Source organism: Myxosarcina sp. GI1 (genome assembly GCF_000756305.1).
Lineage (GTDB): Bacteria > Cyanobacteriota > Cyanobacteriia > Cyanobacteriales > Xenococcaceae > Myxosarcina.
In genome coordinates, this window is the sequence record NZ_JRFE01000024.1 from 173,015 (window position 1) to 288,357 (window position 115,343).

Here is a 115,343-nt window from a genome sequence, read left to right on the forward strand (position 1 = left end):
ACGACGGAAGGGAATATCGGCTCTAACAACACCTTCAGAATCAGTTAACACTACAGGGAAAGTTTCAAAGAAATTAGGTATCCGACGTACGGTTAACTCTCTTCCTTCTCTGTCAGTAAATACTGGATGTCCCAGCCACTGTTGGGCAACTCCATCACCGCTATTCATCGCGCCAGTACGGAACAAACCACCTTTAGCAGGGTTATTACCGACATAGTCGTAAAAAGCTAATTTTTCGGGAATTTTCAACCACGCTTCCGAACGAGAAGCCCCATCTGCCATATCGGCTCCGACTCGACGCTGAATTTCTTGATTGAAATAGCCTTGATCCCACTGATAGCGGGTTGGTCCGAACAACTCTATAGGAGTAGTCGCACTGCCGTACCACATAGTTCCAGTTACCACGAAAGCCGCAAAAAATACGGCAGCAATACTGCTAGAAAGTACGGTTTCGATGTTACCCATCCGCAGAGCGCGATACAGTCTTTCGGGAGGTCGAACGCTGAGGTGAAACAAGCCAGCGATAATACCGACAATTCCTGCGGCGATATGGTGGGCTACTACTCCTCCTGGATTAAACGGATTGAAACCCGCAGGTCCCCACTCTGGGGCGACAGCTTCTACGTGTCCCGTCAAGCCATAGGGATCTGATACCCACATTCCAGGTCCCCAAAGACCAGTAAGATGGAAAGCACCAAAGCCGAAGCAGAGTATGCCGGATAACAGTAAGTGAATGCCGAACATTTTTGGTAAATCTAAAGCTGGTTGACCCGTACGTTCGTCAACAAATAGCTCTAAATCCCAATATACCCAGTGCCATACGGCAGCTAAAAACAGTAAACCAGATAAAACGATGTGAGCGATCGCTACACCTTCAAAAGACCAAAAGCCAGGGTTCACGCCAGTTTCTCCTGTAACGCTCCACCCGCCCCAAGATCCTTCTACACCCAAACGTGCCATAAAAGGTAGTACGTACATACCTTGCCGCCACATAGGGTTGAGTACGGGATCGCTGGGATCGAAAACTGCTAGCTCGAAAAGAGCCATCGAACCTGCCCATCCTGCTACTAAAGCGGTGTGCATTAAGTGTACTGATATTAGTCGTCCAGGATCGTTCAAGACGACTGTATGAACTCGATACCAAGGTAGTCCCATTGACTACGCTCCTCCTTGTGAAATAATAATTTGTCAGTTACGACTGTTATTTTTTATTTGTATTTATTGTCTCAATTTCTCGTCCCGATGGAAAAATATTTGACAGTAACAATTACTAAATAAGGATGATTCGAGGTATGTCTCGAAATTCCTATTTATTTAAAGAAGTGTAACTATTGTTAGAACCCATTGCAAGAGTTAGAAACTTCATGACAGCCTAAAGTCAAGTTTTGTTACAAAATATTAATTTTTATTGAGTTTAGATTGGGAGTTAAAAACTAATTCAGAGCGGGTCAAAATTTCAATTACCTGTTCGGCACCAATCAAACGTTTTAAAACTACCTGCCCAATGTTTGAATTTCCAGCTTCGTTTAAAGGACAAACTTCAATCGTGATTACGGCATCTTCAACCTGATAGAGCCACAGAGACTCTTGTCGTTCTAAAATGCCACAGTTAAGACGCTCGATTTGCGGTTTGCGTCTCCAGCTAGAGCGATCCCAAAGTCCGCCAAACTCCCAGACTCGCCTATAAGTCCAACCATCTGATAGAAAAAAATATTTCACTGCTTGAATTTACTGCCAACTAACTTTTAGACGGTAAACAGGATATTGAAGCAAGAAAATCGCTTTAAATATTTACCAGTCCCACATTACAGGATTGTCGTCCAGATAATCTGTTACCTGTCTGCCAATTTGGTCAATTTCTCGAAGATCTGCTTCACTAAGCTCTACTTCAGCCGCTTTAGCATTGTCTGTAGCTTGACTGGCATGACGCGCACCAGCGATCGCATTAGTTTGAGGTTGGGCAATTAACCATGCTAAAGATAACTGAGCTAGTGTGCAGTTATAGCGCTCGGCAATGGGCTGAAGTTGCTGTAGTGCAGTTTGAGCGTGTTGATAGTTATCGCCTTGAAAGAGGGTATTGTCGGCGCGATGATCTCCTTCAGCGAACTTATGGTCTTTGCCAAATTTACCAGTAAGTAAACCTTGTGCCAGGGAAGAATATGCCAGGATTGAAATATCGTTTTCAATACAGTATGGTACGGCATCCTGTTCGACTTTACGCCAGAAAAGAGAATAAGGCGGTTGCAAGCTATCAATTCTGCCGTATTGCGAGGCTTCTTCTAATTGAACGCGAGAGAAATTAGATACGCCGATCGCTCTAATTTTCCCCTCTTCCTTAAGCTGGTTTAAAGCCTTCATAGTTTCTTCTATAGGTACGTCTTCCGTATTAAAAGCACCACTGGGCCAGTGTATTTGATATAAATCGATATAGTCTGTAGCGAGATTTTTTAAAGAGCGATCGCAAGCAGCAATAACTTCATCGTATTTGAGATGACTGGCAAAAACTTTAGAGGCATAAACCAGTTTATCTCTTACATCGCCTACAGCTTTAGCGATAATTTGTTCTGAATGTCCGTTGCCATATACTTCTGCCGTATCGATAGTGGTTATTCCTGCTTCATAGGCAGCGCGAATAGTTTTGATGCTATCTTCGTCTTCGATGCCCGCCCACATTCTTTTTCCTGCCTGCCAAGTACCCATTAAAATTGGGGTGATTTTAACGTCTGAGCGCCCGAGCGATCGCATTTCCATAATTAAATTAATATTACTTTTTAAAACTCAATGGGTCGCCCGAAGTGAATTCGGGTGCGTGCCGTTGAGCGGTACTCAATTTCGATTTTAGGACAAATTGTTTAAGCGAATTTTATCTTGTGATACTAAAAGGCGATCGCGCTTTACATATTCAATTGAGAAAACGAACTAAATAATTAGTTTATTGTCTTTAATTTCTATATTGCTACTTGCTACTCAAAACCAGTTGACAAACAACGTAGTCCCTTAACTTATCACCAACGGGCATTGCCTTATCCCTACGGGGTGTTTTATTCTATCCAATTTTTAGCTCGCTCTACTGCTTTAGACCACATGGCAAAATTAGCTTGTGCCTGTTCCTGTCCTTCTCCTGGTTCAAACACGCGCTCTATTTGGCGATTATCGATTAAACTTTGGTAATCATCGTAAAAACCAACGGCTAAACCCGCACCAAAAGCTGCACCTTGAGCGGTAGCATCGAGAATAACGGGACGTTCTACAGGAACGCCTAAAGCATCGGCTTGAAACTGCATTAAAAAGTTATTTTTAGTCGCGCCACCATCTACTTTTAGTAGAGAAATTGGTTTGTCGCTATCTTTATTGGCTGCATCCACAACTTCTTTTACCTGATAGGCGATCGCTTCTAAAACTGCCCTAACCATGTGTTCGCGCTTAACTCCCCCCGTAATACCAAAAAAAGCACCGCGAGCGTTCATATCCCAATGAGGCGCACCCAAGCCACTTAAGGCAGGAACGAAGTAAACTCCGTCGGTATCGGCAACTTGTAAAGACATAGGTTCGGTATCGGCAGCAGAGTCGATTAACTTTAAGCCGTCGCGCAACCACTGGATAGAAGCACCCGTAGTAAAAATTGCCCCTTCCAAAGCGTAGTTAGTCTGTTTGTCCGTACTCCAGGCAACGGTAGAAAGAAGCCGTTCGTGCGATCGCGTTACTTCCGTTCCCGTTTGCGCTACCAAGAAGCAGCCCGTACCGTAGGTACATTTAAGTAAACCTGGGCGATCGCAACCATGAGCGAATAAAGATGCCTGTTGATCGCCAAATATCCCTGCAATAGGAATTTCCGCTCCCAAAACTTCGCGATCGCTGTTGCCAAATACTCCCATACTCGGCATAATTTCGGGCATGATGTTACGAGGAATATTAAAAAGATCGAGTAGAGAATCATCCCAGTTTCCCGTTGCTAAATTCATTAACATCGTGCGACTGGCATTACTGATATCGGTCGCGTGAACCTGTCTGCCAGTAAGATTCCATAAAGCCCAACTGTCTATTGTACCCGCTAAAACATTGTCCCAATTAGTATCGGGTTGGTCTTGTTTGACTTTATCGATTAACCAGGCGATTTTAGTAGCAGAAAAATAAGCATCCAATACTAAACCCGTCTTCTGCTGGATTTCCTCGGCTTTTCCCATATCTCGCAGCTTATTACACATCGCAGCAGTGCGACGATCTTGCCAGACAATAGCCTTATGTAAAGGTTCTCCTGTAGTTTTATCCCACAGCACACAGGTTTCTCTTTGAACCGTCAAACCAATAGCGGCAATCTCTGCAACCTTAGCTTGCTGCTCGTCTATAACTTTTTGTATACAGCTATGAGTATCTCGCCAAATTTCAGCGGCATCGTGTTCTAACCATCCAGGCTGAGGATAATGTTGGGTTAATTCTTTATAAACCTGACCGACTATATTTCCCTGTTTGTCGAATAAAATTGCTCGATTTCCTGTAGTGCCTAGATCTAGGGCTAGGATGTATTTATAGTCAGCCATAGTTTATAGATATCCAAATTTTTCTTAATAAGGTAGATTTACCAGAAAAGCTGTAGCTTTTGAATACTTGCTAACTTTTATTAAGCGTTTGGAAGACAATTATAAAATTGCTGTCTCTTAAAGCGCGATCGCCTAAACCAAGTTTTGTTGGCGATCGTAATTGACCTTTCAAATGCAATAGCCCGACCTTGTAATATAGAGTCAGGCTCGTTATCCAACACCAATCATGAAAGCGCAACGCACCCGATCTCAGGAGCGAATTATTAACATCCTGCAAAATCTAAAACGCTCTATTTCGGCTCAAGACCTCTATATCGAATTACGCAATCGCAAACAGAATATGGGACTGGCTACGGTCTACCGTTCACTTGAAGCTCTCAAACTACAGGGAGAAGTTCAGGTGCGTACTCTATCTAATGGCGAATCGGTTTATAGCCCTGTAAGGAGCGATCGCCACCATCTTACCTGTGTCAACTGCGGGGTTTCAGTTCCTATTGATGAATGTCCCGTACACGAATTAGAAGATCGTCTAGAAGCATCCCATCAGTTTAAGGTTTACTATCACACTTTAGAATTCTTTGGTTTGTGCGATCGCTGTCACTAGTATCGCTACGCGGAAATCAAAAGTTAAAAATTAAAAGTAATTTAGGGAACGGGTAACGGGTAACGGGTAACGGGTAACAGGCAAGAGGCAAGAGGCAAGAGTAGAAACTTGTTACTCGCTACTTGCTACTTGCTACTTTCGCGTAGCGGTACTAGGTGGAATACCTTCTATATTGATAATACTTTCAATGACCGAGCCGACAATGGGAGCGGCGACGGTAGAACCAAAAGTATATTCGCCTTGAGGCTCATCTACGACTGCTAAAACTGCATAACGAGGAGATTCGGCGGGAAAAGTTGCTACAAAGCTTGTTATTTTCGCGCTTTCATCATAACCACCCTCAGTATTGGCTTTTTGCGATGTTCCTGTTTTACCTGCAATGCGATAACCAGGAATTTTAGCAGCATAACCGCTACCTTTTTCAACTACCTGTTCCATCATCTGCAAAACAGCACGAGCGGTTTTAGGAGTAAAAACTGGTTCGCTATGAGTAGGCAGAGAATAATGTAAAAAGCCATTATAGTCGGCTAACCCTCTAACTACATGAGGAATGACCAATTTTCCCTGATTTGCCAGCGCGGCATGTAGCTGAATTAACTTTAAAGGAGTTAGGGAAAAACCCTGACCGAAAGCCGCCGTTGCGGGTTCGATCGCTCTAACGGTAAATTCTACTTCATCTTTGAGTCTGCCTGGAGTGTAGCCTGGAATATCAAACTCTAAATTGTCTTCAATACCGAGCTTTTGCAATAGATGATAATACTTGGCAGGATTGAGACGACTCATCACTTTAATCATGCCCACGTTGCTAGAGTGCTGCAAAATTTCCGCTAGGCTGATGTTGCCCCTGGCTCCGTCTGTAGCATAGTCGTGATTACTAACGGTTGCATCTTTAATTTTTATTTTGCCAGTATCATCTACAGTATCGTGGGGTGTAACTACCCCTGCATCTAATGCCAAAGCGAGGTTAATTGGTTTGAATGTAGAACCTGGTTCGTAAAGATCGGTAATTGCCCAGTTTTTAAATAGTCCGAGGTCGTAATTTTCAAAATATTTATTAGGATCGTAAGTCGGTTCTGATACCAGGGCAGAAATCGCACCGTTTCTAACATCCATGACGATTACCGCGCCTCTTTTTGCTTTATATTTCTCCATTTGCTGCTTTAAGGCATGTCGAGCCATCTGCTGTAAACGGAGATCGATAGTTAGCTGAAGTCTGAGATCGTCAAAATTAAATAACTTTTGGGTTCGCCCCAAATCCCCTGGATGAAACACCAGTTCGTTATTGCTATAGCTGCGCTTCATCTGCCACTGAACTGGAGGTCGTTCTAACAACTGTTGTTGAGTAAATTCTACTCCTGCCTGGGGACTACGGGTACTATCGCGATTGACATAGCCTGTTACTTCGGCAGCCATTTCCTGATGGGGATAAAAACGAGAATACTGCTGTCTCAAATCCAAGCCGTCAATTTGTAGAGCAATAATTTTAGCTTTCTTGGTTTCGGGCAAATTCTCTGCTAGTTGAATTCCCCATTTTTGTTTGCTAAAGATTTTTTCTAGTTCGGCGGGTGTTCGATCTTCTAAAATGGCAGCTAATTCCTTGGCGATTTCTGTTGCTGGTACGTCGATAGAATTCCTTTTAAATAGATAGGGATGAACGTAAAGAGTATAGGTAAGGCTGTCGGTAGCTAAAACATTGTTGGCGCGATCGACAATTTGGCGACGCGGAATATATACATCTAGTTTCGTTGTCTGCTGATCGTTAGCAATTTGAGTCAGAGATTTACCATCTGGTGCTTGTTCGTAAGTAATCACGGGATCGACAACTTGCAGATAAAATAGCCTTGCTGCTAGTGCCAAGGTTCCTAAAACTAAAATTCCCCAAACTAAAATCGCTCGAAAAACATAATTGCCAGATTTGGTAGTAAATCGCTGTCGATTTGAAGCTTGAAGTCGCTCCGTTCTGAGGTTTCTCATCGCTAAGTTAATAAAAATAGAGCTAACAACATTCGATCGCGCCTAGCTTGTCTTATGACCGCCCGATCTATTCTCTTTACTAGAAAATGCAGACAACCTGCCTTTCAATCGCATCTATCATCGGTACGGTCAACAGACGGCATCTATTTTCTAAATTTTAATAGCCAGGAGCGGCATATTTAAAAGCAACTTCTTGACGGCGATCGCGACTGGAACTTTTTATAGGTTTTGGCTTTACTTCCGCAGGAGTGACAAAAACCGCACTATCTTCTTCAAACGTAGTTATGCCGCTGTTGTTGCGTTCGGCTTGTCTTGCCATTTGATATTTAAGAGTTTCGTTGATTTCGGTCAACTGTCGCTCTTGACGCTGCAAAGTCTCTAAATACTGGTATTCCTGACTCCAAACCTGGGGAATACTTACAGTTGCCAAATACAGTCCTACACTACTTGCCATTGATGCGAGAGCTAGTCCAAAAGAACCTTGTTGGATTTTCATTAGTAGCCTAAGCCTGGCAGGTTTTGCCTCGATTAATTTAGTAGTAGGGGTAGTTGCCGTTTTCCGATCGCGGTTGACAAATGTTTGCCGATACTGAGTTGCTCGACGATGGGGAAATGATTCGACGGGAGGTTTTGGCTGAGGAAGTGCAGACATAATTGAATTTCTCAATTTTTTTAAGCAGGTTCTGGCGAATTCTAGCTTAATTGTTAGAAAAATGATAAGAGTTGACAAATTTTATTTATATTTGCTTACCAGAATTAGTTTCTGTCTTTAATATATTTGTATTAATTCAAAAAAAGCTTATATAGCACTTCTCGGTCACATGAGGTACTCCTTGTATTAGTGAGGCTTTAGGCTCTAAGCTCTAGGCTTTAAGAATTGAACGATCTGTTTTAAGTCTAGATTTTGACCTCACGAGTATGAGAATTGCTATATACCATTCAGGCTTTGTTTATTCACGATCGAGCCTAGAAAAATCCTCTTTTGTCAACAAATAATAATTTAATTTAAAGATATTTTAATTTAAGTACTTAAATCAAAATATTATTCTCAATATATATCGCTCCAAGTGTTTTTATTAACCATTATCTAGATCTGTGAGCGACTTTTGCGTCCGATCGCCCGCTGAATAATTTCTTTTAAAAATTAAAATGACAAACAATATTGGTTTCTCGTTAGAGCCACAGTCAACCCAAATTAGTCTCAGATTGCGCTCGATTTCGGTAATGTTGTCAATTCTAGTTATTTGTTTGGGCGGTGTGGTTATCTTTGGTTGGTGCTTTGAGATAGCAGCACTAACAAGTATTTTTCCAGGACAGGTAACTATGAAAATAAGTACCGCTCTTGGCTTTATTTTGGCAGGAATGACTCTGCTGCTGTGGCATTATCGCCAAACCAAAGCGACGCATCAAAATCTACGTCGAATTTGCCTATTAGTCACTTATTGCTTGTATCTTTTACCGATTCTGGTTATTTTATTTACTTGTTTGACTCTGATCGAATATGGCTTTCAGCTAGATTTGGGTACGGATTTGCTTTCCTTCAGGGTAGATGCCAATGCAGTAGATGCAGTTGTCCGAGGGCGAATGTCTCCAAATACAGCTTTATGTTTTTTTTGGTTTAATGGGGCGATTTTATTTTTAACTTTACAAAACTATCTTACCGCTCAGTTTTTGGCAGTAGCGATCGCGGCGATTTCTCTGACTGCCATCCTAGGTCACATATACGATCTTACTTTTTTTTATGGCGTTAATTCTGGTACGGGAATGGCGATTCACACCGCTTTAGGCTTTATTTTATCAGCCTTGGCTTTATTAGGAACTCGTGCCGATAAGGGCTGGATGAGCGTTATCTCTGAAAATAGCGCCGGGGGCATGGTAGCGCGTTGGCTAATGCCATTAGTGATGATAATACCCCTACTTTTAGCCTGGTTTTTCGGGTGGGCTTTGAAAGGCAATGTTATCGCTCTAGAACAAAGAATTGTCCTAAGAATAATACTAGAAATTGCGATTTTGAGTATTTTAGTGTGGAAACTCGCTTGGAAATTAAATGCGATCGATAAGCAGCGACAACTGTTATCTCAAGAACTCAAAGAAAACGAAGAACGGTTACGTTGGGCTTTTGAATTTGCTGCGATTGGCAAGGCTTTAGTGACTACAAAAGGACGATTTTTTAAAGTCAATCCCGCTCTATGCAAACTTATTGGTTATAGTGAAGCCGAACTGATACAGCTAAAGTTTCAGGATATTACTCATCCAGAAGATCTTGACATTGATTTAGAATTTGTCCGACAAGTATTGGCAAATGAAATTAACAGCTATCAACTGGAGAAGCGCTATATTCACAAATCGGGTCGGGCAGTTTGGATTTTGCTCGATGTCGCTTTAGCCAAAGATGAGGTGGGAAATCCAAAATATTTTATCGCTCAGATGCAGGACATTACCAGCCGCAAACATGCAGAAAAACAGTTGCGTCAAAGCGAAGAACGCTATCGCTTGGTCGTAGAAGATCAAACCGAACTAATTGTTAGATTTGAACGCAATGGAGTAATAACTTTTGTCAATCAGGCTTATTGCCACTATTTTCAACGCCAGAAAGAAGAAGTTGTCGGTAAGGTAGCGCAGAGTGTTGCTTTACCTGAAGACGAATCCAAAGTCGAACGAGTTTTGCAATCTTTAACTCCTCAAAATCCTGTAGGCAAGGTAGAATTTAGAACCGCGACTGACGAAGAAATACGTTGGATGCAGTGGGTTTATCGCGCTATATTCAACGAGCGCAACGAGTTAGCTGAAATTCAATCTGTAGGCAGAGACATTAGCGATCTTGTCAAAACTCAGGAAGCATTGCGGCAAAGCGAAGAACTGTTTAGAATTACGCTCAAAAACTCGCCAATTGCCGTTTACACTCAAGATACCAAACTGCGCTATACCTGGATGTACAATGCTTTTGCCAAATATCAGAGCGAGCAATTGATAGGCAAGTCAGAAACAGAAGCTTTTTCAATCGAAAACGCTCGCACTCTGGCAACTATTAAGAAAAAAGTTTTAGACGCTAAAGTCGGTACTAGAAAAGAAATATTTCTGGTTATTGACGATCGAACATTTCACTACGATTTAGCTGTCGAACCATTGTGGAATAAAGAGCAAAATTTAGTAGGTCTTACTTGCGTGGCTTTAGACATTAGCGATCGCAAACAGGCGGAAAGAGAGGTGCGACAATATGATTCAATTATTCGCAGCTTTTATAATAGCAATAGCTCCGCTATGGGAGTCGTAGAGTTAATCGGTAACAATAAAGATCTAATACACATTTCAGGTAATACTGCTGCAGCACACTTTTTTGGTTTGGAACGACAGAAATTTATTGGTAGTTCGTTGAGGAAGCATATAGCCGATGCAGAAATAGTCGATCGCTGGCTAGATAGCTGTTATCGAAGCCAACGTGAAAACAAACCGATTTATTTTGAATATATTCATTCAGTAGAGCAAGAGAGTAAGTATATTTCAGTCAATATTTCTCCCATTAATTTTAACAACGAGCAGTTTAATAACGCTACAGCTTCTAATTTTGCCAATTTTTCTTATATAGTAGAAGATATTACAGAGCGTAAAATAGCTGCACGTTTAAAACAGAAACAGCTTCGCATTCAAGAAATACATCATCGGGTAAAAAACAACTTACAAATTATTAGCAGTTTAATAAATCTTCAAACCCATGTGCTTAAAGAATCTTCCGCCGTCACTCATTTAAATGAACTCAAAAATAAAATTCAAGCGATTGCCTTGATTCATGAAAAACTCTATCAATCGGAAAATGTTACTCAAATTAATTTTTCTGATTATTTAAAAGCTCTAATTAGTACCATATTTCCCTCGTATTTATTAGTAAAAAAAGATATTTTTTTAAACACAGAAATTAGGCATGACTTTTTGTTAGATATTGATACAGCAGTTCCCTGTGGTTTAATTATCAATGAGTTAATTACTAATGCTCTCAAGCATGCTTTTGCACCAAACTATAGAGGCGAAATTAAAGTTATAGTTGCAGTTAACGAGAACGATAACCTCGTATTAACCATTGCCGATAATGGTAAAGGTCTTCCAACAGATTTTAACCTTAATAATAACCAAACATTAGGATTGAAACTGGTTAAAAGTTTAATTGCCCAACTTCGAGGTACAGTTGAAGTAACTACCGATGGCGGAACGAAGTATAAAATAACTTTGTCCAACACCTGATAATTATTCAAAATTTAATCTAAAGAGCAAATTTTGACCAAAATAAGCTAAGATTTTTCCAACAACCGCTTATATTAGTTTTATATGATCGATACTTTGTTAGTGGTAGAAGATGAAGCTATTGTCGCTCAAGATTTACAGGTAATTCTCGAAGCTTTAGGATATAACGTTCCCGATACAGCTGACTCTGGCGAGTTAGCTATTGCTAAAGCAGCGCAGATCCGTCCAAATTTAATCTTGATGGATATTAGATTAATTGGAGACATGGATGGAGTCGCAGCAGCTAACATAATTTCACAACAATTAGATATTCCTGTAGTGTACATTACCGCTCATGCCGATACTAACACTCTGAAAAGAGCTAAAAAAAGCCGACCCTACGGATATATTCTCAAACCTTTTCAGGAACAAGAAATAAAAATTACGATTGAAATTGCTCTTTACAAACACGAACGGGACAAACAGGTGAGAAAAAGTCAAAAGTGGCTGTCTACAGTACTCGATAGTATTGGCGATGGGGTAATTACTACCGACTTAGATAGTCAAATCACTTCTCTAAATGCTGCGGCAGAAAGTATTTTAGGATGGACATTGCAGCAAGCACAAGGCAAAAAATTAATCGAAGTTTTTAAATTAATTGATGAAGCCAGCCGTCAACCTATTAGCAGTTCTATCGAATCTACTTTAAATTCTGGTGAGAGCTTTCACTTATCAAAAAATACTTTATTAGTAAATAAAGATGGTCGTGAAATTCCTATAGAAAATACTATTACTCCTATTGAAGACAATCAAAACTGTCTGGGCTTGGTGATAGTGTTTCGCGATGTTAGCGAACAAAAAATATTCGCTCAAAAATTGCATCGTCAGGCATATTACGACTCTCTTACTCATCTCGCCAATCGAGTTTGGTTTGGCGAACGTCTTACCGATGCAGTAGAACGAGTAAAAAGAAATCCAGATTATTTATTTGGAGTATTATTATTAGACCTCGATCGCTTTAAAGTAGTCAATGATAGTCTCGGTCATTTAACTGGCGATCGTCTATTGGCTGCCGTAGCATCTAGATTGGTGACTTCGGTGCGTCCCAATGACACGGTAGCTCGTCTGGGTGGTGACGAATTTGCAATTTTGTTAGAGAGTCTGCAAGGTGAAAGTGAAGCTTTAAAAGTCGCTTGCAGAATTCATCAGCAGTTAAACATTCCTTTTAATATCGAAGGACGAGAAATATTTACAGGCACCAGCATTGGCATCGTGTTAAGCTCAATTGGCTATCAGCGTAACGAAGAGATTATGCGCGATGCCGATATGGCGATGTATCGGGCTAAAGCTAAAGGTAGAAACTGTTATGAAATTTTCGATCCCATTACCCGTAACAAAATCTTAGCGGCTTCGCAGCTAGAGAGTGAGCTAAGAGGCGCGATCGAGCGTAACGAATTAACTATTTACTATCAACCAATTGTCTCCTTAGTTACACAAAACATTGTTGGTTTTGAAGCTTTGGTACGCTGGCATCATCCCCAACGAGGAAGCGTATCTCCTGCCGAATTTATTCCTATTGCCGAAGAAAGCGGCTTGATTTTTTCCATTGACTGGTGGGKATTAGAACAAGCCTGTTATCAAATGAAAGCCTGGCAAACTAGCCAACAGGTTTCGCTAACGGCATCAATTAGCGTCAATCTCTCTAGCAAGCTATTTTTGCAGTCCGATCTTATTGCCAGGATTAAAGAAATTATTAAAGTAACTGGTTTGCCGCCTCATAACTTAAGACTAGAAATTACTGAAACCGTAATGATGATCGATCCCGATTTGGCTGCAACTTTTTTGGTTGAGTTACGGGAGTTTGGCATCAACGTTTCTTTAGATGATTTTGGTACGGGTTATTCTTCTCTCAGTTATTTGCATCGCTTTCCCGTAAGCTTAATTAAAATCGATCGCTCTTTTATTAGCAAAATCGATTGTGAGTCTGAAAGCCTGGAGATTGTAAGGGCAATTGTCGATTTGGGCAAAAACCTGGGATTAGATGTAGTGGCAGAAGGAATCGAGACTTTAAATCAACTGTCTTTACTACAAAATTTGGAGTGTCAATACGGACAAGGATTTTTGTTTTCTTCAACTGTCCTCTAGCACTTATAGCAATTCTCGCTTAAGTGAAGTACACCTTTCTTTATGAAGTTAGAGAATAGGGAACAGGAGAAAATTAATCGATCTGTAGTCAATTTAATGAGCAATTATTAATGAGTAATAAGCAATGAATTTTAACTATTGAGTTAAAGGCTAGTAAATGAAAAATTGTTCGCTGTTCATTAATGAATATTTACGAGTAGATAAATTAACTCGTTCTAACCAATTCACGTACTGCTTTACTGGCGATCGCAACCGATTTACTAAATATTTATATTTCAATTGTAATTAAATTACAGTTTTAGGGAATTCTTATATTAAAGCAATTTTAAAAAGCTTTATAAAAAATTATTTTAAAACTGTGAAAAATTTATTTAAATTACTATTATTATCTTTGATTTTTAATTGTTCTTCTACTACAGCCAATGCTCAAGAGTCTGCTTGCTTTATGCAGGATGCCAGCGGCAAGCCGTTGGATTTAAGTCATCTGTGTAGAAATGGTAAATCTCCCAACCGCAGGCAAACTAACTCGGCAACAGTTTACGAACCGAGAGTATACACCATACCAATTATTAGAAGAAATGCTGGCATTCCCGTAATCGAAGTCCAATTTAACGAGCGATATGTGTTTGAAATGATGCTGGATACGGGAGCTAGTATGACTGTTTTGACTCCACAAATGGCACGGGCTTTAAATTTTGAACCTTTAGGAAGCTTACCAGTTCAAACACCCAGTCACGAACTTGTCTATCTTCCTCTAGGTCAGGTAAAATCCATCGCCGCAGCAGGTTCAGTCGCCAGAAATGTTCCTGTTGTAGTATCTTCTTCATTGACAGTAGGTCTTTTAGGACAAAACTTTTTTGGCAATTTTGATGTCACTATTAAATATGATGTAATTGAATTTCGAGAGCGATAAAGCCCAAAAAAAATCAGAATTCTTCGTAAAGAATTCTGATTTTTCTAGCTAAATAAAAACTAAAATTTCTAGTTTAGAAAGTAAAGGTAGTTCTCAATACGCCGATAATAGCATCGTCTTCATCACTGTCGCCGTTGGGAGAAAGAATGTAAATTACCCCAGGAGTTACCGAAATGTTGTCATTAAGCTGATATTTGTAAAAACCTTCGAGGTGAAGGGGAATGTCATCAGTTTCACCATAAGGTTCGGCACCAGCAAAAATGGCAGCCAAGTTACCTTCTTTACCAAAGTCTGGGAAAGCAACACCAGCACCATAAGACCAAATATCTGCTTCGTCATCGGTACCTAGTTCGCTAGCGTCGGTATAGACACCAAAAGCATTAAAGGCAATGCGATCGTTAAATTGGAATGCCGCTTCAACACCATACGAATTAGTGGCGGTAGCAGCGTCGAAGGGATTGATACCAGCAGTAGTACCAACACCTAAATCGAAGATAGTGGGGTTTTCATCGGTAAAGTAACCTCTGGCGTATGTACCAGCGACCTGTAACTTATCGTCGAGTAAACTAACAGTTACCTGTCCTAATGCCGAGTATCCGCCATTAGCTAGACCATTGCCATCAGTTGGATCGAAAGAGGTATCGGAGAAATATCCGCCGCTGACGGTTATAAATTCTGTGGGAGTAAAGTTTATACCCAAACCGCCGCCAGAACCCAAACCAATTTTGTAAATCGGGCTAGATTCGGCAAAGCTGGAGAGAGAACCAGTCGCACCTGTAAAAGAATCGAGATAGGGACTGAGAGAGGGAACAAAGTCTACCCACAAAGGATATGCCGCAGGTAAATAGACATCAATTTTATCACCGATGGGAAAGTAGTAAGCCAACCAGCCCAGAACGACATCGTTACCGCTATCGGAAGTTTGATAGGTTAAAGCTCCAGTATCGATACCGTCAAAAGTACCTGCATTAGATGCGTCTATACGAGTATAGAGTGCGTCTTCACCTGTGAAACTAGAGACAAAAGCTAAACGAACCCGATCTTGAAAGACAGTTTGGTTATCGAAGTTAAATTCATGAGCAACACCAAATGCAACTTCAGCTTCGAGTTTGGTGGTAGTAGAAAACTGATTATCTTCTAAGAAAGCAGTGCGGCTTTCGATGTTATCGATACGTCCGCCCAAAGTAGCGAGTTCGGCTTCAAATTCTTGAGCCAGACGACTCATAGTATCTAAATCTTCTCTGGTAACAGCTTCTGAAGAAGCAATCAAACGCTCGATTTGATTCAAGCAAGAGTTTAAACCAGCAGCAAATTCGTAGCGAGTCAGAGCTTGACTACCGCGATAGGTTTGGTTGGGATAGCCAGCAATACATCCGTAGCGATCTACCAAACTGCGTAAAGCTTCATAAGCCCAGTCTGTAGGCTGTACGTCGCGAAGTTGATTGACGTTGGTTACTTGATTGACAGAATCTACGCTACCTTCTTGACTATAGCGATTTACACCATCGAGAATTTGACTATCGTTAGCTGTAGTTTGCGCTGAAGCCGAAGCCTGCAAGCCAAGAGCGATACCAGCGATCGCGGGACTGACTAGCAATAAGTTACGTAATAGTTTGAACATTTTTCCTCACACCTGATAAAATAAGCCGCTCGATCTATTTACTGTAATCCTACGTAGTATAGACTTGGCGACATTTAGAATAAAATTAGCAGACTTCTTTCTAATTTTTTTGTATTTTGGTATACATTTTGGGGTAGTTATTAAACCCAAAATAGACAAAGCTATGACAAAAGGGAAACAATAGTTTCCCCTCCAGCTTTGCATAAAAACCTAACTAGTAACCCAGTTAACCAAAGTTCTTACAGGAAAACCAGTCGCGCCTTTATTGTCGATGCCGTCTGGCTTGTCCGACCACACGGGACCAGCAATATCTAAATGCGCCCAAGGTGTGTCTTTAATAAACTGTTTGAGAAATAAAGCCGCAGTAATCGAACCACCAGCACGAGGTCCAGTATTTTTCATATCTGCGATCTGTGACTTTAAGCCTTCAAAATATTTTTCTTCCATCGGCAACTGCCAGAATTTTTCTCCTGCCGACTCGGCTGCGGTTTTGATTTGCTCTGCTAAAGAATCATCGGTACTCCACAAACCAGCAATATTGTTACCCAAAGCCACAATACAGGCACCAGTAAGAGTAGCAAGATCGACGATCGCATCGACTTCTAGTTTCTCAGCAAAGACCAAAGCATCGGCAAGAGTCAAGCGACCTTCAGCATCGGTATTATTTACCTCGATAGTCTTACCGTTAGAAGCTTTGAGAATATCGCCTGGATGCATAGCGTGACCGCTAATCATATTTTCGGCTGCGGCACAGATAAAGTGAACTTCTACATCTGGCTTTAGTTGAGCGATCGCTTTTGCCGCTCCCAAAGTAGCCGCACCGCCACCCATATCCATTTTCATGGTTTCGATCCCGCTACCGCTTACTTTGAGATTTAAACCGCCAGAATCGAAGGTTACGCTTTTACCGACGATGGCAAGTTTCTTTTTAGGAGTTCCGTCTGGTTTATAGGTAAGGTGAATAAACTTGGGTGGCAAGTCGGAAGCTTGAGCAACGCCTAAATAAGCTCCCATACCCTGCTCGAATTGTTCGCAAGCATCTCTTTCTAAAATTTCAATTGCCAAACCGCATTCTTCGGCAAGCTTTTGAGCGGTTTCTGCCATAGCTACGGGGTCGATCGCATTTGCAGGAGCATTTACCAGTTCTCTGGCTAAAATTACCCCAGAGGCGATGGTTTCGCCTTTAGCCACTGCCCCATCTTGACCGTTTAAGCCAATTAAGTCTACAGTTTCTAATTTGGTTTGCTTGTCTTCTGGCTCGGATTTAAAGCGATTATCTTGATGTAGTGCCAAAACAATTGCTTCTGCCATTGCTTGAGCGATCTTATCTGCTGCCTCCGAACCTACTGGCAGACTGATGCCAAGAGATTTTTCTTTAGCTGCCAGACGAGCGATCGCGGCTGCGGCACTGCGCCAACTATCTAGCTTTAAATCTTCTAATTTGCCCAGACCTACTAAGGCAATTTTGCGTACGGGGTTTTTATTGCCCACGCGACTCGTTATCGTACTTCCCGCCTTGCCTTCAAATTCTTCTTCGGCAATTAATTCTTTAACGATACCTGCTAATTTATCGTCTAATTTTGCCAGATCTCCTGCAAGTTCGGTTTCGCCCTCAAAAATTCCTACGGCGAGGAGATCGCCAGTCCAATCTAATAATGATGTTGTGGTTGCTTTAATCTGCATCCTGTATTCGTCTTTATCTGATGAAATAACAACTATATATAGTTTAAGTTTTCTATTACGGAATTACTCGATCGCCTAAGTTACTTCTCGTTTTTGTAAGGCAAGAGGCAAAAGACAAAAGGCAAAAGTTAAAAGGCAAAAAGCAAAAGCGCACCGCCTGCGCTGGTTGCGAAGCAAGTCGTTAGACTCGGTTTCCTCAGCGCGAACTGGAGTTCGCCGACATCGCTTCGCGATGGCGAGTCGCTCCAGCGACTGACGGAGCAAGAAGTTAAAACTAAAATGCCTAACCTTTCTACAATGAGCAGTTAACGATGAACAATTCTTGATTCAAAGCGCGATCGGCTCTGCCGCCGAGCTTCGCCCAATCGCGCTTGTAGTTAAACTTGACTGCTTACTGTTCCCTGTTCCCTGCTATATATTGTCCGAGCGACTCTGACTAAATAACTCGGAGATTAGATCTGGCTAAATTTTCTTTCACGACGAGCGGTTATAGAAAATCGCTAACATAAATTTTAGTGAGATTCGAGCCAAGTAAGAGAGCAAGCTAATGATGGCAAAACTACCTCCAGGTCCCAATCGTTCCTTTGTATTTCCGCTACCGCAACTGCGACTGCTAAGATTTATCGTTCGTCCGTTGCAAATGCTGGAAATGTTTGCCAGCCAGTATGAAGATTGTTTTACTCTCCCTCAGAAAAATTCACCACCTACGGTGTATTTTTATCATCCAGAAGCAATTAAGGAAATTTTTACCGCACCTCCAGAAGTATTTGATTCTAGCGATCGCAATAAACTTTTACAGCCTTTAGTAGGAGAAAATTCTTTATTGTTATTAAGGGGCGATCGCCACCAGAGACAACGCAAGCTATTGATGCCTCCTTTTCACGGTGCGCGGATGCAAACCTACGGAGAAACTATCGTTAAAATTGCTCGGCAGGTAACAAATAAATGGCAGGTCGGTCAACCTTTTGCGGTTCGCGCGGCAATGCAGGAAATTTCTTTAAAAGTAATTCTCTGTACGGTATTTGGCATTGATTCGGGCGATCGTTATCTGAAACTACAACAGTTGTTAACTTCGATGCTCGAATCAATTGGTTCTCCTGCTAGTTCTACACTACTGTTTTTCCCTTTATTACAAAAAGATTGGGGCGCTAAAAGTCCCTGGGGACATTTTTTGCGTCAGAAACAAGAAATAGATCGCATCTTGCTAAACGAAATTGCCCAGCGACGCAGCGAACCTGAAACCAGAGGCGACGACATTCTTTCACTGCTACTGGCAGCTAGAGATGAGGCAGGACAACCGATGAGCGATGATGAGTTAAAAGACGAACTGATAACTTTATTGTTTGCAGGTCACGAAACTACGGCATCGGCGATCGCCTGGGCAATATACTGGATCGAACGTTCTCCCGATATTAGAGACAAACTTTTGGCAGAACTAAACACCATCTCTGTCGAAGAAGATCCTCTAGCAGTATCGCGACTTCCCTATTTAACAGCAATTTGCCAGGAAACACTGCGAATTTATCCTATAGCTGTAAATACTTTTCCCCGTCGCGTTACACAGCCAATAGAAATATTTGGCTATCACTTTGAACCAGGTACTTTGCTGATACCTTCAATTTATCTAACCCACCATCGCCAAGAAATTTATCCCGAACCCAAACGCTTTAAACCAGAACGCTTCTTAGAGCGAACCTTCTCGGCTTATGAATATTTGCCTTTTGGCGGTGGTAGCAGTTTGTGTATCGGCTATGCCTTTGCTCAGTTTGAAATGAAACTGGTACTGGCAACTATTTTCTCCCGACTAGAGTTAAAGCTAGCCACCGATCGACCCGTTAAGCCGACTCGTCGGGGACTAACCCTAGCTCCTTCCAGCAATTTGCAGATGGTCGTAACTTAGAGGGAAATGGAAGATCTTAATAATGACTTCCAGACTTACGATGTTGAATGGCGGTGATGCCATTGGGTTCTAATACTTCACCGCGATCGACTGTGGCATAAACCAAAGTGCGATCGCCAGATTCGATCCGATTTTGAACTGTACATTCTAAATAAGCTAAGGCTTCTTCAATGATTAAACAACCGTTACTAGCGGTTTTAGTAGTTAAGTCGTTGAAGGAATTACTCTGGCGATCGCTAAAGTTTCTTCGGACATTTTTTGCTTCATTAAGGATATTTAGCACCAATTTATCCCCAGGATTTTGTGTCGAATCAATAGCTGGTTCTGGGGAGGCAATCATAATCCCAGGAGGATTAAAAGTTGCTTGAGATACCCAGGAAGTTAGCACACCGCTGTGTTCGTCGCCCTCGCAGCTAGTCAGTACGCAGAGAGAACCGACAATTCTGCCTACTGCTTGTTCGGTGCGATCGATCTGAGTTTCTGTTATTCCTTGACGTGGAGTCCGCAGGCGTTTGTTTTTTTTCAATTTTCGCGCAAATTCTTCACCTGCTTGAATACAATCTTTCAGATCTAAAGTAGTAGGACTAAAACGTACGCGGATTGGTTCAAACCCTAAGCTGTAATGAGCATCCCGTAGTTTATTTTCCAACACATCGATCGCTTCGCCACTCCAACCATAGGAACCAAATACTCCCGCTAACTTGGTTTTGGCTGCGTTAGCCAGAATAATTCCCAGTGCGGTTTGAATTTGCGTTGGCGCATGACCCCCTAAAGTCGGCGAACCAATAATAAAACCATCACAAGCTCGAACAGCCTGAGTAATTTCTTCTGGTGTGGCAAGTTCGCAGTTAATCGATTCTACCGCTACACCAGACTGAAGCGCACCATGGGCGATCGCATTGGCAAGATTGGCAGTGTTACCATAGGCAGAAGCGTATAGCAGAGCCACCTTAAATTCTTGACTAGTTTGTTGCTGACACCACTGCTGATAGTCGTAGCTAAAGCGACTGAGGCTATATTTAATTAAAGAGCCATGAGCGGGTGCATAAATTTTACTGGTAAGGGGTGCGAATTTAGCTAAAGCCGACTCTAATTGTTTGGTCTGAGTAGCGTGAAGACAGTCGAAATAAAAACGGCGGTCGGAATCTAATTGTTTCCAGTTCTCATCAAAGATAGCTTTATCGCAGATATGCGAGCCAAAGAATTTATCGCTGTAAAGAATTTTGGTTTGGGGATCGTAGGTACACAAACCATCAACCCAACGGGGGGTAGGAACGCTAATAAATTGTAGTCGGTGTCCTTGTCCCAAATCTAGAGTGTCGTTTTCTCTAACTACTCGTATTCGAGTCTGACGTTCGGGAAATATTAAAGCAGCTTTGAGGGCATTAACTGCGGGTTTGGAACAAATTATTTGCGCCTGCGGTGCTTTGCCTGCAAGCAACTGTAGTGTTGCTAAGCGATTGGGATTGACGTGCTGTAGGATAATGTAATCTAATTTTTGCCAATCGAGATACCGATCTAAAGTTTCTAGATAAATGTGTGTAAAAGATTGTCCTGGCGGATCGATTAAGGCAGTTTTATCGGCTTCAATGAGATAAGAATTAGAAGTCGTGCCTTTTTGACGAGAATATTCCACTTCAAACTTCAGTCTTTCCCAAGTACGCGATCGCAATACCTGAGTGTTCGTACCAATATTTGCAACTTGGACATCTCTTGGTCTAGCGGGTATCGTTTTAAAATTTGTTTGTAACATGATTTTTTGGAGATTTGGTTTATACGGGTTTGGAGGTGTAAAAAAGTTAAAAGTTAAAAGTCAAAAGTTAAAAGACAAAACTAAAATGTCTAACCTTTTGGCAATTGGCAATGAGCAGTTATCATTTAACATTTAACATTCATCATTAAGCATTTATCGTCTGTATTATTCACTGTTCATTGTTCATTGTTCACTGTTTACTGTTCACTGCTTGTTTTTTATGTCGTTCGGATACTTTTTGTTCGGGATCTATGCCTTCAAATGTAGGAGGTAGCCAAACTCGGACTACTAGCAAAACAGCTAAAACCAGTAAAAAAGAACAAGTAGCCAAAACTTGACTCCAAGGAGTTTCTAAAATTCCTTTGACGATGATTTCTCTTAAAACCGAAACGATAGAGACTTCGACAGCAACACCAATAGAAATGCGGCGTTCTTGCAAATAAATGATTAAAAGGCGAAACAGTTCTACTAAAATCAGCAAAAACAATATGTCAGCCGTGACCATAGGAAAATTGAGCGGCGGTAGTAGAGAAACAAACAACTCTCGTAACTGAATTGCCATGAAGCTAAATAGACCGATACAGAGCGAGATAATAATTAAATCTTGAATAAACTCCAAAATTTGAATCACGCTACTGCTGTTTAGCAATTTGTACCAAGGAGTTGGGGAAGTGTCGGCAAATTTGTGCATCATATTTAATTGTTGATTGTTAGCTCTTTTCATTGAGCATTTATCATTGACCATTTATCAAATGCTCAATGTTTAATGTTCAACGTTTAATGTTTAATAATGATTTCCTACCTTGCGATGATGAACGGCGGTTAAAACATCTAGCTTGGCTACTCTGCCGGCTTTTACGGTGCTATAAACAATCCAGTGGTCGCTGCATTCCAAGCGGTTGCTTACTTCACATTCGATATATGCTAGAGATTCGGCAATAATCGGCGAACCATTAGTCGCAGGTACGATTTCGATCCCTTCAAAGCGATCTGCACCAGGGGGAAAACGTTTGAGAAAATGTTTGATTAAATGCTGATAATTATCTTCTTCTAAAACATTCAACACAAAACTATCGCCAATGTGCAAGAAAGATTCAATCGCCCGATCTTTAGCTACGGCGATCGCAATTCCTAAAGGTTTTAAACTAGCTTGCGTTACCCACGATGCCACCATTGCGCTGGAAATATCGCCTTTGCGAGCGGTGATAATATACAAACCATTGCTGATTCTACCCAAGGCTCTTTCTAGACTATTATCGATCGCTTTCATTTTTTTAATAGTGCGATCGCGGGTCAACCACTGTCCCAAATCCGTACCAGCTTCATCGCAAATTTGCTCGATTGCCCGATCTGGGGCTTGTTTGATTAAAATTGGCGGAAAAGCTTCGCTCAAGCCGATTTCTTGAAATTTATTGCGTAAGGGATAAATTGGTTCGTCTTCGCCACCACCAACTTCAAATAAGGCGATCGCCTGTTTGTGGTGTGCGGCTGCTAGAACGGTACTGAGTATCGCCTGGGCTTCTGTGTTCGACTGGGCTGGCATTCCCAATACCAATCCTGCCGCTTGCGCTACCAACTCTCTAACTTCTTGCGGTTCGGTATCGTTCCAATCGATTAATTCTACTGCTACTCCAGTTTTGGTGATTCCCTGGGCGATCGCTCTGGCAAGCTCGTCACTATAACCATATTCAGAATAGAACAGTACGACCAAGGTATCGGTTTTGGCTTGTGCTTGACTCCATTGCTGATAGCGATCTACTAATTCGCGGCGATGGTATTGTAACAATGGACCGTGTCCCGTAGCGATGGTTTCTAGCTCTAATTTTCTCATCCGCTTGATGGCGGCTAAAACCGAACGGGCATTAGGCTTCATTAAACAGTCGTAGTAATATTCAAAGTCTGCCTCAATTAGTTCTAAATCTTCATCAAAAGTCGGTTCGTCGCAATAGTGCATCCCAAAGGCATCGCAAGTATAAAGAACTTGAGTTTTGTAATCGAAGGTAAAAATGGTATCGGGCCAGTGTAAGTTGGGAGCAGAAACAAATTCTAATTGGTGTCCGTTGCCCAAATCTAAGCGATCGCCATTTTTAACTATTTGATACTCAAACGGCTGATGTACCATATTTCCTAAAAATTGAATCGCTACCTTGGCACCAATTACCGTAACCTGGGGTGCTAACGCCAAGACATCTTTCACCAAACCACTATGGTCGGGTTCGGTATGACTGATAATTAAATAATCGAGTTGCTTGGGATTTATTAAACCTGTCAATAACTCCAGATATAGATGTCGAAACTTAGCGTGAGTAGTATCCACTAACGCTAGCTTGTCGCCTCGAATTATAAAAGAATTGTAGGTAGTGCCGTTTTGTAAGCCAAATTCGATATCAAAGCGATCGCGATCCCAATCGAGACACCGAATAGCGGTAGTTTCTGAGGCAATTTCGCTAGTTTGTAGAGTTAGTCTTTCAGTATTAGCTCTAGTCGTTTGGTTAGTTTGTGTGAGTGCAACCATCAGTTACTCCTAGTTAAATGCTCTAAATTTTTATCGAGCGGCTTTTTTTATCCGTATTTTTTTCGCTCTATTGTCAAAAACAACTGCAATATTTTGCTGACTTCATTGCTGTAATGTTTCTTCTTTTATATTTACGTTTTACACACTAATTTGTAAAATGTTTATTTTTAAATATACCGATTAACTATGCTTATCAATTTAGTTAGATCGAGCTAAAACCAAATGGTTTGACAAGATAATTACCTATAGTATTTTTTCGAACCAAACGAGTAAATCCCAGCGATTTATTACTTTACAGCAGTTTTAACTTAGTTTTTTGCCTTACAAAACCTATAGATAGCATTCTTTTTCAGATTTTATGCAATTTAACTCAAAGCCAATTTTATTTGATATTTTCAAACTATTTTTAGACTTTTGTTGGAATTTATAAACTATTGGGTTTTACTATTTTTTTGCTGCGAGCAGAAATAAATACACTTGTATTTGCACAAATCGATATAGCTTTTGTTATGTTCGTTTGTGTTTTAAACTATTAGCCTATAACTACAATTTAGTTTTATCAATATTAGATTCATTCCTTGTTCTTTAACAAAATGTAACTCTAAATAAAAAGCAATATATACGATTAAAAAATATCGATACTAAAGCCGAAAACTGCCCAAAATAGGTAAGTCAACTATGAGTTAAAAAAAAATTATCATTCAAATCAATTTTTTTAGCATAGAAAAAAACAAATGTTTTTTTATTTTATGATAGTCTTATACTTATTCTCTTAGAATAGATTAAAACAAATTAAGAATTACCTAAAAAACAATAGATTTTGCCTTTGATATTTGTTTAGAGCCGATGTATTCGTTTATATATCGAATATCAAAAAATTTTGCTAACAATTTTTCCAGACTTTATTAAATTAAACTGTCCGCTCGAAAACATGGATAGTTAGGAGGTTTTATGTCCAATTATTCGCGATTTTCTCGACGTAGATTTTTAACCACCGCTGCTGCTTCTGGAATAGGTGCCGTGTTTCTCAAAGGATGTTTGGGTAATCCACCCGAACCAGTAGGAACAGCCGTTACAGAACAAGTAGAAGCAGCCGAGATTAGTCCAGAAATGATGCCAGAGACGACCAAGGTTGTTTTGGGTTACATTCCCATTGTGGAAGCTGCACCGCTAATTGTTGCCAAAGAAAAAGGCTTTTTTGCCAAATATGGCATGACCGATGTGGAAATATCCAAGCAGGCAAACTGGGCATCAGCGAGGGATAACGTCACCATTGGTTCGGAAGGTGGCGGCATCGATGGTGGTCAGTGGCAAATGCCCATGCCCCATCTAATTAGTGAAGGAATTATTACTAACGGTAACAAAGTGCCGATGTATCTATTGGCGCAATTAATCACTCAAGGCAATGGAATTGCGATCGCTGGTAAAAACCAGGGCAAGGGATTGGGTTTAGATATTTCAAACGCCGCCGAATTTGTTAAAAACTATGCCAAAACTGAAGGCAGAAAATTTAAAGCTGCTCATACTTTTCCCAATGTCAATCAAGATTTTTGGATTCGCTATTGGTTTGCTGCGGGTGGTGTCGATCCAGATAAAGATATTGATTTATTAGCCGTACCTCCTCCCGAAACCGTACAGGGGATGCGTAACGGCACGATGGATGCGTTTAGTACGGGCGATCCTTGGCCCTATCGCATTATTGCTGAAGATATCGGGTTTATGGCAGCTTTGACTGCGGAAATTTGGAAGTTTCACCCCGAAGAATATTTGGCAATTCGGGCAGATTGGGTAGATAAAAATCCCAAAGCAACTAAAGCTTTACTTAAAGGATTGATGGAAGCGCAGCAGTGGATCGATGGAGTCAATAATACCGAAGCAGTTGTCAGCATTGTAGCTGGGCGTAATTACTTTAACGTACCAGAAGATATTTTAGTACCTCCTTACAAAGGGGATTACAAGATGGGGGATGGCAAAGCAGAAATTAAGGATAAAATGATGGGTCCTTTGTATTGGAAAGATGGTATTGGTAATGTTTCCTATCCCTATAAAAGTCACGACCTATGGTTTTTAACCGAAAGTATGCGTTGGGGTTTCCATAAAGATGCCATTTCCGATATCGATACAGCCAAACAGATAATCGATCGCGTCAACCGCGAAGACTTGTGGAAAGAAGCAGCAACAGAAGCAGGATTTACCGCCGATATACCCGCTAGTACCTCAAGAGGCGTGGAGAAGTTTTTTGATGGTAAAACATTTGACCCCCAAAATCCAGAAGCATATCTAAATAGCCTGGAAATTAAAAATGTTTAACAGTAGGGACGTGTCTTGGTGCGCGTTTCCTAGCAGACTCCGCCAGGAGCAAATCGCCCGATAGTTTACCAAAGAAATATTTTAAGAAGGAGCAATAATAATCATGGCTGTCAGTACACCGAGAATGCGTAGAAATAGCGCGAGGAGTAACAAGTTCGCCTCGTTATGGCAAAAAAACAAAGACAATATTTTGCCGCCTCTAATTGGGATTCTTGGCTTTTTAATTCTTTGGGAACTCTTTGCCATGCTGCCAGGGATGAGATTGCCAGGACCTACCAGCTTATGGACGGATGAGAGAACCAGAATTTTATTACTCTATCCTTTTTACGATCGCGGTGGTTTGGATAAGGGTTTATTTTGGCAGACGATGGCAAGTTTGGGTAGAGTGGCACAGGGCTATTCTCTAGCCGCTTTGATTGGCATCGGCACTGGTATTTTAGTGGGAACGCAGCCCTTAATCAATAAAGCTTTAGATCCAATTTTCCAATTCTTACGCATGGTTGCACCTCTGGCTTGGGTTCCCATCGCTTTGGTTGCCCTACAACAAAATCAACCTGCGGCGATTTTCGTAATCTTTATCACCTCAGTTTGGCCCATTCTAATTAATACTACCGAGGGCGTTCGCCAAATTCCTCAAGACTATCTCAACGTACGCCGAGTTTTAAAACTTTCCAATCATAAGTTCTTTTTCAAAATTCTCTTGCCTTCTGCCCTGCCCTATATCTTTACTGGTTTGAGAATTGGTATCGGTTTGGCTTGGTTGGCAATTATCGCCGCCGAAATTGTGATGTCGGGTATTGTTGGCATCGGCTTTTTTATCTGGGATGCCTATCAGCAAAACTACATCAGCGAGATTATTTTGGCGGTTATCTATATAGGTGCGGTGGGTTTAATTTTAGATCGGGCGATCGCCTATTTGCACAAGTTAATTGCCCCCCAATCTTAGAAAAGTCAAAAGGTCTTAGGTTTCGGATTCTAGGTTTAAAGATTCAAATTATTTATTTATCCGCTACCTACTCCCTATTCTCTGTTCCCTATTCCCTATTTCCTGAAAAATCATGAGCGTATTTGTTGCAGTAGATCGACTTGAAAAAGTTTTTCCTCTCAGCGGGGGCGGTGAATATATTGCCCTCAAAGGTATCGACTTACAAATTAAAAAAGGTGAATTTATTTCTTTAATCGGTCACTCTGGTTGTGGTAAATCGACGCTGTTAAACACGATTGCGGGGTTAGATTTACCTACCGACGGGATAGTCACTCTAGAAGGACAGAAAATTAAAGAACCAGGACCCGATCGCATGGTAGTGTTTCAAAACTACTCTTTGCTACCCTGGTTGACAGTGCGGCAAAATATTGCCCTGGCTGTAGATGAGGTAATGGGCAATGCCGCCAAAGCCGAACGCAGATCGGTAGTAGAAGAACATATTAATTTGGTAGGGTTGCGTCATGCAGTCGATAAATACCCCAATCAGCTATCGGGAGGAATGAAACAAAGGGTGGCGATCGCCCGTGCCTTGGCAATTCGTCCCAAACTCCTCCTCTTAGACGAACCTTTTGGGGCGTTAGATGCCTTGACTCGTGGTAATTTGCAGGAGCAATTGATGCGAATATGCGAACAGTATCACGTTACTTCGGTGATGGTAACTCACGATGTCGATGAAGCAGTGTTATTGAGTGATCGAATAGTGATGCTTACCAATGGTCCCGCATCCAAAATTGGCGGCATTTTAGAGGTAGATATACCCCGTCCCCGCAAGCGCATGGAAGTTGTCAACCATCCCAGTTACTACAGCTTACGCAGCGAAATTATCTACTTCCTCAACCAGCAAAAGCGGATTAAAAAAATACGAGCAAAGAAAACTGCTGTAGTTGCCCGTCATGGTTTGGAAAAAGTAAATTTAGAAATTGGCTTCGTTCCCCTAACCGCTTGTGCCCCATTAGCTATCGCCAAGGAAAAGGGCTTTTTTAGCAAACACGGTTTGGATGAAATTAGTCTCGCCAGAGAAACTAGTTGGCGCGGTATTGTCGATGGTATTATCGGAGGCTATCTCGATGCGGCACAGATGCCCGCAGGGATGCCTACTTGGTTGACCGCAGGAGGAAACCAGGATCGTCCTTTACCCATCGTTACTGCTTTGACCATGACTCGTAATGGTAACGGTATTACTCTGGCACAGAAATTTTACGAGCGAGGGATAATTACTGCTGCCAAATACAAACAAAAGCTACTTGCCCTGGATGGCGAAAAGCATACCCTGGGAATGGTACATCCCTCCTCAATGCACAACATTTTATTGCGCTACTGGTTGGCAGCAGGAGGCATCGATCCCGATAAAGATGTAGAACTCAAAACTATTCCCCCCGCCCAAATGGTAGCCGACCTTAAAGCAGGAACTATTGACGGTTATTGTGTGGGTGAACCTTGGAATCTCCGCGCCGCGATGGAAGGACACGGTTTTACCGTCGCTACCGATATGGAAATTTGGCAGGGGCATCCAGGTAAAGTTTTGGGAGTTAGAGAAGATTGGGCAAATCGCTATCCCAACACTCATGTTGCTCTGGTAAAAGCCCTGTTAGAAGCTGGTCATTATTGTGCTGATGAAGCCAATCATCAAGAAATTAGAGAGATTTTGGCTAGTCGTCAGTATTTAGCTACCAAAGAAGAATATATTCAACTAGGTACGCCGACAAACTATAGCTGTAATTTAGACGAACATGTTGAATACGCCCACCACATGTTCTTTGGCGATGGTTTAAACCGTCCCAGTCGCACCGAACATCTTTGGATGATGACCCAGATGGCGCGTTGGGGACATATTCCCTTCCCCCGTAACTGGGTAGAAATTCTCGAACGTGTTTGTCGGGTAAGTACTTTTAGTACCGCTACCAGGGAACTGGAATTGGGAGATCTTAAATATCGTCGCAGTCCTATTAAGCTATTCGACGGCGTTGTTTTTGATGCCGAAGATCCTATCGGTTATCTCAATCACTTGGATATCGAACGCAACTTCACTATTGCTGAAGTGCATTTTGAATCTCCAACGCCTATTGCTGCGTAATTTTAATTACGAATGATGAGTGATGAACTTTCTATTTTTTTCATCGTTCATCTTTAACTTTTGCCTTTTAACTTTTGACTTTTAACTTTTTTACCCATGCAAGCTTCTAACAGAAAATTAGTAGAATTACAGTTTCAACGTTCGACGCAAAATTCTTCCTTTGTTGAAATTAAAAACGTCTCCAAAGTTTATCCTACTCTTACTGGTTCTTACACCGTTTTAGAAAACGTTAATTTGACAGTAGATGAAGGGGAATTTATTTGCGTTATCGGTCACTCTGGTTGTGGTAAGTCTACCCTTTTGAATATGGTTTCTGGTTTTACCCGACCGACTACAGGCATGGTAACGGTGGCGGGAAAAACCATTACCGAACCAGGACCCGATCGCATGGTAGTATTTCAAAACTATGCCTTATTACCCTGGCTATCGGTGTTTGATAATGTTTATCTGGCGGTAGATTCGGTTCATCAGAAAAAATCCGAACGAGAAAAGCGTGCCATCGTTCGCGAACATCTCAATATGGTAGGCTTGAGCGAAGCAGCAGAGAAAAAACCCACCCAAATTTCTGGGGGGATGAAACAACGGGTTTCTATTGCCCGTGCCCTGGCTATTCGTCCCGAAGTTTTAATCTTAGACGAACCCTTTGGGGCATTGGATGCGATTACTAAAGAAGAACTACAGGAAGAACTGCTCAAAATTTGGAACGAACATCGCTGTACGGTGTTGATGATTACTCACGATATCGATGAGGCTTTGTTTCTAGCAGACCGTTTGGTAATGATGACTAATGGTCCTGCTGCTGGTATTGGCGAAATTCTCAAGATCGATTTTCCCCGTCCTAGAGATCGCGATCGCATTATGGAACAGCCCGAATATTACGACCTGCGTAATTATGCCCTGGATTTTCTTTACAATCGCTTTGCTCACGACGAAGATGCTGCTTGATATAGCAGTACGCTTTGAGGTTATACCATTTCTCGAAACTAGCTAGATAGATGAGATTAAAAATGTAGGTTGGGTTTCGTGCCTCAACCTACTACTTACGCTAAGTTTCGATAGCGCAAGTAGTAAGTTTGTAGAGTTAGTCTTTCAATAGTAGATCTAGCAATAGTAAATCTAGTCGCTTGGTTAGTATGTGAGAGTGCAACCATAAGTTAATCCTGGTTTCTAATGAGAGCGGGAAATGGTTAACACTTTAAATTTGTCATAAGACTTGCCAATAAAGCAACCTATCTAAACAACAAGTGTTCGCTATAATGTGCTCTCATTAGTAAATGCTCTAAGTTTTTCGACCGACAAAACGCTAAAAAATTCAAAATTCTCAAATTTTGGTTTGATTACCAGCAATAAGGCGTAATATCTTCTCCGCAGGTGTCGGCAAGAAAGCAGAGTGCGCGAAACCGCAATCCCATCAATTGCTCGTATAAAGGATTTAATTTGCACAAAGCTGGAATCCGAAAAATAACTCTACCGAAAACCCGTACGTCTCTGGCAAAGGGGCATTGACTGGGAATTAATTTAACAATGCGTCGTGCTGTTTGTGCTTCTTGTATTTCTAAGCCTTCAAGCCACTTTTGAAGTGGTTGCCAAAGATTTATAGATTTCTGGTGAAAATTTTGAATTGGAGCTGTCATTTTTAATTTGTGCTTAACTTTCGTTTCTCTTTTAATAAGTTAACAAAATTATTAAGTATTTTTAATATAAAAATATTTTATCTTTAATTGACAAAACTTATCTTTTGAGCGCTGCATTTTTTGATGTTAGCGGCAGATATTTTGTCTATCTGATTATTCATGCACCTAAACTCTCAAAATTTAAGAATTAGAGGAGGCTTTAGTTAAGTTAACAATCTCATCAAAGTCATAGTTGCGCGTCATGGCGGTAATCGCCTGGGCAATATGCTGATGACTGGCTGGAATAGATTCGATTAACTGTGTAATTTGTTCGGCATCTACAGCGATCGCAGCTTGATGTAGCTCTCTTAATAATTCTGCTGGTAAGGTTTTGAGTTCGTCAACATCGACCGATTCGTTTGCGGGTTCCGTCCTCGAAACGATAACTTCATCAGATTCATAAACGAATTTTACGCCTAAATACTGCGTCAATTTATCAAAAATAACTCGTTCGGAAAATGGTTTGCGGACAAAATCATCGCATCCAGCCTGTAATACTTTGCCTTTTTGTTCTTCAAAGGCAGAAGCAGTAATAGCTACAATTGTTACTTCTTTACCATTAGCTTTTCTAATTTGCTCCGTAGCTTTGTAGCCATCCATAACTGGCATTCGCATATCCATCCAAATAAAATGAGGCTGCCACTGTTGCCATAGCTCGATCGCTTCAACACCATTACTAGCAGTGCGCACTTCAAACCCCACTGACTGTAATAACTCAACCAGTACCTGGCGATTGGTTTGTTTGTCGTCTACTACGGCAATGCGATATTGGGTTTGTCCTGGTGCGATTTTTTTCACACGCTCATAGGCATTTTCTTGTTGGGGAGGCTCTACTGGCTGTACTATCAGAGCGAAACCAAAAGTAGAACCCGCTCCTAAAGTACTTTCAACCCAAATTTTACCACCCATCAATTCAACGAATTGACGACAAATTGCCAATCCCAAACCCGTACCTTCTTCTGCTTGAGAGCCGCTGAGAGTTTGTACGAAGGGATTGAATAAACTGTCTAATTCTTTGGAGGCAATTCCCGTTCCCGTATCCGATATTTCAAAGCAGAGTTTGGCTTGCTTGCTTATTAGTTTAGTCTGGTCAAAATTGCCAACAGTAGCCAAAAGTGTTACTCCTCCAGATTCAGTAAATTTAACGGCATTACTCAAAAGATTGATTAATAGTTGGCGTAGTTTGCGCGGATCGCTAATTACATACTGTGGTAGATTGGGTGCGAGGACAAATTCAAACCAAAGCTGCTTGGCGGCGGCTCTAATTTGAAACATATCGCGAATAGTTTGCAAAAGTAGATGCAGATCGAAGGTTTCGAGATTCAGGGTAGTTTTTCCCGCTTCAATCTTAGACATTTCCAAAATGTCATTAATCAGATTTAGTAAATGTTCGCCACTACGATTGATAATATCTAAATATTCTTTTTGCGTAGCAGAGATAGTAGTATTGTCTCTTGCTAACAGTTGAGAAAAACCCAGAATTGCGTTGAGGGGTGTTCGCAACTCATGACTCATATTAGCCAAAAATAGACTCTTAGCCCGATTGGCAGATTCTGCTTCTCTGGCTTTAATTTGTAATTGCCGACTCGATCTTTCTAACTCCTGACGGGAAAGATTTAGCTGGTGCGATAGCCAATTGACTCCTACTAGCAGTCCCAATACAGATATCAGTCCTACCAGAATAATCGCGCTAGCAAGCTGACGTGCGGGATAGAAGGCTTCTGCCTGATCGATTTCAACTAGCAAAGCGATATCCTGTTCGTTAAGCCAGCGATAAACTCCTAATACTGAAGATTTTTGATAGTTGCGATAGAGTCCATAACCGCTCATGCCACTCATGGCCGCATCAATACCAGCACTGCTAATACCGCCTGACAAAGTCGATATAGGCTCAGAAGATTTTCCAGCAATAAAAGAGTTTTTACTAATCAAAGAACCAACTAAATAAGCTTCACCACTCGTTCCCAAACCAGTTTTTTCGCGCACAATGCGATCTATACGTTCGAGATCTAGATCTACTAAAATCATTCCCTGACGATCTTTTAAAGGTTTGGCTAAGGTAATAGCTGGTTTTCTGGTTATTGGGGAAACATAAAATATGGGCGCAAAGTCAGTTCCCGTCTCGACTTTTTCAACATAGGTAATATTGGCGAGAATTTCATAGTTTCCCTCGCGCTGTTTATCGGTTGAAAGTACGATTTTGTTGCTGCGATCGAGAACAAATACTTCTCTTAGGCTAGGTTTGATTTGTTTTACTTGTTTTAAGTAGCGAGTCAGTACCTCATATGCGGTTTTTTTTTCTGTTTCGCTATTCGAATCGAGCAGTACATTGAGATTGGCTGCAACATCTGGCATTTGGGTAAAAAGTAGAAAATCGCGCTGTTGGTCTTCAAACCAGCGAGTAATTTCTTCTTCTTTTAAAGTTGCAGCTACACTGAGGCGATCGAATGCAGCCTGCTGTAGAGCTTTTCTAGCTCGAAAATATGCCACTCCCCCTACTACTCCTACAGTTATCAACGCCAACAGCAAAAAATAATTGGCGATCTTGGTTGTAAGGGATAACTGCGGTAACTTCATTGGCGACACTGCCAGCGTTCATTAATTATTAATTATTTTGCTCGATCGCGCTTTGATTTATTTCTAGTAATTATCTTATATAAAGTATGTTTGCGTAGAGGTCAAATACTCGATTTTATTTACAATTAAATCTCTCCAAGGTAACAAAACCAGCTATTTCCATTCTTGAAAAATTTGTTCGATTCTAGCAATAGCTTCATCAGCAGCTTGTTGGGGAGATATATTAGCAATAATTATTCGATTTAAAGCTTTGCCCCAGATGTTTTCTTCCAGCACCTGGCTATAAGCGGGATTATCGACGACGTAAAATAAGCGAGTCGGACTTTGGTTTAAAATTTTAGTTGCAGTAGCTAGATAAGGATCGCTAGTTTGCTGCCAGAGAGGATTTGCCCAAACTTGTTTTTGTACTGGTTGATTTCGATTACCCGAATTTTGAAGATATTTGGCTGTAATCTCAGGCTGAATCAGATATTGCAAAAACTCTTTAGCTAGAGATACATGAGGAGAATTGCGAAAAATAACTGCCTGACGGACGCTAATGATATAGCGCATTGGTTCGCCGTTGGGTTTGTGGGGAAATTCTGAAATTCTCAATTTATTGTAGTAAGTGTCTGAATCCTGGCGAATTGCAGCAGGTATGGAAAGAGTGACGTTGGGAGTCATTAGTACGATTCGGTTGAGTAGATTGAGATTATTGTCGGTATTCAACCAATTGACCGTATCTGGGGGAACAAACCCCTGTTTGTATAGTTGGGTGTACCAGTCTAACGCTTTTATAATTCCCTGACGTACTTTAGGGCGATTTACTAAGAGTTCTCCTTGTGAATTAATCAGAGTAACATTAAAGGCTTCTAAAATATGCTCGAAAAAGAAGTAAAGATCTTCAGTCCCTCTGTTGGCAAAAGTCAACCCCAATCCATAAATGGTTCGATCTTGTCGCGTTTTTAACTTTAATTGTGCTTGTTGCCAAAATTGCCAGAAATCATCCCAATCTTGAGGCAGATTTTGCTGGTATAAACCAACTGAAGCTAATAACTGTTGCCAGTAAAAAATAAATATCGTACTTTGATGGACGGGTACGCCATAATAACTAGTCCGATCTAAGGTGCTATTGTAGTAAGTAGCTGCCTTTAAAATATTTTCTGAATAAGAATCTCTAACTGGCTCGATAATATCTGAGACATCTTCTAGTTTTCCCTGCCATGCCAAACGAGGATATAAAGTTCGATCTGCTGTTTGACTCATCATCAAGCATGGGGTGTTATTCGCTCGAACCGCTCTTTTAACTTTTGTGGCTAATTCGCTAGCTGTAAAAAAAGACAGATTAACTTGGTTGCCAGTTAACTTTTCCCAATCATCTACAACAGTTTGTAACGCTTCATCTTCCTCCAAATTAAAACCTTTTTCCCACCAGATATTTAGAGTAGGGATTTGGTCAGCCGTTTCTACAGCAGAAGTTTGTGTTGATTTTAAGTTATTAGAACAGGAAATAACTATTAAGCAACAAGCGATCGCCAGATAAATGCAGCACTTTTTCAAACTACAACCCAACGATTTCCTCATATTTTCAGCAAGCGATCGCAATTTATCCTCCAAAGTTGCCCTTAAAAATACACTTTAATCGGGAAGAACTAGAGAATTTTTACAATTTTTTTTCATTGGTGGCAACTTCGAGCAAGCGATCGCTTTCAACCTCTGACTTATTATCAATGAACAGAGAAAAATAAACAATAATGACTGATAATTGCTCATTGCTCATTGCTCATTGCTCATTGCTCATTGCTCAAAGCGAGCGCATAGCTACTAAATTTAGAATTAATTATTCAGTTTGAAAAATCGATCGCGAAATCCAGATATGATTTTTTTATAACCAGCGCGTGAGGCTCTATGTAACCGATGAATATTACCTACAAAGGAACCAGGCTACTAGTTTGTGATTATCAGGCTTGTCTCGATTTCTATCAAAAAATACTGGAATTTGACTTAATTTACGAAGGCGATACTAGAGAAGAAGCCGATTTAAGGCTGGGAAATACGATGCTAAACTTAATTAAACGTCAGTCAATGGCAAAAATTATTGGTTCTCGCTCGGAATCTTTACCTGTAGAGCGGCAAGATAATTTAGCCTTAATTTTTACTACGCCCAATCTCGAAGACACTTGCAGCAGCCTCAAAGAAAAAGGCGTGAGTTTTGAAACTCAACCCATGTATCGTCCTGACTGGGGAATTAAAACAATTTACCTACGCGATCCCGACCGCAATTTAATCGGTATTTACGAACTAACTGGCTAATATAGCGAAAATCATTTGTTAGCTTGAGGCGATTGGCTCTCGCGATTGTCGAAGGCAGCGCGCAGAGAGCGATCGCGCTACATCGCCAAGTGGTGCGATCCGTCCTTTAACTAGCTAACTTTTTTGGCAAACTTTTTTTAAGATCGAAGTAACACCAAATGTAGATCTTAAATGGTAGTCAGTCAATCTTCAAAAGCTAGTTCTAAAACTCACCTGTGGTTGCCAGAACAAGTATTAATTACTCCTGCGGCAAGAGAAGAAGCCTGGGGACAACAGATTTTAGAGCGGGTACGAAAGTTTAATCTGCCAGTAACGGAGTTAAAATCCAATCGTATAACTGGTTTGCGGGGTGAAAACGAACGGGAAACCTATAGCGTTGCCAAACGTACTTTGGCTATAGTCAACGCACCTCCCAGTCAACTCAAACTAAAGCCTATTCCTCCTTCTGCCGACTGGCAGTTTCACTTAGCACAGGGTTGCCCCGCACACTGTCAGTATTGTTACTTAGCAGGAAGTCTTTCAGGTCCTCCCGTAGTGAAAGTTTATGCCAATTTGCCGCAAATTTTGGCTAATTTGAGTAATTACGAACGACAAAATCGAGAAACCAGTTTTGAAGTTAGTTGCTATACCGATCCTTTGGGGATCGAACATCTTACTGGTAGTTTAGCCGAATGTATCCGCTATTTTGGCACTCGCAAACGTGCCACACTACGCTGGGTGTCTAAATTTGATGCCGTAGACGAATTATTAGATTTACCGCATAACAATCGTACTCGTTGCCGCTTTAGTATTAATGCTGCTCCTGTAAATCGCTATCTTGAAGGCGGTACGGCTAGTGTTGACGAGCGGTTGCAAGCACTACGCAGGTTGGCTTTACCTAAAGAACGCGGTGGTGGCGGCTATCGGGTAGGTTTGGTTATCGCACCAATTATGGCGATCGACAATTGGCAGCATCATTATACAGAGTTATGCGATCGCCTGAGTAAAGCTTTAGATTTTGATTGCGATTTAACTTTTGAATTAATTACTCACCGTTTCACTCCCAAATCAAAAGAGGTGTTGCAAAGCTGGTATCCTAACAGCAAATTGAATTTAAACGAGTCCGAACGCAGCCAGAAACGCAACAAGTTTGGTGGAGTAAAATACGTTTACGAAAAAGAAACGATGGAACAGTTACGCAGCTTTATCGCAGAGCAAATTACTACTAGATTTCCTCAAGCAAAAATTCTTTATTGGACGTAGCTTATATATCATTACGTTAGTAAATTAAGGACATTACTTGGTTTCGTTATTCAGGGAAAAAAGGTAAAAGAGAAATGGAGACAGGAAGATGGGTAGAAATCTCTAGTAGAGAGAACCTTTAGTTTTCCCATCGCCTCCTCCCTAAGTTCGCCTAAACCATCTCGTGATGATGCAACGCCCATCTTCAATAGTTCGTAACTATTACTTCAGGAATTTTACCTCGCTTACTAGCTTTAGAATTAATCGCTCGACTGGCATAGACCAATTCAATTTTAAACTCTCGATAGAGATCGAGTATTAATGGTGCATGAGAGTTAGAAACCATAAATCTCACGCCCCGACTATCTAAACGCCGACATAGATTTCTCAGGTTTAACTGCATTTGGCGATCAAACCCTTTCATACTGTATTCTGTAAAATTAGACGTAGCGTTTAACGGTGCATAGGGAGGATCGAAATAGACAAAATCGTTATTAGTAACTAGTTCTTCAATCTCAAAAAACGAACCAGTAATGATTTTTACTGTTTGAAGTGCTTGACTACAGGCTTTTAAATTGATTTCATCAACAATTTTGGGATTTTTGTACCTGCCCATAGGAGTATTAAATTCTCCTCTAGAGTTGACGCGATACAATCCATTAAAACAGGTTTTATTTAAATAAATTAATCGGCTGGCTCGTCGCACGTCAGACCAGGTTTTATATTCTTCAGTGCGATCGACATTGCGAATTTGATAGTAATATTCTTTTCGGTCGATCGCAAGGCAGTACTTTGCTCGTACTCTCTGAAGCTCGGCAATTAGTTCATCGGTTCGATTCTTAATTACTTTATAAGCGTTAGTCAGTTCTTTATTGATATCGACTAAAATGGCTTGTTCTGGTTGCAAAAAAAAAACAATGCTCCACCGCCAACAAAAGGTTCAAAATAGTTAGCAAAATCTTGAGGTATACGCGATGACAATTCTGGCAATAATTGGGTTTTGCCTCCCACCCATTTGATAAAAGGTTTGGGTTTAGTATTTGTACCGCGTTTTGGAATATTTGTTTGAGGCGATCGCATTTCTATGTATGATTTACCAAAAATTGTAAATAGTTTTTTCCGCTCGTCCAGAGTAACATTATTGCTATTAATGGCGTTGGTAAGTATGTAATGCTTTTGATAGAAGCAGGTATAGTTTTGAACTTTAGATAAAATAGCAATAAGCTAATGGAAGACTCCAGCATATCCACAGACTTAGAGTAGCAGAAGGTCTTACGCTATAATCTAGGAATCGAAGTATTCCGTTTAATTACATCTCTCAAATTGCGCCAACGCTTAACAATATTCTCCTCGCTGCATAATTAACTTGGCTACTAAAGCTGTCCAGCCTGTTTGATGGGATGCACCCAAACCCGCACCGTTGTCACCATGATAGTATTCATTGAACAGTATTAAATCGCGCCAGTAGGGATCTGATTGAAATTTAGCAAAGTCGCCATAAATTGGTCTGCATCCCGACTCATTGCGTAAAAACATACTAATCAATCTTTTTTCTAACTCTAAAGCGACTTCCCACAGAGTCAACATCTTACCCGAACCCGTAGGGCATTCGATTTTAAAATCTTCCCCGTAATAAAAATCGAATTTTTGCAAAGCTTCAATTAATAAATAATTAATCGGAAACCAAATGGGACCACGCCAGTTGGAGTTACCGCCAAACATATAGGTGGGTGACTCGGCAGGTTCGTAGGCAACTGTATATTCATCACCGTTAGTCTTAAATGTATAGGGATGCTCTTGATGATAGCGAGATACCGAACGAATGCCATAATCGCTAAAAAACTCGGTTTCATCGAGCATTTTTTGTAATAACAGGCGCAATCTCTCTCGATCGACTATTGCCAGCAGTCGACGTGAGTGGTTATCGCAACCTTCCATACAGGCAAGATTGCTACTGAGTTGAGGACGATTATTGACAAACCAATCTACTCTACCGCTAAATCCCTTGAGTTTTTCCATAGTTTCTTGTTCTATGGTGGTAACTGCAAGTAGGGGAATCAAACCGACGAGCGATCGCACTTTTAAATCTATGCTTTTACCGTTAGGTAAATTTAATACGTCGTAGTAAAAACCATCTTCTTCGTTCCATAAATCCGAGCCTTCCGTGCCAAAATGGTTCATGGCATCGACAATATAAAGGAAATGCTCGAAGAATTTACTGGCAATATCTTCATATACTTCGTTGTCCCGCGCTAACTCTAAAGCAATAGTTAATAAATCCAGGCAGTACATTGCCATCCAACTCGTACCGTCGGATTGAGATAGTTCGCCTCCCGTAGGTAGTTCGCCACCACGATTGAATACGCCAATGTTGTCCAAGCCGAGAAAGCCACCCTGAAAAACATTGTTACCATCTCGATCTTGTTGATTGACCCACCAGGTAAAGTTGAGCAGTAGTTTTTGAAAAACTCGTTCTAGAAATTTCTTATCGCAACGTCCATACATTTTCCGTTCGATAGTATAAACGCGCCATGCAGCCCAGGCGTGTACTGGAGGGTTTACACCGTTAAAATCCCATTCATATGCAGGAAGTTGCCCGTTGGGGTGCATATACCACTCGCGAGTTAAATGATCTAACTGTTCTTTAGCAAAATCAGGATCGATCACTGCCATTGGAATCATGTGAAACGCCAAGTCCCATACGGCAAAATAAGGATACTCCCACTTATCGGGCATGGAAATTACATCATCGGTATGCAGATGTACCCAGTCGCTATTTTTGCCATGTTTATGCTGTTCTGGTGGATCGGGCTGGGCGAGATCTCCTTCTAACCAGGTATCGATAACGTAATGATAATATTGTTTATTCCACAATAACCCTGCAAAAGCCTGACGCTTGATATTACATAACTCCTCATTTTTTTCGTGAGGACAGATGCGCTGGTAAAGCTTATTTGCTTCCTGCAAGCGAGTCCGAAAAGTATTGTCGAAGTTGCTTCCAAAAGGTGATTCGATCTCTGGATTATCGCATAGTCTCAATTTGACAACTTTGGTATCGCCTGGATCTATTTCTAACTGATAATAGGCAGCGAATTTAGTGCCAATATTGTCTGGATTGACGGCATTTTTGTTACCTTCAACTACATAGCTATTGAAACTATCTTTAACGTATGGTGATTCGTTTTTTCTAGAAGCCAGGCGTCGATAGTTGGTATTATTTTCGGTAAATAACAGTTGCGGTTGAGAATTGCAATATAGCCATCTTTTACCCAGATCGGACTGTTCGGCTTCGATGGTACTATACTCATCGCAGCGATCGTATATTTTTAGTTTGGGTTTTTCTACTTCATAGCCCCACGACCAAGTATTACGAAACCATAGATTAGGCAATAGATGTAGCGTTTTAGTTTCGTCACTTCTGTTGATAATTTCGATTTTAATTAAAATATCTTCATCGGTTTCTTTGGCGTACTCTACTGTAATATCAAAATATTTATCTTCATCAAATATTCCTGTTTCTATTAATTCAAACTCTCGATCGTTTAATCCCCGATCTTGATTTTCTTGTAGTAATCTTTCGTAGGGAAAAGCCTGCTGGGGATATTTATAAAGAAATTTCATGTAGGCATGAGAAGGAGTATTATCCAGTTGAAAATAATATTCTTTAACATCTTCTCCATGATTGCCCTGACTGTTAGTCAAACCAAATAATCTTTCTTTTAAAAACGGATCTTCGCCGTTCCAAAAACTCAACGCAAAGCAAATTCTCTGATGGTTATCTGAAATACCTCCAATGCCATCTTCTCCCCAACGATAAGCGCGATAATGTGACTGTTCAAAACTAAAATAATCCCAAGCCTCACCATCTTTACTGTAGTCTTCTCTTACCGTTCCCCACTGGCGATCGCTCAAATACGACCCCCATCTGCGCCAGTAGGCTGTTCTTTCACGGTCTTCTTTAAGTCTAATTTCTTCTGCTGTAAGGCGGGATTCTGCTGACATCAGTAGTTAATGTTAATAAATTAATTAATTTAAAGTGAGAACTTATTAGTTTGTATATAAACTTTTGTTAAGCTGCATTTGTTAGTTATATTGAAAATAAACTTGGAGTTGCATCTGTCATTGGTCATAAATTTGACCTTTAAAAATGCAGAAGACATTCGTTTTCTTTAATGTTGAATGGAGAAAAGCTTAAATCAAATCTTTTCTGCCTTTTAATCTTTCTGCTTCTAATTGTTTGATTTCTTTTTCTAGAAAATAGTTGAGAATTGTTCTAATTGCTGCGATCGCTACTAAAATGCCAATAGAATTCCAGCTAGGAGATACCGAAGTACCGACTATATCTGCTGCAAGTAGTAATTCTAAAGCTAAAACCAGAGACAATCCCAAATCTAACCTAATCTCGCGATAAAAGTCCTCTCCCTGTCTGTGTCGATAACTACGCACGATCTTAGGAATAGTTTTAATAATTGAAAAAGCAACTAGGATCACTGCTACAGCTTCAATAATAATTTTGACTATTAAAGCTGCCTGGGTTAAGAGAAATTCAATATTAGAGATAGCTGGTGCGTAGTGTTCCAAAACTTAAACCTCAAATAAAATCGACTTTACACGATCGAGGATACAGAAAATTTGATATCGTTCTTGAGTTATTTTGCAATTCAATGCAATATAGCTTGCAATGCAATATAGCTTGCAAATATATTCGCCGCTTTAAGCAATTAAAATTTGTTTTTAATGAAAAATTTGGAATTAAATTTAAAGTGCGATCGCGCCCAAAAAAGCGTTATTGCCAGTCAATATACAGCTTATCCGTTACGTATGTCTCCAGTTCTGCGGCTAGATAACAAAAATCGTCATTGCGCTTATTTATATATGATGAACACTTCTCCAGGTTTGTTGGCGGGGGATGAGTTAAACATCAAGCTTACTATGGCAGAAAATACCAATCTCTATCTTACCGATCAAGCCGCGACAAAAGTTCATCCCATGCCCCAACTGGACACTATTGCCAGAGTTAATAATGAAATCGAACTAGCAGCCAACGCCACTTTAGAATTTATTCCCGAACCGTTGATTCTCTATCAGGATGCAGCTTTAGAACAAACAACTCGCATCAAACTTCATTCAACTGCAAGGTTATTTTTTAGCGAAATAATTTTGCCTGGTAGATTGGCTAGAGGAGAATCATATCAATTTCGTTATTATTTCAATCGCCTACAGGTTAGTTCTCTTTCGGGAGAAGTTTATTGCCAAGAGGCGGTGCGCTTAGAAGGAAAACTCAATCCGTTTAAAGAAAGTAAATTATTTGCTTCCATGCCTGTTATCGGTAGCGCGATCGTTATTCTACCGCAGACTAATTTGCAAGCATTACGCGACACTTTAGAAGATTTGCAGACGGCTGAATGTCAGAATCTTAATGTTGCCTGTTCGATCTTGCCTGACAATAAAGGCTTACTAATTCGTGCCTTAGCTAATACTACTGGTTCGATTAAAAAATATTTGCAATACGCTGCTAACTGCGTGCGTTGTAGTTGCGATCGCTCTATCTTACCCTATATCGCTAAGTAAAAAATTTAGACAAAGATACGATAAAAGTAAATTAAATTAGCGATCGCATTATCGTACATCAATAATTAATTTAGCGATCGCATTACCTGAAATTGTTTTCTGATAATATTTAAAAATAACTTGGGGGAGACTAACTTCAGACTCAGCGCACCTTGAATTGTTCGAGCAGAGCCAAGAAAGCATTACGATTTTGTTCGATCGCAAAATAAAAATAGGTTCCCATAATAGTGACGATGCACAACTTACCTAAATGATTGTAAGTGTCAATAATTTGTTGGCTGCTCCAGCCATACTGAATCAATAAATTCATATCACCCCCCGAATCGTTAAAACCTCCCCATAGTGTACCCCAAGGAATAGAGGCTCGACCGCGATCGATCTGATGCCAGAACCAAACTCGATTCCAAAAGGTGAAAGCAGCCCCCAGTACCACAGGAAAACGATAAAAATCCCAGCGCAAGTAATTAGGTAAGGCAAAGAAATAATTCACCATTAGCAATGCACACAAATAAAACTCACCTCCAATGCCACCAAATGAAAATAAAACATTAAAGGTGTCGAGAGGCATTAGCCAGGTCATCCAAAATTGTAGTAAAGCAATAACAACAGCTAACACCATTGACCAACGCCGCTTTTCTTTCCATCCCGCTCGGAACAATAGCCCCAACAAAAACAAAATCCCCAAATAAACAAAGCTCGATCGCTCGGTTTCAAAATTTGTCCAACCGAATGGTAATGGTATAGCTCTACGTCCTGATAACCAGGCAACTGTAGCGTGACCAAATTCATGAAACCATATATTAATACCCCCAAGGAGAAACCTTGTTGGGGTCATGAGGTTCAAGATAATCGCTAATATTGATAGTAAGGGAAAAACGATTGCACTACTAAACCGATTCTGAAATGACAGTAAGTCGATATCTTCTTTACTAAAGCCTTCCTGAAGTGTGGTTGTTTGTGGCATAGGTAATGACTGCTGCTCTTGCCGATCGTAAGTTTTTTTTTGAAGCTGTCTCGTAAATATTTGGTAACTATTTTTGAGAGTTTGCAGTTCTTCGGAGTTGCCAGATCGCTTGGCTCGAACTTTTAACTTGAAGTAAGCTTGACTGATGGCTTCAAGCGTTGCATCTGGTTCGAGGTTGAGTTGTCGATAGTGAGGTTCTAAATCGACTTGAGTGTCTCCGATTGGTCGATCGGTTTTTATTGTAGAAGACCTGGAACGAGCGGCAATCGTTGCTGGATTTAATAGCGTCAATGATTGTTTCCAAGCAAGACGCTCTTGACCTTGAAGTTGGGCTTGAACCTGTACCACATAAATACCAAGTGGATTGATTTTATTCAGCCATTGTTCCAGGAATGTTAGTGTTTGATGCTCTGCTAGTGTATCTAAAGTCCGAAGTTGCAGGATTAAGAGATTTTGCTCTCGTCGAGCATTTACGTCAACAGGCTGTACTGGAAAAGCTGCTTTGAGGCAGATCGCGATCGCTTGAGGATCGCCTTGCTGAGCCTGAAGTTTCGTAGATGTCATGGTCTTACAACTAGATTGTGGCTGGTAACTAGCATATTATTCCCAATAACGCTGCTACATTCTTTATCTCTAGCAATAACTTACTATTCTTGTTTTTGAAGCTCGAACGTATAAAAAGAGCAAAGATAAAACGTAAGCCCAAGGGCTATTCTTTTGTATTTATTATTCTCTTAACAAACAAGCGATCGCTATCACTGTATTTAATTACAGCTTCATATCCTTTATATTGCTATATTGCATAATTTTTTTGACTGGAGAAGACCTAAGATAATTTATAGTAGATCGCCGAGCTTCAGTCGATGAGTCAACTCGAATCAATAATCGTATCCGCAGCCCAAATGGGTCAAATAGAGAAGCAAATTTTTAAAGCAGGAATGCCAGTAGCGGCATTAATGGAAAAGGCAGCTACTCTTTGTGCGTCAAAAATAATTAGTCTCTATCCTCTCTCGTCTATAAATTCGGTAGGTATATTAGTTGGACCGGGGCATAATGGCGGAGATGCTTTGGTTATCGCTCGCGAACTGTTTTTAGCTGGCTATGAGATTAAAGTTTATCGTCCTTTGTCTAAAGCGAAAGATTTAACTAGCAAACACGCTGACTACGCGGCTAGTTTGGGTATTAAATTTTACCAAGATATTGAAGCTTTACTTTCTTGCGATTTAATTATCGATGGTTTGTTCGGCTTTGGTTTGACTCGTTCGTTACCCGAAAATATCGTTGAAGACTTAAATAAATTAAATAAGCAACCGCAACCTGTAGTTAGTATCGATCTGCCTTCAGGAATACATACCGATACGGCAGAGGTTTTAGGCGGAGCAATTCGCGCTACTCATACTCTATGTTTGGGCTTATGGAAAAAAGCTTTTTTTCAAGACGCAGCTTTAGAATACATCGGTCAACCTCACAGAATTGATTTTGGCATTCTACCCCATCATGTTTGGTCGGTTTTAACCCAACCCGCACCAATACGACAGATTACCCCTAGCCTAGTACGTCAGTTTTTACCTTTATCCCGTTCCCAAGTTACCTATAAATACAAGCAGGGACACTTGTTACTAATTTGTGGCTCTCGTCGCTATTCTGGAGGCGCAATTTTAACTGCATTAGGAGCGAGAGCTAGTGGGGTAGGTATGCTGTCTGTAGCCGTACCAGAATCTTTAAAGCCGTTGCTCGTTAGCCATCTACCAGAAGCTTTAATTATTGGCTGTCCTGAAAATCGAGAAGGCGCGATCGCTTCAGTTCCTACTGCTTTAGATAATTATGATGTAATTGCCTGTGGTCCTGGTATGACAATGGATGCCGAAGCAACTCTACAAAAAGTTTTGCAGGTAGAATGTCCCTTGATTTTGGATGCCGATGGTTTGAATTTGTTGGCGCAACAAGAAACCATTCCTACTTTAAAACAGAGAACGGCGACAACTATTCTTACTCCTCATGCAGGAGAATTTAAACGTTTGTTTCCCGATCTAGACTTAGACCGCGATCGCCTGAATGCCGTACAAATCGTTGCTAAACAAAGCCACGCAATCGTGCTGCTAAAAGGAGCAAAAACTGCGATCGCTTCACCTGAAGGTTTGATGTGGTTAATTCCTCAAAGCACGCCAGCATTAGCTAGAGGTGGTTCTGGAGACGTGTTGACTGGCTTAATTGGTGGCTTGATGGCTCAAACGATTAAAGACGAGCGAGCGTTGGTAAACGATACTGTCGCAACTGCGGCTTGGTGGCACGCTAGAGCGGGAATTATTGCCGCAGAAAAGAGAACCGAGTTAGGCGTAGATGCTTATACCCTAACCAATTATCTGGTAGCTGCGGTGAAGGAAGTTTAGAATTAAAATTCAAACTACGCCCATTCAATATTTGACTTTGTAGCGCAATCGGACATTTACTATTTTAAAACTAGCCTGAAAATGCGCTCGCTTCTATTTAACTGCAACTAGATTAAGAAAAGCGACCGCTTTATGAACTCGACTATCGATTTATGCTCAAATCTCAGCAAGATCGCCTTGTAGATCGTTTTTGGCGATTGGCTTTAGTCAATATTCTTTCAAACCTGATGGTGCCGCTTGCCAGTTTAATCGATACGGCATTTTTAGGGCATTTAGCGGATATTCGCCATTTAGGGGGTGTAGCGATCGCCTCAATTGTATTTAACTATATTTATTGGTCGTTTGGCTTCTTACGCATGGCTACAACTGGCACAACAGCCCAAGCAGCAGGAGCGAGCGATCGCGATACTGTTATTTTGACATTATTGCGAAATGGTGCGATCGCCATCTTTATAGCGTTAGTTATTTTAATTTTGCAGTACCCTTTACGGGAAGTTGGTTTTACTTTGCTCAGTGCCGCACCAGAAGTATTAGAGTCGGGACGAGATTACTACAATGTCTTAATTTGGGGCGCACCTGCGACACTGCTTAATTTTGTCTTATTAGGCTGGTTTTTGGGACGAGAATTGGCGGGCAAAGTTTTAATACTATCGATAATCGATAAAGGTGCTAATGTCGCTTTGAACTATTTATTTATCGTGCAGTTAGGCTGGGCGAGTTCGGGGGCGGCAGCAGCAACTGCAATTAGTCAATATCTCAATTTGTTAGTAGGATTGACTTTTATTTGGCGTGAATTTCCCTATTCTTCTTTACTGCAATACCGCAATCTAATTTTTAATTCTAAAACTCTCAAAGCTGCCTTTACTCTCAACAGCAATATTTTTATTCGTACCCTCGCTTTGATTTCTACTTTTGCCGTCTTTACCAATCTAAGCTCGGCACTGGGAACAACTGTTCTGGCAGTTAATACTTTGCTTTTACAAGTAGTTACTTTTGGAGCTTATTTTATTGACGGTATTGCTTTTGCTACAGAAAGTATTGCAGGTAATCTTTACGCTCAAAAAAATAACCGTCAGCTTTTATCTTTAATTAAGCTGGCAGGGGGAGCAAGTTTGATTGCAGGCTTGCTTTTCGCCTTGGTTTTCTGGTCGTTGCCTTCTTTGTTCGAGTTACTTACCAATCACGCAGAAATAATAAAAAGCCTGATGAAATATACAATCTGGCTATTTCCTGTCTTGGGTTTTGGCTCGATCGCCTATATGCTAGACGGCTATTTTCTCGGTTTGACTCAAGGCAAAATCTTACGTACTTCAACCGTTATTGCCGCAGTTGTAGGATTTGCTCTAGTGGCGATCGCTGCTTGGCAGTTGCAAAATATTCATTTACTCTGGTTGGCTTTATGTATGTTTATGATAGGCAGAGTCATAACTTTAGGCTGGAAAGTACCACAAACATTAAAGAAAAGGCTTTAGGCTTTAAGAAATTAGAAGTACATTTAAATTTTACCGTTGAATTTCTAATATAGCCGAGAGAAAAGTTTACTTAAAGCTTAGAGCCTATAGTTTAGAGCTATCCTCACCAAAAGATGCTCTCAAGCCAAACTAACGTTATATTACACTATAGGTAAAGTCACACCAGCGCTCTGATTTTGATACTTGCCGCCGCGATCGGCATAGGTAGTTTGGCAGGGTTCGCCTTCAAAAAATAGTAGCTGTACCACGCCTTCGTTAGCATAGATTTTGACATCGGCACTAGAAGCGTTAGAAAACTCTAGAGTAATACTCCGACCGTGCCACGAACTTTCGAGAGGGGTAATATTAGCAATAACTCCCACACGGGCATAAGTAGATTTACCCAAACAAATCGCCGTAACGTTGGCGGGCATTTTGATGCTTTCTAAAGAAGCACCCAATCCGTAGCTGTTAGCAGGAATAATAAAATAAGAAGAACCATCTGTATCGAAGTGGAGTTCGGCAGGTTCTAAATTTTTAGGATTAAAATTTTTAGGATCGACCACCGTTCCTGGGATATGTCTAAAAATTCTAAAATCGTGAGGCGATAGGCGAATATCGTAACCGTAGGAACTTAGCCCCCAACTAATAGTACCAACTTCCTGTTTGTCATTAAAAGCAGCTTTTCTAATCGATTTAGCTTCAAAAGGCACAATCATTCCCTGACTTGCCTGTTCGATTATCCACTTATCATTTTTGATCGTCATTTCTATTTTCTGTACCGATTACTACCAACTTAAGTTTTAAACTAGACTGCGTTCACTATGAAATCATGAAACCAGTAGTTTTGATATTTAAGATTTCAAATTTTATTGTCTGTAGCCTATCTTAAATCTCTATTCAAACTATGCCGAGGTTTATTTTTGAGCGTGGGCATAACGTTTTTCGGTTTCTGATTTGATTGCCGCCAAGCTTTTTTTTAGTCTGTCTTCATAAATACCGTAAAAAAAGCTGTTAGCAGGACTAGAAGCTGGTATGACACTTACTTGATGGGTAATGAGTACGCTATCTGGTGGCGCGCTGGGGTAAGGAGAAACTGGTTCTAGTTGCCAGCTACCGTTAAGGGTTTTAAGATCTCCTCCTATTGCCTTAAAATCAATCTGCTGGGGATAAAATTCGGTGACTGCCATCCGAACCCTGGCTTCCGTACTAAAAACAAAGGTTTTTACCGTGCTAATTTGCTCGAATACTTTGCGATCGCCCTCAGCTTTAAGTAAGCGACTGCTATCGACATCGGGCAGAAAATTTTCAAAGCGATCGTAATCTGTCAGTACTTGCCAGGCAGCATCTCTAGAAGCTTCTACCAATATCCGCGCCGTATATTTACCCTTTTCCCCTGCCAGGGTAACTTTTCCCTGGCGCAAGGCGGCTCTTTCCAAAACTGGTAATTTATCTACAGGACCATCGAACAGCTTAGCATTGGCACCAGGACTGAAAATTAGAGCCACAGCTAGAGCGATCGCGCCGAGGCAAATTAAAAATGCTGTACGGCGTTGTGGTAAGAAGAATAAAGTCAAATTATAGTGTCCCCGAATGTAAATTGCGAGCGATTCTTATTTTAACCAGACAAATTCACAAACACCTCTGGGCTTGTACGGCAACTGGAAAACCTCACTGAGTTTACGGCTTTTACCACTACATTATTTGTTTGGCAAACGATAGATTTAATAGTACATGAAGAAATATTAATAGGGAGTTTTCCAACCAGATGTTTGAATACTTCAACGAACAAGCAATTAAAAGCGTCGTCCTTTCTCAAGAAGAAGCCAGAAATACAGGTCACAATCTTGTAGGGACAGAACATCTATTATTGGGGGTGATTGGGGAGGGCACATCAGCAGCAGCAAAAAACTTAACCACTAAAAATATTACTGTCGATAGCACCAGAGCGTTAGCTACAGAAACAGTTGGCAAAGGCTCTGGTTATGTTCCAGCCAATATTCCCTTTACGCCTAAAGCTAAGAATACCCTCGAACATGCTTTTCAAGAAGCTCGCCAACTAAAAGATAACTACATTGGACCAGAGCATATCTTATTGGCGATTACCAGACAAAAAGATACTTTAGCGGCAAAACTGCTAACCCAACAAGGTATCGACCTCAGACAGTTGAGAACGGAAATTATTAAAGAGTTAGGCGAAAGAGAACCAGTAACCGCTGCCGCTCCCAAACGCTCCTCGTTTGGAATGCCCAGACAGCAACAATCTGTTGCTCTTAAAGAATTTAGTACCAATCTGACCGAATTGGCAAAGGCAGGTAAACTCGATCCCGTAGTTGGTAGAAGTGCTGAAATCGAACGAGTAGTTCAGATTTTGGGCAGACGTACTAAAAACAATCCTGTTATGGTGGGCGAACCTGGAGTTGGTAAAACAGCGATCGCCGAAGGATTAGCGCAACGTATCGTCGATGGCGATGTAACTCAACTTCTCGAAGGTAAAGAAGTTATCAGCCTCGACATGGGTTTGTTACTCGCAGGAACAAAATTTCGCGGTGAGTTTGAAGAAAGACTCAAGAGCATCGTAGACGAAGTACGTAGTGCAGGTAACATAATTTTAGTTATCGACGAAATTCACACTTTAGTTGGTGCTGGAGCGATGGGCGGTGCGATGGACGCAGCGAATATGCTTAAACCCGCTTTGGCTAGAGGTGAAATTCAATGTCTCGGTAGTACTACTCTTGACGAATATCGCCAGCATATCGAACGCGATGCCGCTTTAGAACGTCGTTTCCAAAAAGTAACGATTGGCGAACCCTCTCCCGAAGATGCGATTGAAATCCTTAGAGGTTTACGCAAAACTTACGAAGAATATCACCAAGTTAAATTTACCGATAAAGCAATTGAAGTTGCCGTTACCCTATCCGAACGCTATATTAGCGATCGCTTCTTACCAGATAAAGCGATCGATCTAATTGACGAAGCTGGTTCGCGCACTCATTTGGAACATTCTTTACATAGCAATAATAATAGTGAAGATACAGCCGAAGTAGCTACTATCGACCCACAAGCTCTAACCCCTGTAGTTGATGAAGAAAGCATTGCCAAAATCGTCGCTGCCTGGACGGGTATTCCCGTAACCAAAATGACCGAAACCGAGTCGGAAACTCTACTTCATTTAGAAGACAACTTGCACGAACGAGTTATCGGTCAGGATGAAGCCGTTAGAGCCGTATCCCGCGCTTTAAGACGTTCTCGCTCTGGTTTAGGCGATCGCAACCGTCCTATTGCCAGTTTGTTCTTCTCTGGTCCTACAGGAGTCGGTAAGACCGAACTCGCTAAAGCACTAGCCGTTCAGATGTTTGGTTCGGAAGAAGCGATCGTTCGCATTGATATGTCAGAACTAATGGAAGCTCATACCGTTTCCAAACTAATTGGTTCGCCTCCAGGATATGTCGGCTACGACGAAGGCGGTCAGTTAACCGAAGCAATACGTCGCCAACCTTATACGGTTGTGTTATTTGACGAAATAGAAAAAGCACACCCCGATGTATTTAACCTGTTGTTACAGTTACTTGATGACGGACGTTTGACCGATGCCCAAGGTCGTGTAGTTAATTTCAAAAACACGGTAATTATTATGACCTCTAACGTTGGTTCTAAAGTAATTGAAAAAGGCGGTTCGGGATTGGGCTTTAATTTTGCCGAAGACGAATCCGAAGCACAGTACAATCGCATTAAAGAGCTAGTCAACCAAGAACTAAAACAATACTTCCGTCCCGAATTTATCAATCGTCTCGACGAAATTATTGTCTTCCGTCAGCTTACCAAACCAGAAGTCAAAGAAATCTCCGAGATTTTACTGCAAGAGGTTTCTCAAAGACTCGAAGAACAAAGAGAAATCACTCTCGAAGTTACAGAAGCTTTTAAAGACAAAGTAGTCGATGAAGGATTCGACCCTAGTTACGGTGCTAGACCATTACGTCGCGCGATCGTCAGACTCTTAGAAGACAGTTTGGCAGAAGCGATTTTATCGGGTCGAGTAGATGATGGAGATACTGCTTTAGTAGATGTCGATGACGAAGAAGTAACTATTCTACCAATAGCACAACCTGCATTAGTTGAAGCAGTCAACTAATAGTTACCGCTTATTGTTCTAAATAACCTAAAGGTGGGTATTACGCCCATCTTTTTTTGTTGTTTAAGATAAAAGGCGCGATCGCTTTACTATTATGCTTTCAAATACAATAAACAAATAATTTTATCTTTACCATGCTCAAACCCATTGTACTGCTGATTATTTCTAATATTTTTATGTGTTTTGCCTGGTATGGTCATTTAAAAAATTTCAAAACTGCGCCTTTATGGATAGCTATTAGTGTAAGTTGGGCAATTGCATTATTAGAATATTGTTTTCAAGTTCCTGCCAATCGTTTGGGCAACCAATATTTCAATTTACCGCAGCTAAAAGTTTTACAAGAAGTTATTACTATGGTGGTGTTTGCAGGATTTAGCGTTAGTTATATGAAAGTTCCCGTTACTCGTAATTATTTTTTTGCTGCAATGTTACTTGCAGGTGCAGCATATCTGATTTTTAGCGAAACAAAAACGTAAATAATTAAAGGTGTTTATAATAAGTTTTTAGAACTTAAGTTTTCGGTCGGATAACAGATAAAATACCAACTACTCAATAAAGTATTATTCAAGAATTAGGTGCTAAAAAAGTATTGTAACTATAACCTAACTACTATTTGATGTCTGACAAACAAAAACTGCTAGAGCTAATCTCTCAAGTAGAAACCATCTGTCCCCAGCAGGTCGATTATTGGCAGACAATGGCGGTTATCGAATCTTTAGGCTATACCGATCGCATCATCCAAGAAGAGTTTGGTTTTGCCGACGTTAAAACAGTTGGCGAGTACATTTACCGACAGCATCAGCCAGCACCGTCACTACCTAAAAGCAAGCTACCCATTAGTAATAAACGACAGGCAATCTCCGAACTATTAACTTTTCTTCGACAATTTTTTCGCAGCTTTGTCTATGCTATTCCCCTACTTACGCTTTTACTTTTGGGCAATACCCAACCCGAACACAGCTTTAAATTTTTACTACCTCAGCTAGCAGCTTTATTTACTATCGCTACACTAGCCAGTCTGATTACCAGTGGCGGATTTGTTCAGGCGATCGCTCGTCGGGGAGAATTTTATCTCGGTTTGGGTTTTTCCGTTCAGACGCGTCAAACTTCGATATCTCTTTTAGGTTTGGGAATTACCGCAACCACCATACTAGCTCTATTAGGCTTATGGTTTGGCTTTTATCGCGGCTTATTTGCCGATGAATACTTAGTTATAGCTGCGGGTTACTATTGGCTGCTAAGTATTCTCTGGATGGAGTTAGCAATTTTAGCCGTTCAGTGGGTATGGGGTACGCCAATAACTTTAGTGAGTCTGACAGGATTGTTTTTAATCTTAAAGCTAAATGGTCTGGGAGCCTCAGAAGCTCAAGTAGTAGCAACCTTTATTATTACGATCGCTCTTTCTATTTTTCTAGCAACTTTATTTAAGCGGCAAGCGATCGCCAATCCTGCCGATCCAGAAGTTCCTTTACCTCTAATGAGTGCCACAGTCTATTTACTAGCACCTTTTTTTGGTTATGGGGTGCTATATTTTGCCTTTATTTTTTGCGATCGCCTGGTGGCTGGTTGGGCAGTTTCTCCTGCTTCGGGACTAATTTTTGCTATCGATTCAGCATATCAACGAGGTATGGATCTGGCTTTAATCAATTTTTTGCTACTCGTCCCCGCGAGCGAATATTTAGCATATAAACTAATCGTGTTTTGGTACGAACAGGCGACAGCAATAACTTATGAAACGATAAAACTTTTATCCAAGCGGTTACTACATCGATACTTTTTAGTGGTAGGAATTGCCGTGCTGTTTTTTGCAGTAGCGGTAACTATTACCGTAGGAATACCAACTCCCAGACCTTGGGCAACTGCTAATCTATGGCTGACTTCTCTCGGCTGTTTGGGCTATTTATTGCTGAGTGTGGGTTTGTTAAACGCGATCGTCTTATTTAGTCTCAATCTGCCATATTCCGTCTTTAAGTCACTGTTTCCCAGTCTGCTACTCAATTTATTCATCGGCTACATCGCTGCTAATATAATTGCGCCAGAATGGGCAGTTCTCGGCTTAATCTGCGGTTCTACTCTGTTTGTATTGCTTTCCCGTCGCCAAGTTCTTCAGGCAATTCACAACCCAGACTATGCTTACTATCTCGGTGGATATTAAACAAATAGACGCGATCGAGTTTATAACGGAGAAAAACAGGAAAGTAGCAAATAAAAATCTTAACTGTTGCTTATTGCCTCTAAAATCTATGTCTTTATTTAAATTGCGTTTATTTGGTAAGAGAAATTTAAATATATTTTTATCAGCTATTTTATTGGTTTTAATCTTATTTTATTGGCGATCGCCTGCAACTGTGACTACTCCTGTTAAAATTCTCCTTCCCCTTTATGCCTATCCTACTTGGTACGAATCCAAAACCTATATCTGGAAAGATGTTGTAGCAGCAGCCGACAAAGTACCCATTACGGCAATTATCAACCCCAATAATGGTCCCGATGGTCAACCCCCAAATGAAGACTATGCGAGAGGACTAAAAGATTTAGGACAGGCAGATATTACACTTTTAGGGTATGTATATACTAAGTATGGCGATCGCGCGATCGCAGAAGTAAAACAAGATATTAATCTCTATTATCAACACTACAATTTAGACGGTATTTTTCTTGATGAGGCTGCCAGCAGTAGCGATAAGCTGGATTATTATCAAGATATTTATAACTACATTAAAACCGAAACTAATTTAAATAGAGTCATTATTAACCCTGGCACTCATACTGACGAAAGGTATTTTTCCCAAGGTGCAACCGATACGGCAGTTATTTTCGAGCAAAATTCTCAAGCATGGACAGAATATCAGCCACAACCTTATGCCAAAAACTATCCTACCGAACATTTTGCCAGTTTAATTCATTCAGTTCCCGACGCTGCCACGATGAAAAGCCATATAAATCGTGCCGTAGAAAGGCATTTTGGCTATATCTACGTTACCGATGATAGCCTTACTACCGCTAACGGCGATCCCTGGGATAGTTTACCTCTGTATTGGAAAGAAGAAGTTGAGTATGTTCGGTCTTTGAATCTTGTAAATTAATGACTTGGCAAAGAAAATAAAAATTATAAGACTTACGCATTTTGGTTTAGATTCAAAAATCATGAAAAAGCATATAGAGTGGAAACTTTACAGAGAAGAACCTATCGATCCCGCAGATCCTCTTGGCGAAATTGTTATTACAGGCGAACGGAGAACTATAGAATTGAAGACAATTTTTTTAGATACATTTTTAGAAGCCTTAATTGAAGGGTTGAATACATTAAAAAATAAAAGCGTAGCTAAAATTGATTTGATTGATGAGCCTATTAAATTGATTTTTGTTAAAGAAAATAGCGGTATAAGTATACATTATGGCGATCTAAGCGCAACTATTTTCAATATTAAAAAGTTTGAGAATGAACTTTCTGTTGTTGTTAGTGAGTTTTTGGATATTCTCGACAAAGCTTCGGAAAGGATGAGAAAAGAAAAATATGATTTTATTGAGTTACGTGAATTTATCAAACAAACTCGAAGCAAAACAGCTTTTAGAATAAAGTACGATCGCAAGTAACAAAGCTTTTTAGTAGCAAATAAGGCTATGGTCACGGCTAAATCTAAACCCATTACTCTCAAAGAGTTTCTAGCATTGCCAGAAACTAAACCCGCCAGTGAATATAGCGACGGGAAAATTATTCAGAAACCGATGCCCAAAGGAAAACACAGTACAATTCAAGGAGAACTGATAACTACTGTAAATAGCGCACTTAAAACGCAAAAAATCGCTAGAGCCTTTCCAGAGTTAAGATGCACTTTTGGCGGACGTTCTATCGTACCTGATGTAACTGTTTTTAAATGGGATAGGATACCCCGCGATACTAATGGTGAGATAGCAGATACGTTTCCAATTGCACCTGACTGGACAATCGAAATTTTATCCCCCGACCAAGGCTATACCAGAGTCACTAAAAATATTCTGCATTGTTTGGATAACGGTACGCAATTAGGATGGTTAATCGATCCTCAAGAACAGTGTGTATTGGTTTATTTTCTCCAACAACAACCTGCGTTTCTCGAACTAGCAACAGATATTTTACCCGTACCAGATTTTGCTAGTTCTTTTCAATTAACTGTAGGGGCATTATTCGGTTGGTTATTAGAGTGAAGCGCGATTGCTTATTTTTCAGAAGTGACAGTGTGAGTAGCTTTTTCTTTGCCACCTTACAGTTGATGGTTAGTAAATCTGAAGCTTGCTAGATTAAAAGCAAAGCTGTCATAAAATATCATTTTCAATGAATTTGTATTACATACTTGGTTTAATCTCTATCCTACTAGCGATCGCCATTGCCTTTTATCTAATTACCGCTCGTCGCTATCAATCTTCTGACTCGGTAGCCAATTCTTACGACCAGTGGACAGAAGACGGTATTTTAGAGTTTTACTGGGGCGAACACATTCATTTGGGTCATTATGGTTCGCCACCGCAAAGCAAAGATTTTATTACTGCCAAAGTTGACTTCGTACATGAAATGGTCGAGTGGGGTGGTTTGGATAAGTTGCCTCGCGGTACTACTCTGTTGGATGTTGGCTGCGGAATTGGGGGAAGCAGTCGTATTTTAGCCGAAGATTACGGATTTTCGGTTACTGGCGTTACTATTAGTCCCCAACAAGTGCAGCGTGCTAAAGAATTGACTCCTGAAAAATTAGATGCCAAATTTCTCGTAGATGATGCAATGGCACTTTCCTTTCCCAATGCTAGTTTCGATGTAGTTTGGTCGATTGAAGCGGGTCCTCATATGCCAGACAAAGCCGTTTTTGCCAAAGAATTATTACGGGTATTAAAACCTGGAGGGGTGTTAGTTGTAGCTGACTGGAATCAAAGAGACGAACGCCAACAGCCACTTAATTTTTGGGAGAAACCAGTAATGCGTCAACTATTAGACCAGTGGTCGCATCCTGCTTTTGCCAGCATCGAAGGCTTTTCCGAACTTTTAGAAGCTACAGGACTAGTCGATGGAAAAGTGATAACGGCAGACTGGACGCAAGAAACGCTTCCCTCTTGGATAGATTCTATTTGGCAAGGAATAGCTCGACCACAGGGTTTGGTACGCTTTGGTTTACCTGGTTTGATTAAATCTCTACGAGAAGTACCTACTTTGCTGTTGATGCGTTTGGCATTTGGTGCTAGTCTTTGTCGGTTTGGAATGTTTCGTGCTGTAAGGGCTAATTTAACTTTAAATCTAACAAAAACTGTTGAAGACGAAAATGATAATGTTTAATTTTCAATAAAAAAGTTCATATTAATACGCAAAATGCAAATTAACTTCTAAAAACTTCTGATTATGCCAAACTATTCAAATTTTTTTTAAATTTGTACGAACCTCAATTTAGCAAGGAAATTGTTAATTATATGTTTGGTTTAGAGTTAAGTTTCAGATTGTAACTATATAAATTATTGCCATAGTTTGAACTAATAGATTAAAACAGTAAATGTTGACACTTTATTATCTATATAGTAAATGTATGGCAATTTCCAATATATCTAAAGTAGCAGTACATACAAAAATCCAACGTTTGCTGCTGCTTTTTTTATAATTAATAGAAATTGTTGTATGTATATATAGAAGGTCTTTAAATTCAAATAGTCGGTAAAACTATATAAAGTAGTTAATGTAAATGTTTTTAGTGGCTTATAAGTCACTATCACAAGAGATTATAATCGTTTTAAAACTTGCCGTGTAAAACAAATGACAACTATATTTCAAAAGTCTAAAAGCTTTTTAGACAAATTATTATTTGATTGGTTTAAATTTAATCTAACCAAGGTTCACGATCTTCGGAAACTGGAAAGAGGTGTTGATTATGCTGTAGATTTTTCAGAATTTTATAATTCTGCGGTATTATCAACTGCTTTAAATATTAAGGTAGGAGAACAAGTGATTTTAAGCGATCGCGAATTTACCTTAAGATATTGCGTTCGAGCAGTCGAATATTATTGGAATCACGATTGTATGCGTGAAGCTAAATTAGAACGAATACTACTCGAACAGTAATAACAATAAATGATACTGTTTGAGTTAAAACGAATTTAAAACAGCTTTTAATATTTAATCGTACTATCTATAACAAATAGATGTTCGCCCGAAATAGAAAAATAAAACTCGGCTTTTTCTACTTTTGAAGAGTATCTTTCTACAAATAGATTTTGGCTAACTGCTCGGTAAGAGTAACTAAAGTCGAGCTTTGACAGGGAAAAAACTGAGTTAGTTCTAAACTTTTACGAGCGGTAATCTTGTATTCTAGATAGGTGCAGTTGAGTGGTAATGATAGTAAAAAATTAATGACTAAAGCACAAGCTAATACCAAACAAAATTGCTCCGATCGTTTACCTAATATAAAACTTACCAATCTTGCGATCGCCAGAAATAATAATTCTGCCAACAAACTGAGTTCTACAAACTCAGTCAACAAAAAACTTTTTGCCCAGCTGAATTCTTCTTGAGACATTGCAGCCAATACACCCAGCACTACCCAAACAACAAAAACTGCTGTCAGTGCTAGTATGCTTTCGGCGAGCGCACTTTTTAATCTTTAAGTTTTTGTTAATCTTATTGTTGTTAACAGCCTAGCTGGCTTCGAGTTTACTTTTAATTTAACAAGGCTTTAATTTCTTATGCTCCATCGAAGCATAAGAAAAATATTTATTAGAATTATCTTACTTTAAGATCGCACAACCAATTGGATAACTTTAGAAAGTAAAAGTAGTTCTTAGAGTACCAATCACAATATCATTATTGTCTTCATTGGCATCGGGAGCGGTAATCCAAATTACGCCTGGAGTAATGGCAATATTATCGTTGACTCGATATTGATAGAAAGCTTCAACGTGCAAAGATGTATCTCGATCTTCACTGTCAAAACCAGCAATATTGACAGTAGAATCTATAACTTTGGGTTCCATTCCTACTACCACACCACCTAAGCTAGCTTCTTTAAACAGATCGGGAAAAGCTAGAGTGACTGCCCAATTCAAAATTTCACGATCGCCCCGTTCGATTCTGTTATCGAGAGTAGAAAGAACCCGTTCGTGAGTGTAACCACTCCAACCACTAAGAATAAAGCGATCGCTAATATGCCAAGAAGCACCAACACCATAAGAATTGCTAGAAACAGGAGCGGTTTCCCCTAATTCGGTAGCCGTAAAGTTACGGAAGTTGGCAAGATTAGTGCCAGTAAAAGTATCGCTATTGTTATAAGCGTTGATATAAGTCAAACCTAGCTTGAAACGATCGCTAGGTTGGAAAACCAGCTGTCCTAAAGCAGAATAGGCACCGTTAAATAATCCACTGCCATCAGTAGGTTCGGCAGCATCAGGTGCTAAATATCCCAAACTAAGTTCGACTGAACTTCCCAGGTCTGTTTTAATGCCAATTCCCGAACCAGCTACCGAATTATAAATGGGATTGCGGTTGCCGAAAAAAGATATTGCGCCACTACCACTATCATCGTAGGCATCTAAAGGATTAAGAGTATCTACAAAATCATAGACAAAACCACCGGCAGCCTCAATGGCAACTTGTGTATGACCGCCTATGGGAAAAAAATAGGCAGCAGTAAGTGCCTTCAATTGATTATCAACATCTTCGCTGTAGCCTATTTGCCCTTCAAAAGTATTAGTGACATCGCTAAAGAAAGGAAAATTCCCCGTAGAAAGAAAGGTCAACAGTAAATCTTCACCAGTAAAACTCGTGTTAAAAGATAAACGCGATCTAGAACCCAAAACTGGAACTCTGTCGATTTCTTCCCCATCGACATCATCACCTGCTAAAACACTAGCTAATCCAAAAACAGCACTTCCTGTTAGTTTAGTAGTAGTGGAAAATTGTCGGTCTTCTAAAAAGGCTGTTTTTTCCTCTAGACTACCTACTCTAACGTTTATAGTAGCTAGTTCGGCTTCAAATTCTTGAGTCAAACGACTAAGAGTATCTAGATCTTCTCTATTTAAGGTTTCAGAAGTAGCAATTAAGCGTTCGATTCGATCTAAGCAAGAATTTAAACCAGCGGCAAATTCGTAACGAGATAGAGGTTGGTTTCCTCGATAAGCTCCATCGGGAAATCCGGCAATGCAACCATAACGCTCTACCAAGCTGCGTAAAGCTTCATAAGCCCAATCCGTAGGCGCGACATCTCTTAATTGAGATACATTAGTGATTTGGTTAAAACTATCTGCACTATTTCGATTGGTTTTTAAAGCTTCTAGATTTTGAGCATTAGTAACTGCTCCAGTTCCTAAAATAGCGTCGATCGCGCCCAAAAACAGGGTTGTTGTAGTTAATTTAAGTAAGTGCTGAAATTGAACAGATGTTACTTGAAATTTCGGATATAAACATCGGAAACAAGATCGTTTGAATTTCATATTTCCTCTCAGCGAGTTAGCTTCAGGGTCAGTAAAAACCACAGCTTTATAGTTCCCACTTTTAAATTTGAAAGTAACAACGCTCGCTAAAAAATCTTGTTTGATTTTTGAAAAAATTATAGAAATCTTAGAGCTTAGTGTTTGTTTCGACAGAGATGTACTTCATCGATCTAAAAATTGCTATATGTTGTTTAAATTAAACAGTTAACTGGGCATTCTAGTTAAGAAAATATTTTCTGAAACTACAAATGCAAATTCCAACTATATTAAGAGGCGATCGCTATAGCTTGTTTGTTTGTCAAAGTTCCCAAAATTTATATCATTTGAGCATCGTAGAGGGAGAGAACATAGTTCACAGCTTTGAAGGAATTTACCCCAGTTTGCCAACTGCTATTGAAAGAGGCAAATCGATAATTAAAAATCTTAAAAATTTGCAGTAAAACGCAATTATTTATATTTAATTTTCTCTTCTTCTGATAAAATCCTGTTTTATTATATTTCTCACTAATAAACTGAGGAAAAAAAATTATGGTTAGAAGAGGAGCGAGAGCTACGGGGGGATTTTTAGCAGATTTTCGCGATTTTATTATGCGCGGAAACGTTATCGATCTAGCCGTAGCCGTTATTATTGGTGCTGCTTTTGGCAAAATCGTCGAATCTTTGGTAGCAGATATTATTACCCCGGCAATTTTAAATCCTGCTATGAACGCGGCAGGAGTAGACCAATTAAGCCAACTGAGTGCTGGCGGCATCAAATATGGTTTGTTTATTGCCGCCGTATTAAACTTTTTAGTGATTGCCTTTTGTTTATTCTTATTAATTCGTGCTTTTGAAGCTGCCAAAAAAAGAGTAATGCGCCGAGAAGAAATTGCCGAAGAAGAAGCGCCAGCACCAGAAATATTGGCGCAAGAAAGATTGACTACAGCAGTAGAAAGGTTGACTGAGACTATCGAACGCCGAAATCCTGGTTCGGGTCTGGGTTCAGATCCAGGTCTGGGTTTGTAGCTATCTTGTCTAAGACATCATCGTAGTAAAAAAATCAATAGTCTCCTGCAATGCCACGACAAAAGCATCAATTTCAGCGCGAGTGTTATAAAAATACAGGCTGGCTCTAGCACTGCCAGAAGCACCAAAAATACGATGCAAAGGTTGAGTACAGTGATGCCCAGAGCGAATAGCAACTCCTTCTCTATCTAATAAAGTTGCCAAATCGCTGCCGTGTATTCCTTCAACATTAAATGCTACTAATGCCGCTCTACCTTTTCCGTCGGCGGTTGCAGGAGGACCATAGATTTTAAGTTGGGGAATTGCCGCTAATTTTTGATACAAATAGCCCGTTAATTCTTCTTCATAGGCATGAATTTTAGCCATGCCAATATTACTTAAATAGTCTACTGCTGCACCAAGCGCGATCGCTTCACCAATTGCCGGGGTTCCTGCTTCAAATTTATGAGGTAGTTCGCCATAGGTAGATCCTTCTAAAAATACCTCGTCGATCATTTCACCACCGCCCATAAATGGCGGCATTTCTAGCAGCAAATCTTTTTTCCCATAGAGAAAACCAATGCCAGTAGGCGCACACATTTTATGTCCCGACGCTACCAACCAGTCACAGTCAATTTCCCTTACGTCAATAGGCATATGAGGAACACTCTGACAGGCATCAATCAATACTTTGGCATTGTATTGATGAGCTAGTTCGACAATTTCTGTAACTGGATTGATGCAGCCTAAAGTATTGGAAACGTGAACAACAGATACCAGTTTGGTTTTATTAGATAATAGAGATTTATACTGTTCTAAATCGAATTCTTCTGTATCGGTCAACTGTACGTATTTAATTACCGCACCAGTTTTTTCAGCGATAAGCTGCCAGGGAACGATGTTGCTGTGGTGTTCCATGACTGAGAGAATTATCTCATCGCCTGGGTTAAAATTGGACAAACTCCAACTATATGCCACTAAGTTAATTGCTTCGGTGGCGTTGCGAGTAAAGACAATTTCTTCACGAGCAGCAGCATTGACGAACTTAGCTACTTTATCTCTAGCCGCTTCATAGGCATCAGTCGCCCTACCGCTCAAGGTATGTGCGCCGCGATGGACGTTAGCATTATCTTGCTGATAGTAATTTTGCAATACTTTTAGTACCGCCAGAGGCTTTTGAGAACTAGCAGCATTGTCAAAATAGATTAATGGCTTATCGTGAATTTGCTGCTGTAAAATCGGGAAGTCTTGACGCAGGCGATCGCCAAGAGTTGATTCTTTAATTAAAGTCATTATTTAAAGTTTACTTACTAATTTTTTGTTTAATAGTTTGGGCAACTTTAGCAGCTAAATTCAGTGGCAGGCGATCGCCTATCTCCCCAGCAAAGGCATCAATTAATAACTGACTGGCATCTTGCTGGTTTAAGCCACGACTGCGGAGGTAAAATATTTCATCTGCTTCTAATTGGCTCACCGTCGCACCATGAGAACATTTGACGTTATCGGCAGTAATTTGTAACTCTGGTTTGGTGTCTACTCTGGCTTTGTCGGAAAGTAATAGATTGCGATTTAGCTGCGAGGCATCGGTAAGCTGTGCCGTTTTGGGTACAAAGACTTTGCCATTAAATACCGTATGGGCGCGATCGCCGACAATACATTTATGCAGTTGATCGGTTGTGCCATAAGGTTTAGTCAGGGCAATGGTGCTGTGAGTATCAGATGTTTGTTCTCCCGTAGCAACCGTCAAACCGTTTAAGTTAGTAGTGGTTTGTTCACCCTGCTGCAATACTTCGGGATTATGACGATAAAGCTTACTACCAAAATTAATTTCATTGAGGGTGTAGCGGCTGTCTTTAGCTTGAGCCACTGCGGTTTTGCCAACATGAAAGGCGCGATCGCTTTCTTGTTGCCAGCGAGTATGCTTTACTTCGGCATTGTCTCTAACTACAATTTCCGTTACTGCATTGATAAAATATTCGCCAGTACCAGAATATTCTTCAATTAAAGATAAACTCGCTCCTGCTTCGGCTACTACTAAGGTACGGAGTTGAGAAAAACTTGCCGTTTCTTCAGCAGTTGAAATAAAAACTAAATGTATGGGAGTGTCTACGATGACGTTTTTGTTTGCCCAAATAACTGCTGCATTGGCAAAACCTGCGGTATTGAGAGCAGTAAAAACATCTTGTGCGCCATGCTGACGGGCAAAGTGTTCTGCTACAGGGTAGGTTTCTGGTATGTTTTGGAGACTGCCGACATATACGCCATCAGGTAATGCTGAAGTGTCGGATAAATCTGCATTGTAAACACCGTTGACAAAAATCAAACGGCAGTTTTCAGTTTCTGTGGGCAATTGGGGTAAGGGCGAACCGCCGTTCGCTCCTACAGTTGTGAAATTAGTTTTCGTTAAATCTGACAAATCGATAAATCGCCAATCTTCATCTTTTTTAGTTGGTACTGAGGAATTGGCTACCCAAGATGCGGCTTGCTGGCGCACATCTTTTAACCATTGAGGTTCATTGCCAGAAATTTTAGCGCGATCGAGCAAACCCATCAAAAAATCATTTTTATGTAAAGTGGCGCGATCGCTTTTTAAAGGTTTAATTGCATAAGGAACTTGTACTGCCATTACACTCCTACCTCCGCAGTTTCTCTATCGTCTAAAAAGTCATAACCGCGAGATTCCAATTCTAAAGCCAGTTTTTTACCGCCACTAGTAATAATTTTGCCATCCTGCATCACGTGAACGAAGTCTGGTGTAATGTAATCGAGCAAACGTTGATAGTGAGTAATTACCAAGTAACCCTTGTCGGCAGTTTTTAATTGATTGACACCATCGGCAACGGCTTTTAAAGCATCGATATCCAAACCCGAATCAATCTCATCCAGAATCGTCAGAGTTGGATCTAGCACCGCCATTTGCAAAATTTCATTGCGTTTCTTCTCGCCACCAGAAAAACCTTCATTGAGGCTTCTAGACAAAAAGCTAGACTTCATTTTTACCACTTCCAGCTTTTCTTCTACCAAATCTTCAAAATCAAAAATATCGATTTCTTCTTCACCTCGATCTTTGCGTTTGGCGTTGTAAGCCGCTCGCAAAAAGTCTAAATTACTTACTCCAGGAATAGCGACGGGATATTGAAAAGCCAAGAAAATACCGCTATTGGCTCTTTCATCTGGTTCTTTCTCTAAGATATTTTCTCCCTGATAGATAATTTCGCCACCAGTGACTTCATAATCGGGGTGTCCTGCGATGATTTTAGCCAGGGTACTTTTACCCGAACCATTACGTCCCATAATTGCATGGATTTCTCCTGCTTTAATTTCTAAATTGACACCTTTGAGGATTGGTTCGTCGTTTATTTTGGCGGTTAGGTCTTGTATGGATAAAATTATCTCGCTCATTGCTGGTTCGATCGCAGATTATTTATTATTTATCGATAATATCTATAACTCAAATAGCATAAGTGATACGCTATAAAAATTAAGTCATAAATATCTATTAAAACAACCTTTTTGTTGTTTAAGTACATTGTAGAATACATTAACAACCTTTTTGTTGTCAAAGTAAATTAATTTGGTTCGACTACACTCATCAAATACTCTTCGATAGGCAAGGCAGTAATTACACTTTCTTCATCTAATTTATGCAGCTACAAACAGAACCTCGTAAATATACACCCGAAGAATATTTACGGTTAGAGGAACAAGCAGAATATAAATACGAATATCGCGATGGAGAAATTGTTCCGATGACGGGAGGAACGACAAATCATAATGAAATTTGTTTGAATTTGGCAGCGAACCTAAAATTTGGCTTGAAAAAACAAAACTGTCGAGTTTATATGAGTGATGTTCGCCTGTGGATACCTCGCTATCGTCAATATACATATCCTGATGTGATGGTAATCAAGGGAGAACCTGTTTATGCAGATAGAGAAACAACTACGGTAACTAATTCCGTTCTGATTGCCGAAGTATTACCCAAATCGACGCAAAATTATGACCAAGGCGACAAATTTACTTACTATCGTTCCATTCCCGAAATGCAAGAGTATATTTTAATCTCTCAGCAAAGTGAACACATCATGCAATATACCAAAACCGAGGCGGGATGGTTGTTATCCGAATACGAAGCCGAAGCTGTAATTACTTTAGCTTCAGTCAATCTTGAATTAGAACTAGCGGCAATTTATACAGGAGTTGATTTTAGCGAAAGCGAATAAGTTTAAAACTGAAGAGTATTGCTTTGCGATCGAGGTTATTTGTACGAAAAATTCTGCTTTTATCAATTTAAGCTAGCTATCTGGGAACCATATAAATAAACGTTGTTGTAATAAACAGACTTTTATTGAAATTGGTTGATATTTATGCAAGTTGTAATTGGTTTAATAATAGGATTGATTTTGAGTGGAGTTTGTGTCTGGTTGATAATGCGATCGCAAATACAAGCACTTGAATCTCAAAAACAGGCATGTGATGAAAAAGCTAATCTTTATTCTTCTCAAAGAGAAACTCTATCAAAGAAAAATGAGGAATTAGAGTCTCGTTTAGCTGAAAAAGAGCATGAAATTTTCTCAATAATGCAAAAATCGAGCAATGCAGATGCCAGAATAGAGCAAATATCTGACTTGCAAGAAAGATTAAGTGCTGAAGCAGACAAAAATCACAGACTTCAATCAGAAAATAATTCTCAGAGAGAAGCGATAACTAGATTAACTGCCGAAACAGAAAATAAAGAGCAATACGCAGAGCAAAAAATCGAGCAGATATCCGATCTACAAGGAGATTTAAGAACTAAAACAGAAGAAAATGAAAGATTGCGATCGGAAAATACTTCTCAAAAAGAAATAATAACTAGATTGACTACCGAATTAGAAAACAGAAAACAAAAAATTGATGAGTTAAAGGATAACCTTCAGCAAGCCATTGAAGAAAAAAATCGTTACCAAGAAGAAAACGAACAAGCCAGTCAGAGAGTTGCAGAAGCTAACGCTCAAAAAGAACAATTGAGTGAATTGAGAAACAAGCTTGAAAGCAAAGAGCGTAATAATCAAGAGCTTCACACCGAGAGAAATAATTTAAGAGAAGAATTATCAAGCTTGAAAACAAAGTTAGAAAAAGAACAAGAATCAGCAAGAGAAAAACTAGAGCTACTTGAAAATGCACAGCAAAAACTTAGTCATACTTTCAAAATTCTTTCTACTGAAGCTTTACAAAATAATAATCAGCAGTTTTTAGAAGCAGCTAAACAAACCTTTGAGAATATACAACAAACATCTCAGCATCAACTAGAAATTAAGCAACAAGCAATTGATAATTTAGTTTCCCCCATAGGTAAATCGCTTGACGAATTCAATAAACAAATTAGAGAAGTAGAAAATGTTCGCCAGCAAGATAAAGGCAGGATTGAAGAACAACTTCAATCTATTGCTGCTGCTCATTCCCTGCTTCAGGCTGAAACTGCTAATTTGACTAAAGCTTTAAGACAACCTATAGTTCGCGGTAGATGGGGAGAAATACAGTTAAAGCGTGTTGTAGAGATTTCAGGAATGCAAGAATATTGCGACTTTACCGTTCAAGAAACTGTTAAAACTGAAAATGGTTTGCTTCGACCAGATTTAATTGTCACACTTCCTAGCCAAAAAAAGGTAATTATAGATTCAAAAGCACCTTTACAAGCATATTTGGATGCTTTAGAAGCTCAAGAAGAGCCAAAACAGATTGAGAATTTAAAAAATCATGCTAAGCATATACGTACTCATATCAATCAACTTAGCTCCAAAAATTATTGGGAGCAGGTCAAACCCACTCCTGAATTTGTAATTATGTTTTTACCTGGAGAAGTCTTTTTTAGTGCTGCACTTCAGCAAGAGCCAAGTTTAATTGAATTTGGAATTGAGAAAAATATTATTTTAGCTACTCCAACGACTTTAATAACACTTCTGAAAACTATAGAATATGGTTGGAGACAAGAAAAAATTGCAGAAAATGCCAATGCAATTGGAGAACTCGGAAAAGAACTAAACGATAGATTTATTAAATTTGCCGAACATTTAATTTCTGTCCGTAGAAAACTTGACGATACTGTAAAAGAATATAATAAGGCGATAGGTTCTTATGAATCTCGGCTTTTATCTACTGCCAAAAAATTTAATGAAATAGGTGGCTATAGCAATAACAAGCTCGAAAGTATAGAACCAGTTGTTCGCCAAGTACGTTTGCTAAGACAAGAAGTTAACGGCAATAGTTAAGAAAACAATATAACTTTACTCAATAAATTTTAAACTTCTCAAACTGTTTAAGGCGGCTACTAGTTTAAAGCGAAAAACTAAAGCTAAGTCTCCTAAGTAAAATCAGCGATCGCAGTTAAACTTTATTGCTAATATTTTCTAAAATTTGGTCTAAAACTTTGAATATAGTAATTTTTAGACCAAAATAATTCACCAAAAACTATTTCTTAAGATTTAAGTTTTTCCAAATTTTCAATTTTATCTTTTTTTTCTAATGATACTGCTTGCAAGAATCCTCTTCTTTGATAAGCCTGTTTGACTTCTATTGCGATAATTTCATCCAAACCCAAACGTTCCCTGGCTACTAAATCTAAAGCTGTAGGACAAGGTAGATATCGTTCGAGCCAACAACCAATTTCAAGATGAGACTTACTAAAAAATTCTACTGGACAATGTGGATAGTCAGTTTCTCTTGGATGCTCATAGCAAGCATCGCGCCATTCACAAACTATTGGTGTAATATCAACTTCCCAGTATTGACCGTGTAGGTCGTATCGTCTTTGCATTGGTAATTTCCAAGCCGCAGAAAGTATTCTACAGTTTATAAAGTTACTGCAACTTTTAGTTCCTTTTAGTTTTCCATAAAAGCGGTCTTGACTTTTTTTACAGGTTTCATTTAACGGACATTTTTCTAGTCTATCCATTGTCATATAAAATTCGGTTATTTTTTAAAAAACACAAATTAAAAATTTTAAAAATGAATGTATACCAAATAGAAAAAAGAATGCGACATATTTTGTAAAGGCAATTGACTAATCGTCCATACACAAATATCATCTGTCGCAAATATTATTTAATTCGGTATTACTTTAATTGTAGTTTGCTTGTTTTCGTCTAATTATAAAATTAAAAAAACTTTTTACTGCGATCGCTACACTCAACAAGCGATCGCTACTGAGTTAATTAAATTACTTCAAACTATTGAACAGCTACAGTAGTATCGTTAGTATTGCTCTGCTGCTGTTTGGCTATTTCCTGCAACTGGCGTATTCTTTCTTCTGTAGAAGGATGGGTACTAAACAACGATTGTAAGCCACCACCAGAAAAAGAATTCATAATTAATACTGGTTCAAAAGCGGGGTTGCCATTCATCGGTATTTTTCTACCGACAGAATCTAGTTTTTGCAAGGCACTAGCCAAAGCCAAGGGGTTGCGCGTAATTTCTGCCGCACCACGATCTGCCGAAAATTCACGAGTACGAGAAATTGCCATCTGAATCAAAGAGGCGGAAATAGGTGCCAGAACAACTAATACTAAAACCCCAATGGGATTGCCACTATTACGACTATCTCGATTGACGGGTCCGTAAAGTGCGCCAAAGGTGAGCATTCTACCCAAAAACGTTACCGCACCACCCAAGGTACCAGCGACAGCCTGAGTTAAAGTATCGCGATTTTTGATGTGGGTTAATTCGTGAGAGATTACCCCTGCTAATTCTTCTTTGGATAATATTTGCATAATCCCTTGAGTTACTGCTACGGCAGCATGGTTGGGATCTCTACCTGTAGCAAAGGCATTAGGAGTTTGAGTTGGAACGATATACAGTTCTGGCATGGGTAAACCTGCTCTTTGTGCTAAATCGGCTACCAGATCGTATATTTCTGGCGATTGCTCGCGAGCAATGGGTTGTGCTTGATATGCTGCTAAAGCAGCTTTATCGGAATAAAACCAGGAACCAAAACTACCAATTGCTGCAAAAAGCAGACCAGCAATTGCTCCTTGTTCGTTTCCCATTGCCCAGTAACCGCCCAAGACCAAAATTCCGCTTAACAACCCCAAGAGAGCAGCGGTTTTAATTTGATTACCTCTAAACATAGGATTTGTTTAAAATTCGGTTATAATATGTGAGTTTTCTCAATATTTAATAGCAATTGGTTATTTTGTTGCATCTAGCAAAAGCAGCATATTTTTAATTTCAAAAACTTGCCAGTAAAATTTATTAAACTTTACTTTCGTATATCTCAAGTGGCAAATTATCTGGATCTTTAAAAAACGTAAACTTTTTACCTGTTAATTCGTCAATTCTTACTGGTTCGACGTTTATTCCTTTTGAATTCAAATAATTGATATATTCGGTTATATTTTCTATTTCAAAGGCTAAATGTCTTAGTCCACAAGCTTCAGGGCTATTAATTCTTGCGGGAGGATGAGGAAAAGAAAAAAGCTCTATTTGCTCATTTTCTCCCACTTTTAAATCTAGTTTGTAAGAATTTCGCTGTTCTCTAAAAGTCTCGTTTATGACTGAAAATTTGAGTATATTTGTGTAAAAGTGTTTGGATTTTTCGTAATTAGAGCAAATTATTGCTATATGGTGAATTTTGTTTAATTTCATGTTTCAATAGTGCCAGCTTAAATATAGTGCTGAATGCTAAGTTATACTGTAAACTGCTTATGATGCCGATGTAGCTCAGTGGTAGAGCAACTCACTCGTAATGAGTAGGTCGCAGGTTCAAATCCAGTCATCGGCTTTTAGGCTAAAAGCCTTCGTACTCATATTCTTAAGTGGCTCTAATCACCGAACGATGTTTCCTTGTCTATGCCCTGATAAATTTATTGTGGACATATCTCGGACAAAATCAGCGATCGCTAAATTTGTTACTCTCGATCGAGGGCAAAACTCGATCTAAACCTCAGACTACTAACAATCTAATACTTTGGTTTTTGTCTATAGTTAATAGTTGCTTTAAAATTAATTTTAAACTTGAGCGAAATTAAACTTAAATTTAGAGCGAATTTATACCCTATTTGATTTTTATGGCTTTCTTTCGCCCAGACGAACAGTTAAATGCGATCGCACTATCTATTTTAGAAGCGGCGCGGTCTAAATTTCCCAGCTTGACTAGAGACAAAATTGCTATTACCTGGATAGTTTACGACCCACCAGTAGTTGTTAATACAGGTGGTGCTTTATCAGCAGCAGAATTTTGGCAATATCCAGTTAGAGGTTTTAGCTATCGGGGTATGGAAAGAATTTATCCCGCCAGCATAGTTAAGTTGTTTTATTTAGTGGCAATTCACGAATGGCTTGAAGGAGAAATGATTGCCGAATCCTGGGAATTAAATCGAGCTATTCGAGATGCGATCGCTCTTTCTAGTAACGATGCTACCAATTTAATTGTAGACGCACTTACGGGGACGACTAGCGGTCCCGAATTGCCTGCCGCACCTTTTGCCACCTGGAAACAGCAGCGCAATATTGTCAATCGCTATTTTAAATCTTTAGGCTGGGAAGAATTTGAAAGTATTAATGTCAATCAAAAAGTCTGGGGTGATGGTGCTTATGGTAGAGAGAGAGCTTTTTTAGGCGAAATGATGGAAAACCGCAATATGCTGACAACAGATGCAGTAGCCAGATTATTACATAGTATTGTCGGTGGTGTAGCGGTATCAAGTCAGCGATCGCAAGCGATGATGCAGTTGATTCAACGCAGTCTCGATTCTGCTAATTTTGTTAGTTACGATGGCGAAAATCAAATTGCAGGTTTTTTAGGCGAAGGTTTGCCTACTAACGCTAGAATTTGGTCGAAAGCAGGCTGGATGAGCCAAGTGCGCCACGATGCAGCTTATATTGAAATTCCCGATTTGCAGCCTTATTTGTTGGTAGTATTTACCGAGGGTAAAGATAACAGTCAAAACAAAAATATCTTACCTTTCATTTCTCAGGCTTTTGTTGAGGGAATGCAGAAATTATCGATCGCGTAGCTAGACCAGTTGGGAGCAAAAATTATAGATAAAAAAGATAATGTTTGCTATTTTAAATGGACATTTTTCAATGAAAACTAATTGCTTCGCAACTAGCGCAGGCGTTGCACTTTTGCCTTTTGCCTTTTGCCTTTTGCCTTTTGCCTTCGCGCAGCGGTACTAGCTTTTCCTACGTACCTATAGGCTTTACGATAATAACAAGTTTTAGTAATAAGCAAAAATTATGCGTATTTTGATTATGGGGGGAACTCGTTTTATTGGAGTTTACCTAACTAAGTTGTTGGTCGATCGCGGTCATGAAGTCGTTTTGTTCAATCGCGGGAACAATCCCCCGCCAGTAGCAGAAGTTAAACAGATTCATGGCGATCGCAAAGATCCCTCACAGCTAAAAGAGAAGTTGGCAGAAGAAAGTTTTGATGCAATTTTTGATAACAACGGTCGCGAACTAGAGCATACCAAACCGTTAGTAGAAATATTTAAAGATTCCGTCCGACATTTTGTCTATATTAGTTCTGCTGGAGTTTATTTACCTTCGGCACAAATGCCTCACCGCGAAGGTGATGCGGTCGATCCTAACAGCCGTCATAAGGGCAAACATCACACAGAAGCTTATTTGGCTGAGTCTGGCATTCGGTGGACTGCAATTCGTCCTACCTATATCTACGGCGCGCAAAACTATAACGATTTAGAAGCGTGGTTTTTTGACCGTATAGTTCGCAATCGACCTCTTCCTATTCCCGATGGTGGCTTATATATTACTCAATTCGGTCACGTGCGAGATTTGGTTGAAGCTATGGCAGCAGTTTTAGACAATCAGCAGGCTGTGGGAAAAATCTATAATGTTAGTGGAGATCGCTACGTAACTTTTAACGGTTTGGCTTATGCTTGTGCCGAGGCTGTAGGCAAATCTCCCGATGAAGTAAAGTTGGTTCACTACGATTCGAGTAAGATTGACTTTGGCAAGCGTAAAGCTTTTCCCATTCGCAAACAGCACTTTTTTGCAGATATAACTCTGGCAAAACATGAGCTAAATTGGCAACCACATTACGATTTAACCTCTGGTTTAAAAGACTCATTCCAAAATGATTACTTAGCTTCTCAGCGAGACACTGCCAATATCGATTTTTCTTTAGACGAAGAAATTTTGCGAACGGTTTAATTAACTATAAATAGTCAAGCAAAATACAGCAATTTCTAGAAGATCTCTAACTATATTTTTAAACTAATAGTCAACTTATTGGAGGCTTTTAATTTGCTGTATTTTACGATAATTTTCTTTTATAAAAGCTTTTACACTGCTAACTTAGGAATTAAGCACTTACTATAGAAGCTATTCTTCATAGATTTTAATTATTTTACATAAATTTACTAAAATTATTATTGTTTATTTCTAAAGATAGATGTTTATTTTAAAAAATTGTCAAAAAACTAAATATAGAAACAATTTGTGTAGATAAATTTCTGTGAGAGCGAACTTTTATAAACTGTAGAGTTTTGTTGTTTCAAAAAAATTTATAATAATAGAGTAAAAAATTATTTTTTCTGTCTTTTGATAGACAAGGAACTCAATAAGTATTTATAGAATTTTTGATAATTCAAATTGAATAAATTTAGAGATAAAGGAGGGAAGGTTTATGTCTTATGCAGAACCTTTAGGCGATCGAGTTGTCGAACCTGTAGTAACCGAGAGAGTACCCGATTACCACGATCGCGTTAGATGGGGACCGATTATTGCGGGCATTGTGGTTGCTATTGCCACGCAGTTAATTTTAAGTGCTCTGGGAGCCGCTGTAGGTTTAACTATTGGTGGCAATGGAGTTGGCGTTGGTGTAGGAATTTGGTCGGTTATTAGCTTGTTAATTGCTTTATTTGTAGGTGGCTGGGTTACAGCTAGTACCTGTGGTCCGATGAATAAAAAAACTGCTCTGTTGCACGGACTAATTTTTTGGGCGACAACTCTAGCAGTAAGTGGTTGGCTACTTGCTAGTGGCGTATCTGGTGCCTTTGGGATAATTGCGTCTAATGCAGGAGAAGTATTGAACCAAGTTCAGCAACCTGGAGGAGTCGAAGTTCCCAGTCGCGCTCCAAATATATCTGCTGCTGAAGCACAAAATATTGCTCAATATTCAGCCAAGGCAGCGTGGTCATTTATTATTGGTTCTTTGCTTGGTTTGGCTGCTGCTCTTATTGGAGCTTCGGTGGGTGCGAGAAAACCGAGAAGAGTTACTCGAGCTGCCGAAGTCAGGTAAGACATAGCTATTCAAGATTAACTGGTAATTACAGTAGTACAGTTGAATAGTTGGGATAAAAAACCATTAATTTATTAGAAAGCAGAAAGTAGAAAGTAATATACGTATGCGTCAAAGCCGTCTAACCAACGGCTTAAAATACTATCTAAATCTAAAATTGCTTTCGATCGCACTTGAGAGCAAACAAGAGCAAATATCATTGATGCAGTCGCCAATGTTTTTAAACTTAAGAGCGCACTGCATCACTTTTTTGTGGCAAAACATAAATTGCCCCCGAAACCAGCGTAAAAACCACGCACAGCCAAAAAGCTATTAGTGACGGCAGCCGCCAGATATCTGATAGAGGTGCTATTAATAAAGCGATCGCGATAATTTGGCTGACGGTTTTAAGTTTACCCCAAATATTGGCTCCTGAAATGCTGCTACTGCCAGTTAGTTTGGGATTGACTCGCCATCCTGCGATCGCTAATTCTCTAGCTAAAATCAAAAAGACCCCCCAGGCTGGTATTAGCTGAAGCTCGATTAATGCCAGCATAGAACCTAAAACCAGTAGTTTATCTACCAGCGGATCGAGAAATTTCCCTAATTCGGTAACTAAATCGTATTTGCGAGCTATATAACCATCTACCCAGTCAGTCCCTGCCGCCAACAAAAAAATTCCCACGCACAGCCAACGGTTAGCCGCAGTAGGATAATTGAGTAAGTAAAGAATAAAAGGCAACCCAAGAAGACGCGAGATAGTAATCCAAGTGGGAAGATTCATGCTATTGCTATTATTTAGATCGATCCTAATAATAACAAATTAAAAGCGATCGCCAGTCTCAGACGTAATTAACAAGCTCCTTTACGTGTCAATACTACTTGCACAGTGCATAAGATTAAATAAAGATCGTAAAAATTAGACCATTTTCGCTGATAGTCTAGATCCATACGAACTATTTCCTCAAAATCAAGTACGTTAGAACGACCTTTTACTTGCCATTCTCCAGTAATTCCTGGTTTGACCAGCAATCGCTTATAATGATGCTCTTCATATAAAGCTACTTCATCGATAGTTGGGGGACGAGTACCAACTAAGCTCATTTCTCCTCTTAGCACGTTCCAAAACTGAGGAAATTCATCGAGACTAGTTTTGCGAAGAAACCGACCAATACGCGTGATACGGGGATCGCATTCGTTTTTAAAAATTAGTCCCTTAGCTTGATTGATAACTAAGTGCTTTTGTTTTTCTGCTCCCACAGTCATCGAGCGAAATTTCCAAATCCGAAATGGTTTGCCATTGACTCCACAGCGTACTTGACTGAAAAAAATCGGTCCCCGATTGTCTAACTGCATGGCGATCGCAATGGGAACGGCAATAACTGCGACAATTAGCAGTCCAATTAAAGCTCCTATAATATCGAGCGATCTTTTGATTTTATTAGTAACGGAAGGATGAAATTTTAGTTTTGAATATAATGGTAAAACTGGCGAAGTTCCCAACCGAACATTAGAGGAGAAATGCATAAATTTATATTATTTAAATAACATCAAAGTTATTGCGTATAAAACAATTTCTTTAATGTTACGCAAACCCTCGGTACCTAGCTAGTTAGAAGTAACTACTTTACTGAATCTTCAAAGTTAGGAAGTCGCTCTATTTCAATTTGATGCTTTTAATGTTTCAAATGTGTGAAGTAAATATTTATCGTATGGCTCGATTCCAAATCAAAACCGAGATGAAGTACCGCTTACGCAACTAAAATCAAAATTCCCATTTGACCCCAGGAGCTATAGCAGTAAGCTATTGGCATTACCTAAGTTCAAATATTTAGCTGTTTTTAGTGATACAAAGGAGATATCTAAAACGCTAATTTACAAATTATCTTATTCTTATGGAAGATCGATCTAGCTATCTAGAATCAAGTATAGATATTCAGGATTTAGTTAAATTAGTTCCTTTTATGGCTGGGTTGCCCGAAGAGAGCCTACACAAAACCATGCATCATTTTGTAGCTATCTCTCATCCAGCCAATCAGGTAATTTTGTTAGAAAATGATTGGGGAAGTTCTGTATATTTTATTTTAGAGGGCTGGGTTAAAATCCGCACCTACAATCTCGACGGCAAGGAAGTTACTCTTAATATTATCGGTAACGGCGAACTGTTTGGAGAAATGGCAGCTATTGACAAAACGCCACGTTCTACTGATGCCATTACTCTAACCGATACTCGAATCGGTAGAATACCCGCTCAAAGCTTCCTCGATCTGATTTATTCAGAACCTTTAGCAGGAGTAAGGCTCGCTCAGCTAATGGCAAAACGCTTGCGACAAGTAAATCGACGATTGCAACTGCGAGAATCAAATAGTATTTCGCGTGTGGCAGATGCGATTTTGTTTTTGGTAGAGGGACAGGGAAAGGAAGGAGAAACTGGAACGGTAATTCCCAATCTGCCTCATAGAGAAATTAGTAGCTTGAGTGGACTGGCAAGAGAAACTGTAACGAGAGTATTAACTAAACTAGAAAAGAAAGGATTAATTCAGCGAGACTCAGATCTCATGCGAATTCCCGATCTACCCGCTTTAGAAGATACTATCTGCTAGCATTTAGTCTTGCCGAGTATATTCATCATCTCGAATTATTGCTTTATGTTTTTCAAAAATTTTAGATCTAGATCGCCACGAAAGGTGACTAAATTTACGGCAAATTACGATGACTGGGTTGATGGAGAAGATCCAGCAATAGTTCCATCTTCAACAGTAGTTTTTAGCGAACCTCATCAAAAAAAAACTAATTCTACTAATACTGTGGTTATGGTAGAAACTGCTTTTTTAGCGAGTGCGGCAAGTTTGATTTGGCTGATCGACTATTATTTTCCTTTAGGTCCACTACTAAAAATTTTCTTTCCCATACCCATCGCCTTGATTTATCTACGTAGAGGAACTCGCGCTTCCTGGATGGCAGCTTTAACTTCTGGATTACTGTTGTCGGTATTGATGGGACCGACTCGCAGCATTGTATTTGTCATGCCTTATGGTTTCATGGGAATACAGCTAGGAGCCTGTTGGCGACGTAGGGTAAACTGGCAACTATCAATTATTTTAGGTGCTTTATTAGGCTCATTAGGCATATTTTTTCGCTTTTGGTTATTTTCTCTATTGCTTGGTGAAGACCTATGGGTTTACGTAATTACCCAAATTACCCAATTTATCGATTGGGTTTTTTTGAAATTAGGTATTTTGGCCCAACCAAGCTTTGTCTTAATTCAAACTCTAGCTGTAGGATCGATTTTACTCAATAGTCTGGTATATTTGTTTGCGGTTCATTTAGTAGCTCTAATGCTATTCGAGCGACTAAAAAATCCCATTTCTTCCCCTCCAGAATGGGTACGAGTACTTTTAAATGATTAGATAAGATAAAGCTAAAAATACTGTTATATCCAGGCTAAAAAACCAACCGCGACCTAGTGATTTATCTTTACAGCCAATTGCAACAGGGAACAAATTGGTTGAGGCGATATGCCAACCACTCTCCCACACTAGCCTGTATTTTGGGCTTTACCGCTACAGCTTTAATTAAAAATATTTCTGCTGCTGGTTCGACTCCCAAAGAGCGCGAATATACAGCGATCGCCGATGCTGAATTTTTAGCTTCGGGAATTCAGTCTTGCTATCAACGTCCTTTACCAATTTTGACTCATGGGCTTTCACCTACTTTTATTACTCGCGCTATGGTCGAAGCCTTAAGGTTGCCAGTGCAAATATTTAATGCAGGCTTGCTCCATCAACCATCAGTAGCAACAATCGATTTGGGAGGTATACCCGCCAACTGCCTGACCACAGGTCGAGCCATGCCTTTAGATACGGTCAGGCATTTGTTCGATCGCGGCTGGCAATGGGGAAAAAAACTAGCTGCTACTAACGACTACGTGCTGATTGGCGAGTGCGTTGTTGGTGGAACGACTACAGCTATGGCAGTTTTAACTGCTTTGGGAATAGAGGCTCGTCAATTAGTTAGCAGTAGCTTACAAAAATGCGACCGCGATTTTAAATGGTCGGTAGTTAAAACGGGATTGAGCGCGGCAGACTTATTGACTGCTCCCAACAGCGTCGATCCTCTGGCTGTAATCGCCGCAGTAGGCGATCCCATGCAGGCAGTAGCAGCAGGAATGGCAATTGCTGCCAGCCAGAACACGGGTGTAATGTTAGCAGGAGGTACGCAAATGCTGGCTGTGTATGCTTCGATTCAAGCTATTGCCAGCTACTATGATTTGGCTATGGTAGCGGATAATATTGTGGTTGGTACGACTCGTTGGGTAGTTGAAGATTTGACTGGAGATGCGATTTCGTTGGCAAAAATTATTGATGGAGTCCCACTATTAGCAACTGGACTAAATTTTGCTACTTCAAAATATCCTGGTTTTCGGGCTTACGAACGAGGATATGTTAAAGAAGGCGTTGGTGCTGGGGGATGCGCGATCGCCGCTCACCTCAAACAAAGCTGGACTCCTACTCAATTACTTACAATTGTTGAAACGCTTTTTGCTCGCTATCAAAACTTAAGAATGAACGCGATAGGTTAGTATTTGTTCTTCTAGAGCGGCGATACGGTTGTAGGCAGCGGTAAGCTGTGCTGTCAGACGACGAATTTGAATATCCGACGACAAACCGCGATCGCTTTGAGCATTTATTTTGCTAGTGCTAGTGTTATCATCGATCAAAACATCTTTATGAGTTAGCTGATATTTTGAGTCATTTTGCGGCATAGCAGAACGTGCACTAGTTTTAGTCAAATCACTCAAAGAATAAGAAGAATTTTCTACGGTAGATTGTTTATCCCGATCTAACTTATAAATGCGCTCGTCTAAACGTGCGATTATTTCGTACAGACAATCTATTTTATCTTTTAATTCGCTAATCTGTATTTGCAAGGAATCCATAAAAAATATCTTTATATGCTCACTTTCATACAATTTTAAAAGCATTCAACCCTAAGTTAACAACTATTCCTTATTCATTTAACAATTGCCGTTAATTCTTGCTATGTTTTACTTCCAAAAAATATACCTTTTATATTAAGCGGTTGTTAAAGATTAAATAAAAATTAAATCCTAAATTATTTATCATCAATTTCGCTCTATCAAACTATAAAAATAGTAATTTGACTCGGTGTTAATAATGACTTTAGCTTCTAACCAGACGACAAATTTTTACAACCGTCGCTTTTTCTTAAGAGGTTTGATAAGTATAATTACTTTCTTAGTTGCATCGGGATGTAGTAACAACAAAAAAAACTTGAAAATTTTATTATTAGAAGATTCTATACCTTTGCAATCTATAGGAGATTTTCGTAAAATTGCGAGACAAAAAACAAAAGTAGAATTTCAATCTCAGCCTCAGCTTAGAAGCATTTATACCCATATACAAGATTTGCATCGATCGAAAGATTTAAATAATGATAAAAGTTTATCGAGTGAACCGCTAAAAAACCGTAACTTTACCAATTTAGCTACTTTAGGAGACTCGTGGTTGGAAACAGCAATTCAACAAAATTCCCTCCAACCTTTAAGCTCAGAAGAATTAAATAACTGGTCGAAATTGCCTCAGCCCTGGCACAAACTAGTCAGGCGTAATAGTAAGGGAAAGTTAGATGCTAACGGACAAATTTGGGGCGCACCCTATCGTTGGGGAAGTGTAGTCATTGCTTATCGAAAAGACAAATTTAAACAATTAGGTTGGTCTCCTACAGACTGGAGCGATCTTTGGCGAGAAGAGTTGCGCGACCGCATTTCATTATTAGATTCTCCGAGAGAAACTATTGGTTTGACCTTGAAAAAGTTAGGCTACTCTTACAACACAGAGGATTTAGAGCGCGTAGCAAATTTAGAATCAGAATTATCAGCTTTACACCAGCAGGTCAAGCTATACAGTTCCGATACATATTTGCAGCCCTTAATTTTAGGTGACACTTGGTTAGCTGTTGGCTGGTCGGCAGATGTTTTGTCTATTAGCAAACGCTATACAGATATCGAATTTGTTATTCCTCGTTCGGGTACATCTCTCTGGACAGATTTGTGGGTAAAGCCACGACTACCCGAAAGTTCTGAGATAAATAAAGCTCTTAGTTCTACGATCGCTCAATGGATTGATTTTTGCTGGCAGCCCAAAACTGCACGGCAGATATCCTTATTTACCAATGGTACTTCACCAATTTTGATAGGTACCAAACTCCAAGACTTACCTGAGAGTTTACGAGATAATCTACTATTAAGTTCGGCAGCAATAAATTTTGATGACAGCGAGTTTTTATTACCTTTAAGCGATCGATCTGAGCAGCAATATCGCAATCTATGGCTAAAAATTAGGCGCTTGACTTCTACATAAAAAAAGTTAGCATCAAGCAAAATGCTTACTAATTCTGTCAAATCTAAAAAATTTATTACGTACTACATTTTGTTGGAGTACGTAATAAAAAACATTGACATAATCTTCAAAAAAAATCTTTATTGTTAGATTGCAAACCAGGTTGTGCCGCTACCTGTAGATAGCTGATGTTTACTCATCAGCTAAATTCTCGAACCAATTTTTGGATCTGAGTCACAGACATCTGACTAAACTTTAAACAAAATTTTATTAGTTTCTTATAGACATAACAATATTAAATTAAAACAGTAAAAAATACTGTAATGTATTACAAATTTAATCCTAAAAACCATATATGCTCTCTAACCTGGACTGGACTTCTTTTTGCAAGTCAAGTAAGTTCTGGAGGTAGCGCATTTGAAGCGGTCTTAGCTCCAGTTGTTATGGGACTACCAACAGTTTTTGTCGGTATAAATATTCGTGAAAAAGCTGAAAAAAATAAAAGAGATAGAATTGTTAGATCGATTAACCAGAATAAAGAAGTAACGGCTAGTGAAGTAGCTAATCTACTAAATTTATCTGGTTCAGAAGCGAGAAATATCTTAGACTCCTTAGTAATGGAAGAACGTATTGAAATAACTAATCGTTTGACAGATATGAAAGTAATATATATACCAGCAGAATATTAGGATTGTTTATCTACGAATATTATTCTAGTTAATGCAGAATATTCGATCTGACATTTATGGTTTGTTCACTTTGGCATTGACAAAGTCAGAGGATATCAGTTGCTAAAAAGAGTAGTCTCTCTGACGAGTAGACCAAAAGAAGCATAGCATGAAGGTCTCTTTAAATCGCGAAAATAACCGTCAAAGAATGGATCGAGCAAAAGCCACTTTTCAAAAAATTTGGGGCTATGAAGATTTTCGTTACCCTCAAGGTGAAATAATTCGGACTCTGTTAGCGGGAAAAGACGCATTAGTAATTTTGCCTACTGGCGGCGGTAAATCTATTTGTTTTCAGCTACCAGCACTCTTACAAACGGGATTAACTATAGTTGTATCTCCGTTAGTAGCTTTGATGGAAAACCAGGTTAAGCAACTACAACAACTCGGTTTACCTGGAGGATTGTTACACGGCGAGCTTTCCAAGCAACAGCGACAACAAACTTTACATGCGATCGCCAGACAAGAGTTGAGGTTGTTGTATCTATCGCCAGAAACTTTACTCAGCGTACCTGTTTGGAAATTAATATCCCAACCACAGATTGAAATTACAGGACTGGTTTTAGACGAAGTTCATTGTTCGATCCAGTGGGGAACTACTTTTCGTCCAGCTTATCGCCGTTTGAGTGCTGTCCGTCGCAACTTGTTAGAGTGCAAACCTGCGGGTACTAAAATCGCCGTCGCCGCCTTTACTGCTACTGCCGATCCCCAAACTCAAAAAGCGATCGCCCAAGCTTTAGAACTACAGCAGCCAGAGACTTTTTTAGTTAGTCCCTATCGTGCCAATCTCAACTTAAAAGTTCAAACTGTTTGGACACCAAAAGGTAGAAAGCAACAGGCTTTAAACTTTATTAGAACCCAAAAAAAGCGATCGGGTTTGGTTTATGTGCGATCGCGCAAGGATAGTGAAACTATAGCTAATTGGTTTAAATCTTTAAATTATGCTGCCAAAGCTTATCATGCAGGATTGAGTTCTACAGAACGCAGAGTAATAGAAAGCGACTGGCTAACAGGAAAAACTCAGTTTGTCGTTTGCACCTCTGCTTTTGGGATGGGTATTGACAAACCAGACTGTGCCTGGGTAGTTCACTGGCACGCACCAGAATTACTTGCCGAGTATATTCAAGAAGTAGGGAGAGGAGGCAGAAATGGTAAGCTTGCAGAGGCTTTAACTTTAGTTAGCGAACCAACTGGTTGGCTAAATCCTGAAGATAAGCAGCGCAGTCAGTTTTTTAGCCAACGTTTGCAAAAACAATATCAGCAAGCCAGACAAATAGCCAAAAAAATTCCAGCCCAGGGAGCGTTCGAAGCGATTGTCAAGCAAAATCCCCATGCTGAAATTGCTTTGGGAGTTCTCCATAGTTTGGGTATGGTTTATTGGCAAAGTCCTTTTTACTATCAGAAAAAGGCTACTACCATTAGTGTAAATCGTTTATTAGCAGAGCGAAAACACTCTGTCGAACAGTTACAACAATATTTAAAAACTACACAATGTCGCTGGCAATTTTTATTATTGTCTTTTGGTTTTACTAAAGAAGCGGCGAATTTTAGCTGTGGTCACTGCGATAACTGTTTGAAAAATAAGTAAATAAGTTTAACAATCGGCGCAGCAACTGAGTACGGCAAATTAAAGTTAGCTGTTTTTTGCGATCTATATACAGACAAGCTAATATTTGTTCGACTGAAAATTTCACAAACTGAAAATTATTTGCTTAATAACTCAGACCATTTGAAAGTTATGATTTTTGGTAAAGCAATACAAACTGTTGTATTGATTAGAATCATTGACCATAAAGTAAAATCGTTAACTACCATAGCTTTTTCTCTTTGTTTAGTATGGATTGAAGTGGCTTTTTTCTATACCCTTATATTATGAAGGAAAATATTCAAATAGCAATCATTAACAAGTTAAAATTTTTTCTAACAAGAATAAGTTTTGTTTATGTATAAATACTTGTAATAAAAGTTTATATTTTCAAAAGCGATCGCTCGCGTCCTCAAACATTAGTCAACCCGCTTGTTAAATATCAAAATGATCCGTTCTTTAATTAGTTTTTGGGTAAACCACATACATCCCAAAATTAGTTCTTTAATTACTACCATCGGTATTGTGGGCTTAGTTATTTCTCTATCAATCTTATTTATCCTTACCGAGTTAGCTCATGAAGTTCTCGAAAAAGATGCTTTTGATTTTGACGAATCGATATTACTGTCAATTCATTCTGTAGCTAATCCTTACTTAGATCGAGTGATGCTAACCGTAACTCATTTAGCTAATCCCACTGCTGTTCTTGTTGTTTTCGGAGTTAGTTCGCTCTTACTTTTGTGGCAACGTTATTATATAGAATTGGTAATGCTGGCGATCGCCTCTTTTGGTGCTTATATTCTCAATACAGAACTAAAACTGTTGTTTGTCAAAGTTCGCCCTCAACTATGGACTCAGTTAATTACAGAAACCTCTTTTAGTTTTCCTAGCGGTCATGCTTTGGGTTCGATCGTACTCTATGGCTTTATTGCTTATTTGCTAGCCAAAGAATATTCTAAATTTGCTGCTTTAATTTACACTGTGGCGACAACTTTAATTGCTGCTATTGGCTTGAGCCGCCTTTATTTAGGAGTACATTGGCCCACAGATATAATTGCAGGATACGGAGTTGGTTTTTTATGGTTGATAAGCTGCATTACGATGTTAAAGTTACGCCGAGTCGAGCAGGGTTCGGAAACAGTATAAAATTCGTAGGAAGCAAGGCACTGCTTTGCCCGTATGGGAATTTGCATGGAGAGAGTAAAACATTGCCTTACCCGTACGGGATCGGGAATTATAATTTGCTTAAAGCTGCTATCTGTGCTTCGGCTTTGTTTAAAGATTCATGCCATTCTTTTTCGGGATCGCTGTCGGCAACGATACCCGCACCAACCTGTCCGTAAACCATTGCCGTAGTATTAGGTTTGGCAGAATTGATATAGAGAAGGCTGCGAATTAGGATATTTAAATCTAAATTACCTCGGCAATCTAAGTAACCACAAGAACCATAAAACAGGCTGCGCCTTACTGGTTCTAATTCTTCAATAATTTCCATACAGCGTACTTTCGGGCAGCCCGTAATAGTTCCGCCAGGAAACATAGCGCGAATTAGATCGACAGCGTTGCGATCGCTCGGCAAAATACCTCTGACATTACTAACCAGGTGCATTACGTGACTGTAACGTTCGATCTCCAGTAGTTCATCTACCGTTACCGAACCCCACTGACATACTCGACCTAAATCGTTACGTTCCAGGTCTACTAACATAACGTGTTCGGCTCTTTCTTTGCTATTTGACACTAGTTCGCCAGCTAAAACGCTATCGCTCTCAGTTGTCTTACCTCTGGGTCTAGTTCCTGCTATTGGTCTGGTTTCGGCTACATTATCCTGCAATTTAATCAAGCGTTCGGGAGAACAGCTAACAACATCACCCCAGGGCGATCGCCAGTAGCTAGCAAAAGGCGAAGGATTTATTTGTTTTAAGTTTTGATATATCGTCCAGCTATCAGTTTTGGTTGCAGTTTGAAACCGCAAAGATAAATTGGTTTGAAAAATATCTCCTGCTTGAATATATTTTTTTGCTTGTCTGACGGCATGTTGGTATTCTAATTGTGAGGTTTGAAAAGAGAAATTTGGTAAAGTTTTTGCACTGTTGGAGCGAGGTGAAGCTTGGGGATCGACCTCGAATAAAGAGCCATAACCCCTATAGTTTTCTGTTTCTAAAAAACTTTGAGGGCGATCGACAGCTAATATAGACCGAGCAACGTTATTAGAAATAGAGGAACTAACCAAAGCAGCAAACTCCAATCTAGCTTCGAGTTCGTCTAGCTGTTGGGGAACTGTGGCTGCCAGCCAGAGAGTTTGCTGCTGATGATCTAAAACAGCAAAACAATCTGGTTCGTACCAATATGCTACAGGAAAAGGAAGGGGATCTCTATTTTTGTCAGGCAAACGTTCGATTTCCCAAGCCAGATCGTAACCCAACCAACCCAGCCACCCTCCAGTAAACGGCAGGTGAGCGATCGCGGTATTATTATTCATCTGGCAACGATCTACTAGCGAATTTAGGCTTGATAAAATCTTACCGAGTGGAAAAGTCCATAGTTGAAGTTTGCCGTCAACTAAGCGCGGTTTGCCAGCACAGATTGAATAACGAGCCAGCTTACCAGTGCGACCGACAGGACTTTCTAAAAGCGTAGCAATGCGATCGCTATGGTAAAACAACTTCTCAAAAATCTCGGCAGCAGTACGATTATTAAGTGTTTGCGATCGCCAGTACCAAGGTAACAACTGTTTCATCGAATTAAAAAATTAATTAAGCCATACCTCCAAACGACCAGCGAGCAAACCAAAAAGGAATTAAAACTGCCAAAGCCAGCCAGTCTCGCCAGCGCAACTTCAGATGATGCCACTGTACCTTATGCTCGTTAGGACTGGTAAAACCGCGTACGTCCATAGCTGTAGCAATTTGTTCGGAGCGCAACAATAGATTTTCTAATAATTTTTCAGCAACCACTAGCCAAAGCTTAAAGCTACGTCGCAGTCCGAGTTTTTTCCAGTCAATTGCTCTGGTACGGATCGATCTAACTAAATTTTGAATTTCTTCTAAAACTAAAGGAATAAAACGTAGTGAGAGAGTGAGAGTTAGAGCTATTTCCGATACAGGGAGTTTAAACCAACGTAGAGGTTTCATCAAATCTTCTAAACCTGCGGTGATTTCTTCGGGTGCTGTAGTTAATAAGTATAGGTTGGTGCTGTAAATTAAGGTAAAAAATAAGGTCGAAACCCGCACGGCTATATCTAGAGAACGACGAGTAATAGTAATTTGAGGGATGAAAAGAAAGCCAGGACGATCTACATAAGTATATCGATACGAAGTAGGCTGCGGTAGCTCTAGGGGACATTCGGCAGGATTTTCTACTGGCTCCGAACAAAATTGCGGCGTTCTGGGCTGTGATTCTACAGCCAAGCCATCAGGAGCAATACAGGCGATTGCAAAAATTAAACTGCATAGTAAAATTAACCAGCCCATCTGCTTGCGCCAGACTCTTAAAGGAATCGCTGCTGACAATGTTATTAACATAAGCAATCCTACTAATGCCAAACGCCAAACAGGATTGGCAAGTAAAGGCGCAATCAAAAATGTCATCAGCCAGGCAAGCTTAACTCTGGGATCTATTCTATGCAGCCAAGTTTCTGGTTGTTCTAAATAAAGTCCAATGGGAAGCGAGCGCAGTAAATCCATTGTTGTCGTTTATTGTTAATAGCTTCTAACCAGTATAGTAATAACTAACAGTCTATTAACCTACAATCTTATTAGCAGCAAAAAAGGTAGACTGCATAGCCTACCTCACTGTTACGGAACTATTAAATCGAAACTTGGAATTTTAGCCTCCAGCTACCGCAGGAACGATACTTACTTCGTCTCCATCATCTAGATTGGTATCCGTACCCTCTAGAAAACGAATATCTTCACTATTGACATAGAGATTGAGAAAGCGACGGGGTTTACCTGTTTCATCACAAATACGTGCCTTAATTCCAGGGCAGTTAGTTTCCAGAGAATTAATTAATTCATCAACATTACTACCACTGCACTCGATAGTAGCTTGATTGTTGGTAAATTTTTGCAAGGGGGTGGGAATTAATACTTTAACGGTCATAATTGGTCACAAACAATAAACTATGTAGTAAATGAATTTAAACAGTAACTTGCTGCCATTCAAGGCGTTCTAGAGTACGAGAACGTTCTAAAGCTCGCTCGAAACTATCGAGTTTGGGTTCGATGGTGAAAGGTTCGCCAATATAACCCTGTACGGCTTCCTGGGTTTTTAAGCCGTTACCAGTAATGTAAGCAACAGTAGTTTCATCGGGGTCAATTTTACCTGCTTCTACTAGCTTTTTCAGCACGGCAATAGTCGTACCGCCAGCGGTTTCGGTAAAGATACCTTCGGTTTCGGCAAGTAGCTTCATGCCCTCGACAATTTCAGCATCGCTAACGGATTCGATATTACCATTAGTCTTACGAGCGAGGTCTAGAGCGTACATACCGTCGGCAGGATTACCGATCGCGATCGATTTAGCAATGGTGTTGGGTTTGACTGGCTTGACAAAATCTCTACCTGCTTTAAATGCTTCGGCAATGGGAGAGCAACCGTCTGCCTGTGCGCCGCTAAAGCGGACATCTTTTGCTTCTACCAAACCTGTTTTAATAAATTCTTGAAAGCCTTTATAGATTTTAGTGTAGAGAGAACCAGAAGCCAGAGGTGCTACTACGTGGTCTGGTAGTTGCCAACCCAACTGTTCGGCAACTTCAAAACCGAGAGTTTTAGATCCTTCAGAGTAGTAAGGGCGTAAATTGATATTGACAAATCCCCATCCGTAGCTATTGCCCACTTCCGAACACAGACGGTTTACCTGATCGTAGTTGCCTTTAACTGCCATGACAGTAGGATTGTAGATTAAAGTACCGAGAACTTTTCCTGCTTCTAGGTCGGCAGGAATAAATACGCAACAGTCCATACCTGCATGGGCGGCGATCGCAGCAGTTGAATTGGCTAAATTACCAGTACTAGCACAAGATACTGTAGAGAAACCAAGTTCTCTAGCGCGGGTTAAAGCTACAGATACTACCCGATCTTTAAAGCTCAAGGTAGGCATATTGACGGCATCGTTTTTGATGTAGAGATTTTTTAGACCCAGACGACGAGCTAAACGAGTCGATTTGACTAAGGGAGTCATTCCAGTGCCAACATCGATGGGATTTTCGGTTTCTACTGGTAGAAAAGCCTTATAACGCCAAATTGAATTAGGACCTGCAGCTATGGTTTCTCTACTTACAATAGAGCGAATTGCCTCATAGTCATAAGCAACTTCTAAAGGAGAAAAGGTTTCTTCGCAAACGTGAAGTGCTTCTAAGGGATATTTTACCCCTCCTTCTTTTGATACCAAATTGGTAAAAGTCCGTGGTTTTGATGTCTTAGCTATTGCCTGGGTCATTTAATTAATTCCTGGTTTCTACTGATTCCGTGACAGTGGTTTTGATAGTAGCACAGCCAAAAAATCGAGTCAAACATACCCGATAATTTTTGTCGGGTATAATTTTTGGACATAAAAAAATGCCGTAACGGCATCCTATTTGACTATAAAAATCCTATAAATTACGGTAAACGGTTACTATTAAAGTTTAAGGCTCAATTCGCGCTAAATTGGCATTTTGATAGTAATGAGTCAAAATTTGGTTGTAGGAAACTCCCTGTTTGGCTAAATAATATGCACCCCACTGACTCAAACCCAAACCGTGACCAAAACCCCGACCGTGAATTTTTAAATTATTACCGTCGGTAGCAACTCGAAACAAAGTGCTACGCAAACCCAATGTCTGTCGTATATCTGAACCTTCTATTACAGCAGTTCCGAGATCGCCAACAACCTTCATAGTTATAACTCGACCGTAGGGAGTCACAGTTTCTGGCACGAGGTTTTTAATCTGTCCGACTCCTGCAACTAGATTCATAATCTGGCTGACGGGAACGATTTGATTCCATTCAAATACGGGTGACTGTTGGTCGTAATCTACAACTGCTCTTAAATAAGGCAAGGGAGAAGTCCAAACATCTTCTACATTTTCTGTATGACCGCCCGAAGAAGAGTGAAAAGCAGCTAAAATAACTTGGTTATTGTAGGTCATAATTTGACCTAAAGTTCCATCAACTGCTGCATGGGTAGTCGTGTATTCGCTATCGAGTCCCTTATATACTTGAGTGCCAACAGTGGTGTCGAGATCGTAAATACCATTAGTACCTGTTTTTTGCTTGTACAAAGCATAGGAGCGGGCTGCTACTGCCTGAGCTTTTAGGGCTTCAATAGGCCAGGTAGAAATCGCTTCAGCACCTACCACACTATACAAATACTGTTCGAGATCGACATGATTGATTGCCGTCAAACTCTCACCCTGACGTATTAAACGAGTTCGTCCCCGATACCAGCGATCGCCAATCCAGACATAGCCATCGTCTTTGGGTTCGATAATTAATTCTGTAGCATTAAGGCGTTCTAGAGCAATACCGCTACCATTAGTTTTTGCCGCTAAAGAAGACATGGGAGTTAGTTCGCCAATAGGCTGTCCCGCACCATTTTTAACTACGGCAGTAGTCGAACTTCCTACTTTAAGGCGCTCGACATTCTTTTGCACAGCTACTCTTAGCTCTAATGCTTGGGCAGGTAAAACTAGAACTATCCAGAGTAATAAAGATAATAGCCAAGAACTACGAGCCAACGATAATTTATTCAATAAAGCAGTAATTAGTTTATAGTTTTGAGATGTCATTGTTTTTGTAAATCTCCTCAACAACTAAAATCAACCCGAAATAATAGCGAGCGATTTAAAAATATAGTCTTATAGATAGATGGATCTCAAACTAATAGTGTTTCTTATTTTTTGGCAATTCGTCAAGTAAAGTTTGAAAATACAAACAAAGTGTAAAGCGATCGTCCACTTCAAATAGAGACTAATTGTTAAGATAGATACTTAAATTCTTAAGACAAGAAATTAGCTCGAAGATTATCTATAGTGGAAATTACCTTTTTAGGAACCAGTTCTGGAGTACCGACGCGATCTCGCAACGTATCTAGTATCGCCCTGCGCCTTCCCCAACGTGCCGAAGTTTGGCTATTTGACTGCGGCGAGGGAACGCAGCATCAGCTATTGCGTAGTGATATTAAGAGTTCGCAAATTCGTCGCATTTTTATTACCCACATGCACGGAGATCATATTTATGGTCTGCTAGGGTTAATTGCTTCTGGCGGTTTGGCTGGTAACGCTCAGGCGATCGATATTTATGGTCCTGAAGGGTTAAAAGCATATCTCGAAACTGGTGCTAAATATTCTTGTTTTAAATTGGGTTCGCGACTGCGAGTACATACAGTCAAACCTGGTTTACTTTACGAAGACGACGAGTTTAGCATTAGTTGTCAATTATTAAAACATCGCATTCCCGCTCATGGCTATCGTATAGTCGAACAAGATCGTGCCGGAAGATTTGATATCGACAAAGCTAAAGCTTTGAGAATTCCTCCAGGACCAGTTTATGGCAAACTAAAGCAGGGGCAAGTAGTAACCCTAGAAGACGGTCGGGTTATTAACGGTAAAGAACTTTGTGGCGAACCAGAAACAGGACGAAAAATAGCTTACTGCACCGATACCGTATTTTGTGAGGCAGCAGTAGAATTAGCGCGAGATGCTGATGTCTTAATACACGAAGCGACTTTTGCTCATCAAGATGCAGAGATGGCTTTTGAACGGATGCACTCGACTTCTACTATGGCAGCGCAAGTGGCATTACTAGCAGGGGTTAAAAAATTAATCATGACTCATTTTAGCCCTCGTTATGCTCCTGGTAATTCCCTACAGCTAGAAGATCTCAAACAAGAAGCAAGAGCAATTTTTCCTAATACCAAGCTGGCTTATGACTTTTATACGTATGAAGTTCCCAGACGTAGAGAAGCAGCTGAGAAAAAATTGAAAGTTGCTAGTTAAAAGAAAAGCGAAGTATCCCATTTTGGCAGATAAATTAAACAACAATTTGTCCATTAAGATAAGCACATCGTAACCCCAGCATTTGAGTTACCAAATTGGGATTCTACTGCATCCCATAAATTTTTAAACGGCAGTCGACTTGTGAAGCAGGATACGATCTCAAAGCTGGCTTGCATAGTAATTTATTGCTTCAGTTATCATCTAATTCTGGCATATTTTAACTTGATATTTTGATGCGACGGCTCTATTTTTAGTGGAGTGTTTTAAAATTTGTTTTAAATAAAATTTTTGCGTAAATAAACAGTAAATTAATGTGTTTTTTATTTTGTCTTTCTTTTTTTTATAATCATGTAGTTCAATATGATTTATGCCAAAAAATTATTTTATTGCTAAAGCTTATTTTTACATCAATCGGGTTTAGTAATAAGAATTGTAAACTGTCTTTGACATCAATATGCTAAACTATTAAATATAAAGTTTATCCGTCAATCGGGATAAAAAAAACAAAACAAATATTATTAAATTGTTTTTTTGTAGACATTTGAGGTCGAATATATCTACAAAAATCTTAGAATTGTTGCTGTTTTTGCAACTAATATCAATTTTAAAATACGTCTGTTAAAAAAGTTTAGTAGTTGTAAAAATATTTCTCAACAGCTTGAAAAGCTAAAAATAATTTGAGGGAGTAAAAGAATAATTTCTTTTTAAACGATTGATGTTTAATTTCCTTAAGATTGAGAATTCTTTTTTTTCTGGCGATCGCCCAATTTTAGGTCGCACCTTACCTTCATTACTAAACGAGGCTAGCGATTGTTATTTCAATCCTCAAGCATTCAATCATTGGCAAGAACAGGTTTGGCAGCCTCGATCGAATCGAGAACTGCTAACTGCTGCTGAAGAGCTAGCTTTGGGACTGTTAGAAGATAAATTAAAGCGAGGCGATCGAGTGGCATTTTTAATGCATGGCGATATCAATTTCTGTCTGGCAGATTTTGGTTCTTTACTAGCTGGACTAGTTGACGTGCCGATTGATTTGACTCAGACATTAGAAAATATCGCTTTTATCCTGCATCATTCAGCAGCCAAAGTATTAATCGTATCTAATTTAGATTTATTGGCTCAAGTCATTCCCTATTTAGGTAACACTCCCAATCTTCAGACAGTTATTGTCGCCGATATTCCTAATGACTGGGAAGAACAACGTACCCGACTATTGACCTGCGAAATCGATGAGTTCGGAATTCGGAATTCGGAATTTGGAGTTATTAACAACTACGAACTACAAACTACGAACTTTTCCTGTCTTTGTATTCCTTTATTGCTCTGTCAGGGTCGGCAAGAACTATCTTGTCCCGAACTACCTCATTGTATTCAACTATTGTCGCTTGACGAAATTAGAGCCAGAGGTAAAGCGTTCTGGAATCGAGAGAAAGGACAGCTATTAAATGCAAAAATATCTCCACAAGACTTGGCAACTATCGTTTATATTGCGGGAGAAACGGGACAGCCTAAAGGAGTAATGTTAACTCATGAAAATATTACTGCTGATGTTCTTACTACTTTTAACAGCCTTGAGGATCTCAAGCCAGGTACAAGAGAAGTAATTCTGTCTTTTTTACCTCTAACCCATATCTTTGCGCGAGCCTTAGTTTACGGTCATATTTGTTACGGTCACAGCATCTATTTTTCTACACCCAATCGGGCAGCTAGAGATTTTCAAACCGTAAGACCGACGATTGTAGCTACCGTACCGCGATTGTTAGAAAAAACCTATCAAAAGATTGTCGATCGCGGTAACAAACTTACAGGATTTGAAAAAAAAGTCTTTGATTGGGCATTAAAGCTAGCCCACAGTTACGAGTTGGGCAAAGGGCTAAACTCTTTGGAGTCTATCCAGTTTGCCTTAGCCGATCGTTTGGTTTTCACTCGCTGGCGGAAGCCTTTTGGCGGAAGGATTAAATATTTTATTAGTGGTGGCGCGGCATTAAAAGCCGACATTGCTAATGTGCTGAGCGCGGCAGGAATGACCGTATTACAGGGCTATGGTTTGACTGAAACCAGTGCGACGATCTGTTTCAACCGAGCAAAATCAAACCGTGCGGGAACGGTAGGAGTACCAATTCCAGGAGTAAAAATTGCGATCGCCGATGATGGAGAAATCTTAGTTAAAGCTCCTTACGTAATGTCAGGCTACTATCGAAATCCAGAAGCTACTAAGGCAGTTATTGACGAAGAGGGATGGTTGCATACAGGTGATTTGGGGCAATTTACCTCAGAAGGTTTTTTAACCATTACAGGTAGTAAAAAAGAACTATTCAAGCTTTCTACTGGTAAATATGTTATCCCCCAACCACTAGAACAGCGAGTCAAACAATCGTCTTTAGTCAAACAGGCAGTAGTAGTGGGATTGCAGAAAAAGTTCTGTAGTATGTTGGTTTTTCCCAATTTAGATAAGCTGCAAGAGCGTGCTAAAGCTTTGAACTTATTTTTACCCGTTACCGAGTTATTGCAGCAGCCAGAGATTGTCGCTCTCTATCAAACCTTAGTAGACGATGCCAACCAAAGTCTGCCTAGATGGTCGAAAGTCAAACAGTTTCAACTACTCGATGCCGATCTTACTTTAGCTAATGGTTTGTTACACCCAAGTGGAAAGATCGATCGCGCCAAAGTCAACGAGACATTTGCGGCAGAAATTGACGCTATGTATGGAGAAGACCCAGAGTTTTTGGGGGCAAGGGAGCAACCTGCCATTACGGAAGTTCGTAGTACACGCAAAGCGACAGGCTACGCAACGGAGTTAAATTTGCTCCTCAAACAAATTCAAATTGGTGAAATACAAATCTCTAGCTTATATTCAAAAATCCGAATTCTTTCGGTAAAACGACTAACCAAGAAAATTTTCACTAAAGCGAAGTTACTCTGGCAATCGCTTAAAAATTATTTTACTCTGCCCTCCACTATGCCGTGGAAGCTACAAAAAAATACTAATTCTAAAGATTTAGAGTAAATCTAAGGGAGGAAAATCAAATGTTTAAACCGTTCCGAACCGCTGCTGTTTTAGGTGCGGGAGTCATGGGTTCGCAGATTGCGGCTCACCTGGCTAATGCTGGCTTGACGGTTCATTTACTAGATATACCTGCCGCAGAAGACAATAAAAATGCGATCGTCGAAGCTGCCTGGAAAAAAGCACTAAAGCACAAGCCCCCAATCTTATACACAGAAAAAACTGCCCGTCGCATAACTTTGGGAAATTTTGACGAACATCTCGATCGCCTGGCAGATGTAGACTGGGTAATTGAAGCAGTGGTAGAAAACTTGGCAATCAAACAGCAGTTGATGGCAAGAATTGAAGGCGTTATCAGTCATGAGGCGATCGTTTCTACCAATACCAGTGGTTTGCCCGTCAATGAAATCGCTCGCGGCTTGCCTGAATCTTTTCGCCAGCGTTTTTTAGGCACGCATTTTTTTAATCCCCCACGCTATCTCAAATTACTAGAGCTAATTCCCACAGAAGATACGGACACCGAAGTTTTACTCAGACTGGAATGGTTTGCCCGTCTGCATCTCGGTAAAGGTGTAGTTGTGGCTAAAGACACTCCCAATTTTATTGCTAACCGCATTGGTATTTACGCCACCATGCTAGGGATAAAAGCCTTTATCGATGAAGGATACACTATTGAAGAAATCGATACTCTAACGGGAACTCTGATAGGAAGACCAAAATCGGGAACTTTTAGAACTGCCGACCTAGTAGGATTAGATACTTTAGTTTACGTAGCAAAAAATCTCTATCCTGCTATTCCCGATGATGAAAGTCGCGAAGTTTTTCGCGTACCTGCGCTACTAAACAAACTGGTAGAAACAGGGTCGTTAGGAGCGAAAGCAGGGCAGGGTTTCTATAAAAAAGAACGGGGACAAATTCTGTCTCTAAATCCCCAAACCTTTGCTTATGAGCCAGCTAAACCTCTAGATTTAGGCGATTTGAAATCTTTGCCAAAACTAGAATTATCAGAACGCTTGCAAGCTTTATATCGGGATAAAGGACGGGCTGGTAAGTTCTTCCGCAAGCTGATGCTGTCGATACTAAGCTACAGTTCGGCTCGTATTCCTGAAATTACCGACAGTCTCGCAGAGATCGATCGCGCCATGCGCTGGGGATTTGGTTGGCAACTAGGTCCTTTTGAAATCTGGGATGTTTTGGGTTTCAAAACCGTTATTAACGATATGCAGACAGCCGATATTCCCCTGGCAGATTGGATAAAAACGATGATTCAACAGCATCAGGTAGCGGGATTTTACCGACAAGACAAAGTTTACACTCCCAATAGCGGATATGTGACTTTAAACCTTCCTCACGACGAACTCGACCTCAATGCCATTAAATCTCAATCTAAAAATGTTCTCTGGCAAAACGACGAAGCTGCCCTATTAGATCTTGGGGAGGGAGTAGTTTTATACGAATTTCGCTCCAAAGGCAACACCCTCAGCTTTAAAGTCATGGAGGGGCTAGCAGAAGTTTTAGATCTGCTCGAAACCAGTGACTATCGAGGCATGGTTATTGGCAATAGCAACGATAACTTCTGTGGTGGCGCAAATCTGGTAGAAATTGACAAGCTGGCTCAGTCTGGACAACTAGAGCGAGTAGCCGATTTGGTACGACAATTTCAAACTACTTTACAGAGAATTCACTACTTTCCCAAACCTATCGTAGCTGCCGTTAGAGGATTAGCTCTCGGTGGCGGTTGTGAATTAGTTATGGCTTGCCCCCAAGTTGTTGCCGCAGCCGAAAGTTACATCGGACTAGTAGAACTAAGCGTTGGCTTGATTCCTGGGGCTGGTGGCATTATGCGGTTGGCAACCTGGGCAGCATCGAGAGCGGCTCAAGAAACCGCATCGCAGATTCAACCGTTCTTGCTACGAACCTTTGAAACTGTGGGTATGGCAACAGTTGCCAACAGTGCTTATGAAGCTCAAGAACTAGGTTTCTTGTCTCCCACTGCCAAGATTGTCATCAATAGCGATCGCCGTTTATACGTCGCCAAGCAAGAAGTTATCCATCTCGATTTAGAAGGCTATGTACCCATACCCTATCGCGACTCAATTATGGTTTTGGGTGAACCAGGCAGGGCAGCACTAGAACATGGTGCCTATGTTTTCCAGCAGGGAGGCTATATCTCCGAATACGATCGCTTTCTGGCTCAACGTTTGGCATACGTACTAACAGGTGGTGAACTGTCCGCACCTTCTCTAGTCAGTGAAGATTACTTACTACAGCTAGAACGAGAAACCTTTGTACCGCTACTCAAAGAAGCAAAAACCCAAAAGCGGATCGCACATTTATTGAAAACCAAGAAACCCTTAAGGAATTAATTCGGAGTTTGGAGTTAGTAGTTCGGAGTTTAATTGTTTTGGGAAAGTTTATTTAGGAGATGCCCATGAATAGTTGATTTTTTATGAGTGATGAGAAGCAGAAAATTCAGGAGAGAACGCTAAGTTTTGCGGTCCGAATTGTCAAGCTTTGTAAGTTTTTGGAAGAACAGAGTGGTGTAACAAGGATTTTATACAAGCAATTAATTCGAAGTGGTACTTCCATCGGAGCGAACGTTCGAGAGGCTCAATCTGCTCAATCGGATCGAGATTTTCTGCACAAACTAGAAATTGCTTTAAAGGAAACTAGAGAAACTGAATATTGGTTAATTATTCTAGTCAGAGCAGATTTGATAAAAGAACGAAGAATCAAATTACTCCAACAAGAATGCGAGGAGATTATCAAAATTTTAGTTGCCATAACTAAAAAAATCAAACAAAAAATTAAGAAGAGCTAGGAGTTAGTAGTTTGTAGTTCGTGATTGAGGTTTCGTAGTTGTTAATAACTCCGATTTCCGAATTCCGAACTCCGAACTCTAAGTAGAGTTATGAAAGAAGCATATATAGTCAGTAGCGTTAGAACTGCTATTGGTAAAGCACCCAGAGGAGCTTTGCGTAATGTACGTCCCGACGATTTGGGAGCAACTGCGGTCAGAGGCGCGATCGCTCGTGTAGAAAAATTAGACCCCGCACAAATCGATGATGTAATCATAGGCTGTGCTTTTCCTGAAGGAGAACAGGGATTTAACCTGGGTCGAATTGTCGCTCAGAGGGCGGGATTACCCGATGCCGTTCCTGGCTGTACGGTCAATCGTTTTTGTGCGTCGGGACTGCAAACTATAGCTATGGCATCTCAAGCAATTATGACGGGACAGGCAGATGTTATCGTTGCTGGTGGCGCAGAATCGATGAGTTTGATGCCAATGGGCGGTAATTATCTCTCTCCCAACCCAGAACTGATCGATAGTTCTCCAGATACTTATATCACAATGGGACTTACAGCCGAAAATGTCGCTAGAGAGTTTCATATTTCCAGAGAAGACCAGGATCGCTTTGCTTTGCGATCGCACCATCGGGCTTTAACTGCCATTAAAACGGGTCGCTTTAGCGAAGAAATAGTTCCCGTATCTTTAAAAGAAAGTTTTTATGCCAATGGCAAATTGCAAAAGAGCGAACGGGTATTTGAGGTAGACGAAGGACCACGCAGCGATACCAGTATGGAAGCTCTAGCCAAACTAAAACCAGTGTTTCATGACAAAGGTACGGTGACGGCAGGTAACTCCTCTCAAATGTCGGATGGGGCAGCCGCTGCCGTAGTAATGAGCATAAAAATGATAAACAAACTCAAAATCAAGCCGATGGGTAGACTATTGGGTTATGCAGTAGCGGGGGTAGCACCTGAAATCATGGGTATCGGTCCCGTCGCTGCCGTACCCAAAGTCCTCAAACAGGTAGGCTTGACTTTAAACGACATTGGGCTAATCGAACTCAACGAAGCCTTTGCCGCACAGTCTCTAGCGGTAATACGCAAGCTAGGACTAAATGAAGACATTATCAACGTCAACGGCGGCGCGATCGCTTTAGGACATCCTTTGGGCTGTACGGGAGCAAAATTGACCGCTACCTTGCTTCACGAAATGCAGCGACGGGGAATCCGCTACGGCATGATAACCATGTGCGTCGGAGGCGGTATGGGTGCTGCGGGGGTGTTTGAGAATCTTTTATGAGTTAGGAATTCGGAGTTCGGAGTTAGTAGTTTTTTATTTAGAATTGTTGGGAGAAGAACTATGATAAATCTTCCTGAAACGATATTTGGAGTTTATGTTTTTCTATTTTTGTTGGCTCTCGTCATCTTTGGTTATATCGGCGTTCCTCTCTGGCTGTGGTCGCTGTATGTTGCTGTTGTTTTAGGGCTGTTCCAAGCGCCGCTTTGGGCATGGATTGTCTTTGGTGTTGTGGCGTTAATTTTTAATCTGCCACAGCTACGACAAAAATTAATTACAGCGTATGTCGTTAGATCGATTAAAGCCTTAAAGCTACTACCTAAAATTTCCGACACCGAACGCGAAGCAATAGAAGCAGGAAACGTCTGGATAGATGGCGAATTTTTCTCTGGCAAACCCAACTTTAAACGCCTTCTTAATGAACCCTATCCCTTAATACCTAGTAGGTTAAATAAAAAAGTTGGTAAGGTAGACGCGGGGGTGCGGAGACGCGGGGATACAGAGAAACATAATAACTCCGAACTACAAATTCCGAATTCCGAACTCTCAAAAATCCGTTCCTTTCTCGACAACCAGGTAGAAACAGTCTGTCAGATGGCGACTGATTGGGAAATTCATTCGCGTAAGGATTTACCCCCTGAAGTCTGGGACTATCTCAAACAAGAGCGGTTCTTTGGCATGATGATTCCGACTGAATACGGCGGCTTGGGATTTTCTAACCTGGCTTATAGTGCAGTAATGAATAAGTTGGCATCGCGTTCTTTTACCCATACTGCCACAGTTGGCGTTACTAATTCTTTAGGACCTGCTAAATTGTTATTACGCTACGGAACCCAGGCACAAAAAGACTATTACTTACCCCGACTGGCAACTGGTGAAGAAATTCCCTGCTTTGCTCTAACAGAACCTAATGCTGGTTCGGATGCGGGTAGTATTGTTTCTAACGGACTAGTATTCAAAGGCGATGACGGCAAGCTATATTTGCGCCTGAATTGGGAAAAACGCTATATAACCCTAGCGACGATCGCAACTTTGATGGGACTAGCTTTCAGACTAAGCGATCCAGATAACTTGTTAGGTAAAGGAAAAGATCTCGGCATTACCTGCGCCTTAATTCCTACTAATACTCCTGGGGTAACTATCGATCGCCGTCACGATCCGATGGGCGTACCTTTTTACAATTCTCCTACATTCGGACGGGATGTAGTCGTCTCTGTAGACCAAATTATCGGTGGTGTGGCACAAGCGGGACGGGGTTGGAAAATGCTGATGCAGACATTAGCTGCGGGAAGGGGAGTTAGTTTTCCCGCCACCTGTACTGGTATCGCCAAACTAGTTACCAGGGTTACGGGAGCTTATGCCAGAGTTAGAAGACAGTTTGGACTAAATATTGGGCGTTTTGAGGGTATTGAAGAACCTCTAGCGCGTATTGGCGGATTGACCTACCTGATGGATGCGGCAAGGCTGTATACGGTTGGTGCGGTAGACAACGGAGAACAACCAGCGGTTATTTCGGCGATCGCTAAGTATAACTTTACCGAACTTTCCCGTCAGATTATTAACGACGGTATGGATATTCTGGGCGGTGCAGGGATTTGTCGGGGACCCAGAAACTTGCTGGCTAATATCTATTCGGCTACACCGATTCCCATCACCGTTGAAGGTGCTAATATTCTGACGCGCACTATGATTATCTTCGGACAGGGGGCAATTCGTTCTCATCCCTATGTCTATCGAGAAATTGAGGCGTTGCATAAATCCGATGTTAGAGCTTTCGATCGCGTTTTTTGGCATCATCTCGGTTCGATAATCAGCAATTTTTGCCGTACCATCTTACTCAGTCTGTCTCGCGGTTATCTAGCTGGTTCGCCCGTATCTGGTGCGACTGCCAAGTATTATCGTAAGTTGGCTTGGGCATCAGCTACTTTCGCTTGCTTTACCGATTTAGCTTTAATTAGATATGGCGGCAACCTCAAACGTCAGGAAAAACTTACTGGCAGATTTGCCGATGTTTTATCTTGGATGTATTTGGCTACTGCAACTTTACGCCGCTATGAAGCCGAAGCCAGAAAGTATGAAGATTTACCTTTAGTTCATTGGTCGGTGCAGTATGCTTTTGCCCGAATCCAACAGGGATTTGAAGGTATTCTTAGCAATATGTCAGTACCACTATTGGGAATAGTAGCAGCGTGGTGGCGATTCAATCCCATTGGTAGCTTACCGTCAGATAAACTAGGTGGTGAAGTGGCTCGCATTATGCAGACTCCAGGCAGACAAAGAGATAATCTCACCGCAGATATTTATATTCCCACCAATACTGAAGAAGCTTTAGGACGCTTAGAATCCGCTTTCAACTTAATGGTTAAATCCGAATTTGTTCTCAAAAAAATTAAAAATGCTAGTAAGTTAGGCAAATTACCTTCAGGAAAACCCGAAGCTTTAATTCGTGATGCTTTAGAAACGGGACTTATTACTCTAGATGAAGTCGAACTATTAACTCAAGCAGAAACCGCACGTAATGATGCGATACAAGTAGATTCATTTACTCTAGAAGAATATCAAGGAGATTCGATAGTAGAAATTTCTCAACCCACCGAAACGAAAACTACGGCAAATCAACTACACTTGCTAGAGAAATAATTATGATAAAGATCGAAAATATCGAATACCAACAGGGAAAATTTTTAGGTGCGGGAGCAATAAAACTCTATTATCAAAGTTGGCATCCTAATAGTAAAACTACAGCAGTTGTAGCTATCGTTCATGGATTGGGAGGACACAGTGACACATTTGATAACTTGGTAGAACTTTTATGCGATCGCGCCATAGCCGTATATGCCTTCGATCTACGCGGACATGGACGCTCTGAGGGACAAAGGGGATATATTAATAGCTGGAGCGAGTTTCGTGAAGACCTGCACGCTTTTTTACAATTAATAACAACTCAAGAACTCAATCTGCCGTTATTTTTATTGGGACAAAGTTTGGGAGGTGCGATCGCTTTAGATTATGCTTTACACTATCCAGAGCAGTTAAAAGGATTAATACTCTTGTCTCCTGCTTTAAAAGTCCGTATTTCTCCGCTTAAACTGCTGGCGGGACGCATTTTTTCACGATTCATCCCTCATTTTAGTTTGAATACGGGAATAGATTTAGCTGATGGCTCCCGCGATCCTCAAGTAGTGGCGGCTGCTATGAGAGATCCCTTGCGTCATACTAAAGGAACTGCTAGATTGGCTACGGAATTTTCACAAGCTGTTAGCTGGATCGAAGCTAATGCCGCACAGCTACAAGTTCCCCTATTGATTCTTCATGGTGGTGCCGATCGCATTACGCCGCTTGAAGGTAGTCGTTGGTTATTTGAGACAGTAGCTTTAGCCGATAAAGAATTACACGAGTATCCCGAAAGCTATCACGAACTCAACAAAGACCTAGACTATCGAGAAGTTTTTACCGACATCGAAAATTGGCTAAAAAGATTGTAGGAATAAAGCATTGATGTTGTCTAATCCAACTTTGCACGACTGTAGTGCGATCTCCCTGAAAAATTTTATCTCAAAATACAAAGTATACGCTTATAAAGCGTTTGGGGGCTGTAAACTAACAAATATAACCGCTGGTGAGGCAAACAAAATAGATGGGCGACCGCTTTGAGAAACTACAAGATCGCTTACGAGACTGGACTAAAGCCGATCTTCCTGGGGAAATTTGGCATAGTGTAGATCTTTTTGACCAGGATGATTATGATATTTTAGTCGTTCCTTCTTTTAGTGTCGATCAGCAAGTAGGAGAAAAAATCGAAGGATTTCTTCACTACGAAGAAAGATTGTTGTTTTCGTTAATTCGGCTGCGTAACCCCCACACCAGAGTAATTTACGTTACGGCTTTACCTCTATGTCCGATTGTTATCGATTATTACTTGCAGCTATTGCCAGGTATACCATTTTCTCACGCTCGCGAGCGCCTATTGCCTATTAGCCTCTACGATGGTTCTTTAAAACCCTTAAGCAAAAAAATTTTAGAACGTCCGCGTTTGGTAGACAAAATTCGCCGTGCGCTTCGTCCCAATAAAGCTTATATGGTTTGTTACAACTGTACCGAGCTAGAACGAAAACTATCTTTAGAATTAGATATTCCCCTATTGGCAGCATCTCCCGACTTACTGCACTGGGGTTCTAAAAGCGGCAGTCGCGAAATTTTTGCCGAATGTAATATTCCTTTTCCAGACGGTAGCTTTACCGTAACCAGTACCGAAGAATTGTTAGAGGAGTTATATGAGTTATGGTTGAGACAGCCCGATCTCAAAAGAATTGTCGTCAAGCTCAATGAAGGCTTTTCAGGAGAGGGGAACGCTTTACTCGATCTCAGACCAATTTTAGATTATGCTCCCGATAAATGCGAGCGCGTCGAGACTATTAACGCTTTAGACAAGCAGTTACAAAATCTTAGCTGTCAGGCGGAAGGAGAAACCTGGGAGAGTTTTTCAAAACGCATTCCCAAGTTAGGGGCAATTGTCGAAGCCTTTATCGAAGGAGAAGTAAAGCGATCGCCTAGCGTTCAAGGCTACATCAGACCGACCAAAGAAGTAGAAATTTTATCTACTCACGATCAAATTTTAGGCGGAGCCGACGGTCAAGTCTATATGGGCTGTCATTTTCCTGCCGATGCGGCATATCGTCTTAAATTACAGGATTTGGGGCTTAAAGTAGGAGAAGCTCTAGCAGCAAGAGGAGCGATGGAACGTTATAGCGTCGATTTTATTACGGTACAGCATCCCGAAACTAATGAATGGGATATTCAGGCGATCGAAATTAATTTGCGTAAAGGTGGTACGACTCATCCGTTTATGACTCTCAAGTTATTAACCAACGGCAATTTCGATTACGATACGGGTTTATTTCTCAGCCAACAAGACCAGGAAAAACACTACATTGCTACAGATAATCTACAAAAAGAGCAATATCGCGGTTTGCTACCTAACGATCTGATGGATATTATTGCCGAAAAACGCCTGCATTTTGACAGCAGTAGCCGAACGGGTAGCGTATTTCACCTTATGGGTGCATTATCAGAATTTGGCAAGTTAGGCTTAACCAGCATTGGCAATTCTATGGAAGAAGCCGAGGAAATATACGAGCGAGTAGAAGCAGTTTTAGATGAAGAAACTAAAAACTATGGCGATCGCGCCTCTAGTTTACCTCTCAACTGGGATAAAGCATAAAAGTAATAATTTTTGTTCGAGAGTCTCTACTGGTTTTAGCGGTCACAAAGTTTCATATTTAACAAACTATAGTTGCAAATCAGATAAATTAGTCAAAATAAAAAAAGCTTTTAGCAGTTTTTAGCTTAAATAGTCAGTCATTGGCATTTAGCTAACCGCCTTTCTAAAGACTGACTAATAGCTAGCAGACAATCGCAAAGATACATTCTACTGAAGCAAGTTGAGTAAAGATGAGTCCAGAAAATAAGTTCCAGGCAGTCAAAACAAAACACTATAGAAAGTACACGGTTAAAGAACACGAACGCAAAATGTACGAACGCGAGTACAAGTTTGTATGTAGGGGATGCGATCGCGTGGTAGAAAGAATTAGCTATGCAGTTTGTTGTCCGAGTTATGGAAACGATTGTAATGGCAAAGCATCGCAATGTCGGAGAAACAAATAATGTTAGAAGCAGAAATAATATCGGCACTAGAAAGCTTAGAAAAATTACAAGACTATTATCGAGACGAATACGAATACTATTTGTCTAAAGCAATGAGTGCCAAACAACACCAAGAGAGAATCGAGGCGTTACTACAAGATTTGGATAATAGAAATAGTAGTCGTTTGCATGAATCCCAAGAAATACTAAATAACACAAAAAGAACGCAAATTACCGATCGCAACTATTCATACGCCTCACGAACAGCTAACAGTTTTGAAGAAACCTCAATACCCATGTCCTTAAATGGATTTCTTTTACAAGAGGAATTAACAGACTCTAAATCTTCTATAGAGTTAAATTCTTTGAGTTTCGATCCAGAATCATCAAAAGCTGAGGAGAAACTTTCTAATTCTGCCGACTACAGAAGGGAAACGACTAATTCAAACAGAGAATATGATGCTGTTGGCAGCTTCTTAGAATTATCCAAAACTGTGATGCCAGGAATTGAGGAAGTATTTAAATTAGAGCCTAATAAAACACTGCACTTGAGTTATTTGCAAAAGACACTCAACACAAAATTGAATTTACAACTGAGTAAAGAAGCAGTAAAACTATATCTAGATAGAGCTATCGAGCGAGGTTATTGCGTTCGGGACGCTTACGACAAAGAATGTTATTGTTATCTAGCTGAGGCTAAACAACCAAAATCCGAACCGTTAACATCAGAGCGAGAAGCATCTCTAGCATCTTTATCCAGCAACAAAAATGCCGCTAAAAATGTTCGGCAGAAAAAACTTTATAATTTACCTTCATCGAGCAAGCTAAAAGTAACTTTGTTAAAAACAGTAAAAGGTTTTTTAGCAGAACGCAATCCCGATGTCTTTACATCACAAGATATAATCGATTATCTCTATTCTAAAAAACAACAATCAAACTGGTCGAAAGAACGCTCGACTAAAGTGCGACAGGCGATTGGTAATGTTTTGGGAAGAGATAGTTATTTGGGAACGGAATGGGAAAGAGTAAAGCTCGGTACGTATAGATCGTTATCTTAAACAACTTTACCATTACTACTTCATACTTCAAATCAGCAACGTCTAGTTCGCTCAAATTAAGCGATTGCATTTGTATTTATAAAATTGCATTATTTGTCAAGTGTAAAAAGCCGAATTCATGATAGAAAACTATTGATAACATATAGCTGGCAAACAAATGTCAATCACCAATCGAATTCACTTCAGAAATGTCAAAGGCGATCTGTTTGGCGGTGTTACCGCAGCAGTAATCGCCTTACCGATGGCTCTTACTTTTGGCGTTGCTTCTGGTGCGGGTGCTTCGGCAGGGCTTTGGGGAGCAATTTTGGTAGGCTTTTTTGCTGCCCTGTTTGGCGGCACTCCTACTTTAATATCCGAGCCTACAGGACCGATGACCGTAGTTTTGACCTCTGTAATTGCCAGTTTAACGGCTGCCAATCCAGAAAACGGTTTGGCGATGGCATTTACCGTAGTAATGCTGGCGGGAGTTTTCCAAATTATCTTTGGAGTATTGCGTTTGGGTCGATACGTTACCTTAATGCCCTATACGGTTATCTCTGGTTTCATGTCGGGAATTGGCATAATTCTAATTATTTTACAGATTGCACCCTTTTTAGGACAGGCTAGTCCTAAAGGTGGAGTAATTGGTACCATCCAAAACTTGCCTCAATTATTAAGCAACATCAATCCACTTGAAACCCTTCTGGCTGTTATAACCGTCGCAATTCTAGTTTTTTATCCTTCAAAATTTAAAAAATACTTGCCACCCCAACTACTAGCATTAATCGTCGGCAGTTTAATTGCCATATTTTTCTTCGGTGGTGCTGAAATTCGTCGTATTGGGCAAATTTCAGTCGGGCTACCCAGTTTGCAGCTTCCCGTCTTTAGTGCCGCTCAACTACGATTGATGTTTGTCAATGGTTTGGTTTTGGGGATGCTAGGCTGTATCGATGCGTTGCTGACTTCTCTAGTTGCCGATAGTTTGACCCGTACCGAACACGATTCTAACAAAGAACTAATCGGTCAAGGCATGGGTAATATAGTTTCTGGTTTATTTGGCGGCATGGCTGGTGCGGGTGCCACTATGGGTACGGTAGTTAATATTCAGGCAGGGGGAAGATCTGCTCTTTCAGGTTTGAGCCGAGCTATTATTTTGTTAGCCGTTGTCTTGGGACTGGGTCAATTCTTATCGGGTGTTCCTCTAGCAGTTTTAGCAGGTATTGCTTTCAAAGTCGGTCTTGATATTGTTGACTGGGGTTTTCTCAGACGCGCTCACCGCATTTCAGTCAAAACAACAATTATTATGTATGCAGTAATCCTGCTCACCGTCTTTGTTGACTTGATTGTCGCTGTAGGAGTTGGAGTTTTTGTCGCCAATATTCTAACTATCGAACGGCTTTCTAATCTAAGAGCAGACAGTGTCAAAGCTGTTACTTATGCCGATGAAGATATCGAACTCAACCCAGAAGAAAAAGAGTTATTAGAAAGAGCGAAAGGTCGAGTACTCTTATTCAAACTAAGCGGTCCAATGATTTTTGGAGTGGCAAAAGCTATTTCACGGCAACATAACTTAATTAATAATTTTCGAGCGTTAATTTTAGATTTAAGTGATGTTCCCATAATTGGCGTAACTTCTGCTTTAGCTTTAGAAAATGCCATTAGTGAAGCCATAGAAAAAGAGCGGCAAATATTTGTCGTCGGTGCTACGGGACAAACTGAAAGACGGTTGAAAAAATTAAGAGTGGTAGCAGAAATTCCTCCCGAAAATTTCTCAGGCGATCGCACCGAAACCCTCAGAAGAGCCGTATCTTATGTAGACACTCAGGGTGTTGCAAGTCAAGAGCCAAATACAGTTGATTTTCCTATGTCCAATTAAACAATTTAGCTGGTAAAGTTTTCCGTCCTCGGGTTAGAAGTTGTGGTTATTTTGTCGCCGTCAATACTCAGCGCACCTGCACCAACAGCTATCACCATTAACAATCCGCCAATTAAGCCAATGTTTTTGAGAAAATCATTGAGTTGACTGGGATCGGCAATAGGATTGTGAAAAACTAAAGTAGCAGGAATTAAAAAAATAATGAGTAAAATTGAGCCGATACGAACCTGATAGCCTAATAGCAGCGATAAACCACCAAGTATTTGAAAAATGACGGTAAAAGCTAACAAAACATTGGGGATGGGTAAGCCATTACCTGCCATCATTGCTACTGTTTGACCAAAACCTAATAGATGACTGATTCCTGCTTTGAGAAAAATTAAACAAAGACAGACGCGAGCCGCTAATGCTACGTATTTCATAATTTTAAATACCTCCAAAATTGTGTTTACAAACGAGATTGAAACTGTCTTGAATCTAAAAAATCTTTGGCATAAGAATTCTGATAAGCAAAAATTTGACGAACTCGACGTTCGCGAACTAAATAATCTCTAATCCAGCTAATTAATAGCGTCAGGCGATTAGAAGCCCCAGGCAAATAATATAAGTGTATAACCAACCACAACAACCACCCCATAAAGCCTTTTACGGGTATTTTGCCAAATAAATAAGCAACTCCAGCATTACGGGCAATAATTGCTGCCGTACCTTTATTAAAATAGTCAAACGGTTGGGGAGCCAGTCCTCTTAGCTGCCTTTTGAGATTGCGAGCGATCGCCGTACCCTGTTGAAGTGCTTCGGGAGCTACACCAACCAGAGGTTTGTTGTCTTGTTTGACAAAAGCGACATCGCCAACAGCATAAACTTCGGGATATTCTAGCAACTGTAAAGTCGATCGCACGCAAATTTTAGCTTTTTTAGCTGTTGCTAATTGGGACTCGTCATTAGGTAAATTAGCTTCTACTCCTGCCGTCCAAACCACCGCAGCAGTTTCAATAGTAATTCCATCATTTAGTTCTACTGCTCCAGGCAGTACCGAACTAACGCGACTATTTAAATGAACTTTTACTCCGCGACGGCGTAGCTGCCGACAAGTGTAATTACCTAAAGCTTTGGGATAACCTGCTAGCAATCGATCGCCAGAATGAATCAAAAATAATCGCAGTTGGCTTAAATCGAGTTTGGGATAATCTTTGGCTAGAGTTTCTGTTATTAGTTCGATTGAGGCTCCTGCTAATTCTACTCCTGTAGGACCACCGCCAACTATAACTATAGTTAATAACTGCTGCTTTCGATCCAAGTCACTTTCGTAGGCGGCTCGCTCGATATTTCTCAACAGGCGATCGCGCAATCTAACCGCATCTTCTAAAGTTCGCAGGGGTAAAGAATATTGCGGCGCACCTTCTACACCCAAATATTTGGTTTGGCTTCCCGTAGCTAACACTAAATAATCATAAGTTACATCGAGGCGATCGGTATGAATAACCTTATTTTCAAAATCTATATTTTCTACCTCCGCTAGTAAAAAACGAGCGTTGGAAATATGGTGCAAAGCGCGACGCAGGGGATAGGCAATAATCTCTGGGGAAATAAAACCCGTAGCAACCTGATAGAGTAAAGGTACAAACGTATGGTAGTTGTGGCGATCGATTAGCAAAATATCTGCATTAGAGCGAGCTAACTTTTGTACGGCTCTCAAACCTGCAAAACCAGCACCAATTACGACTATTTTGGGTTTTTTACTTAACACGAGTACTGTATATATTCAAGCTTCAAATTATTCCCAACTAAACGTAAACTAGCTTTGAAATTAAAAGATTTTAATACTTGCATTTAATTATTACGCTGACATTTTGTTATTGCTCTCTATCTTGAGTAATAGATCGCAGCGATCGAGGGAGACAATTTGAAATTTGACCGATAACAACAAAATTAATCCCAAAAATTTGAATAAGTTGTAATTTTTGATAGTACGATATTTAAAATTAGATTATTTGAATACAATTGCGCTGGCAAAGACCTATATGATTCCTCTCAAGGATGTCAATCCGACAAAAATTACTCCTTACGTTACTTATTCTCTAATTGCTATTAATGTTGTAGCTTTTATTTACGAACTGACTTTGACTCCCCAGCAGTTAGATACTTTTTTTCATTCATTTGCAATTGTGCCAAAAGAGTTAACTGCTAGCTTTAATGGGGTCGAGCTAAATTCAGGCATACCAGAGATACTAACTCCAGTTACCTCGCAGTTTTTACACGCAGGCTTTGCTCATATTGCCTTTAATATGCTTTTTTTATATATTTTTGGCAATAATGTTGAAGAGCAGTTGGGTAGAGCTAAATATCTGTTTTTTTATCTCGCCTGTGGGGTTTTAGCTGGTTTATCGCAATGGTTTTTTTCGGCGATGTCTGATGTTCCCTCACTAGGTGCGAGTGGCGCGATTGCAGGAGTTATGGGAGCATATATATTAAAGTTTCCTCAAGCCAAAGTGATAACTTTGGTTCCTTTGGGTTTTTTCTTTCCAGTCTTTAGAATTCCTGCGGTTTATTTTCTTGGATTCTGGTTTCTCGAACAAGCACTTAACGGTATTACTTCTTTTGAAGTTCAAGCCAGTGTGGGCATGGAAAACGGGGGAGTAGCCTATTGGGCGCACGCTGGAGGTTTTATCTTTGGCGCGATTTTAGGACCAATATTAGGATTGTTCTCTAAATCGGAACAAAATTACGACCAGTTAGTTGACAATTAATGAGCGATCGCGAATACTAAGTTTTTAAGTATAAATGTAGCTGGATCATGCTAGCAAAAAGAATATTACCCTGTTTGGACGTTAACGCAGGACGAGTAGTTAAAGGCGTTAACTTTGTCGATCTTAAAGATGCTGGCGATCCTGTAGAGTTAGCCAAAGTTTATAACGATGCTGGGGCTGATGAATTGGTTTTTCTCGATATTACAGCGACACACGAAGACAGAGGCACGATTATAGATGTAGTTTACCGCACTGCCGAACAGGTGTTTATACCTCTAACCGTAGGTGGCGGTATCAGTTCGCTAGAACATATCAAAAATTTATTAAGAGCAGGAGCCGATAAAGTTAGTATCAACTCCGCCGCAGTTCGCGATCCCGATTTGATCGATCGCGGTAGCGACCGCTTTGGCAAACAGTGTATTGTGGTGGCAATAGACGCTAGGAGGCGTGACAATCCGAGCAATCCAGGTTGGGATGTTTACGTGCGTGGTGGTAGAAAAAATACGGGAATCGATGCTCTAGAATGGGCAAAAGAGGTGGAAACCAGGGGAGCGGGCGAACTACTGGTTACTAGTATGGATGCCGACGGTACGCGAGCTGGCTACGATCTAGATTTAACTAGTGCGATCGCTAGTTCGGTTGAAATTCCAGTGATTGCTTCGGGTGGTGCGGGTAATTGCCAACATATTTTTGAAGCTTTTAGCAGGGGTAAAGCTGAAGCCGCTTTACTTGCTTCGCTACTGCACTATAGGGAACTGACAGTGAAAGAGGTTAAAACATATCTGCAAGAACGTAACGTGTCAGTTAGAATTGTTTGATTCGGCAAAAGTTGTTCTGGCTACAGCACTTCTCGATCGCATAAGATACGCCTCGGTTATTTAGGCTTTGTATATGTTTCAGCCCTCTTTGCCCAAGTTTAATTGGTACCAAATTGATTTGCAATCTGCTGTATTTGTCAGCTACTCCTAAACAAAACTTTACATTCATCTCTAGCAAATCTTAAATTATTAGGAAACTATATGCTTTTGCAAAAAAATATGTACTAGAATAAACTTAAGTTTACGTTTCTTAAAAAATGCTGATTCCGATTCTCATATTTGATATTGCTTTGGTAGCTTGGTCGCTGCATTTATTGCAAGAAGCTTTAGATCGTAAAGAATTTTCTCTAATGCTGGCAGGAACTTTGGTAGCTGCTTCTGCTGCTGCTATGATGGTCGTTTATTTTATTATGGGCAGTTGTCTGAGCCGTATTGCCTGAGCTTGAAACCTGGTTTTTAATTTGTCGAACCAAGGCGATCGAATTAAATCGAATTAAAAAGAAGCTTCATTTCAATATTAACTAAGATTCGTAACTAAAATTAAGTTTATTAATAATTTAGTTGTATACAAAATTTAAGATAGTAGTATTTTTTATTTTTATAATTAAGTTTACTAAGTTAAAAACTCAATTATTATTTTTCAAATCTGCAATATTTTAAAATACTAAAAAGCTAGTAACTGTTACTAATTTCGATAAAATCTCACGCTATTAAGTCATTTTTATGAATTGGTATATATTATAAAATGACCTTGGCACCGCCCTTGCAAGAGTCTATACAGTAAGAGTTATTTATATTCAGCAGTTAGTTTTACCCTTGTCTATAAAGTTATTTAGTCTATCAGCTAAGTTGAGTTTTGTTCGACAATACTAAGCTGCTCCCATAATATACTAATTAAACGCTTTTAGTTAAAATAAGCGATGATGGAGCCGTTTATCCTATTAATCTAATCGCAGAGCGAGCGGTTAAAAAAATATCTCAAATTTTAGTAGTAGCAAGGCGATCGCCAGAATGAAAAAAAATCGTATTTTTTGGATAACTGCCTCTACAGGTACGATTCTCGACCGTATAACAAAATATTGGGTCGCTAACAACTTTAGCGATATTGGCGACACCGTCCCCTTATGGCAAGATGTATTTCATTTAACCTATGTTGTCAACACTGGTGCGGCTTTTAGTTTTTTTAGCGGTGGAGTTGGTTGGTTGCGCTGGCTATCGTTAATAGTAAGTGTAGGTTTGGTTATTTATGCCCTTAGCTCCCGATTGAGCAAAATCGAACAGCTAGGTTATGGGTTTATTTTGGCTGGAGCTTTTGGTAACGGAATCGACCGTTTTTTATTCGGTCATGTGGTGGATTTTCTTGATTTTCGTCTGATTAATTTTCCCGTGTTCAATGTAGCTGACATTGCAATTAACCTGGGGATATTATTTCTCTTGATTTACAGTTTTAGTAATCCTACAAACAACAAAGCGTAAACGTTGATTTTTGACTGTAGCTAGGCAAATTCTTGCTTTAGTTGTTCGATTGTTTGACTTAAAAGTGAAGTTTCCATCCAACCGACGTAACCTGCATAAAGACATTTTTCTCCTTCAGCTACATAAATGTGGTTTACCCCGAGAAGATTTTTCCAGGTACGAAGCGTAATTTTATGAGGAAAACTAATTACAACTTGCGACTTATGAAAGTCTTGATAGCTAGCATCAGTCATACCTGGAACTAACTGAAGTCTTTGAATCAATTTAGTTACTAAGTTGTCTGCGGGAGGTGGCGATATTTGGGGATTAGCCCAAAACTCTTTAATGACTGGTACTACCGCAGGATGCCACTTAAGGGCAGCGTGACCAATATCAGATAAAAGCACCAGTTTAGAATAGGCAAATTTGCTACTTTCTATCGTCACCATGCCATCATGACCCATACCCAAATCGCTAACTATCGAAAGAGTTGGAATCTTGCGAGCAATTGTTTCGGCAAGTTGGCGGCGATTTCTACCTAAATCTCCTGCAATAGCGATACCAATTCCAAAAGGGTCGATTCTGCGAGCTAAATCCGCACCGCTAATCGGTGAACCAATAACTACTAATGAATGTACCAAATGCCACCATTCTGGGTGAAGATTTAATACTTCCAGCCAAATCAGCCCCCCCATAGAATGACCGATGATTTTTATCGGTGTCTGAGGATAAACTTTGATGTTGCGAGCGGCAATTGTTTCTACTGCTGCGATTAAAGGTTTAATTCTAATTGAAGTCTGCCACCAGTTTAAGCTAGGAACGATCGCACGGGTATTAGTATTCGTCAAAGTATTAGCTAATTTTGCCATATCTCTACCAGTGTCTGCCCAGCCATGTTGAGCGAACAGCAAAAACTCGAAACGAGCCTGTCCTGTATTCATACTCTAGTTAGCTGTAACTTTTACTGGAAACTGCTTTTGGTTGGCAGGGTAACAGGCGGCAATAGTAGCTGCTAGTTCTTGCGGTCGATCGACTAAAAAATCGGGTTGAAACTCGGCTAAAATTTCTGCTGAGTTAAATCCCCAGCTTACCGCGACAACACCAATACGGCTTTTTCTCGCCGATCTGATGTCTCTAGTTTCATCACCTACATAGACAATCTGTTCTCGTTGCCACTGGTTATGTTTGATAATACGTTTGATAACTCGATGTTTGCCAAATATTGAAGTGCTTGAATAAATAAAATCGAACAAAAAATTTAGATTGTTTTTAGCCAAAAATAATTCGACGTTATGTTTGTCATTGGAAGTAACTATGCCCAAACTATAGCCGCGAGCTTTTAATTGGAACAAAACTCGCTCTATTCCCGTAATTGGCTTGAGTTTGGCAATTTCTTTAGATAACTCGTTGCGCACTCTCTTAACCAAGAACGGAATTTTAAACAAAGAAATTTCGGTTTTCTTGATGATTTCTCGCGAACTCAAGTTTTTTAATAATAATAATTCCTCTGGCTCTACAGGCTTGTAGCCAAATTCTGAAGATAGTTGATTGGTAATATCGGCAATAGCTTGATAGGTGTCGGCAATGGTACCGTCAAAGTCGAATAGAACTAACTTTGCTGTCATTAGATAGATAATATAGCTTGTCTTTAGTAAGAGAAAAAATACAATAAACTCTGATATTGTAATTATAAATACTAATATGAACAGTTCGAGTTTTTTTTGAAATTTATTTAAGAATTATTTGTTACGCTCTAAATTAGCCTTGGCATTGCGTCGCATCATCTTTGGCTTAATTCTTCTCAAGGCTGAGGCGCGAAAATGACGATCCCATTCTACTTGTGAGATTTGAGCTAATTCTGTTAGTTTGGGATTGATATTAGCAGAATAGGGCTGAAAATCTGCTATTTCTGTCTCTTTTGCAAATCTTTGATTCCAAGGACAAACATCTTGACAAATATCACAACCTGCTACCCAACCAGATAAGTTATTAGCGATCGCTGCTGGTAACTCTTCGTCACGATTTTCAATCGTATGATAGGCAATGCAGCGTTGGGCATCGACCACAAACGGCGAGACGATTGCCCCAGTAGGACAGGCATCGAGACAACGAGTACAGGTACCGCAATGTTGCGTATGAGGCGTATCTGGAGTTAACTCTAAATTAGTTAAAATTTCGCCTAAAAAAACCCAACTGCCATATTTTCGCGTAATTACATTACCATTTTTGGCAATCCAACCGATACCGCTGCGCTGCGCCCAAACTTTATCCTGTACGGGTCCAGTATCGACATAATAGCGAGCAATTACCCCATCTTCGTGCGATCGCAACCAGTTAGCTAAAGCCTTGAGCTTTTTGCCCATAACTTTGTGATAATCTCTACCCCAACCATAGCGAGAGATTTTAGCCTCTTCAGGTCGATTGGAATGTTGATGGGACGTGTAATAATTTAGAGCCACACAGATAAGCGATCGCGCTTCTGGCATTACCTCTCTAATATCTTTGCGTTTGGGATTTGCCATCCACTCCAAATCTGCATGATACCCCATTGCCAGCCAGGCTTGCAGGTGTTTGACTGCATTATCTTCATAACCATCTACAGCAGCTATTCCCACTAGATGAAAACCAAACGATTTGGCGGCAGCTTTAACTTGACTAGCGTTCAAATTCATAAATAACAATTTATTTTGGCTCGAGCTAGAAACGATTTTGAAACATTTTCGGTAAAAACTACAATTTCCGCCTACAATGGCGCAAGTAAGAGTATTTTGCCTGCTTGCCGAAGATGCTGAACTTTCAAATCCAGTCGGATAGCGATATTCCTGCTTCAAAACAACTATTTGCACAAATTCAATTTGCGATCGCTTCTGGTCAATATACCCCCGGTCATCGTTTACCAAGTACCAGACAATTAGCCATGATTACAGGACTGCATCGCAACACCATTAGTAAAGTCTATCAGCAGTTAGAAGAATCGGGTTTAGTCGAGTCGGTAGCAGGATCGGGAATATATGTAAAAGTTCACGAACGAGAGAGTTTTTTAGCCTCAGATTCTCCTTTAGTTGCTGCTAGTAATTTAATCAAAGACAGCATCGATAAACTACTCGAACTTGGTTGTACTTTAGACAATACTAAAGAACTTTTTCTAGAAGAAATTAACTGGCGGTTGCGCTGTCGGGAAGAAATTCTGGTCGTAGTCCCGCAAAGAGATATTAGCGCGGGAGAAATAATGCAGCAAGAACTAAAACAAGCTTTGCAAATTCCTATCGAACTAGTAGAACTAGAACAGCTACCCGTACTATTAGAAAAAATTAACTTTGGCACTATAGTTACAAGTCGTTACTTTCTGCAAGAAGTTATGGAAATTGTGCCTCACAACTCGTTTCGAGTAATTCCAATTGATATTTATGACTATGGTAGAGAATTAGAAATGATTAAAAAACTTCCCTCTCAAGCGTGTTTGGGTATTGTCAGTTTGAGTAAGGGTACGTTAAACATTGCCGAGAGCATTGTCAACAGCCTACGAGGAGACGATTTGTTAGTGATAACCGCCACCGTCAACGATTTGAAACGTTTACAGGCTGTCTTTCGTTCGGCTCATACTATCGTCAGCGATCCTTCTAGCTACGACAGAGTCAAAGAAACCTTGATTGCCATGAGAGAAGATTTAATTCGGATTCCTGAAATCATTCGTAGCGATAATTATATTGGTGAAAAATCTATCGCTTTACTCAGGCGAGAACTAGGTCTAACAGACAATAAATAATTGTAAATGACAATTTACCCGTTAATCAGATGGCAAAAGGCGATCGCATCTACACATATCGAAATTTCTGGCAACTCGATGGATTATACAAACATTACGGTATTGACTGCGGCGACGGCACCGTAATTCACTATCGCAAGCCTAGTGAAGTTATCGAACGCACTTCTATGGCTACTTTTAGTATGGGCAATCCCGTTTATGTAGTTGACGATCCCGAAGATTTTTATTTTGTTCCCGATGTGGTTGTAGAAAGAGCCGAAAGCAGATTGGGAGAAAAAAAATACAATCTACTTTTCAATAACTGCGAACATTTTGTTAACTGGTGCAAAATAGGAATTAACGACAGCAAACAGATTAGAAACTTTTTACCTACTATTAACAGACTAGACACCTCTCAGCTATACGAACCAATTAAACAGGCTCTGATGGGTAAAGACAAGAATAACTCGCTGCAATTGCTGGACGAAGCTCTAACAGATGTTAGGTCGGTATGGAATACCATTCAACCAGAATACGAACGGGCGATCTCTGAAATGAAAACCTGGGATGAGGTAGCTAAAGCAGCACTAAAAAAAGATCGCGAAGATTTAGCCCGCGCTGCTCTCAAAAAGAAATGGAACTATCGCCACCAAGCTGGCAAGTTAGAAATAGAGTTAAACGAACTGGCAGAACTGACAGAAAATATTATTCGCAATCAGCAAAGTTTAAAGCAATAGTTTTATAGTCGTTCTAATCAATTTCCCTATGGTTTAAGTTATCGTTTCGAGGGAACAGGGAACAGATATCTTAAAACTCTTGGTTTCAACATAGATAATGTTTATAGCTGGCAACTAGCCGTTGTAACGACCGAAGAACTTTTGGTAGCAACTAATTCGACTTTGCCGCTACTATTAATAACCCAATCTGTTGCTTCAACAATTTTGTTGTTATCAGGGGCAAAATTGTTAGTAGAAATGACTGTATCTGACGAGGTTCGAGCAAAACCCAAATCCTCCCAAAGTTCTGTAGACGTTCTTTCTTTGTAGTCAGGAGGTAGTCCTCCACGTCCTACATTGCGAAATTGATTTTTAGCAAAATCTTCGCCCGCACCGCAGCCAGTAGTAATATAACTT

At 40.2% G+C, this 115,343-nt stretch carries 94 protein-coding genes, 1 tRNA gene and 2 pseudogenes (2 of these 97 running past the window's edge); 54 read left to right on the forward strand and 43 right to left on the reverse strand.

What is annotated here, in order from left to right; all coding sequences use genetic code 11:
- The 4 genes from psbB to glpK form a co-directional block, all read right to left on the reverse strand.
- Positions 1-1,155: the 5' portion of a photosystem II chlorophyll-binding protein CP47 gene (gene psbB / locus KV40_RS18155; RefSeq protein WP_036484499.1), read on the reverse strand. The gene continues 384 nt to the left of window position 1, outside the view; only the first 1,155 of its 1,539 coding nucleotides appear in the window; it begins with the start codon at positions 1,153-1,155; its stop codon lies off the left edge, out of view.
- 243 nt (positions 1,156-1,398) lie between these two features.
- Positions 1,399-1,719, reverse strand: a complete 321-nt coding sequence (locus KV40_RS18160; RefSeq protein ID WP_036484502.1) for a hypothetical protein — start codon at positions 1,717-1,719, stop codon at positions 1,399-1,401.
- 72 nt (positions 1,720-1,791) lie between these two features.
- Positions 1,792-2,751, reverse strand: coding sequence for an aldo/keto reductase (locus KV40_RS18165; protein WP_036484504.1), 960 nt, complete (start codon positions 2,749-2,751; stop codon positions 1,792-1,794).
- 290 nt (positions 2,752-3,041) lie between these two features.
- Complete coding sequence (gene glpK / locus KV40_RS18170) at positions 3,042-4,538, reverse strand: glycerol kinase GlpK (RefSeq protein WP_036484508.1); 1,497 nt, start codon at positions 4,536-4,538, stop codon at positions 3,042-3,044.
- A gap of 226 nt (positions 4,539-4,764) precedes the next feature.
- Between glpK and KV40_RS18175 the strand changes: the two genes are divergently transcribed.
- On the forward strand, positions 4,765-5,142 hold the full coding sequence (locus KV40_RS18175; protein WP_036484511.1) for a Fur family transcriptional regulator: 378 nt from the start codon (positions 4,765-4,767) through the stop codon (positions 5,140-5,142).
- A 132-nt stretch (positions 5,143-5,274) separates the two neighbouring features.
- Here the strand turns inward: KV40_RS18175 and KV40_RS18180 are convergent, their stop codons facing one another.
- Positions 5,275-7,116, reverse strand: coding sequence for a penicillin-binding protein 2 (locus tag KV40_RS18180; protein ID WP_052055749.1), 1,842 nt, complete (start codon positions 7,114-7,116; stop codon positions 5,275-5,277).
- Positions 7,117-7,273: 157 nt separating this feature from the next.
- On the reverse strand, positions 7,274-7,768 hold the full coding sequence (locus tag KV40_RS32315) for a hypothetical protein (RefSeq protein ID WP_052055750.1): 495 nt from the start codon (positions 7,766-7,768) through the stop codon (positions 7,274-7,276).
- A gap of 497 nt (positions 7,769-8,265) precedes the next feature.
- Here KV40_RS32315 and KV40_RS18190 point away from each other — a divergent pair, with 497 nt between their 5' ends.
- The 3 genes from KV40_RS18190 (at position 8,266) to KV40_RS18200 (ending at position 14,389) form a co-directional block, all read left to right on the forward strand.
- Positions 8,266-11,352: a PAS domain S-box protein gene (locus KV40_RS18190; RefSeq protein WP_036484514.1), complete on the forward strand. Its 3,087-nt coding sequence runs from the start codon at positions 8,266-8,268 to the stop codon at positions 11,350-11,352.
- Between the two features lie 84 nt (positions 11,353-11,436).
- Positions 11,437-13,476, forward strand: a complete 2,040-nt coding sequence (locus tag KV40_RS18195) for an EAL domain-containing protein (protein WP_036484517.1) — start codon at positions 11,437-11,439, stop codon at positions 13,474-13,476.
- 358 nt (positions 13,477-13,834) lie between these two features.
- Positions 13,835-14,389, forward strand: a complete 555-nt coding sequence (locus KV40_RS18200; RefSeq protein ID WP_036484519.1) for a TIGR02281 family clan AA aspartic protease — start codon at positions 13,835-13,837, stop codon at positions 14,387-14,389.
- 73 nt (positions 14,390-14,462) lie between these two features.
- Here the strand turns inward: KV40_RS18200 and KV40_RS18205 are convergent, their stop codons facing one another.
- A complete protein-coding gene (locus tag KV40_RS18205; protein WP_036484520.1) occupies positions 14,463-16,010 on the reverse strand; it encodes an iron uptake porin in 1,548 nt (515 codons plus the stop codon).
- Between the two features lie 210 nt (positions 16,011-16,220).
- Positions 16,221-17,693: a leucyl aminopeptidase gene (locus KV40_RS18210; protein ID WP_036484522.1), complete on the reverse strand. Its 1,473-nt coding sequence runs from the start codon at positions 17,691-17,693 to the stop codon at positions 16,221-16,223.
- Positions 17,694-18,240: 547 nt separating this feature from the next.
- Here KV40_RS18210 and KV40_RS18215 point away from each other — a divergent pair.
- Entirely contained in the window at positions 18,241-19,593 is a 1,353-nt protein-coding gene (locus tag KV40_RS18215) for a cytochrome P450 (RefSeq protein ID WP_036484524.1), read from the forward strand.
- 16 nt (positions 19,594-19,609) lie between these two features.
- Here KV40_RS18215 and KV40_RS18220 read toward each other — a convergent pair whose 3' ends face one another.
- The 3 genes from KV40_RS18220 to KV40_RS18230 form a co-directional block, all read right to left on the reverse strand.
- Positions 19,610-21,346 (reverse strand): diflavin flavoprotein, encoded by a 1,737-nt coding sequence (locus tag KV40_RS18220; protein ID WP_036484526.1) that lies wholly within the window; start codon positions 21,344-21,346, stop codon positions 19,610-19,612.
- A gap of 190 nt (positions 21,347-21,536) precedes the next feature.
- Positions 21,537-22,037: a phosphate-starvation-inducible PsiE family protein gene (locus tag KV40_RS18225; protein WP_036484994.1), complete on the reverse strand. Its 501-nt coding sequence runs from the start codon at positions 22,035-22,037 to the stop codon at positions 21,537-21,539.
- 93 nt (positions 22,038-22,130) lie between these two features.
- Positions 22,131-23,861 (reverse strand): diflavin flavoprotein, encoded by a 1,731-nt coding sequence (locus KV40_RS18230; protein ID WP_036484528.1) that lies wholly within the window; start codon positions 23,859-23,861, stop codon positions 22,131-22,133.
- Positions 23,862-24,812: 951 nt separating this feature from the next.
- Here KV40_RS18230 and KV40_RS18235 point away from each other — a divergent pair.
- From KV40_RS18235 to KV40_RS18250, 4 genes are all read left to right on the forward strand, one after another.
- Positions 24,813-26,171, forward strand: a complete 1,359-nt coding sequence (locus KV40_RS18235) for a CmpA/NrtA family ABC transporter substrate-binding protein (RefSeq protein WP_036484530.1) — start codon at positions 24,813-24,815, stop codon at positions 26,169-26,171.
- Between the two features lie 124 nt (positions 26,172-26,295).
- Positions 26,296-27,117, forward strand: coding sequence for a nitrate ABC transporter permease (gene ntrB / locus KV40_RS18240; protein WP_371260800.1), 822 nt, complete (start codon positions 26,296-26,298; stop codon positions 27,115-27,117).
- Positions 27,118-27,229: 112 nt separating this feature from the next.
- Entirely contained in the window at positions 27,230-29,230 is a 2,001-nt protein-coding gene (locus tag KV40_RS18245; RefSeq protein ID WP_036484535.1) for a nitrate ABC transporter ATP-binding protein, read from the forward strand.
- Between the two features lie 96 nt (positions 29,231-29,326).
- A complete protein-coding gene (locus tag KV40_RS18250; protein WP_036484539.1) occupies positions 29,327-30,175 on the forward strand; it encodes a nitrate ABC transporter ATP-binding protein in 849 nt (282 codons plus the stop codon).
- A gap of 392 nt (positions 30,176-30,567) precedes the next feature.
- Here the strand turns inward: KV40_RS18250 and KV40_RS18255 are convergent, their stop codons facing one another.
- The 3 genes from KV40_RS18255 to KV40_RS18265 form a co-directional block, all read right to left on the reverse strand.
- Positions 30,568-30,864 carry a Mo-dependent nitrogenase C-terminal domain-containing protein gene (locus KV40_RS18255; RefSeq protein WP_036484542.1) on the reverse strand — a complete coding sequence of 99 codons (297 nt, stop codon included), beginning with the start codon at positions 30,862-30,864 and terminating at the stop codon, positions 30,568-30,570.
- Positions 30,865-31,044: 180 nt separating this feature from the next.
- Positions 31,045-33,480, reverse strand: coding sequence for a response regulator (locus tag KV40_RS18260; protein WP_036484545.1), 2,436 nt, complete (start codon positions 33,478-33,480; stop codon positions 31,045-31,047).
- Between the two features lie 153 nt (positions 33,481-33,633).
- A complete protein-coding gene (locus KV40_RS18265; protein WP_052055751.1) occupies positions 33,634-35,043 on the reverse strand; it encodes an ABC transporter substrate-binding protein in 1,410 nt (469 codons plus the stop codon).
- A gap of 333 nt (positions 35,044-35,376) precedes the next feature.
- Here KV40_RS18265 and KV40_RS18270 point away from each other — a divergent pair, with 333 nt between their 5' ends.
- Together KV40_RS18270 and KV40_RS18275 are read left to right on the forward strand one after the other, a co-directional pair.
- Positions 35,377-35,772: a VOC family protein gene (locus tag KV40_RS18270; protein WP_036484548.1), complete on the forward strand. Its 396-nt coding sequence runs from the start codon at positions 35,377-35,379 to the stop codon at positions 35,770-35,772.
- Positions 35,773-35,943: 171 nt separating this feature from the next.
- Positions 35,944-37,014: a spore photoproduct lyase family protein gene (locus KV40_RS18275; RefSeq protein WP_052055752.1), complete on the forward strand. Its 1,071-nt coding sequence runs from the start codon at positions 35,944-35,946 to the stop codon at positions 37,012-37,014.
- A gap of 184 nt (positions 37,015-37,198) precedes the next feature.
- Here KV40_RS18275 and KV40_RS18280 read toward each other — a convergent pair.
- The 4 genes and pseudogenes from KV40_RS18280 to KV40_RS18290 all read right to left on the reverse strand — a co-directional run bounded on the left by KV40_RS18280 (position 37,199) and on the right by KV40_RS18290 (position 41,574).
- A pseudogene (locus KV40_RS18280) lies at positions 37,199-38,073 on the reverse strand (DNA adenine methylase).
- Positions 38,074-38,177: 104 nt separating this feature from the next.
- Positions 38,178-38,270, reverse strand: a pseudogene (locus KV40_RS37355) (IS1 family transposase); the annotation flags it as partial.
- Between the two features lie 58 nt (positions 38,271-38,328).
- The gene (locus tag KV40_RS18285) at positions 38,329-40,995 is read right to left on the reverse strand and encodes a glucosidase (protein ID WP_036484551.1); all 2,667 of its coding nucleotides are present in this window, start codon (positions 40,993-40,995) and stop codon (positions 38,329-38,331) included.
- A 189-nt stretch (positions 40,996-41,184) separates the two neighbouring features.
- Positions 41,185-41,574, reverse strand: coding sequence for a DUF1622 domain-containing protein (locus KV40_RS18290; RefSeq protein WP_052055753.1), 390 nt, complete (start codon positions 41,572-41,574; stop codon positions 41,185-41,187).
- Between the two features lie 156 nt (positions 41,575-41,730).
- Between KV40_RS18290 and KV40_RS18295 the strand changes: the two genes are divergently transcribed.
- A complete protein-coding gene (locus KV40_RS18295) occupies positions 41,731-42,564 on the forward strand; it encodes an urease accessory protein UreD (protein WP_036484554.1) in 834 nt (277 codons plus the stop codon).
- A gap of 142 nt (positions 42,565-42,706) precedes the next feature.
- On the opposite strand, the gene KV40_RS32320 is transcribed toward KV40_RS18295, so the two are convergent.
- Positions 42,707-44,092: a hypothetical protein gene (locus KV40_RS32320; protein WP_052055754.1), complete on the reverse strand. Its 1,386-nt coding sequence runs from the start codon at positions 44,090-44,092 to the stop codon at positions 42,707-42,709.
- A 299-nt stretch (positions 44,093-44,391) separates the two neighbouring features.
- Between KV40_RS32320 and KV40_RS18305 the strand changes: the two genes are divergently transcribed.
- Together KV40_RS18305 and gntT are read left to right on the forward strand one after the other, a co-directional pair.
- Complete coding sequence (locus tag KV40_RS18305) at positions 44,392-45,918, forward strand: bifunctional ADP-dependent NAD(P)H-hydrate dehydratase/NAD(P)H-hydrate epimerase (protein WP_036484557.1); 1,527 nt, start codon at positions 44,392-44,394, stop codon at positions 45,916-45,918.
- Between the two features lie 152 nt (positions 45,919-46,070).
- Positions 46,071-47,390, forward strand: coding sequence for a guanitoxin biosynthesis MATE family efflux transporter GntT (gene gntT / locus KV40_RS18310; protein WP_036484560.1), 1,320 nt, complete (start codon positions 46,071-46,073; stop codon positions 47,388-47,390).
- A gap of 140 nt (positions 47,391-47,530) precedes the next feature.
- On the opposite strand, the gene dcd is transcribed toward gntT, so the two are convergent.
- Both dcd and KV40_RS18320 read right to left on the reverse strand, forming a co-directional pair.
- Entirely contained in the window at positions 47,531-48,136 is a 606-nt protein-coding gene (gene dcd, locus KV40_RS18315; RefSeq protein WP_036484563.1) for a dCTP deaminase, read from the reverse strand.
- 150 nt (positions 48,137-48,286) lie between these two features.
- On the reverse strand, positions 48,287-48,946 hold the full coding sequence (locus tag KV40_RS18320) for an SRPBCC family protein (protein ID WP_036484566.1): 660 nt from the start codon (positions 48,944-48,946) through the stop codon (positions 48,287-48,289).
- A gap of 191 nt (positions 48,947-49,137) precedes the next feature.
- Here KV40_RS18320 and KV40_RS18325 point away from each other — a divergent pair, with 191 nt between their 5' ends.
- The 8 genes from KV40_RS18325 (at position 49,138) to KV40_RS18360 (ending at position 57,577) form a co-directional block, all read left to right on the forward strand.
- The gene (locus KV40_RS18325) at positions 49,138-51,501 is read left to right on the forward strand and encodes an ATP-dependent Clp protease ATP-binding subunit (RefSeq protein WP_036484567.1); all 2,364 of its coding nucleotides are present in this window, start codon (positions 49,138-49,140) and stop codon (positions 51,499-51,501) included.
- A gap of 134 nt (positions 51,502-51,635) precedes the next feature.
- The gene (locus tag KV40_RS18330; RefSeq protein ID WP_036484569.1) at positions 51,636-51,977 is read left to right on the forward strand and encodes a DMT family protein; all 342 of its coding nucleotides are present in this window, start codon (positions 51,636-51,638) and stop codon (positions 51,975-51,977) included.
- Between the two features lie 140 nt (positions 51,978-52,117).
- Complete coding sequence (locus KV40_RS18335) at positions 52,118-53,656, forward strand: hypothetical protein (protein WP_036484571.1); 1,539 nt, start codon at positions 52,118-52,120, stop codon at positions 53,654-53,656.
- An 88-nt stretch (positions 53,657-53,744) separates the two neighbouring features.
- Positions 53,745-54,587: a spherulation-specific family 4 protein gene (locus tag KV40_RS18340; protein WP_052055755.1), complete on the forward strand. Its 843-nt coding sequence runs from the start codon at positions 53,745-53,747 to the stop codon at positions 54,585-54,587.
- 4 nt (positions 54,588-54,591) lie between these two features.
- The gene (locus KV40_RS18345; protein WP_156114079.1) at positions 54,592-55,098 is read left to right on the forward strand and encodes a hypothetical protein; all 507 of its coding nucleotides are present in this window, start codon (positions 54,592-54,594) and stop codon (positions 55,096-55,098) included.
- Between the two features lie 27 nt (positions 55,099-55,125).
- Positions 55,126-55,689: a Uma2 family endonuclease gene (locus KV40_RS18350; RefSeq protein ID WP_036484574.1), complete on the forward strand. Its 564-nt coding sequence runs from the start codon at positions 55,126-55,128 to the stop codon at positions 55,687-55,689.
- Between the two features lie 127 nt (positions 55,690-55,816).
- Complete coding sequence (locus KV40_RS18355) at positions 55,817-56,803, forward strand: methyltransferase domain-containing protein (protein WP_172657311.1); 987 nt, start codon at positions 55,817-55,819, stop codon at positions 56,801-56,803.
- 468 nt (positions 56,804-57,271) lie between these two features.
- A complete protein-coding gene (locus KV40_RS18360) occupies positions 57,272-57,577 on the forward strand; it encodes a hypothetical protein (RefSeq protein ID WP_036484584.1) in 306 nt (101 codons plus the stop codon).
- 139 nt (positions 57,578-57,716) lie between these two features.
- On the opposite strand, the gene KV40_RS18365 is transcribed toward KV40_RS18360, so the two are convergent.
- Together KV40_RS18365 and KV40_RS18370 are read right to left on the reverse strand one after the other, a co-directional pair.
- Positions 57,717-58,031, reverse strand: coding sequence for a hypothetical protein (locus tag KV40_RS18365; RefSeq protein WP_156114080.1), 315 nt, complete (start codon positions 58,029-58,031; stop codon positions 57,717-57,719).
- Positions 58,032-58,272: 241 nt separating this feature from the next.
- On the reverse strand, positions 58,273-59,940 hold the full coding sequence (locus tag KV40_RS18370) for an iron uptake porin (protein ID WP_072013841.1): 1,668 nt from the start codon (positions 59,938-59,940) through the stop codon (positions 58,273-58,275).
- A gap of 248 nt (positions 59,941-60,188) precedes the next feature.
- Here KV40_RS18370 and KV40_RS18375 point away from each other — a divergent pair, with 248 nt between their 5' ends.
- Together KV40_RS18375 and mscL are read left to right on the forward strand one after the other, a co-directional pair.
- Positions 60,189-60,380 carry a hypothetical protein gene (locus KV40_RS18375; RefSeq protein ID WP_036484592.1) on the forward strand — a complete coding sequence of 64 codons (192 nt, stop codon included), beginning with the start codon at positions 60,189-60,191 and terminating at the stop codon, positions 60,378-60,380.
- Between the two features lie 88 nt (positions 60,381-60,468).
- Positions 60,469-60,945, forward strand: coding sequence for a large conductance mechanosensitive channel protein MscL (gene mscL, locus KV40_RS18380; RefSeq protein ID WP_036484595.1), 477 nt, complete (start codon positions 60,469-60,471; stop codon positions 60,943-60,945).
- Between the two features lie 9 nt (positions 60,946-60,954).
- On the opposite strand, the gene KV40_RS18385 is transcribed toward mscL, so the two are convergent.
- The 3 genes from KV40_RS18385 to sufC are packed head-to-tail and all read right to left on the reverse strand — an operon-like array spanning position 60,955 to position 64,326.
- Positions 60,955-62,217: a SufS family cysteine desulfurase gene (locus KV40_RS18385; protein WP_036484600.1), complete on the reverse strand. Its 1,263-nt coding sequence runs from the start codon at positions 62,215-62,217 to the stop codon at positions 60,955-60,957.
- A 10-nt stretch (positions 62,218-62,227) separates the two neighbouring features.
- On the reverse strand, positions 62,228-63,550 hold the full coding sequence (gene sufD, locus KV40_RS18390; RefSeq protein ID WP_036484603.1) for a Fe-S cluster assembly protein SufD: 1,323 nt from the start codon (positions 63,548-63,550) through the stop codon (positions 62,228-62,230).
- Positions 63,550-64,326, reverse strand: a complete 777-nt coding sequence (gene sufC, locus KV40_RS18395) for a Fe-S cluster assembly ATPase SufC (protein ID WP_036484605.1) — start codon at positions 64,324-64,326, stop codon at positions 63,550-63,552. Before sufC ends, sufD begins: the two co-directional genes overlap by 1 nt.
- A 242-nt stretch (positions 64,327-64,568) precedes the next feature.
- On the opposite strand from sufC, the gene KV40_RS18400 reads away from it, so the two are divergent.
- A complete protein-coding gene (locus KV40_RS18400) occupies positions 64,569-65,147 on the forward strand; it encodes a Uma2 family endonuclease (protein ID WP_036484607.1) in 579 nt (192 codons plus the stop codon).
- Between the two features lie 144 nt (positions 65,148-65,291).
- Positions 65,292-67,175: a DNA recombination protein RmuC gene (gene rmuC, locus KV40_RS32325; RefSeq protein WP_052055757.1), complete on the forward strand. Its 1,884-nt coding sequence runs from the start codon at positions 65,292-65,294 to the stop codon at positions 67,173-67,175.
- A gap of 206 nt (positions 67,176-67,381) precedes the next feature.
- Here rmuC and KV40_RS18410 read toward each other — a convergent pair whose 3' ends face one another.
- The 3 genes from KV40_RS18410 to KV40_RS18420 all read right to left on the reverse strand — a co-directional run bounded on the left by KV40_RS18410 (position 67,382) and on the right by KV40_RS18420 (position 69,546).
- On the reverse strand, positions 67,382-67,858 hold the full coding sequence (locus KV40_RS18410) for a hypothetical protein (RefSeq protein WP_036484609.1): 477 nt from the start codon (positions 67,856-67,858) through the stop codon (positions 67,382-67,384).
- 274 nt (positions 67,859-68,132) lie between these two features.
- Positions 68,133-69,029 (reverse strand): zinc metalloprotease HtpX, encoded by an 897-nt coding sequence (locus KV40_RS18415; protein ID WP_036484611.1) that lies wholly within the window; start codon positions 69,027-69,029, stop codon positions 68,133-68,135.
- Positions 69,030-69,153: 124 nt separating this feature from the next.
- Positions 69,154-69,546 (reverse strand): VOC family protein, encoded by a 393-nt coding sequence (locus KV40_RS18420; RefSeq protein WP_036484614.1) that lies wholly within the window; start codon positions 69,544-69,546, stop codon positions 69,154-69,156.
- Positions 69,547-69,610: 64 nt separating this feature from the next.
- Between KV40_RS18420 and KV40_RS18425 the strand changes: the two genes are divergently transcribed.
- From KV40_RS18425 to KV40_RS18440, 4 genes are all read left to right on the forward strand, one after another.
- Positions 69,611-69,682: transfer RNA gene (locus tag KV40_RS18425), tRNA-Thr, on the forward strand.
- A 286-nt stretch (positions 69,683-69,968) separates the two neighbouring features.
- Positions 69,969-70,916 (forward strand): serine hydrolase, encoded by a 948-nt coding sequence (locus KV40_RS18430; protein ID WP_036484616.1) that lies wholly within the window; start codon positions 69,969-69,971, stop codon positions 70,914-70,916.
- A 223-nt stretch (positions 70,917-71,139) separates the two neighbouring features.
- Positions 71,140-72,075 carry an NAD-dependent epimerase/dehydratase family protein gene (locus KV40_RS18435; protein ID WP_036484619.1) on the forward strand — a complete coding sequence of 312 codons (936 nt, stop codon included), beginning with the start codon at positions 71,140-71,142 and terminating at the stop codon, positions 72,073-72,075.
- A 475-nt stretch (positions 72,076-72,550) separates the two neighbouring features.
- Positions 72,551-73,165 carry a hypothetical protein gene (locus KV40_RS18440; RefSeq protein ID WP_036484621.1) on the forward strand — a complete coding sequence of 205 codons (615 nt, stop codon included), beginning with the start codon at positions 72,551-72,553 and terminating at the stop codon, positions 73,163-73,165.
- 226 nt (positions 73,166-73,391) lie between these two features.
- Here the strand turns inward: KV40_RS18440 and pgsA are convergent, their stop codons facing one another.
- A complete protein-coding gene (gene pgsA, locus KV40_RS18445; protein ID WP_036484623.1) occupies positions 73,392-73,928 on the reverse strand; it encodes a CDP-diacylglycerol--glycerol-3-phosphate 3-phosphatidyltransferase in 537 nt (178 codons plus the stop codon).
- A 68-nt stretch (positions 73,929-73,996) separates the two neighbouring features.
- Positions 73,997-74,671 carry a sugar transferase gene (locus KV40_RS18450; protein ID WP_036484625.1) on the reverse strand — a complete coding sequence of 225 codons (675 nt, stop codon included), beginning with the start codon at positions 74,669-74,671 and terminating at the stop codon, positions 73,997-73,999.
- 368 nt (positions 74,672-75,039) lie between these two features.
- Between KV40_RS18450 and KV40_RS18455 the strand changes: the two genes are divergently transcribed.
- The 3 genes from KV40_RS18455 (at position 75,040) to cobT (ending at position 77,726) form a co-directional block, all read left to right on the forward strand.
- Complete coding sequence (locus KV40_RS18455) at positions 75,040-75,747, forward strand: Crp/Fnr family transcriptional regulator (RefSeq protein WP_036484628.1); 708 nt, start codon at positions 75,040-75,042, stop codon at positions 75,745-75,747.
- Positions 75,748-75,831: 84 nt separating this feature from the next.
- On the forward strand, positions 75,832-76,554 hold the full coding sequence (locus tag KV40_RS18460; protein ID WP_253274309.1) for a DUF2232 domain-containing protein: 723 nt from the start codon (positions 75,832-75,834) through the stop codon (positions 76,552-76,554).
- Between the two features lie 56 nt (positions 76,555-76,610).
- Positions 76,611-77,726, forward strand: coding sequence for a nicotinate mononucleotide-dependent phosphoribosyltransferase CobT (cobT, locus tag KV40_RS18465; RefSeq protein WP_036484632.1), 1,116 nt, complete (start codon positions 76,611-76,613; stop codon positions 77,724-77,726).
- On the opposite strand, the gene KV40_RS18470 is transcribed toward cobT, so the two are convergent.
- Positions 77,703-78,083, reverse strand: coding sequence for a hypothetical protein (locus KV40_RS18470; RefSeq protein ID WP_036484635.1), 381 nt, complete (start codon positions 78,081-78,083; stop codon positions 77,703-77,705). The genes cobT and KV40_RS18470 overlap by 24 nt on opposite strands.
- Before the next feature lie 355 nt (positions 78,084-78,438).
- Between KV40_RS18470 and KV40_RS18475 the strand changes: the two genes are divergently transcribed.
- From KV40_RS18475 to KV40_RS18490, 4 genes are all read left to right on the forward strand, one after another.
- Complete coding sequence (locus tag KV40_RS18475) at positions 78,439-79,527, forward strand: extracellular solute-binding protein (RefSeq protein ID WP_253274310.1); 1,089 nt, start codon at positions 78,439-78,441, stop codon at positions 79,525-79,527.
- A 302-nt stretch (positions 79,528-79,829) separates the two neighbouring features.
- Positions 79,830-80,195: a hypothetical protein gene (locus KV40_RS18480; protein WP_036484638.1), complete on the forward strand. Its 366-nt coding sequence runs from the start codon at positions 79,830-79,832 to the stop codon at positions 80,193-80,195.
- Positions 80,196-80,343: 148 nt separating this feature from the next.
- Positions 80,344-81,819: an ATP-dependent DNA helicase RecQ gene (locus tag KV40_RS18485; protein ID WP_253274311.1), complete on the forward strand. Its 1,476-nt coding sequence runs from the start codon at positions 80,344-80,346 to the stop codon at positions 81,817-81,819.
- Positions 81,820-82,263: 444 nt separating this feature from the next.
- Positions 82,264-82,962 carry a phosphatase PAP2 family protein gene (locus KV40_RS18490; protein ID WP_036484641.1) on the forward strand — a complete coding sequence of 233 codons (699 nt, stop codon included), beginning with the start codon at positions 82,264-82,266 and terminating at the stop codon, positions 82,960-82,962.
- Positions 82,963-83,050: 88 nt separating this feature from the next.
- On the opposite strand, the gene pabB is transcribed toward KV40_RS18490, so the two are convergent.
- The 5 genes from pabB to KV40_RS18515 form a co-directional block, all read right to left on the reverse strand.
- Positions 83,051-84,556 (reverse strand): aminodeoxychorismate synthase, component I, encoded by a 1,506-nt coding sequence (gene pabB, locus KV40_RS18495; protein WP_036484644.1) that lies wholly within the window; start codon positions 84,554-84,556, stop codon positions 83,051-83,053.
- Positions 84,557-84,572: 16 nt separating this feature from the next.
- The gene (locus KV40_RS18500) at positions 84,573-85,502 is read right to left on the reverse strand and encodes an energy-coupling factor transporter transmembrane protein EcfT (protein WP_036484648.1); all 930 of its coding nucleotides are present in this window, start codon (positions 85,500-85,502) and stop codon (positions 84,573-84,575) included.
- 142 nt (positions 85,503-85,644) lie between these two features.
- Positions 85,645-85,920 carry a MoaD/ThiS family protein gene (locus KV40_RS18505; protein ID WP_036484651.1) on the reverse strand — a complete coding sequence of 92 codons (276 nt, stop codon included), beginning with the start codon at positions 85,918-85,920 and terminating at the stop codon, positions 85,645-85,647.
- Between the two features lie 37 nt (positions 85,921-85,957).
- Complete coding sequence (gene thrC / locus KV40_RS18510; protein WP_036484654.1) at positions 85,958-87,256, reverse strand: threonine synthase; 1,299 nt, start codon at positions 87,254-87,256, stop codon at positions 85,958-85,960.
- Between the two features lie 187 nt (positions 87,257-87,443).
- The gene (locus tag KV40_RS18515; protein WP_036484657.1) at positions 87,444-88,586 is read right to left on the reverse strand and encodes a SpoIID/LytB domain-containing protein; all 1,143 of its coding nucleotides are present in this window, start codon (positions 88,584-88,586) and stop codon (positions 87,444-87,446) included.
- 243 nt (positions 88,587-88,829) lie between these two features.
- Here KV40_RS18515 and KV40_RS18520 point away from each other — a divergent pair, with 243 nt between their 5' ends.
- From KV40_RS18520 to KV40_RS18565, 11 genes are all read left to right on the forward strand, one after another.
- Positions 88,830-89,795 carry a ribonuclease Z gene (locus tag KV40_RS18520; RefSeq protein WP_036484659.1) on the forward strand — a complete coding sequence of 322 codons (966 nt, stop codon included), beginning with the start codon at positions 88,830-88,832 and terminating at the stop codon, positions 89,793-89,795.
- 715 nt (positions 89,796-90,510) lie between these two features.
- The gene (locus tag KV40_RS18525; RefSeq protein ID WP_036484661.1) at positions 90,511-92,802 is read left to right on the forward strand and encodes a long-chain fatty acid--CoA ligase; all 2,292 of its coding nucleotides are present in this window, start codon (positions 90,511-90,513) and stop codon (positions 92,800-92,802) included.
- Between the two features lie 20 nt (positions 92,803-92,822).
- A complete protein-coding gene (locus tag KV40_RS18530) occupies positions 92,823-95,165 on the forward strand; it encodes a 3-hydroxyacyl-CoA dehydrogenase/enoyl-CoA hydratase family protein (RefSeq protein ID WP_036484663.1) in 2,343 nt (780 codons plus the stop codon).
- Between the two features lie 83 nt (positions 95,166-95,248).
- On the forward strand, positions 95,249-95,620 hold the full coding sequence (locus KV40_RS18535; protein ID WP_036484666.1) for a four helix bundle protein: 372 nt from the start codon (positions 95,249-95,251) through the stop codon (positions 95,618-95,620).
- 90 nt (positions 95,621-95,710) lie between these two features.
- Positions 95,711-96,889, forward strand: a complete 1,179-nt coding sequence (locus tag KV40_RS18540) for an acetyl-CoA C-acyltransferase (RefSeq protein WP_036484667.1) — start codon at positions 95,711-95,713, stop codon at positions 96,887-96,889.
- A 60-nt stretch (positions 96,890-96,949) separates the two neighbouring features.
- The gene (locus tag KV40_RS18545; RefSeq protein ID WP_072013842.1) at positions 96,950-99,526 is read left to right on the forward strand and encodes an acyl-CoA dehydrogenase; all 2,577 of its coding nucleotides are present in this window, start codon (positions 96,950-96,952) and stop codon (positions 99,524-99,526) included.
- Positions 99,527-99,528: 2 nt separating this feature from the next.
- Entirely contained in the window at positions 99,529-100,371 is an 843-nt protein-coding gene (locus KV40_RS18550; RefSeq protein WP_052055759.1) for an alpha/beta hydrolase, read from the forward strand.
- A 152-nt stretch (positions 100,372-100,523) separates the two neighbouring features.
- Complete coding sequence (locus KV40_RS18555) at positions 100,524-102,107, forward strand: peptide ligase PGM1-related protein (protein WP_036484670.1); 1,584 nt, start codon at positions 100,524-100,526, stop codon at positions 102,105-102,107.
- Between the two features lie 230 nt (positions 102,108-102,337).
- Positions 102,338-102,550, forward strand: coding sequence for a hypothetical protein (locus KV40_RS35045; protein WP_072013843.1), 213 nt, complete (start codon positions 102,338-102,340; stop codon positions 102,548-102,550).
- A complete protein-coding gene (locus KV40_RS18560) occupies positions 102,532-103,587 on the forward strand; it encodes a hypothetical protein (protein ID WP_156114081.1) in 1,056 nt (351 codons plus the stop codon). Before KV40_RS35045 ends, KV40_RS18560 begins: the two co-directional genes overlap by 19 nt.
- A gap of 157 nt (positions 103,588-103,744) precedes the next feature.
- A complete protein-coding gene (locus tag KV40_RS18565) occupies positions 103,745-105,442 on the forward strand; it encodes a SulP family inorganic anion transporter (protein WP_036484674.1) in 1,698 nt (565 codons plus the stop codon).
- Positions 105,443-105,447: 5 nt separating this feature from the next.
- Here the strand turns inward: KV40_RS18565 and KV40_RS18570 are convergent, their stop codons facing one another.
- On the reverse strand, positions 105,448-105,867 hold the full coding sequence (locus KV40_RS18570) for a DoxX family protein (protein ID WP_371260801.1): 420 nt from the start codon (positions 105,865-105,867) through the stop codon (positions 105,448-105,450).
- Between the two features lie 23 nt (positions 105,868-105,890).
- Entirely contained in the window at positions 105,891-107,192 is a 1,302-nt protein-coding gene (locus tag KV40_RS18575; RefSeq protein ID WP_036484678.1) for an NAD(P)/FAD-dependent oxidoreductase, read from the reverse strand.
- A gap of 274 nt (positions 107,193-107,466) precedes the next feature.
- On the opposite strand from KV40_RS18575, the gene KV40_RS18580 reads away from it, so the two are divergent.
- The 4 genes from KV40_RS18580 to lspA all read left to right on the forward strand — a co-directional run bounded on the left by KV40_RS18580 (position 107,467) and on the right by lspA (position 110,486).
- Positions 107,467-108,192: a rhomboid family intramembrane serine protease gene (locus KV40_RS18580; protein ID WP_036484682.1), complete on the forward strand. Its 726-nt coding sequence runs from the start codon at positions 107,467-107,469 to the stop codon at positions 108,190-108,192.
- Between the two features lie 47 nt (positions 108,193-108,239).
- Positions 108,240-109,010, forward strand: a complete 771-nt coding sequence (gene hisF / locus KV40_RS18585; protein WP_036484685.1) for an imidazole glycerol phosphate synthase subunit HisF — start codon at positions 108,240-108,242, stop codon at positions 109,008-109,010.
- A 257-nt stretch (positions 109,011-109,267) separates the two neighbouring features.
- Complete coding sequence (locus KV40_RS18590) at positions 109,268-109,450, forward strand: hypothetical protein (RefSeq protein ID WP_036484688.1); 183 nt, start codon at positions 109,268-109,270, stop codon at positions 109,448-109,450.
- A 571-nt stretch (positions 109,451-110,021) separates the two neighbouring features.
- Positions 110,022-110,486: a signal peptidase II gene (gene lspA, locus KV40_RS18595; RefSeq protein ID WP_036484691.1), complete on the forward strand. Its 465-nt coding sequence runs from the start codon at positions 110,022-110,024 to the stop codon at positions 110,484-110,486.
- 20 nt (positions 110,487-110,506) lie between these two features.
- Here lspA and KV40_RS18600 read toward each other — a convergent pair whose 3' ends face one another.
- The 3 genes from KV40_RS18600 to queG form a co-directional block, all read right to left on the reverse strand.
- Complete coding sequence (locus KV40_RS18600; RefSeq protein ID WP_036484694.1) at positions 110,507-111,406, reverse strand: alpha/beta fold hydrolase; 900 nt, start codon at positions 111,404-111,406, stop codon at positions 110,507-110,509.
- A 3-nt stretch (positions 111,407-111,409) separates the two neighbouring features.
- Positions 111,410-112,090, reverse strand: a complete 681-nt coding sequence (locus KV40_RS18605; protein ID WP_036484697.1) for an HAD-IA family hydrolase — start codon at positions 112,088-112,090, stop codon at positions 111,410-111,412.
- 114 nt (positions 112,091-112,204) lie between these two features.
- The gene (gene queG, locus KV40_RS18610) at positions 112,205-113,137 is read right to left on the reverse strand and encodes a tRNA epoxyqueuosine(34) reductase QueG (RefSeq protein ID WP_036484699.1); all 933 of its coding nucleotides are present in this window, start codon (positions 113,135-113,137) and stop codon (positions 112,205-112,207) included.
- Between the two features lie 113 nt (positions 113,138-113,250).
- On the opposite strand from queG, the gene KV40_RS18615 reads away from it, so the two are divergent.
- Entirely contained in the window at positions 113,251-114,231 is a 981-nt protein-coding gene (locus KV40_RS18615; protein WP_036484702.1) for a GntR family transcriptional regulator, read from the forward strand.
- Positions 114,232-114,260: 29 nt separating this feature from the next.
- Positions 114,261-114,947: a lecithin retinol acyltransferase family protein gene (locus tag KV40_RS18620; protein WP_036484705.1), complete on the forward strand. Its 687-nt coding sequence runs from the start codon at positions 114,261-114,263 to the stop codon at positions 114,945-114,947.
- 101 nt (positions 114,948-115,048) lie between these two features.
- Here the strand turns inward: KV40_RS18620 and KV40_RS18625 are convergent, their stop codons facing one another.
- Positions 115,049-115,343, reverse strand: the end of a protein-coding gene (locus KV40_RS18625; RefSeq protein WP_036484707.1) for a filamentous hemagglutinin N-terminal domain-containing protein. It continues 1,928 nt past the right edge of the window; only the last 295 of its 2,223 coding nucleotides appear in the window; its start codon lies beyond the right edge, outside the window; its stop codon occupies positions 115,049-115,051.

Bases quoted from the DNA above. Each gene is read 5' to 3' on its own strand.
- KV40_RS18355 (WP_172657311.1), top strand. From the start codon at position 55,817: ATGAATTTGTATTACATACTTGGTTTAATCTCTATCCTACTAGCGATC.
- KV40_RS18225 (WP_036484994.1), bottom strand. From the start codon at position 22,037: ATGCACAAATTTGCCGACACTTCCCCAACTCCTTGGTACAAATTGCTA.
- KV40_RS18525 (WP_036484661.1), top strand. From the start codon at position 90,511: ATGTTTAATTTCCTTAAGATTGAGAATTCTTTTTTTTCTGGCGATCGC.
- ntrB (WP_371260800.1), top strand. From the start codon at position 26,296: ATGCGTAGAAATAGCGCGAGGAGTAACAAGTTCGCCTCGTTATGGCAA.
- KV40_RS18555 (WP_036484670.1), top strand. From the start codon at position 100,524: ATGGGCGACCGCTTTGAGAAACTACAAGATCGCTTACGAGACTGGACT.
- KV40_RS32320 (WP_052055754.1), bottom strand. From the start codon at position 44,092: ATGACATCTACGAAACTTCAGGCTCAGCAAGGCGATCCTCAAGCGATC.
- hisF (WP_036484685.1), top strand. From the start codon at position 108,240: ATGCTAGCAAAAAGAATATTACCCTGTTTGGACGTTAACGCAGGACGA.
- KV40_RS18505 (WP_036484651.1), bottom strand. From the start codon at position 85,920: ATGACCGTTAAAGTATTAATTCCCACCCCCTTGCAAAAATTTACCAAC.
- KV40_RS18480 (WP_036484638.1), top strand. From the start codon at position 79,830: ATGTATTACAAATTTAATCCTAAAAACCATATATGCTCTCTAACCTGG.
- KV40_RS18260 (WP_036484545.1), bottom strand. From the start codon at position 33,480: ATGAAGTTACCGCAGTTATCCCTTACAACCAAGATCGCCAATTATTTT.
- KV40_RS18435 (WP_036484619.1), top strand. From the start codon at position 71,140: ATGCGTATTTTGATTATGGGGGGAACTCGTTTTATTGGAGTTTACCTA.
- KV40_RS18470 (WP_036484635.1), bottom strand. From the start codon at position 78,083: ATGGATTCCTTGCAAATACAGATTAGCGAATTAAAAGATAAAATAGAT.
- KV40_RS18455 (WP_036484628.1), top strand. From the start codon at position 75,040: ATGGAAGATCGATCTAGCTATCTAGAATCAAGTATAGATATTCAGGAT.
- mscL (WP_036484595.1), top strand. From the start codon at position 60,469: ATGGTTAGAAGAGGAGCGAGAGCTACGGGGGGATTTTTAGCAGATTTT.
- KV40_RS18400 (WP_036484607.1), top strand. From the start codon at position 64,569: ATGCAGCTACAAACAGAACCTCGTAAATATACACCCGAAGAATATTTA.
- KV40_RS18375 (WP_036484592.1), top strand. From the start codon at position 60,189: ATGCAAATTCCAACTATATTAAGAGGCGATCGCTATAGCTTGTTTGTT.
- KV40_RS18515 (WP_036484657.1), bottom strand. From the start codon at position 88,586: ATGACATCTCAAAACTATAAACTAATTACTGCTTTATTGAATAAATTA.
- KV40_RS18535 (WP_036484666.1), top strand. From the start codon at position 95,249: ATGAGTGATGAGAAGCAGAAAATTCAGGAGAGAACGCTAAGTTTTGCG.
- KV40_RS18340 (WP_052055755.1), top strand. From the start codon at position 53,745: ATGTCTTTATTTAAATTGCGTTTATTTGGTAAGAGAAATTTAAATATA.
- KV40_RS18500 (WP_036484648.1), bottom strand. From the start codon at position 85,502: ATGGATTTACTGCGCTCGCTTCCCATTGGACTTTATTTAGAACAACCA.
- KV40_RS18605 (WP_036484697.1), bottom strand. From the start codon at position 112,090: ATGACAGCAAAGTTAGTTCTATTCGACTTTGACGGTACCATTGCCGAC.
- KV40_RS18235 (WP_036484530.1), top strand. From the start codon at position 24,813: ATGTCCAATTATTCGCGATTTTCTCGACGTAGATTTTTAACCACCGCT.
- KV40_RS18285 (WP_036484551.1), bottom strand. From the start codon at position 40,995: ATGTCAGCAGAATCCCGCCTTACAGCAGAAGAAATTAGACTTAAAGAA.
- KV40_RS18590 (WP_036484688.1), top strand. From the start codon at position 109,268: ATGCTGATTCCGATTCTCATATTTGATATTGCTTTGGTAGCTTGGTCG.
- KV40_RS18305 (WP_036484557.1), top strand. From the start codon at position 44,392: ATGAGTCAACTCGAATCAATAATCGTATCCGCAGCCCAAATGGGTCAA.
- KV40_RS18250 (WP_036484539.1), top strand. From the start codon at position 29,327: ATGCAAGCTTCTAACAGAAAATTAGTAGAATTACAGTTTCAACGTTCG.
- queG (WP_036484699.1), bottom strand. From the start codon at position 113,137: ATGAATTTGAACGCTAGTCAAGTTAAAGCTGCCGCCAAATCGTTTGGT.
- KV40_RS18205 (WP_036484520.1), bottom strand. From the start codon at position 16,010: ATGTTCAAACTATTACGTAACTTATTGCTAGTCAGTCCCGCGATCGCT.
- KV40_RS18410 (WP_036484609.1), bottom strand. From the start codon at position 67,858: ATGGATAGACTAGAAAAATGTCCGTTAAATGAAACCTGTAAAAAAAGT.
- KV40_RS35045 (WP_072013843.1), top strand. From the start codon at position 102,338: ATGAGTCCAGAAAATAAGTTCCAGGCAGTCAAAACAAAACACTATAGA.
- KV40_RS18325 (WP_036484567.1), top strand. From the start codon at position 49,138: ATGTTTGAATACTTCAACGAACAAGCAATTAAAAGCGTCGTCCTTTCT.
- KV40_RS18330 (WP_036484569.1), top strand. From the start codon at position 51,636: ATGCTCAAACCCATTGTACTGCTGATTATTTCTAATATTTTTATGTGT.
- KV40_RS18580 (WP_036484682.1), top strand. From the start codon at position 107,467: ATGATTCCTCTCAAGGATGTCAATCCGACAAAAATTACTCCTTACGTT.
- KV40_RS18350 (WP_036484574.1), top strand. From the start codon at position 55,126: ATGGTCACGGCTAAATCTAAACCCATTACTCTCAAAGAGTTTCTAGCA.
- KV40_RS18565 (WP_036484674.1), top strand. From the start codon at position 103,745: ATGTCAATCACCAATCGAATTCACTTCAGAAATGTCAAAGGCGATCTG.
- KV40_RS18540 (WP_036484667.1), top strand. From the start codon at position 95,711: ATGAAAGAAGCATATATAGTCAGTAGCGTTAGAACTGCTATTGGTAAA.
- gntT (WP_036484560.1), top strand. From the start codon at position 46,071: ATGCTCAAATCTCAGCAAGATCGCCTTGTAGATCGTTTTTGGCGATTG.
- pabB (WP_036484644.1), bottom strand. From the start codon at position 84,556: ATGAAACAGTTGTTACCTTGGTACTGGCGATCGCAAACACTTAATAAT.
- KV40_RS18560 (WP_156114081.1), top strand. From the start codon at position 102,532: ATGTCGGAGAAACAAATAATGTTAGAAGCAGAAATAATATCGGCACTA.
- thrC (WP_036484654.1), bottom strand. From the start codon at position 87,256: ATGACCCAGGCAATAGCTAAGACATCAAAACCACGGACTTTTACCAAT.
- KV40_RS18600 (WP_036484694.1), bottom strand. From the start codon at position 111,406: ATGAATACAGGACAGGCTCGTTTCGAGTTTTTGCTGTTCGCTCAACAT.
- KV40_RS18245 (WP_036484535.1), top strand. From the start codon at position 27,230: ATGAGCGTATTTGTTGCAGTAGATCGACTTGAAAAAGTTTTTCCTCTC.
- KV40_RS18430 (WP_036484616.1), top strand. From the start codon at position 69,969: ATGGCTTTCTTTCGCCCAGACGAACAGTTAAATGCGATCGCACTATCT.
- KV40_RS18550 (WP_052055759.1), top strand. From the start codon at position 99,529: ATGATAAAGATCGAAAATATCGAATACCAACAGGGAAAATTTTTAGGT.
- pgsA (WP_036484623.1), bottom strand. From the start codon at position 73,928: ATGAATCTTCCCACTTGGATTACTATCTCGCGTCTTCTTGGGTTGCCT.
- KV40_RS18370 (WP_072013841.1), bottom strand. From the start codon at position 59,940: ATGAAATTCAAACGATCTTGTTTCCGATGTTTATATCCGAAATTTCAA.
- dcd (WP_036484563.1), bottom strand. From the start codon at position 48,136: ATGACGATCAAAAATGATAAGTGGATAATCGAACAGGCAAGTCAGGGA.
- lspA (WP_036484691.1), top strand. From the start codon at position 110,022: ATGAAAAAAAATCGTATTTTTTGGATAACTGCCTCTACAGGTACGATT.
- KV40_RS18215 (WP_036484524.1), top strand. From the start codon at position 18,241: ATGATGGCAAAACTACCTCCAGGTCCCAATCGTTCCTTTGTATTTCCG.
- KV40_RS18270 (WP_036484548.1), top strand. From the start codon at position 35,377: ATGAATATTACCTACAAAGGAACCAGGCTACTAGTTTGTGATTATCAG.
- KV40_RS18440 (WP_036484621.1), top strand. From the start codon at position 72,551: ATGTCTTATGCAGAACCTTTAGGCGATCGAGTTGTCGAACCTGTAGTA.
- KV40_RS18165 (WP_036484504.1), bottom strand. From the start codon at position 2,751: ATGGAAATGCGATCGCTCGGGCGCTCAGACGTTAAAATCACCCCAATT.
- KV40_RS18360 (WP_036484584.1), top strand. From the start codon at position 57,272: ATGACAACTATATTTCAAAAGTCTAAAAGCTTTTTAGACAAATTATTA.
- KV40_RS18615 (WP_036484702.1), top strand. From the start codon at position 113,251: ATGCTGAACTTTCAAATCCAGTCGGATAGCGATATTCCTGCTTCAAAA.
- KV40_RS18365 (WP_156114080.1), bottom strand. From the start codon at position 58,031: ATGTCTCAAGAAGAATTCAGCTGGGCAAAAAGTTTTTTGTTGACTGAG.
- KV40_RS18220 (WP_036484526.1), bottom strand. From the start codon at position 21,346: ATGTTACAAACAAATTTTAAAACGATACCCGCTAGACCAAGAGATGTC.
- glpK (WP_036484508.1), bottom strand. From the start codon at position 4,538: ATGGCTGACTATAAATACATCCTAGCCCTAGATCTAGGCACTACAGGA.
- KV40_RS18265 (WP_052055751.1), bottom strand. From the start codon at position 35,043: ATGAGGAAATCGTTGGGTTGTAGTTTGAAAAAGTGCTGCATTTATCTG.
- KV40_RS18385 (WP_036484600.1), bottom strand. From the start codon at position 62,217: ATGACTTTAATTAAAGAATCAACTCTTGGCGATCGCCTGCGTCAAGAC.
- KV40_RS18210 (WP_036484522.1), bottom strand. From the start codon at position 17,693: ATGCAGATTAAAGCAACCACAACATCATTATTAGATTGGACTGGCGAT.
- KV40_RS18335 (WP_036484571.1), top strand. From the start codon at position 52,118: ATGTCTGACAAACAAAAACTGCTAGAGCTAATCTCTCAAGTAGAAACC.
- rmuC (WP_052055757.1), top strand. From the start codon at position 65,292: ATGCAAGTTGTAATTGGTTTAATAATAGGATTGATTTTGAGTGGAGTT.
- KV40_RS18230 (WP_036484528.1), bottom strand. From the start codon at position 23,861: ATGGTTGCACTCACACAAACTAACCAAACGACTAGAGCTAATACTGAA.
- KV40_RS18490 (WP_036484641.1), top strand. From the start codon at position 82,264: ATGATCCGTTCTTTAATTAGTTTTTGGGTAAACCACATACATCCCAAA.
- KV40_RS18175 (WP_036484511.1), top strand. From the start codon at position 4,765: ATGAAAGCGCAACGCACCCGATCTCAGGAGCGAATTATTAACATCCTG.
- KV40_RS18190 (WP_036484514.1), top strand. From the start codon at position 8,266: ATGACAAACAATATTGGTTTCTCGTTAGAGCCACAGTCAACCCAAATT.
- KV40_RS18420 (WP_036484614.1), bottom strand. From the start codon at position 69,546: ATGAAATTAAACAAAATTCACCATATAGCAATAATTTGCTCTAATTAC.
- sufD (WP_036484603.1), bottom strand. From the start codon at position 63,550: ATGGCAGTACAAGTTCCTTATGCAATTAAACCTTTAAAAAGCGATCGC.
- KV40_RS18415 (WP_036484611.1), bottom strand. From the start codon at position 69,029: ATGTTTAGAGGTAATCAAATTAAAACCGCTGCTCTCTTGGGGTTGTTA.
- KV40_RS18485 (WP_253274311.1), top strand. From the start codon at position 80,344: ATGAAGGTCTCTTTAAATCGCGAAAATAACCGTCAAAGAATGGATCGA.
- KV40_RS18255 (WP_036484542.1), bottom strand. From the start codon at position 30,864: ATGACAGCTCCAATTCAAAATTTTCACCAGAAATCTATAAATCTTTGG.
- KV40_RS18450 (WP_036484625.1), bottom strand. From the start codon at position 74,671: ATGCATTTCTCCTCTAATGTTCGGTTGGGAACTTCGCCAGTTTTACCA.
- KV40_RS18275 (WP_052055752.1), top strand. From the start codon at position 35,944: ATGGTAGTCAGTCAATCTTCAAAAGCTAGTTCTAAAACTCACCTGTGG.
- KV40_RS18545 (WP_072013842.1), top strand. From the start codon at position 96,950: ATGATAAATCTTCCTGAAACGATATTTGGAGTTTATGTTTTTCTATTT.
- KV40_RS18620 (WP_036484705.1), top strand. From the start codon at position 114,261: ATGGCAAAAGGCGATCGCATCTACACATATCGAAATTTCTGGCAACTC.
- KV40_RS32315 (WP_052055750.1), bottom strand. From the start codon at position 7,768: ATGTCTGCACTTCCTCAGCCAAAACCTCCCGTCGAATCATTTCCCCAT.
- KV40_RS18530 (WP_036484663.1), top strand. From the start codon at position 92,823: ATGTTTAAACCGTTCCGAACCGCTGCTGTTTTAGGTGCGGGAGTCATG.
- KV40_RS18295 (WP_036484554.1), top strand. From the start codon at position 41,731: ATGAAAAATTTGGAATTAAATTTAAAGTGCGATCGCGCCCAAAAAAGC.
- sufC (WP_036484605.1), bottom strand. From the start codon at position 64,326: ATGAGCGAGATAATTTTATCCATACAAGACCTAACCGCCAAAATAAAC.
- KV40_RS18180 (WP_052055749.1), bottom strand. From the start codon at position 7,116: ATGAGAAACCTCAGAACGGAGCGACTTCAAGCTTCAAATCGACAGCGA.